Below are 112585 nucleotides of genomic sequence, written 5' to 3'. Positions count from 1 at the left end.
ACACCGCCCAGCTCATGGAGCAGATCCTGTATGAAGTGAAGCGGGTGGTGGTCGGCCAGGACCGGTTTCTTGAACGCGTGATGGTGGCCATGCTGGCCCAGGGCCACCTGCTGGTGGAAGGCGTGCCGGGCCTGGCCAAGACGCTCACGGTCAAGACCCTGGCCAACGTGGTGCAGGGCCAGTTCAAGCGCATCCAGTTCACGCCCGATCTGGTGCCCGCCGACCTGGTGGGCACACGCATCTACAACCAGAAGACCGGTGACTTCAGCACCTCGCTCGGCCCCGTGTTCGCCAACCTGCTGCTGGCCGACGAGATCAACCGCGCGCCGGCCAAGGTGCAGAGCGCGCTGCTGGAGGTGATGCAGGAGCGGCAGGTGACGATTGCCGGCGAGTCGCACAAGGTCCCCAGCCCGTTTCTGGTGATGGCCACGCAGAACCCGATCGAGACCGAAGGCACCTACCCGCTGCCCGAGGCGCAGGTCGACCGCTTCATGATGAAGGTGATGGTGGACTACCCCTCGGACGAAGAAGAGTACGTGATCGTCGAGCGCGTCACCGGCCCGGCGGTGCAGGTCAATGCCGTGGCCACCACCGACCAGCTGGCGGTGTTGCAGGCACAGTGCCGCCAGGTGTATGTGGACCCGTCGCTGGTGCAGTACGCCGTGAAGCTGGTGTCGGCCACGCGCACGCCCGAGAAGCATGGTCTGAAGGACCTGACGCGGTTCATCACGTTTGGTGCCAGTCCGCGCGCCACCATCGGCCTGGTGGAAGGCGCACGCGCGCTGGCCATGCTGCGTGGACGCAGTTATGCGCTGCCTGAAGACATGAGCGACCTCGTGCCCGACGTGTTGCGCCACCGGGTGGTGCTGTCGTACGAAGCCTTGTCCGAGGGGCTCACCGCCGAGTCCTTGATTGCCAGGATCATGAAGCAGATCGCGCCGCCGGCCCGTCCGCTGGAGCACGAGCAGCGCGCCGCCTGAGCAGAACAGGACACACGCCATGTTTCTCAAACGCCTGTTCGGATCCGATCGCACCCCGGCGGATGCGACGGCCGCAGGCATCGCGCTGGCCACGCCCGTGACCCGGCGCGCGGACGCCTTGCTGCGCCGGCTCGAATGGACCGTGCTGCGCAAGCTCGACGGCCTGCTGCAGGGCGACTACAAGACCCTCATGCGCGGCTCCGGCCTCGACCTCGCCGACCTGCGCGAATACCAGCTGCACGATGACGTGCGCCACATCGACTGGAACGTCACCGCGCGGCTGCAGCAGCCCCATGTGCGCGTGTTCACCGAAGACCGCGAGATGGCCGCGTGGTTTCTGCTCGATCTCAGTCCCTCGGTGGATTTCGGTTCGGGCAACCAGCGCAAGAGCCAGGTGCTGCTCGATTTCACCGCGGTGCTGGCACGCCTGATCGGGCGCCACGGCAACCGCGTCGGTGCGGTGCTCTACGGATCACGCGGGCAACCCGTGGTCGATGCCGTGCTGCCCGCGCGCGGTGGCCGCACCCAGGTGCTGCGCCTGATGCAGATGGTGCTGCAGCCGCCGGTGAAGAATGCATCGGTCAAGGACGGCGTGACGCAACTCTCCGATCTGCTCAAGGCGGCCATGCTCACCGTGCGCCAGCGCGCCACCGTGTTCGTGGTGTCCGATTTCATCAGCGAGCCCGGCTGGGAAACGCCATTGGGTGAACTCGCCCGCCGCCACGACGTGGTGGCTGTGCGCCTGCTCGACCCGCTGGAGCTCGATTTGCCCGACCTCGGGCTGATCCCCATCCGCGATGCCGAAACCGGTGAGCAGCTCATGGTGGACACGCACGACGCCGGTTTTCGCCAGCGTTTTGCGCGCATCGCCGCGCAGCGCGAGGCGCAGCTGCGTGAAAGCCTGGCGCGCGCGGGCGTGGACACGCTGGAGCTCTCCACCGACGACGATCTCGCCGAAGCCGTGGTGCGCTTTGTCGACCTGCGCAAGCGCCGTCTGCGCGCCGGCAAACACGCGCAGGCGGGTCGCAGCATGCCATCCCAAATGCCCACCCGTGACCGTGGCAGCTTCGACGTCTCACGTGAAGGAACACGTCCATGAACACCCCTGTCACCTTCCTGTGGCCGCAGTTGCTCTGGCTGCTGCTGGCCCTGCCGCTGCTGGTGCTTCTGTATGTGTGGCTGCTGCGCCGACGCAAGCAGGCCGCGCTGCGCTTTGCCAGCCTGTCCATCGTGCGCGAAGCCATGGGCAAGGGCCCGGGCTGGCGACGCCATGTGCCGCCCGTGTTGCTGTTGCTGGCGATTGCCACCATGCTGCTGGCCGCGGCGCGGCCCATGGCCAGCATCGTGCTGCCATCGCAAGAGCAGACCATCATCCTGGCCATGGACGTGTCGGGCAGCATGCGCGCCGAGGACGTGCAGCCCAACCGGCTGGTGGCCTCGCAAAACGCCGCCAAGGCCTTTCTGGCCGAACTGCCGCGCCATGTGAAGGTGGGCATCGTGGCCTTTGCCGGCTCGGCCCAGGTGGTGCAGCCCATCACGCTCAGCCGTGAAGACTTGGTGACGGCGATCGACAAGTTCCAGTTGCAGCGCGCCACCGCCATCGGCAGCGCCATCGTGGTGTCGCTCTCCGAGCTGTTCCCCGGCCAGGGCTTCGACATCGGCGCCATGACCTACAACCGCAACAGCGATCCGTTCGCGCCGCAGGGCCGCGCCATCGACCAGCCCAAGACCGAGCCCAAGGCCTTCGTGCCCGTGGCGCCCGGCTCGTACACTTCGGCCGCCATCATCCTCTTGACCGATGGCCAGCGCACCACCGGCGTGGACACCGCCGAGGCCGCCAAGATGGCGGCCGACCGGGGCGTGCGTGTGTACACCGTGGGCGTGGGCACGGTCGATGGCGAAATCATCGGCTTCGAGGGCTGGTCCATGCGGGTGCGCCTGGACGAAGACAGCCTGAAGGAAGTGGCCCGCACCACGCAGGCCGAGTACTACTACGCCGGCACCGCCGACAACCTGAAGAAGGTGTACGAGACCTTGAGCTCACGCCTGACCGTGGAGAAGAAGGAAACCGAGATCGCCGGCCTGCTCGCGCTGGTGGCGTCCATCCTGGCGCTGTTCTCGGCCGGGCTGTCGGTCTTGTGGTTCAACCGGATCCTGTGAGGGCGCGGCCGGTCGCCACCGGCACAATCCCCGCATGAACCAACAAGTGATCGTCGCCGGTGGGGGCATCGGCGGCCTGGCCTGCGCCCTGGCCCTGGCCCGTTCGGGCGTGCCGACCGTGCTGCTGGAGCAGGCAGCGGTTTTTGGCGAGGTCGGCGCCGGTCTGCAGCTCGGGCCCAACGCCACGCGCGTGCTGGCCGACTGGGGCTTGACCGATGCGCTTCAAGCCTGCGCCGCGTTCCCCGAAGCGCTGCATGTGCGCGATGCCCACCGTGGCACCGATCTCGGGCAGCTGCGCCTGGGTGCCATGGCACTGGCGCGCTACGGCCAGCCCTACGCCACCGTGCACCGGGCCGACCTGCATGCGCTGCTGCTGGCGGCGGTGCAGGAGCAAGGGCTCACCGAATTGCGTTTGAACACGCGGCTGGCGTCATTCGCGCAAACACCGGCCGGTGTGAGCGCCTCGCTCGAGGACGGGGCCGTGGTGGACGGCGATGCGCTGCTCGGCTGCGACGGCCTGTGGAGCCGTGTGCGCACGCAGTTGCTGGGCCATCGGCCCGTGCGCTCCAGCGGCCACCTGGCCTACCGCGGCATGGTGCGCTCGGTCGATCTGCCCGTGCCGCTGCGAGCCAGCGTGGTCACGGCGTGGCTCGGGCCGCGGATGCATGTGGTGCATTACCCGGTGCGCGGTGGCGAGTGGATCAACGTGGTGGCGGTGGTGGACGGCGTGCTCGGCCAGGGCCATGGCGGTGAGCCTGGCTCCGATCCGCAGAGCTGGACCCACCAGGCCCGGGCCGCCGATCTCACGCGCGCGCTCGGCCCGGCCTGCGCCGACCTGCTGTCCATGATCCATGCCGTGCCCGCCTGGTCGCTGTGGGCCCTGAATGACCGCCCGGCCATGACCGGTGCCCACGAGCACGCGCAGGGCCGGGTGGCGCTGGTGGGCGACGCAGCGCATCCGCTGCGCCCCTACCTGGCGCAGGGCGCTGCGATGGCGATCGAAGACGCGTGGACGCTCGGTCGCCTGCTCAAACCCGTGGGAGCCCGAGACGACTGGCCGCAGGTGCTGGGCCGATTTGCAGACGCCCGCTGGCAACGCAACGCGCACGTGCAGCAGCAGTCGCAACGCAATGGCCGCATCTTTCACGCCACGGGCGTGGTGCGCTGGGGGCGCGACACGGCGATGCGCCTGCTGGGTGAACGTTTGCTGGACAATCCATGGCTCTACGACGGGCCGCCCGAGCCCTTGCAGGATCCGACCCCTTCACCCCACTCCAAGAGGAAGACATGACCCCGACATCCACAGCACCCACCCGCCGCCACGCCCTGGCCACCGCCGCAGCCCTGGTGGCCGCCACCGTGTTGCCCAACGCGCAGGCGCAGGCCACCTGGCCCAACCGGCCGCTCAAGATCGTGGTGGGTTTTCCCGGTGGTTCCTCGCCCGACCTCACGGCGCGCCTGCTGGCCGAGCCGCTGTCGCGGGCCCTGGGCCAGCCGGTGGTGATCGAGAACCGCCCCGGCGCTGGCGGCAACATCGCCGCGGCCCAGGTGGCGCGCGCGGACGACGACCACACCATCGGCCTGATGATCAACGGCAACATGACGATCGCCAAGATCCTCAATCCCGACACCACCTACGACCCGATCAAGGACCTGACGCCGGTCTCGCTCATCGCCGTGGCCCCGCTGGTGCTCAGCGTGCCGGCCAGCGTCGCCGAAAGCGGTGCGGCCTACATCGACGCCGCGCGCGCGGCCGGTGACAAGTGGAACTACGGCACGCCCGGCGTGGGCACCGTGGCCCACCTGGGCATGGAGTTGCTCAAAAGCCGCTCCGGCATCGCACCGGTGCACGTGCCGTACCCGGGCAACCCGCAGGTGATCGCCGCCATGCTGGGTGGCCAGGTGCACATGTCATTGCTGCCGCCGGGCCTGGCCATGCCGCAGGTGCGTGGCGGCAAGCTCAAGGCCATTGGCGTCACCTCGGCCGGTCGCAGCAGCCTGGTGCCCGAGGTGCCCAGCCTGTCCGAAGCCGGCGTGCGCGATTTCCAGCTGGAGATCTGGAACGCCGTGGCCGCGCCCAACAGCCTGCCCAAGGCGCACGTGAACAAGCTCGCCAGCCTGCTCACCGAGATCGTGCGCCGCGACGACATCCGCCAGAAGATCTTCAGCCAGGGCTGGCAGGTGGCCGGCACCGGGCCCGAGGGTCTGGCACGCCGCATCAAGAGCGACACGGCCGCGATGGGCGAGGTGATCCGGCGCAACAACATCCGGCCCTGAAACTCGGGCTCAGGCCGGCTCGCTCAGCTGGTTCCCCCAGCTCTCCACGGTCTCCTCGATCAGGCGGGCGACGATCTTGCTGGCCGGTGTGAGCTGCCCTTGTTTGGGCAGCGACAGGGTCACGTGGCGCCGGCAGTCGGGATTCACCACGCGTGCCGCCTGCAAATGCCCGGAGCGCAGTTCGTCGGCAATGGAGAACGGGCCGAGCAGCGAGTACAGATGTTCGGTGTGGGCCACCAGTTCTTTTTGCACCCGCAATGAGTCGGCTTCCACGTCGGCCTGCAGGCTGAAGCCCTTGCCACGCGCGGTTTCGTCCAGCACCGAGCGCCAGTGGGCGGGCCTGCGCGGCAGCACCAGGCGCAAGCCTTCCAGTTTGCTGAAGTCCACCGTCTCGTTTCGGGTGAGTGGGTCACCCGGGCGCGACACCAGGTAGGTGCCCACCGTCGCCAGGAGTTTTTCGTCGGGGCCAGCCGGCTTCTGGTAGCGGAACAGAACGGCCATGTCCACGCTGCCGGTGTCGAGCAGTGCGTCGAGCTCGCCACCCTGACCCTCGCGGATGTTGAGCTTGATCTTCGGAAACCCGGCCTGCAGGCGCAGGTAGAGCCGGGTCATCAGCGGGTGTGCTGCCGAGGGCAGGATGCCGAGCTTGACCTCGCCCATCGGCACGCCGGCATCGGTGCGGATGTCCGCCAGCAATTGGTCGGTGTCGCGCACCCAGCCGCGCACGCGGGTCTCGATGTGCTGCCCCAGATCCGTCAGCACCACACCGCGCCCGGTGCGCCGGAACAGCGCGCCCCCGCAGGCCGACTCCAGCTCGCTGATCTGGCGGCTGATGTGGGATTGCACGGTCTGGCGTTGCGCGGCGGCCTTGGTGAAGCTGCCCAGTTCGGCCACCTCCAGGAAGAGCCGGAAATCGTTCGGGTTCATGCGGTCTCCACAGATGTTGATATGCCATCCAAGGCATGTCTGAAATGTCAGATTGCATTCTATGCAGATGGCTGACGGCTACCTAGACTCCGCTTCCATCACCACCGCGCCGCGATGGACACACCACCGGAGAAACCACCCGATGCGTTACGCAAGCTTTGAGACCCGTGGCCAGGCCAGCTACGGCCTGTTGGACGATTCAGGCCACTACCGCCAGGCACCCGCCAGCTTCCAGGCGCGGTTCGCCGACCTGAAGGCCGTGATCGCGGCCGACGCCCTGGGCGCGTTGGCGGAGGCCGCCATGGCTTCTGGCGATTCGCTGGCGGCCTCGCAGGTGCGCCTGCTGCCGGTGATTCCCAACCCGGGCAAGCTGATCTGCGTCGGCCTCAACTACAAGAGCCACGTGGCCGAGACCAAGCGCGCCGACAGCGAATACCCCTCGCTCTTCCTGCGCTTCAACGACAGCCTGGCCGCGCACGACGACGTGGTGCTGCGCCCCGCGTTCTCGGAGCGTTTTGACTGGGAAGGTGAACTCGCCTTTGTCATCGGCAAGGGCGGCCGGCACATTGCCAAAGAGAAGGCCTTCGACCACATCGCCGGCTACGCCTGCTTCAACGATGTCAGCGTGCGCGACTGGCAAAAGCACACCCACCAGTTCACGCCCGGCAAAAACTTCCCCGGCACCGCGCCGTTCGGTCCCTTCATGGTGGAGCGCGCCTCCGTGCCCGATGTGACCGCGCTCACGCTGGAGACGCGCGTCAACGGCCAGGTGGTGCAGCACGCCAGCGTGGGCGACCTGATCTTCGACATTCCGACCATCGTGGCCTATGTGTCGCGCTTCACGCCGCTCTCGCCCGGCGATGTGATCGCCACCGGCACCCCGGGTGGTGTGGGCGACCGCCGCGAGCCGCCGATGTACATGAAGGAAGGCGATGTGGCCGAGGTCGAGATCACCGGCCTGGGCGTGCTGCGCAACCGCATCGGCACCGACCACAGCGCCTCCTGAACGCACCCTCACCGAGAGAAACACCCCCATGAACAACCCACCCCAACTGCGGGTCGCCGTCGACATCGGCGGCACCTTCACCGACATGGCGGCCTTTGACGAAGCCACCGGCCAGCTGCTGTTCGGCAAGGCCCTGTCCACCCACGGCCAGCTGGTCAACGGCATCCAGGCCACGCTGGACAGCGCCAGCATCGACCTGAAAGACGGCAACCTGTTCCTGCACGGTTCCACCATCGCGATCAACACCCTGCTGGAGCGCAACGGCGCCAACACCGCGCTCCTGATCACCGAGGGCTTCCGCGACATCTATGAAATCGGCCGCGTCAACCGGCCTGATGCCTACAACCTCTTTTTCAACAAGCACCAGCCGCTGGTGAAGCGCTCGCTGCGCTTCGAGGTGGCCGAGCGCCTGCGCGCCGATGGCAGCACGCACAAGCCGCTGGACGAGGGCGCCGTGCGCGAACTCGCCCAAGAGCTGCGCGGCCAGGGCATCGAAGCGGTGGCCGTGCTGCTGCTGCACTCGTACCGCAACCCCGCACACGAACAGCGCGTCAAGCAGATCCTGCAGGAAGAACTGCCCGGCGCCTTCGTCTGCGCCTCGCACGAGCTGAGCCAGGAATACCGCGAGTTCGAACGCGTCTCCACCGCCGTGGCCAACGCCTATGTCGGCCCGCGCGTCTCGGCCTACCTCGGCGAGCTGGAGCAGCACCTGAGCACGAAAGGATTTGAAGGCGACTTCTATGTCGTGCAGTCCACCGGCGGCTTGTTCCCCAGCGCCCATGCGAGGCGCGATTGCGTGCGCATGCTCGAGTCCGGCCCGGCGGCGGGCGTGATCGGCGCGCAGGCCATCTGCGCGCAGCTCGGCATGGGCGATGCCATTGCCTTCGACATGGGCGGCACCACGGCCAAGGCGGGTGTGATCAGCGAGGGCCGACCCCTCACCACCGGCTCGGCGCTCATTGGTGGCTACGAGCGTGCCCTGCCGATCCAGATTCCCATGATGGACATCCACGAGGTGGGCACGGGTGGTGGCTCGATCGCTCGCGTGGAAACCGGCAACGCGCTGCGCGTTGGCCCGCAAAGCGCGGGCTCCATCCCCGGCCCGGTGGCTTATGGCCGTGGCGGCACCGAACCCACCGTGACCGACGCCAATCTGTTGCTCGGCCGTCTGGACGCAGACCACTTTCTCGGCGGCGAACTCAAGCTTGATCTGGCGGGCTGCCAACGCCAGATGCAGGAGCGCATTGCCGGCCCGCTGGGGCTGGAGCCAACCGCCGCGGCCGACGGCATCCTGCGCATCGCGGTGACGCAGATGTCGCACGCCGTGAAGGCCGTGACCACCGAGCGCGGCCTGGACGCCGGCAGTTTCACCATGGTGGTCTACGGCGGCGCCGGCCCGCTGCACGCATCGGCCATTGCCCGCGAGCTGGGCATCCGCAAGGTGCTGATTCCCTATGCGCCAGGTTATTTCTCGGCCTACGGCATGTTGTTCTCCGACCGCCGCTACGACTACGTGCGCTCGGTGTTCCGCAAACTCGACGAAGTCTCGTTCGACGAGATCGAAGCGCTCTACAAGTCGATGGAAGACGAAGGCCGCGCGGCGCTGACGCAATCGGGCACCAAGGCCGAGGACGTGGTGATCGAACGCGCCGCCGACATGCGCTACGTGGGCCAGGAGCACGCCGTCACGGTGGACCTGCCCGGCGCCTTCTTCGTGGACAAGGACCGCTCGGCCATCAAGCGCCAGTTCGACGATCTGCACAAGGTGCGCTACGGCACCTCGGCGCCCAGGGAGCCGGCCGACCTGGTGAGCCTGCGCGTGACCGTGCTGGGCACCATGAAGAAACCACCGAAACACAGCGTGGATGTGGGCGTGGCCGCACCCGAGAAGGCATCGCTGCGCGGCGTCAAGCCGGTGTACTTCCGTCAGGGTGGCTGGGCCGACACACCGGTCTACAAGCGCGACCTGCTGCGCGCCGGCAACCAGATCGCCGGGCCGGCACTGATCGAGGAACACGCCTCCACCACCGTGGTCCAGCCGGGCGACGACCTGCGCGTGGACGAACTCGGCAACCTGCAAATCAACATCGGGAGCGAACGCGAATGAACACACGAGACCTGCAACACCCGGTGGTCGATCCGGTCACCGTCGAGATCATCCGCAACGGCCTCTACGCCGTGACGGAGGAGATGAAGACCAACCTCACCCGCACCGCCTACAACCTCATCATCTACGAGGCGCTGGACTTCACGGTGGGCCTGTTCACCAAGGAGGGCGACACGGTCTCCATCGGCCTGGGGCTGCCGATGTTCATCCGCGGCATGTCCGAGACGGTCAAGGCGAAGATCAGGCACTTCGGCTACGAGAACATCAAGCCGGGCGACATCCTCGTCACCAACGACGCCTACACCACCGGCAGCCACCTGAACCACTTCACGTTCACCATGCCGATCTTCCACGAGGGCCGGCTCGAAGGCTTCACCTGCTGCATGGCGCACTGGCTGGACGTGGGCGGCACGCTGGGCAACGTGACGACCGACATCTTCAGCGAAGGCATCCAGATCCCGATCCTGAAATACCAGCGCGAAGGCGTGGTCAACCAGGACCTGATCGACATCATCGCGATGAACGTGCGGCTGGCCGAACGCGCGCTGGGCGACCTGCGCGCGCAGATCACGGCCATCACCACCGGCGAGCGCCGCTACGTGGAGCTGCTGCAGCGCTACGGCGCCGACGCGGTGAACGCGTCGATCCGCCAGATCATGGATTCCAGCGAAGCCGTGGCGCGCAAGAACACGCTGTCGATTCCCGATGGTGTGTACGAAGCCGAGTCGTACATGGACGACGACGGCCTGGAGATCGGCAAGCGCATCCCGATCCGGGTGAAGGTCACCGTGGCCGGCGACGAGATGACGGTGGACCTGTCGGACGTGAGCAAGCAGGTGCGCGGCTTCTACAACTCCGGCTTCACCACCGGCATCGCCTGCGCGCAGGTGGCCTACAAGTGCCTGACCACGCCGACCGACTACCCGGTCAACGACGGCAGCTTCCGGTCGCTGAAAGTGATCATGCCCATGGGCACGGTGATCAGCGCCGAGCGCCCCTATCCGATGCGCGTGTGGATGACCTTCCCGATGACGGTGATCGACACCATCTTCAAGGCGCTCGCGCCGGCGATTCCCGACCGCTCCATCGCTGGTCACCACGCTGATCTGGTGTTCCCCAACATCCACGGCATCTCGCCGGAGGACGGTCGCCTGTTCATCGTGGGCATCGGCCCGCTGGGCGGCGGCTGGGGCGCCAAGAGCAGCGAGGACGGCGTGTCCGTCACGGTCTGCATCAACGACGGCGACACCCACAACAGCCCGACCGAACAGCTCGAAGCCAAGTACCCGGTGTTGGTGGAAAAGTACGAGATCCGCCAGGACAGCGGCGGCGCCGGTCGCTACCGCGGGGGCCTGGGCGCCGAGATGGTGGTGCAGGCGCTCAGCCCCTTCACCGTGACCACCCGCATCGACCGCGTGCACTGCAAGCCCTGGGGGCTGGACGGTGGCGGCGACGCCATGGGCAACGGCCTGGCGGTGCGGCACAAGGGCGAGTGGAAGACCGATCACCTCAACGCCAAGATCTTCAACGTGCGACTGGATCGCGGTGACGCCTACAAGATGCTCTCGGGCGGTGGCGGTGGTTTCGGCAGCCCGCTGGACCGCGAGCTCGATCTGGTGGCGGAAGACGTGCGCGAAGGCTATGTGAGTGCCCAGGTGGCCCGTGAGGTCTACAAGGTGGCGCTCGATGGCCACGGCCAGGTGGACCACCCTGCGACGCAAGCGCTGCGCAGTGGCAAGGCCGCGGTCGCTGTCGAAGACGTGGCCTGGGACGGCCAGTGAGCACCACCGTGGCCGATCCGCGCGCCGAGCGCCTCGCCAACCTGTGGAGCCGGCTCTCGGCCCAGCACGTCACGCTGGGCGCGGGCTGCGGCTGCATGGTGGGGGGCGTCAGCGTGTCGCTGGAAGACTTCGAGCTCGACATCGCCGACTACCTGTGGGCCGAGAGCGAGCGCCTGGGCCAGACCGAGGTGGTGGCCTGGCTGCTGCAGCCGGGGCCGATCGAAGAGCAGGTCAAACCGGTCATGAACCTGCTGATGCGACTGGAAGAGGGCGAGGCCGATGAAGCCGTGGCCGACTGGCTGCTCACGCGCCTGGCGCGCACGCTCGACTCGTTCGCCAAGCTGCACGGCCCATCCGGCACCTGAGCGTCCGCCCATGGCCTTCATCCTTCCCCGCACCGACGCCGGCGACAACGCCGACCCCGGCGTTCGCATTCCCATCACCGTGCTCACCGGCTTCCTGGGCAGCGGCAAGACCACGCTGCTCAACCGCCTGCTGCGCCAGCCCGACATGCACGGCACAGCCGTGGTCATCAACGAGTTCGGATCGGTGGGACTGGACCACGACCTGGTCGACCACACCCAGGAGAACATGGTGCTGCTGGCCAACGGCTGCATCTGCTGCACCGTGCGGGGCGATCTGGTCGAGGCCTTCGAGCGCCTCGCACAAAGCCCCGAGGCCCAGCGCGGTGCGCTGCGCCATGTGGTGGTGGAGACCACCGGCCTGGCCGACCCGGCGCCCATCCTGCACACGCTCATGGGCGACCCGCGTCTGGCGCGCCAGTGGCGCCTGGCAGGCGTGGCCTGCACGGTGGACGCCTTCAACGGCATGGGCACGCTGGACCAGCACACCGAAGCCGTGAAGCAGGCCGCCGTGGCCGACCGGCTGCTGCTGACCAAGTCAGACCTGGTCACGCCCGAGCAGTTGGCACCGCTCCTGGAGCGGCTGCGCAGCATCAACCCGCTGGCGGCCCTGACGACAGCGCCCGATGACGCGCTGGAGGCTTTGCAAGGGCTGCTGGACCGCAGCACCGCGGCGGTCCTGACACCGCTGTCACAGAACAACGAGCGGTCCCACTTTTTCCCGATGAGCGCGCCAGGTGTGCACGACCCGAACCGGCACGACGATCACATCCGTGCCCACGTGATCGTGCGTGAACAGGCGCTCTCGCGCGAAGGCTTCATGGCCTGGCTGGACATGATCGCGACCCTGCGCGGTGACGACCTGCTGCGCGTCAAAGGCATCGTGCAGCTGGCCGACGATCCGGAGCACCCGATGGTGATCCACGGCGTGCAGCACCTGTTCCATCCGCCCGAAACCTTGTCGCGCTGGCCGAGCGACGACCGGCGCACCCGCATCGTGTTCATCACCCGAAACATGGACGCCGAGGACATCGAGGCGACCCTGAGCATTTTCGAAAGACGCCGCACCCGCGGTCCGCGCCCTGCCCAACCCGTTTGAATGTCACAAGGAGACAAAACCATGATGAAGAAACTGATCGCCTGCGCCGTGCTCGGTGCCTGCAGCCTCTCGCCCGTTCTGGCGCAAGGCAAATTCCCTGACGGCATCGTCAAGCTGGTCGTGCCGTTCGCCGCCGGCGGAGGCGTGGATCAGGCGGCCCGTCTGCTCGGTCGGCAGTTGCAGACCGACCTGGGCGTGTCGGTCATCGTCGAGAACAAGGGTGGCGCCAGCGGCACCATCGGCGGCAAGGCGGTGCAAAGCTCGCCAGCCGACGGAATGACCCTGTTGTTCTCCGCCGCCACCCACGTGCTGGCCCAGCAGGTGCTGGCCAATCCGCCTTACGACCCGCAGACCGATTTCGAACCTGTTGCCCGCGTGGGTGAAGCGCCGCTGCTGCTGGTGGTGCCGCCCAATGCACCGCAGAAGACGCTGAAGGAAGTGCTGGATGCGGCCCGCCAGAACCCCGACAGGTGGACGGCGGCCCTGCCTGCTCTGGGCGCGCCCAGCCACCTGGCCACGCTGCTGCTGGCCAAACAGGGCAACGTCAAGCTCACCATGACGCCGTACCGCGGCACGGCACCCGCGCTGGCCGATGTGGCCGGCGGTCACGTGCAACTGCTCATGGACTCCATCATTTCGCTGCAAGGCATGGCCAAGAGCGGCAAGGTCAAACCCATCGCCACCACCTCGGCGCAGCGCAGCGGCGTGGCACCCGACGTGCCCACGGCCGCCGAGAGCGGCTACCCGGGCATGGTCTACAACTCCTGGTACGGCGTGTGGGCGCCCAAGGGCACGCCGCAAGACCGGGTGCTGTTCCTGAACAAGGCGATCAACAAGGCCGTGGCCGAGCTGGCCAAGTCAGGGTCGTTCACGGCGCTGGGCATCCTGCCGGTGATCGAAAGTGCCGACCAGTTCCGCAGGTACGTCGCAGCCGACGTGTCCCGCAGTGCCGAGTTGCTCAAGGAGTCCGGTTTCAAGCCGGAATGACCCGATGCGGGACGCGCCGGGCGTTTTGCGCCCGGCTGTGTGGATTTGTAAATGCCTCCTCGAAAACGTAGTTCTTCACGCCTCCTGAACGAACAAGCGGTATAAAAACGTCAAATAAATCACACGTTAGTTGTAAAAAACTGACGGACTGATGACCTTAAAAGGTTCATCAACATAACGGTTTGACGACATCCGGGAGGGGGGCGGCATGCATCGTTCAAGAGGCTTCCTGCGCGTGCGTCCGTGCGCGTTGCGGTGGTGAATCCATGGCCAACGTGCTGGCGATTCACTCGGTCTGCAGTTCCATTGCGACCTTCCTGAACAACACCTACCCGGCCTCGACCAACGGCACCCCCATGCCGGCGTGCGACTTCGAGGTGCTGTCGTCGCAGGAGATGGCCAGCCCGCCGCCTGAAGGCAGCCGCATCAGCCTCTACCTCTACCGCGCCACGGTCAACGAACACAGCCGCCAGCAGCGGCCCTCGCGGGCGCCACAGGCGCTGCCCGTGCCGCTCAGCCTGGATCTGCACATCCTGATCTCGGCCTGGGGCGGCACCGCGATGGACGAGCACATCACCATGGCCTGGGCCATGCGGCAGTTGCACCTGCATCCGCTGCTCGATGCCTCGTCGCTGTCACCCGAACCCGCGTGGGACGCCGACGAGGTGATCCAGATCGTGCCGGCCGAGCTCTCCACCGAAGACATCATGCGCATCTGGGACGCGCTGGAGCCCTCTTACCGGCTCTCGGCGTCCTACATCGCGCGCACCGTGCGCCTGGACCCCGACGAGTTGCCCGAGGCCCGGGCGGTGGTGGCCACCCGCACCAGCTACAGCGCGGGGTTGGCCTCATGACGCTGCGGTTCCATGCCCGTGAAGTCGAACGCGTGGAGCGCCGCGTGCTCGGTGCCTTGCGCTGTGTGGACGCCACCACCGGCGCGCCCCTGGAGCAGACCCTGCGCGTCGAGGCGCCCGCGGGCGCGCGCATCCAGCGCAACCGCAGTGGCCTGCTGGTCATCCACGAATGGCTGCCGCTGGCGCACCACGCGGCCGCATTCGCCAGTCCGCCGGGCGATGTGCCGGTGGGCTCGCTGGCACTCATGCTCACCGTGTCCGACCCGCTGGGCCACTACCTGCCGCGGCTGGTGCGGGTGGACCTGCCGCGCGACGCCAGCCCGGCCAACGCCGACCAGCCCGGCTCGTTGTTTCAACCGCTGACCGTGCCCATGTACCCCTCGGCCACGGGTCGCGTCGGCTCCAACTGGGCATGCGTGAGCGTGAGCGTGTTCGAGCCCGGCAGTGGCGATGCATTGGGTGGTGTGCTGCTGCGTGTGGTGGCCGCCGGTGCCGTGCGCGCGATGGGTTTGTCGGACTGGCGCGGTGAAGCGCTGGTGCCGGTGGCCGGCGTTCCCGTGACCACCTGGTCGACCGAACCGGGCGATGTGATCGTCACGCAGATCCAGGCCGAACTGCAGGCCGTGGCCGATCCGGCGAGCGTCACGCGCACGCCGCAGGCCGTGCTGCAGCTGGGGCGTGCGCCCGCCGTCTTGCCGCTGGTGGACCCGGTGGCCATTGAAGCAGCGCGCGCGGGCCTCCCGCAGGCCAGCGTGCTGGTCAACCTGGCGGCCGGTCGACCGCAGCATGTTTCCCTCGGGGTGGCTCTGCCGGATCCGCCATGAGGACCCACGCGATGTTCCCACCCGCACTTCACAAGGAGAACCACCATGCCTGAATACCTCGCGCCAGGCGTTTACGTCGAGGAAACCAGTTTCCGCGCCAAGAGCATCGAAGGGGTGGGCACCAGCACCACCGCGTTTGTCGGGCCCACCCGCAAAGGGCCTTACCGGGTGGATGACGACAGCCCCGAGTCGCCCGAGCTGCTCACCAGCTTTGGCGACTTCGAGCGCATCTACGGGGGCTTTGCCGACCTGTCGCTGGGCACCGGCGTGCCGGGCACCAACTACCTGGCGCATGCCGTGCGGGCGTTCTTCAACGAAGGGGGCTCCCGGCTGTACGTCTCGCGCGTGGTGGGGGCCGATGCGGCGGTCGCCGCGGCCGAGGTGGTGGCCGGCACCGATGAGGGTGTGGGATTCGTGGCGCGTTTTCCCGGCGCGGCGGGCAACGGTCAGGTCGTGGTGCGCGAAGCGGCCTCACCGGCATCGGAAACGATGCTGACCAACGCGCCGCCCGGCAGTCTGGTGCGCGACACCGTCTCAGGCACCGGAGCCTTGCTGGTGCGCGTGGGCAACAGCTGGCGGCCAGCGGCCAACCTGGCGGGTGATGCGGTCACGCAGGCCGACGTGCTCGCCGGCGCACCGCAGCTGCTCACCGTCTCGGTGCTGACCATCGACGGCGACGGCAACAGCCTGAGCTTTGACGACATGGGCCTGACCAATACGCACCCCCGCTGGATCGGCCACGTGATGTCGGCCACACCCTCGCGGCGCAGCGACCACCTGCAAAGCCTGTATGCCATCAACGTCGGCGCGGGTGTGTCGCCGTCGGCGTTGCACGCCGGCTTGTTCAATGGCGCGACCAACAATGCCGCCGGCCAGCCCGAGCGGGTCTGGACGCTCACCGGCGGTGCCGACGGCGCCGAGCCCACGCCTGCCGACTACGCGCTCGCGCTCTCCGAGATCGCTTCGCTCGAAGACGTGTCCATCGTCGCCGCGCCCGGCAGCTCGGCGTACGGCGTGGACGACGAAGACAACCCGCAGGCCATCGCCAGCGCGCTGATCGCGCACGCCGAAGGCCGACGCGCCTACCGCATCGCCGTGCTCGACACACCGCCCGAACTGCTGCCCACCACCGCGCGCACCTACCGGGGCTTGTTCGATTCCAAGTACGCGGCCATGTACTTCCCGTGGGTGGTGGTGTCCAACCCGCTGGCACGCCCGGGCCGTGAAGACATTCCGAAAGAGATCGCGCTGCCACCCTCGGGTTTCGTGAGCGGCATCTACGCGCGCAACGACGTGCAGCGCGGCGTGCACAAGGCGCCGGCCAACGAGGTGGTGCGCGGCGCGCTGCGCTTCGAGATCGACGTGAACTTCGCGCAGCAGGAACTGCTCAACCCGGCCGGCGTGAACTGCCTGCGCTTCTTCAGCGGGCGCGGCAACCGCGTGTGGGGCGCGCGCCTGGTCTCCAGCGACCCGGAGTGGAAATACGTCAGCGACCGGCGCTACTTCAACTACCTCGAAGCGTCGATCGACCGCAGCACCCAGTGGGCCGTGTTCGAGCCCAACGGCGAGCGCCTGTGGGCCAACATCCGCCAGACCGTGGCCGACTTTCTCTACAACGAGTGGCGCGGCGGCGCGCTGCTCGGCACCACGCCCGACGAAGCCTTCTTCGTGCGCTGCGACCGCAGCACCATGACGCAGAACGACCTGGACAACGGCCGCCTCATCTGCCTGATCGGCGTGGCCATCATCAAGCCGGCCGAGTTCGTGATCTTCCGCATCGGCCAGAAAACGGCCGACGCCCGCGAGTGACCCCCCCTCTTCAGGAGCTGAACCATGGCCAACCGCACCACCCCCTACGGCGCCTTCAACTACCTCGTCAACTTCGACGGCGGCGAGGTCTTCGGCGGCTTCTCCGATATCAGCGGCATCGGCACCGAAGTCACCGTGGCCGAGTACCGCAACGGCAACGACCGCGAGAACCACGTGCGCAAGGTCGCCGGCATCCACAAGGTGTCCGACGTGACCCTGAAGCGCGGCATCCTCAACAGCAAGACGCTGTTCGACTGGATCAGCCAGACCCGCACGCAGGGCCCGGCCGCGCAGCGCAACGTGACCATCACCCTGCTCGATGAGGCCCACACCCCCGTGCAGACCTGGGTGCTGCGCGGCGTGATTCCGATGAAATACACCGGCCCCACGCTGGCGGGCAAGGGCGGGGGAGACGTGGCGATGGAAGAAATCGCGCTGTCCGCCGAGGCCCTTGAAATATCGGCCTGAACCATCCACGGACGAACCCCATGAGTCTTCTTTTTGAGACCGCCGCGCCCGCTTTGCGCTCCGCACCCGAACGCGCCGACGTGGCGTGTTTCGTGGGCTTCGTGGCGCGCCGGCGCGAGCAGCCGCTGCCCATGTCGGTGCGCCGCCAGCTCATCGACGCGGGCTGGGTGCACGGGCCGTGGCGCAAGGGCACCGACGCGCTGGAGGCGCTGGACAACGTGCCGGTGGTGATCGACAGCTGGGCCTTGTTCGACCGCCTCTTTGCCTGGGATGAACGGCCCCTGGGCCGCGCGCCCGATGCGGTGAGCGGTGAACCGGCTCACTGCGCCACCTACCTCGGTGCGGCCGTGCGCAGCTTCTTCGCGCGCGGCGGCCAGCGCGCGGTGGTCCTGCGCGTGGGCGACCCCTGGGCGTTTCTGGAGTCGGCCTCCAACCGTGCTGCCAAACGTCGTGCGCGTCTCGCCCGGCTCATTCCCGGCTTCAGTGACCGCGATCAGGTGGGCGAGGTGTTCGAGCCCATGGACCCGCGCACCTGGCGCGGCATCGGCCATGTGGTGGGCCTCTCGGACGCCAGTGTGTTGTGCCTGCCGGATCTGCCCGACGCGTGCGCCACCGAACCCCTGGCGCCTTCGGTGACCTTGCCGCTGGTGCCGCCGCCCGAAGGCTTTGCGGAGTGCAGCCCCGACGAACCGCCGCTGCCCCGGGACGCGGGCCTGCGCGCCCTGCACGCGCCGCGCCTGGACGGTCCGGGCTACGGGCCGTGGCGCGTGGCGGTGGCCAGCGTGCGGGCGTTTCTCGCGCGGCACCAGCGCGAGATGCTGTTCGTGGGTGCACTGCCTTTGCCGCGCGAAGACGCGCGCCGGCCGGTGAGCGACGGCGGTGTGCACGCGCACAGCGACATGCTGGCGTTTCTGCGGCGCAGCGGCGTGCTGGAGGCCGAAGGCAGCGTGGATGCGGGTGGCCTGTCGATCGCCAGCGCCTTCGTGCAACTGGCCTACCCGTGGCTGGCCACGCGCGCGGCGCTTGACCTGCCCGAAGGTCTTGAGCCACCCGATGGCGCGCTGGCCGGCCTGATCGCCCGCAGCGCGCTGGCGCGCGGCACCCACGCCAGCGTGGCGGGTGAGCACTCCATGCCGGCGCTGCGCGACCTGCACAGCGCCGAGCCGCTGCCGGGCTGGGGCGCGGGCCCGCAGTCGCCCAGCGCGCGGCTGGCCGAGCGCGTGTGCCTCTTCACGCAGCAGGCCGGTGGCTGGGCGCTGCAGTCCGACGTGACCACCACGGCCGATGCGGCCTGGCGCAGCGGCGGCGTGAGCCGCCTCATGGCCACGCTGCTGCGCGCGGCGCGCCTGCGCGGGCAGAGCGTGCTGTTCGACGGCAACGGCCCCCAGACCTGGGCGCGGCTGGAGCGCAGCTTTGAAGAACTGCTCCAGGGCTTCTGGCGCGTGGGCGCGCTGGCCGGCGCCACACCCGAAGAGGCCTTCAGCGTGCGCTGCGACCGCAGCACCATGACGCAGAACGACCTGGACAACGGCCGCCTCGTGACCGAGATCACCGTGCTGCCGGCGCACAGCATCGAGCGCATCACCGTGGTGCTGGCGCTGGCCGCGGCCGGCGTGGGCCAGGCCAGCGTGCGGGAGGCCGCGTGATGGCCATCGGTGCGGAGTTCTCTGCCAGCGCCTCGGCCCAGGTGTCGATCGGCCTCGGTGCGGGCGCTCGGCCGTCCTCGGCGCCGCTCATTCCGTTTCGTTTTCAGGTGCGGTTTCGCCAGTCGGGCGCGGGCACGGGCCAAGGCAACGAGGTGGAGATGTGCCAGGGCGCCTTTGCCGAATGCACGGGCCTGGAGGCCACCATGGAGCCCAAGGTGATCCGCAGCGGCGGTGTGAACCATGGCGCGTTCCAGCGCGCGGGCCAGGTGACGCACGCCACCGTGATCCTCAAGCGCGGCATGACCGACAACCGCCATCTCTGGAAGTGGTTCGCCCTGGTCTCGGGCGGCGACTATGCCGCGCGCATGGACGTGGACATCGACTTGCTCGATGGCGCGGGCACCAAGGTGATGACCTGGTCGCTCGCGCGCTGCCTGCCGGTGAAGTTCAAGGCCGCCGACCTCAACGCCCGCGCCACCGAGGTGGCGGTGGAAGAACTGCACCTGGCGCACGAGGGCCTCACCCTCGGCTTTCCCAAGGCCTGAGCATGCCCGAACGTGCCATTGCCGTTGCCGAGTTCAAGACGCTGAGTCCGGCGCCCGAGACCGTGGTGAAGGTGCACTTCAACCCGGCCTCGCTGCAGTACACCGTGTCCAACACGCTCGGCCCCGCCGGCCAGGGCGCGGGCAGCCGCCAGTTCGTGAGCGCCACCGTGGCCAAGCTCACCATGGACCTGGTGTTCGACACCACCGCTGAAAACCTGGGCGGCGAGGTGCAGGGCGGTGAAGACGTGCGCAGCACCACCGACAAGATGGCGCAGATGCTCAAACCCTTCGGCGGGGAGAACGAGAAGACGCCCCCGCGCGTGGAATTCAGCTGGGGTGCCTACCGCTTCGTGGGCACGGTGGAGCAGTACAAGGAAACGCTGGACCTGTTCTCGCACGACGGCGTGCCGCTGCGCGCGGGCATCAACCTCACGCTCTCCAGCGACGCCCCCAATTTTGAAAGCGCCAGCGCGCCGGCCTCGTCGGCCGATCGCGCGGGCGGTGCATCGCCCATGGAGGTGCCCGGCGGGGCCGGCCCGTCGGGCGTGGCCGCTGCCGGCGGCGATCCGCGCGCCGCGCGGGCCGTGGCGAGTGCCAACGCCTCGGCCAGCCTGCGCTTTGGCGGCAGTGCCTCGTTGCTGGTCGATGCGAATGTGTCGCTCGGAGCGCCGGCGGCGTTTGCCTCGGCATCGCTGTCGGTGGGCGCTGGAGCCGGCGTGGGCATCGGTGTCGGTGCGGGTGCGGGCATCGGCGCCACGGCCGGCGCCGCCTTCGCCGGCCTGCGCACCAGCGCGGGTGGCGGCGCGTCGCTGCCCAACGCGCAGGCCCTGCTGCCCCCGGCCCAAGCGCGCACCGGCGCCACCGGCTTCGCACCGGGCGGCATGGCGCGCGGTTCGGGCGCGGGCAGCCTGGGCACCGACGTGGGCGCCGCCGCCGACCTGCAGGCCCGCATTGCCTTCGACTGAACGACCCGGGGAGACACACATGCCCATCACCTTCGAAGAAGTCACCGCCGAGGTGCCGGCCGATCGGCCCACCCCACCCACCGCCCAGGCGAGCGAAACCACCTCACCCGACGACCCGCGCCAGTTGGAGGCGCTGCAGCGAGCGCTGGACCTGCGCGCCGAACGCGACTGGCGCCTGCAGACCGACTGAGCGCCACCAACACGTCAACGCCATGAGCGAAACCGCCCTCAGCCGACAAGCCCTCTACAGCGCGCGTCCCACGCTGCGGCTCGGTGGTCAGGCCGATGTGCGGCTGTCCAATCTGCTGGTCGCCATGCGCATGGACGAGAGCGAGGGCGGCATGAGCCGGCTGGAACTGCGCCTGTCCAACTGGGTGGGCACCACGGCGGGCGGCACCGAGCAGGCCTTCGGTGCACAGTCCGAGCTGAAACTGGGCGCCGAGCTGGCGGTCTACGCCGGCGACGTGCAAGCCCCGGTGGAGGTGTTTCGCGGCAAGGTCAGTGCCATCGAACTCTTGTTCAGCATGGGCGGTGCACCCGAGATCACGGTGCTGGCCGAAGACGCACTGCAGACCGCGCGTCTGGCCCGGCGCAGCAAGACCTACACCGACCTCTCCCCCGCCGACGTGGTGCGGGAAGTGGCCGGCGCGCTCAACCTGCGGCCCGCCATCACCGGCCTCACCAGCCCGACCGGGACCTGGGCGCAGATCAACGAGAGCGATCTCGCCTTTCTGCGGCGGCTGCTCGCGCGCTTCGACGCCGACCTGCAGATCGTGGGTGACGAACTGCAGGTGGCGCCGCGCGGTGACGTCGCGCGTGGCGAGGTTGAACTCGCGCTGTTCGGCCAGCTCATGCGCGCCCGCGTGATCGCCGATCTCTCACAGCAGGTCACCGCCACCAGCGCGGCGGGCTGGAACCCGGTGGACGGCAGCGCGGTGAGCCATGAGGCCACGCAGATCACGCACAGCGGGCCGGGCAGTGGACGCAGTGGGTCGTCGTGGCTCGATGAGACCTTCGGCCCACGCCATGAACACATCGGCCACCTGGCGGTGAGCAGCGATGCGGAAGCCGAGGCGGTGGCCCAGACCGCATACGACCAGCGCGCGCGCCGCTTCGTGCGCATCGAAGGCCTGAGCGAAGGCAACCCGGCCATCCGCGTGGGCACCACGGTGGCGGTCACGGGGCTCTCGCCGCAGTTCGACAACCGCTACTTCGTGTGCGCCGCCTCGCACCTCTACGACCAGGCGGCGGGCTACCGCACCGAGTTCAGCGGCGAGTGCGCGTTCCTCGGGGAGGGCGCATGAAACGCGATGCGCTGCTGGAGCGGCCGGCGGGCTGGCTGCAGGCCGGCGCGCTGGCGCTGGTGGTCTCGCTCGACGACCCCGAGCGCCGCAACCGCGTGCAGGTGCGCCTGCTCGCGCACGACGGTGTGACCGACCAGGACGCACCGCTGTGGGCGCGCGTGGTGGCGCCGTTCGCCGGCAACGACCGGGGTTTCTTCTTCCTGCCCGACGTGGACGACGAGGTGCTCGTGATCTTCATGAACGGCGATGCGCGCCACCCGCTGATCATCGGCGGGCTGTGGAACGGCAACGCGCCATCACCGGCCGATCTGGCCAATGGCGAACACCGCACCAAGCGGCTGAAGTCGAAGAACGGCGTGACCATCACCATCCTCGACGAGGACGGGCAGGAAACCCTGACGCTGGAGACGCCCGGCGGCCAGACCGTGACGCTGCAGGACGGGCCGGGTGTGATCACGCTAGCAGACGCCAACGGCAACCGCGTGGTGATGGACACGGCAGGCATCGCAGTGGAAGCCGCGGCCAAGGTGAAGGTGACGGCCGCGCAGGTGGAGGTGAGCGCGGGCATGGTCAAGGTGGACGCGGCCATGTCCGACTTCTCGGGCATCGTGAAGTGCCAGACGCTGATCACCAATGCGGTCGTCTCCACGAGCTACACCCCGGGCGCCGGGAACATCTGGTGACGCCATGGCCCGCGCCCTGAACCACGCTTTGAATACGGCACCGCACGACGTGGCCCTGGGCTCGCCGCGTGGCGTGGCCTCGGGCGGTGCGCCGCTCTTGCTGCAGCGCGCCGATGGCGACTTCATCGACGCCGTGCTCGACGAGATCACCACCGCCGAAGGCCGCGCGAAGTTGCTGGCCACGCGCGCTGCCGCGCGCACGCAGCGCCAGGTGCTCAAGCTGTTCCAGCCCATCCAGCGCCAGCACCACCTGGCCGTGCTGGAGGCCTGGTGCGACACACCGGGCACACCGCGCGTGGACCCCGCGCGCGTGGCGTCGGCGGGCCTCGTGGTTCGCCGCGTGCGTCGCGCGGGTGGCGCCGCAGAAGAGGGCTGGATGCGTTCGCGCGGGCGCCTGCGCGGCTGGCTGCCGGTCCAGCGCATCGGTGGCGCCGCGCGCGATCCGGCCAGCCAGCTGCGGCTGCACAGCGGCCAGACCGGCGTGACCGACATCGACCACGAGCTGGTGCAACTGGCCCTGCAGCGCGAGGACACGCTGCTCGATGAACACGTGGTGCCCATGTTCGTGGCGCCGCCCGAGGTCTGCCAGGCCGCGGGCAAGACGCTGTACTACGGCCTGGTGCCCACGGTGAGCGGCGAGCTGGCCGAGACCGCGCCGGAGTTCGACGAGGCCAACACCTTCGGGCCGGAGAGCACCGATTTCCGCAACCACCTGGTGCAGGCCCTGCGCGGCGAGGCCATGGACTTTCCCCTCGATGGCGAGACCCTCAACCCGGCCTGGACCGAGGCCGCCGAGCTCGCCACCACCGTGCGGCCCACCGCCGTGTCCATCGACCACTGGAACCAGCTGCGCCTGGGCGGCAGCGCGCGCACGGGCATGCAGCGCCTGCTGCGGCTGCTGCGCCAGCTCGATGGTGAATTCAACGCGTTTGCCGGCACCTCGCCCGCCAGCCAGGCGTTGCGCCAGCAGCTCGCGGCCATCGCTTTGCCCCTGAATCTGCGCGATGGCGAAACGGTGGCGCGCACGGTGAGCGCCGAAGCCTTCCTGCGCCAGGCGGTGCCGGTGCTGGTGCAGCGCGACGAGCAGGCCGCAAGGCCCGAGATGCCCGCGCGCTGGCCTGCGCTGCCCAGCCATCAGGCGCAGGCCTTGCGGCTGGCGCTCTCGCGTGCGGTGGCCGAGCGGTTTGCGCAACTCAATCCGGCGCCGGGCCGCTTCGACGACCCCGCCGCGCAGTACGTGGTGCGCGCCTTCGTGCGCCTGAAGCCCGAGTGCGGTTGCCCCGCGCGCATCGTCTGGAGCGAGGCCACCGAACCCTTTGTGATCGCGCCGTGGTTCGAAGGTTCGGGCGCGCCGCCGGTGCGCATCAGCCTGCCCGACATCACCGAGCCCGGCCTGCTGCGTTCGCTCAAGCCCAACGTCTCGTTCACCGTGCCGCCGGCGTTGCAGAACCTGCTGAGCGGCAACCCGAAAGACCTGATGGAAGGCAAGAAGCCACCCGACGGCGGCATCACCATCGGCTGGATCTGCAGCTTCAGCTTGCCCGTCATCACGCTGTGCGCCTTCATCGTGCTGAGCATCTTCCTGAGCCTGTTCGACCTGATCTTCAAGTGGATGGCGTTCATCAAGATCTGCATCCCTTATCCGAAGAAGGGCGAGTGATGAATCCGAGCACTGCCCCCATCGGATTTCCGTTCCTCGGCCTGCCCGACGAGCACGGCCAGCTCGGCTGGCCCCTGCTTGAGAAGAGCGTGCGCGACGGCATCCGCATCGTGCTGAGCACACGCCCGGGCGAGCAGCTCATGCGGCCCGAATTCGGTGGCGGGCTGGACCGCCTGCTGCACGAGCCCAACACGCTGGCCACGCGCCGGCGCATCCGCGATCTGGTGCAGGGCTCGCTCACGCGCTGGGAGCCGCGCATCCTGCTCGACGCGGTGGAGGTGTGGGACGTGCCCGATGCCCCCAGCCACCTGCGGGTGGAGATCCAGTACCGGCTGGCACGCACCGGCGCGCCGGGCCGCATGAACGTCAATGTGCAGTTGGAGAACTAGATGCCCATCGTTCCACCCAGCCTGGACGACCGCCGCTTCGATGATCTGGTCGAAGACCTCATCGCGCGCATTCCCGCCCACACCCCCGAGTGGACCAACCCGCGCCAGGGCGACCCCGGGCGCACGCTGATCGAGCTCTTCGCCTGGCTGGGCGATGCGCTGCTCTACCGCGCCAACCTCATCCCCGAGCGCCAGCGCCTGGTGTTCCTGAAGCTGCTCGGCCAGGGCCTGCGCGCAGCGCAGCCGGCGCGCGGCATCGTGGGCCTGTCGTACGCGCAGCCGCTGGCCGATCTGCGCGCCAGCTCGCTGTTGCCCGGCGCGCGGCTCAAGGGTGCGCAGCCGTTCGAGACGCTGGGCGAGACCACCGTGCTGCCGGTCACCGGCGAGGCCTACATCAAACGCCGGCTCACCGACACGGAGGCGGCGCGCATGGCCGACGTGATCAGTGGCCTCTCGCGTGTGCACCGCATCAGCGGCGCGGTGCAGGGCTACGAGACGCTGGCGGTGTTTGGCGAAGGGCGCGCCGAGCCCGGGGGCTTCGACGTGTTCGAGCGTTCGACCGACCGCGCCTTGTGGATCGCCTTGCTCGCACCCGCCGCGCCCGGCCCGCTGGAGCAGGCTGGCGTGAACGAGCAGGTGCGTGCCGCGCTCGGTGGCGGCGACACCGGCGTGCCTTCGCTGCTGTCGCTGGGCATCGTGCCGGCGCTGCCCTTGCCCGCGCTGTTCGAAGAGGTCGGCCCGCTGGCCGAGGTGCCGGTGATCTGGGAAATGGTCACGCGCCAGCCCGGCACGCAGACGCTGGACTACCTCACGCTGGAGCCGCTGCCCGGCAGCGACACCTCGCGCGGCTTCACGCGGCCCGGCCTGCTCCGCCTGCCGTTGCCGGGCCAGGACGACATCTGGGTGCCTTCCAACCAGGTGGGCGTGAACCCGCTGGCTGGCGTGGGTGATGCGCCGCCCCGGCTGGACGACGCGGCCCGCGCCGCGCGGCTGGTGGCCTGGCTGCGCGTGCGCCCGCGCCCGGGCAGCCAGGTGCAGCGCCTGCCCCTGACCTGGCTGGGCATCAACGCCGCCGAGGTCGACCAGCGCGTGACGCTGCAAGGCCAGGTGCTCGGCACCAGCACGGGCGCGGCCGACCAGAGCTTTGCCTTGCCCGCCGGTTCGGTGGACGGCGAGACGTTGCTGGTCGAGGTGGAAGAGCCCGGCGGGCGCGGCTACCAGCCGTGGCGCCGCGTGGACGACCTGGCCGCGATCAGCGCCGATGCCCTCACGGCGCGCGAGGCCGGCGCATTTGAACTCGACGCCGAGGCCGGCACCGTGCGCTTTGGCGACGGCGTGCGTGGGCGCATCCCCGAGCGGCTCATGCGCGTGCGCCTGGCGCGCGGGCGCTTTGGCGGCGGGCGCGCGGGCAATCTCGCGCCCGGCAGCCTGAGCGAGATCGCCGCCACGCTCGTCAACGGCCAGCGCGCCCCCGCCATGAAGGTGCACCAGCCCCTGGCCATGGACGGTGGCGACGACGCCGAGACGCTGCCCCAGGCCGAACGGCGCATACCGGCCACGCTGCGCCACCAGCAGCGCGCGGTCACCGCCGACGACTTCAAGCGCCTCGCGCTGGAGACGCCCGCGGCCGATGTGGGCCGCGTCGAGGTGATGCCGCGCTTCAAGCCGCGCGACCGGCGTTTTCATGTGCCCGGCGTGGTGAGCGTGGTGGTGCTGCCGTCCGCCGCACTGGCGCCGGCGCCCAACCCCCGGCCAGACCGGCCCTTCATCGAGCGCGTGCACGCCCACCTCTCGGCGCGTGTGCCGCTGGCCACCGAGCTGTACGTGATCGGCTGCGAATACGTGCCGCTGGGCTTGTCGGTGGCGCTGCGCCTGCGCGAGGGTTTTGCGCGCGACAAGCTGCTGTACGAGGTGCGCGAGGCCCTGCGTCGCCTGCTCTGGCCACTGGCCCCCGGCGGGCTGGAGGGCGAGGGCTGGACGCTGGGGCGATCGGTGCGCGAACGAGAACTGGAGGTGGAGGTCTCGCGCGTGGCCGGTGTGGCCGAGGTCACCGGCCTGCAGCTGTTCGCGCGCCAGGGCGCTGCCGGCCACGAAGACTGGGCCCTGCTGCCGCGCAACCAGGCCGGCGCCCAGCAGACGCTGAACCTGCGGCCTTGGCAGTTGCCCGAGTTGTTGTCCATCGTGGTGGTCGAGGGCGCGGAGGCGCCGACGAATCTGCGCGCGCTGCCGAATCCGTTTGCACAGGCCAATGCCGTGGCCGTGCCCGTCGTTCCGGAGCTGTGTTGATGGATGCCAACGGCTCCCGCTTCTGGTCGCTGCAGGCGCCCACCCACTGGCCCACGCTGGGGCAGGGTGGGGGTCATGTGCGCTGGCACGCGGCCTGCAGTGCGCTGTGCCTGGCGTCCGAGCGTGAACTGGAAGCACCGGCCGATGCGGAAGCCAGCCGCGTGGCCGCGTTGCTGGCGCTGAACGAAGTGCCGCGCGCGCTCGATGCGCAAGGCGTGGTGTGCGGCTGGCACGCGCCCAGCCAGGCCATCGTGGTGCGCAGCGCCCACCTGCCCGAGGCCGCCATCGCGCTCCCGCTGGACGCCGTGCCCACCGACCTCTGCGTGGCCAGCGACGGCGCGCTGTACGTGGCCATGCCCGGGCGCGTGCTCATGCACGACCTGCGCCAGCGCTGGGCCGCTGTTGAGGTGACTGAGCCCGGCTTTGCGCCCTGGCGCCTGGCGGCCCACCCCCACGGTGGTGTGTGGGTGCTGGAACGCGGCAGCGGGCGGCTGGCGCGTTTGAAGGGTTACCCGCTGCCCAGCCAGACACCCGCCACCGACGCCCATGCCCCGGGCGTGTTCCGCCCCGATCCCGAAAACTGCCGCACACCCGCGATGAGCCTGGTGAACGAAGGCTGGAGCGGCGTGGCCGAGCCGCTCGCGCTGGCCTGCCACCGTGAAGGCGGCTTGCTGCTCCTGGGCTGGAACACCGCGGGTCAGGCCTGGGTGCGGCGCTGGCATGAAGCGACCCGCACGCCCGGCCCGATGCGGCTGCTGCGCGGCGCGCTGCACGCCTATGCCCTCACCTGGATCGATGGCTCACGCATCGCATTGCGCATGCCGGGCCGGGTCGACGCGCCCGCGTTTGCGATCGACGACACCTCGGACGCCGAGCTGCCCGCGCTCGGCGAGGTGTTTCCGCTGGCAAGCGACCAGCGCGAGGCACCGTTTGTGCACCGCGTCGACGGCGTGGCGCACTACCCGGTGCGCGAAGACGCCGCCGAACCGCTGTGGCCGCTGGCCCTGCCCAACCTCGCGCGCAGCGGCACGGCGGCGAGCTTCACCACCGAGGCCGGGCACCTGCGCGCGCAGCTCATCGACAGCGGCACACCCGCCACCACCTGGCACCGCGTGTTCATGGAGGCGAGCATCCCCCCGGCCTGCGGCGTGGTGGTGTGGCTCGCCGCCAGCAACGACCCGCAGCCGCCCGCCCCCGAACGGCTGGACGCCTGGCACCCGCATGCCTTCGGCCGCGACGTGCGTGCCATCGACCCCGCCGCGTCGGGCCCGCACGTGCCGCACGCGGTGTGGGAGCGTGCGCCCTCCGAGCTGCCGGCGCACCCGGGCCTGGCGCCGTGGACGCCGCAGCGCGGGCTGCGAGGCCTGTTTTCGGTGCTGGTGCAGAACGCGCGCACCGCCGTGCGTTCGCTCAACGGGCGCTACCTCTGGGTGCGGCTGAGCCTGCATGGGGACGGCCGCGCCAGCCCCGAGGTGGTGGCGTTGCGCGCCTGGGCCAGCCGCTTCAACTACGCCGAGCAATACCTGCCGCGCATCTACCGCGAGACCCTGTTTGGTGATGCGGCACAGCTGCCCGGCGAACGCCTGGACAGCATCGACGAAGGCTACGCCGACGGGTTGAACAGCGCAGGCACACCCGAGGTCACGCTGCTGCTGCGCCTGGCCACCGGCGGCATCGCGGTGAGCGACGGCGCCCAGGTGGTGGTGGAGCACACCGGGCGCAGCTGGCTGCTGAAGGATGGCGGCAGCGCACGCTGCTGGCGCCTGCTGCTCGATGGCCACGCCATCGGCGTGTACCGGCCGCAGGCAACACCGGCCGACTTCCTGGCGCGCAGCCTGGCCAATGTGGAGGGCGTGCTCACGCAGCTCGAAGACCGGGTGGCGCACGCGCACCTGCTCACCGACCCGGCCAGCACACCGGCCGGCCATCTGGACTGGCTCGCCAGCTGGGTCGGCCTGAGTTTTGATGCGGCCCTGCCCGCCGAGCGCCGGCGCGCCTGGCTGCAGGCCGCGCCCGAACTCGCGCGCTGGCACGGCACGCGCCGCGGCCTGGCGCTCGCGCTCGACGTGGCCACCGGCGGTGGCGTGAGCGGTGGCGAGGTGGTGGTGATCGAAGACTTCCGCCTGCGCCGCCTGCTCGCCACGCTGCTGGGTGTGGACCTGGCCGATGAAGACGACCCGCTGCTGCCGGGTCTGCAGGTCAGCGGCAATTCGGTGGTGGGCGACACCCTGGTGCTGGGTGACCAGGCGCGCGCCGAGCTGATGGCGCTCTACCGCGAAGAAGCCACCACCGAGAGCGAAGACCAGGACATCGCCGACTTCTACGGGCGCCTGGCGCACCGCGCCACCGTGCTGGTGCACCGCGAGGTGGACGACGTGGACCTGGGTTTGATCCGGCGCATCGTGGCCATGGAAGCACCCGCCCATGTGCAGGTGCGCGTGACCACCGCGAGCTGGCCTTTCATGGTGGGCGTGGCCAGCCTGGTGGGGGTGGATACCTACCTCGCGCGTGCCGTGCCGCCGCGTCCCGCGCGCGTGCAGCGCTCGGTGCTGGGCGGGGGCGACTTCGTGCTCGGCCCGACCACGCTGGACCCGCGCCTGCGCGGCGAGGCCGCGCCACCACCCGTGGTGCCCGCTGGACCCGTTTCAAGCCCGCGCACCAGACAACCACGACCACGCAAGGAGTAGCCCATGAGCACCGCCACCACCTTCAGCACCCTGGACCCGCTCACGCGCCAGCCGCCGGGCGAGCGCCCGGTGTACGCCACCGGCATGCTGCTGGACGCGCAGGATTTTCAGGACGAGCAGACCTACCACCGGGGCCGGCTGGCGCGCGCGCTCGGCGCGGTGGCGGGCAGTGGCACGCTGGCGGGTTTGCTGGTGCAGCACCGCCCAGCGCAGGACACCGCGCCCGAGGAAATCCAGGTCAACGCCGGGCTGGCGGTGGACCGGCTGGGCCGCCTCATCGAGCTGCCGCGCCCGGCCTGCCTGCGGGTGCAGCGCTGGTGGGACGCCGAGGCCGCACGCGACGGCCTGCTGCAGGCCGACTACACCACGCCGGGCCGCTTCATCTCGGCACGCGCGCAGGCTGGCATCACGCTGCCCGCGCGCGCGGTGGTGGCCGACGTGTTCCTGCGTTTCGTGGCCTGCCCGCGCGGCCTCACGCCGGCGTTTGCCAGCGGACCCTTCGATGCGCTCAACGCGGTGAGCGTGTCGCGCCTGCGCGATGCGTACGAACTGCACCTGGTGCCGCGCCAGAACCTCACCGACACCGGCCTCGGCCTGCCGCTGCGCCCCGGTGCCTTCACCTTGCCGGTGGAAGAGGAAACCGCCGAGGAGGCGCTGGCCCGCGAAGCCGCCATGGACGACCCCTCGGTCGATCCCGCCGTGCGCCGCGCCGCGCTGCAGGACGCGGTGCTGCACGGCTACAGCCGCCCGGCCGACGACGAGTTGCCGCGCGGCCCCGAGCATCCACCCACCGTGGACGCCAGCGCGGTGTTCATCGCGCGCGTGCTGATTCCCGTTGCGCCCGCCGACCCGACCGTGCGCCAGGGCAGCGCGGTGCTGATCGACAACCACAGCCGCCGCTTTCTGCCTGCCACAGGTGTGCTCGCGCGCTGGGCCGGAATTTAGATGAACACCCCCCGCGTCGCCTTCGGCGCCACCCCCCTCTCTCGCCTTCGGCGGGAGGGGGGCGACACCTGGGGCCGGCAAAGCCGGACCCGCGGTGTCCCTGGGTTGCACCGTTTCATGCGGCAGAGAACTGATATCCCTGTCGATGTTTTTCCGCCTCTTCACCGGAGCACGCCATGAACCTCAGCACAGGCACCGCCCGCGAACCGATCGCCTCCGCGCAGGTGCAGACCCTGCGCGACGCCGGCGTGTTGATCGAAGACCACCGGCGTGACCGGCCGCGCTACTTCGACGGCCGCTTTCTCGCCGCGCGCGACCTCATCCGCGACCAGCAGTACTTCCTGACGCGCGAGGCCGATCTGGGCCAGGCCGCGGGCAGTGGCGTGGCCACGGGTCTGTTTGTGCAGGAAGGGGGCCAGCCCCAGTCGCTGGTGGTCTCCAGCGGGCACGGCGTGACGCCCTCGGGCGAGCTGGTGCTGCTGCCGCGCAACATCGACGTGCAACTGGCCAACCTGCCGGTGGCCGAGCAGCTCTCGGCGCGCTTCGGCCTCTCGCGCCTGCCGCAGCCGCCGCTGCGCAGCCGCACCGGGCTCTTCGTGCTGGCGCTGCGCCCGGTGGAGTTCACCGCCAACCCCATCGGCGCCTACCCGACCTCCATCACCGGCCAGCGCACGGTGGAAGACGGTGACGTGATCGAGGCGACCGCCGTGGTGCTGGTGCCCTGGCAGGACGACGGCGCCGCCGATGCGCTGGACGCGCGGCGCGGCCGCGCCGCGCGCGCGATCTTCACCCAGGGCAGCTCGGCCGGCGTGTCTGCCAACGTGCTGCCGCTGGCCATGATCGCGCTGCAGAACAACACCGTGGTGTGGATCGACGAAGCCCTGGTGCGGCGCGAGCTCGGCGCCGACCGTGGTGACCTGCCGGGCCTGGGCTTCGCGCCGCGCGGCCTGCGTCTCGCGCACCTCATGCAGCACCAGGCGCACCTGGCCGACGTGGAGTCGCGCAGCGGCGGGCGGGGCTTTCCGGCCATCACGCACTTCCCCGCGCTACCACCGGCCGGCCCCTTGCCGGCGGGTGTGATCAACGCGGTGGACTTCACGCAGAACTACTTTCCGGCCGAGGTCGATGTGGACTTCACCATCATCCCCGAGGACGAACTGCCCGCATTGATCGAGGAGGCGCTGGCCCTGCAGCCGATCGACCTCACCGCGCCCGCCGAATCGCTGGACTCCACCGCCGTGATGATCCTGGCGCCGGTGCCGCGCGTGGAGTGGCGCGCGGTGGCCGCGCGCGTGGGGCAGGGCGCCACGCTGGCGCAGCGGGTGGTCAAGCCCGCCGCGCCCAACCTGATCGCTCAGCGCCGGCCGTTCGAAATCCTGCAGAAGCTGCGCCTGCCGCGCGCGGTGCTCGAGAGCACGGCGCTGGGCCCGGCCGACGCCGAATGGCAGCGCCTGGCGCGCCTGAACAACCTGTGGTTCGTGCGCCGTCGCCACCTAGCCTACCGCGACGACCTCGCCGGCAGCTACCGCGAGATCACCGGCAACGACGAGCGCGTGATCGAACTCGACCTCAACACCCGCATCGCGAAGCTGGGTCTCACGCCGCGCTACGACAACGTGCTGAAGGTCGCCACGCCGGCCGCCGCCAGCACCGTCATCGGCCTGCTCGCGGGCAAGCGTTACCTGGAGTCGCCGGTGCTCACCGCGGCCGCGCTGGGTTTGCTCACCGATGCCATCGACACCGCCGAGCGCCTGAGTGGCAAACCCGCGCTGGACAAGACGCAGGTGCTGGGCGTGGCCGCCGTGCTGGGTGAACCCGAGAAGAACGAGGCGCTGTGGGCGCTGATCCAGCGCGAGAGCAAGGCCCCGATACCGGCCGCCGAGCTGCTGAGCATCGCCAGCGGCGCGGCCTGGAACACCCCGCCGGTGGACGAGGGCGCGCAGGCCGAGCGGGTCACCAAACGCCTGGACAGCCTGGGCCTGTCGGAGGTGTGGACCGAGGTGTTCAAAAACTCGTCGGCCAAGGCCATGGCCGTCGAAGTGCAGCTGCTCGCCAGCACCCGCTACGAAGCTTCACCGGTGCTGAGTGCCGCCGCGCTCGGCCTGATGCTGGAGCTCGTGCAGCGCAATGGCTCCATCAAGGACCCGGCGTTGGTGAACGAGGTGGCCAGCAGCCTGCTCGATCCGATCAACAGCGATGTGCTCAACAAGCACCTTGCGCTGGAGCGCCGACGGCCGCTGGATGCCGACACGCTGCGCGGCCTGGTGAAGTCGGTCGACGAATGGCGGCCCGTGACGACGCGCATCACGCGCGCGGCCCCGGCGAAGAAGACCACCCGAACCCCGGCCCGCAAGAAGTCCTGACCCGCGCCACCCACCTCACCCGGGAGACCCGACGTGACCATCGAACGCATTGACCAACCGCTGCAGGGCGAGCGCGTGGTGGCCCTGTCACCGGAAGACGCGAGCCGGGCCGCGACCGACTGGCGCCGCCGGCCCAACCTGTTTGCCGGGCGCACCCTCACCGAGGCCACGCTGCAGGGCCGCCAGGCATGGCAGGCCGGGCGCTTGAACCACCGCGCCCAGGCCCTCACCGCGGGTGTGGTGCGCGGCATGGAGGTGTTTGCGCTGCCCGGCTCGGGCGGGGCACGCCTGCTCATCGAACCCGGCCAGGGCCTGGCGGTGAGCGGTGAAGACGTGGTGCTCGCGCGCCGCGTCGAATGCCGTCTGGACGACCTGCCCGTGGTGGCGCCACCGGCCTGGCTGCAGGTGCAGGAAGGCGACGCAGGTGAAGCGACCGAGACCGATGGCCTGGGGCTGGTGAACCCGCGCGATGTGCCCGAGGGCATCACGCTGGCCGATCTGCGCTCGAGCGCCGGCGCCCGTTTGCCGGGCGTGGGTGTGCTGGTGCTGCAGCCGGTCACGGTGGACACCGCCGAGTTCGACCCGAACGATCCGTGCGACCGCTGCCCCTGTAGTGAAGGCGAGGGCAGCGACAGCAACGTCGCCGCGTTCGAGGACTGGCGCATCAACGACGGTGCGCGGCTGCTCTGGTACCCCTGGCCGGTGGAGTGGCGCGCACTGCCGCTGACCACGCTGCGCCTGCGCAATGCGCTGGCCCACACCGTGTTCGACGCCGAGGCCGCGCTGCGCCACGGCGAGACGCTGCCGTGGGAAGACTGGGGCGTGCCGCTGGCGCTGGTGGGCCTGAGCGAGACGGGCGCGGTGCAGTGGGTGGACCGCGCCTCCGTGGTGCGCCAGGGCGGGCGCGCGAAAGAGGCACGCCTGCAGCGTCTGGCGGTGGGCGCTCTGGGTGCCAACAGCCGCCTGCCCGCGCTGTGGCAGGCCCGCATCGAGCAGTTCGCGCAGCAGATGGCCGAGACCCCCGAGCCGCTGCCTGCGCCCAATGTGCTGGCCGATCCCTACCTGCGCCTGCCGCCGTGCGGCCTCATGCCGAGGAGCGCGCTGGACCTCTCCACCGTGCTCACCCAGCCGACCCTCAGCAGCCCGTTCTTCCCACCCGGCTTCGAACTCGACGCGGTGCCGGTGCCGATCGAACAACTCGATCTGGCGATGCGCGAGGCCGCACCGCTGGCCAGCTTCGACCTGTCGGCCCCCGAGCGGCTGCGCCTGCTGGTGCCGGTGACGCAGGCTTCGTGGGAGCCGCGCCTGTTGCACGCCGAGGTGGTGGACCCGGCGTTTCAGGAAGCGCTGAGTGAATTCACCGAGCGCCGCGCGCGCGCACTGGGTGCTCGGCAAGGACTGCGGCACGAGCAGGCCCACCTGGTGCGTGCGCTCACCGGGCGGCCGCAGGCGGTGCCCGAGCTGGGCGACGACCCACAGGCCCTCGACGAAGAAGGCCTGGCTCCCTGGGGGCCGCCTCCCACCGGGGGCGGACACGTGAGCACGCTGCAGGCCGGTGCGCACGCCCACCTGTTCGACGGCGCATTGCAACCGTTCACGGCCACCGCGGCCGAGGCCTTGCATGCCTGGGTCTGCCTGGACCCGGACAACCCGCCGCGCAGTTTGATGCTCCAGTGGCGCGACGACACCGGCTGGTCGCACCGCGCCTACTGGGGCGAGCCGCTGCTGACCTGGGGCCGCCCGGCCACGGGCGCGCACCCGTTCAAGGTGGCCGGGCATTTTCACGTCGGCGATCTGCCGCCCGCCGGCCGCTGGGTGCGCCTGGAAGTGCCGAGCAGCCTGGTGGGCCTGGCCGGCGTGGCGGTCAACGGCATGTCGTTCGATCTGTTCGACGGGCGTGCGGCGTTTGGACCGACCGGGGCGGGTGAGCGAACGTGGTTCGGGCATGTGCTGCCCACCGGCGCGCGGCAAGATGGCAACGAGCCGTGGGCGCTGCTCTCGCACAACGACCTGTGGGCACCCTTCGAGTTGAACGACGGCCTGCAGCCGACGCAGCCCACGCTGGTGCCGGCCGGCGGCGGCCACGTGGAAGCGGCGCAGCCCGGCATCCACCAGCACTACCTGGAAGGCGCCACCGCCACCTTGAGCGCCATCGGGTCCACGGACAACCTGTTCGTCTGGGTCTACCTCGATGCGACACGACCGCCGCGCGAGCTCATGATCCAGTGGAAGGTGGGGCCGAACTGGAACACCGATGGTCGGCGTGCGTACTGGGGCGAAGACCTGATTGCCTGGGGCGTGAACAACAGCCCGAGCCGCCGGCCCAAGGGCGCCCTGCCCAGGCTCGGTGAGTGGGTGCGCCTGGAAGTGCCCTCGGCCGAACTCGACATCGGCACGCGCACCATCAACGGCATCGCCTTCACCCTGTTCGACGGTTGCGCGGCCTTCGGCGCTTGCGGGAAGATCGCGCAGGCCACGACCAGTCCACCCGGCATCCGCGCCGAGACGGTCTGGTTCTCGGGCGCCGCGCCCACCGGTGCCAGCCTGGTGGGCAGCTGGACCTGGCTGCAGCCGCTGGAGATGGTGGAGCCCACGCCGGCGGCGCGTGTGGGGCAGGCCAGCGCCATCGCCAGCCTCATGGCCGACCCGGTGGTCACCGCGCTGTCGGAGCGCGAGCAGGCCCAGCTGCCGCTGCGCGGGCTGGAGGGTTTCATGGCCTACCTGCGCGCGCGCATCGACCGGGCCGACGACATCACCGACTTCGGTTTCACCCACATGCAGGTGGACCTGCACCGCATCCGCCAGATGATGATGACCACGTCGGACGCCGCGCGGCTGGCGACCTCGCCCGCGCTGGCGGCGATCGCCAAGTCCGACAGCGCGGTCAACGTGCAGACGCAGATCAAGGAGTTCATCGGCCGCATCAAGCAGCCGGTGCTCGCGCCGCTGCGGGCACCCGACCCGGTGCCGGTGGCGCGCAATGTGACGCCCGCGGCCGCGGTGTTCACGTCGATGAACTTTGTCTCCTCGGTGAGCAGCGTGCAGCTCGTGCAGCAGAAGAGCCAGATCACGCTGCTGAAGGCGCCGAGTGCGCCGATCAACATCGTCTACGCCAACCCGGTGGTGGGTCTCTCGCCCGTGCGCACCGTGGCCGTGGCCGACCGGCTCAAGCAACCGCCGTCCACCGAAGCGCGCGACTTCGCGCTGGCCAACCGCCAGCGCACCGTGCTGGAGGTGTTGCAACTGCTGCAGACCTTCACCGCGGAAGACGGTGGCACCACGCCCGCCCTGTTGCGCGATTTCAAGGTGCGTGGTCTGGCGCAGGACCCGTTTCTGGAAGGCGCCAGCGGCGAGCGGGCGCTGGCCGATTTCCTGGGCAACGACGCGCTCAAGACCAAGCTGCTGGCCCCCCCGCCCACCACGGTGCCGGGCAACGACGGTGCGCCCAGACCCGTGGAGCCGGACGAAGCGGTGCTGTTCACGCAGACGGTGGCCTTGTCGGAAAACACCATCGCCATCCTGCGCAATCTGGAAGGGCGTTTGACCGCCTACCGAAACGCGCTCACGCGCTGCGAGCAGGCCTTGAGCGCGCTGCAGGGGCACATCGGTGCCGCCGGCCAACGCGTGCGCGAGGCCGACGACCAACTGGCCGAAGCGCGGCACGACGTGGGCGTGGCGCGCGCGCTGCTCGAAGAAGAGAAGGCGCGCGTGCTGGCCGTCAATGCGCGGCGCGCCCGTGTGCTGACCGAGGAGGTGCAGTACCTGGCCTTCGTGCGGCCGCGCGAGACCAGCAACCTGCTGGCCGCGCCCCGGCGCGTGCTCGACCCGGGCCTGCTCGAAGCACCCGTGCCCGCCTGCCTGCGCGAGCACGACGACGTGCCCGACGAGCTGGATGAAATGCTCAAGGTGCTGCGTGAAGCACCGGCTTCGCACTTCGTGGGCGCGCCCGCCATCCTGCGCAAGATCGACCGGCCCGAGTTGCTGCTGCGCACGATACAGAGCGCGCAGCTGCGCAGCAGCGTGATCACGCAGCGGGTCATGCCCACCTTCAACGCCACCGCGGGCAAGCTGGGCGTGCACATCGGCCAGATGCTGGTGCGCCAGACGCAGGCCATCGCGGTGCGCGCCGAGGCGGTGCAGCGGCTGGACCTCCAGCGCCTCTCAAGCAACTCGTGGCAGACGGTGCAGCGCGAGGCGCAGGCGGTGATCTCGCTGGGCGACATCATTGACGGCGACCACGGCAAGGGCGAGGTGTCGCGCCGCGCCAGCGAACTGTTCGAGCGCATCGCGGGCGTGTGCGCCTGCCTGCACGCCGAGTTCTCGGGCGTGCTGCCAGCGGTGCGCCTGGAGTGGGCCGAGGTGATGTCGCAGTTCGACGAGGCGCCCAACCTGCGCAACCTGGGTGGCCTGCCTCGCTGGAGCAGCATCCCGTATGTGGACCGCCGCCAGATGCAGGCCTATGTCGACTTCCTGTTCGACCAGGTGCCGCCGACGAACGAGGCGGCGGTGGCGCTCGTCAACGACGTGGTGCGCATGGCGCTGCTGCTGGCCAGCCACGCACCGGTGGGCCGCATCGTGGCCGGGCGCATGCCGCGCCCGGTGACGGCGGTGCGCGTGGGCAGCCGCATCCCGCTCACCGCGCTGGACCACAGCCGCCTGCGCGTGGGCATGCAGGCCATGATCTACAAGGGCAACACCCTGATGGCGCGCGCCACGGTGGAAGACGTGGGGCAGGGCGAGGTGTCGGCCCGGCTGGTGCACACGAGCAGCGTGCAGATCGACCTGGACACCGACGTGCGCGTGCACTTCGACCAGGCGAAGGTGCTGAGCAGTGCCTCGGTGCGCAAGGCCGGCCTGCTCAAGGTCTGAACACCACACGGACCCACCATGGGCGCCGCCGACCGCACCGTTCAACACCTGCACCTGCGCGCGCCCAGCGCCCAGGCCGCGGTGCGCGCGGTGCACTGGCTCGAAGACGCGCTGCGCTGCGCCAGCCTGCCCGATGCGGGCGAACGTGTGCTGCTGGTGCGCCGGCTTCACCTGGGTCGCTTGCCCGAAGGCTTGTCGTCGCAGGGCCTGAGCCTGCTGATCGAGCAGCGCGTGGCGGCGGTGGGCGGTGCCTGGGTGCATGGCGGCGAGGAGCGCGCGGCCTTCAGCGACACGGTGTTTTTCGAGGGCCGTTGGCAGGCCGCCAGCATAGCACTCGACCGACGCGCGCGCGGTCTGCCGTTGTCGGCCTGGTACTGGCGCGCCGCATTGCCCGACGTGCCCTTGCAAGACGACCCGCAGGCCTTGGTGCCGGGTTTGTGGCGTTGCCTGGAGCGCGAAGCGGCGGCACCGGCCAGCCAGTCGGCGCTGGTGGCGGATGCGGTGGCGCGGCAACATGGTGACTGGCTGGTGCGTTACCTGTCGCATTCCCTGGGACCGGGGCAAGGCGCGCCACATGCGGAGGATGGCGTCGCGGCGGAGGACGCCGTCCACTACAGCCACCCGCACCGCGTCGACGTGCCCCGCGCCTGGCCGGCAGCCCTGCATGCGCACTTGCGAGCCGCCGGCTGGCGCACGCACCGCAAGTCGGTGCAGGACCCCGGCGCCCCGCGGCGCAACGCGCCACCGCCGTCGGTTGAAAGCTGCGGCGCGCCAGGCTCGCCCACCTCACATCCCATCGATCTCGCCGACAGCCGGGCGGGCATGGCACCGACAGAACCCGGTGCGGCGATGACAGGCCCCACCGCCGATGTGTCCACGCGGGCGGATGCCGAGCCGCCGCGCGAGACCTCCGTGGGGGGCTTGCTGTTCCTGTTGCCCGTGCTGGAGGGCCTCGGGTTTGCCGCGTGGCAGGCGCAACACGCCGACCAGCCCTTGTGCGCGACCATCCTGCGCCAGGCCTTGCGGCACCTGCGCGTGGCAGGGACCGACTCGGCCTGGGCGCTGGTGGACAGCCTGCCCAGCGGGGCGGGGCCGTGGCCGCAGTCGCACGGCGAGATGGCTGCCGCGTGGCTGGACGCCTGCCGGCGTCACCTCTACCGCGCCGAGCGCCTGAGCCTGGCGCGCGTGTGCCGGCGCCCGGCGCGGTTGCGCTGGAGCGCCACCCACCTCGACGTGCAGCTGGACCTGGGGCAAGCTGACATCCGCGTGCGCCGGCAGGGGCTCGATCTGGACCCGGGCTGGCTGCCCTGGCTGGGCCGGGTGGTCACTTTCAACTACCAGCCGATGGACGCGCTGCCATGAACGCCCCTCACGGCGTCAACGTTGGCGCGCGCCTTGCGCCGCCGCCGCTGCACGAGCTGGCGTTGGCGGCGCTGGTCGACACGGCCCACACACCGCTGGACGGGCCCGAGCTGACATGGCTGCACGCGCGCCGGCTGAACTGCGGCTTTGCACCGGTGGAGGCCTTCCACCAATGGGAGCAGGACACGCCCGCCCACGATGCGCGGCTGCTCGCACTGGCGCGCGAGTTGCGGCTCTCCTGGGGCGAATTGATCGCCGTGGCGCTGGCAGCGGCGGTGGAACACGACGCGATGGTGGGTCGCGTGGTGGCGTGGTGGCAGGCCCCGGCGGGTGGCCCCCGGCCGTCGCTGGGCCTGATCGACGAGATCGCCCGCGCGCTGGGGCTGGGCGCCGCGAGCGCGGACATCGTCAACGGGCAGGCGATCGCCACCGGGCTGCTGCAATGGCCGGACGACAGCCGCCCCTTGCCCGAGCTGACCCTGAAGACACCGGTGCCCATCGCCATGGCGCTGCGTGGCCAGGGCGGACACTGGGGCGGTGTCCGGCCGCTGGTGCTGGACGAAACGCTGGTGGTCGCTTCGATCCGCGAAGCGGCGCGGCAGCAGGCGCGCGGCTTGGTCGTCGATCCAGCCAGTGGCGTTCACGCGGGGCCGTGCGTGCTGGTGGTGCGCAGCGGACACCCGCGCGAAGCGCGCAACGCGGCCGCGCTCGTGGCCCAGGCGCTGGAGCGTGTGCCGGTGCTGGTGGAGGACGCGCCGCCCGCTGGCCTGGGACCGTGGTTGTGGCTCACGGGTTCGGTGCCCGTCGTGTGTGCCGAACTCGCGCCCGGCGAGACGCGCCGCCTGCCTGCGCTGCCGGGGCACAGCGGGCCGGTGCTGGTGGCCTCTGGCCCGGACGGCAGCTTTGAATGGGACGGTGACACCGTGGGCAGCTGGTCGGTGCCGGTGCCGGGCTCGCGCGAGCGTGAGGCCTTGTGGCGGTCGAACCTGGGCCCGGGCGAACTCGCGGGTGCGCTCGGCCGCGCGCATCGGTACGACGCCGCGCAGATCCAGATGCTGGCCCGCACGGCACACCAGCACGCCCGCGCGCAGGGCGCGGACGCGCCGACCGTGGCGCACGTGCGTCTGGCCGCTCGCGCGGGCGTGGCGGGCGAACTCGGCAGCCTGGCCGAACGCCTGCCGCAGGAGGTGCCGGACGAAGCCCTGCTGGTCACCGAACAGCTGCGCACGGCGCTCGCCTCGTTCCTGCAGCGCTGCGCGGTGCGCGAACACCTGGTGGACGGCCTGGGCGTCTCGGCGCGCACGCGCTACAGCCCCGGTGTGCGGGGCCTGTTCGTCGGGCCGTCGGGCACCGGCAAGACGCTGGCCGCCGGCTGGCTCGCCACACGGCTGGGTGTGCCGCTGTACCGGGTGGACCTGGCCTCGGTGTCGAGCAAGTACATCGGCGAGACCGAGAAGAACCTCGCGCGGTTGTTCGCGCGCGCCGAGCGCACCGAAGCGGTCCTGCTGTTCGACGAAGCCGACGCGCTGTTCGGCAAGCGCACCGAGGTCAAGGAGTCCAACGACCGGTTTGCCAACGCGCAGACCAACTACCTGCTGCAACGCATCGAATCGTTCGAAGGCATCGTGATCCTCACGAGCAACAGCCGCACGCGATTCGACTCGGCGTTCACGCGCCGGCTCGATGCCATCCTGGAGTTCGCGCAGCCCTCGCCCGAAGAACGGCGCGCGCTGTGGCTGGCGCACCTGGGCGAGGGTCACACGCTGTCGGCGGCGGACATCAACCGGCTGGCCTGCCTGTGCGATCTGGCGGGCGGGCACATCCGCAACGCGGTGCTGGGCGCGGCGGTGAGCGCTTCGCGTGGCGGGCAGGCCATCGGCGAGGCCGACGTGATGGCCGGGCTGGTGGAGGAATACCGCAAGCTGGGCAAACAACTGCCGAACGGGCTGGCGCGCGCGGGGTTGTGATGCACGCCAGCCCGATCCCGCGCCCCCGATCACCGGTACCGGCGCGGCCCCGTGCGCGCCCGGGCGGGGCGCGAACCGATGCACCCGAGGCCGAGCGCCGCACGCCGCGTTACCTCGACCGCACGGGCTCGCCGGAGGTGGGCGCCGCGCTGCGCGCCTCGGGGCTCGCGCAGGAGGGCGAGGCCAGTGCCGAGGTGCTGCCGCCGGAGCTGATCGACAGCACCGTGATCGACGCCGAGCTGGCCGAGGTGACGGCCTCGCCCGGCATCGAGGCCGAGCGCGCGCCGGGGCGGCCGACCGTGCTGCATCCACCCGCCGCTGCCCGTGCCGCGCTGGTCGCTGAAGCACCGGCGGCATCGGCGCCTGACAGCACCGTGGCGCCCGCCGATCCGTCCCTCGAGCTGCCAGAGGCGACACCGGAGGCCGGGGCCACGGACGAAGCACCGGCCGAGGCCGTGCCCGACCCGGAAGCGGTGCCCGAGCTGGTGGCCACCGGGGATACCGCCGAGGCCGCCGAGGCCGAAGCCGTGCCGGCGGTGCCCGCCACGCTCGACGAAGCGGTGCCACCGCCGCAACCCGAGGCGCTGCGCGCCCACGTGCCCGAACGCGCATTGACCGAGGACGAGTTCATCGCGGTGGTCGAGTCGACGCAGACGCCCGAACAGGACCTGGCGCAGGCCGGTCAATGGCTGGCGGAACTGCGTGCCGAGTCCGAGGCCGCGAAAGCGGGCATCCTGGCCGACGCCCAGTTGCAGAAGGACACGGTGCTGGCGGCCGCGGCGGCCGAGGCCGAGGCGGTGAGGGGGGCGGCCGCGGGCGCCATGGCGGGGGTGCGATCGCGGGGTGCCGCCGCGCGCTCGGCGCTGGCGGCGCAACTGCAGGCGAAGAAGGCCGTGCTGGCCGAGCAGGTCGCGGGGCAGGTGGCGCGCGTGGATGCGGCCTCGGCCGCGAAGATGGAGCAGGCGCAGGCGCAGCTTGACGAGCGGCAAAGCCGCATCGCTGCGTCCGCTGAAAGCGAACAGGCGCGCCCGGCCGAACTGGCGCAGGCCGAGGCGCAGCGGGCCACCGCCGCCCTGGAGTCGGCGGCGGCCGAGTGCGACGCGGCCGGCGAGGCGGAAGCCGCGAAGCACCCCGGCCCGGACGATGGCAACCCGGACCAGCGCGCCGCCGCGCGCGAGGTGGGCAGCGAGAGTGCGCAGGACATCCGCGCGAAGAAGGCGGACCTGGCCGAAGACATCCGCTCGCGCAGCGACGATGCCTCCACCCGCTACGGCGAGTACGCGCAAAGCGTGAGCGACCAGATCGAGCAGGCGCGCGCGGATCTGATGCCGTCCCTGATGGAATTCGCGGCCCAGGCCACGGCCTCGCTGCAGGCCAGCGCCCAGGGCGTGAGCGACAGCCTGGACCAGCGCCATGCCGCGGATCTCGCCGCGCTGCAGTCGTCGGAAGACAGCGCGGTGGGCCAGGTGGCTCAGGCGCGGCAGGCCAGCCTGGCCCGCATCGACGGTGAAGCGCAAGCGGCCTGCGCGGGCATCGACACGCAGGCCGGCATCCTGGTGGCCAACATCGACGTGGCGCTGCAGGAAACCGAGGCGGTGGTGATGGGTGGCGGCGAGGTGTTCCTGCCCGGCGTGCTCGATGTGATCGCCAGCGCGCGCCTGGGCCTGCAGACGGCGGCGTCCGACGGGCGCACCGCGCTGGCGGCCACTGCGCAGGCGAGCGTGGGTGCGCTGGGCCAGGAGACGCAGGGCCTGGCTGCGCAGGTCGCGCAGGTGGTCAGCGGCATGGCGGCGGGCACGCGGTCCCTGGTGGCGGCGGCCGACGCGGCGGGCGACGGCATCGTGCAGGGGCAGGCCACGCAGGGCGAGCAAACCGCGGAGGCGGTGGCGTTGCAGCAGGACGGGTTGATCGAACCCGTGATGGCGCAGATCGACGAGGCGCTGGACGAGGCCGAAGCGGCCATGACCGACCTCACCACCGAGTTCGCCACCGGCCTGGAGGCCGGGGTGGACGAGAGCATCGAGCAGGCGATCCTGCCGCGCACGGACGACGTGGAGACGCGCACGGCCGAAGCCGCCGACCAGGCCGACGACGCCTGGTACGAAGGCCTGGCGCGCGCCATCGGCCAGATCGTGATCGGGCTGGTCATCATGGTGGCCGTGGCGCTGGTGGTCGCGGCGATCGCCGCCGCCTTCGGCGTGATCCTCACGGCGTGGACGGCCGTGATGATCGCCGGCGCCATCCTGCTCGTGGTCGGTTTCGTGCTGGCCTTGCGGGCGCGCTCGCAGCAGGAACAACTGGCCGATGCACCCTGGTACGAGGTGGCGGCCATCGCGCTGGGCGACACCGTGGGCTATGTCGGCATCCACGAAGCCGTGAGCGGCCACGATTTCGTGACGGGCGACCGCCTCACCGAGGGCGAGCGCACCGAACGCGGAACCATGGGCGTGGTGACCATGGTGTCGCTGGCGCTGGGGGTGCGCGGCGCCATCAAGGGGCCGCCGGGGGGCGCGTTCGTGCGTCCCAGCGCCTTGCCGCGCGGACTCTTTGGCTGGCGACCGGGCGCCGGCGGTTTTGTCGGGCTGCGCGGCGCCATGGGCCAGATGGGGCGCGGCATGCGTGCGGTGGGCGTGGAGATGTGGGCCGGCACGCGCGGCGGCGCCAGCAGCGCGGTGGAGTGGGTGCGCACGCGGGTGCTGCGCATGGAGCCGACCCGGCCGGCGCCCGAGCTGCTGGCGCGCGTGGGCGAGCCCAGCACCGCCGAGACGATCCGGGCCAACGAACTGCCCTACCGCCTGCCCCCCGAGGTGTACGTGGCGGAACGGGGTCGCCCCATCGACGTCTCCAGCCTCGACCCGAGCCAGCGCTATCTGTGGGTGGTGGACCCGCAGGGGCGCGTGATCATCGCGCCCGAGACGCAACCGGGCTTTGGCCGGGTGGTCAAACACGGCGACCTGGTGCCGGGTGGGGGTGGTGAGTTTCGCGGCTCGGCGCGGGCGGGCGGTGAGCTCAGGGCCACGGTGCGTGACGGCGAAGTCGTCTGGCGGATGGACAGCGACTCCAGCTACAGCTTCGCGCGCAGCGATGGTGGCTCGCTGGGTGAGCCCAGCCGCGTGGCGGCGCATGAAGTGCTCACGGAGACCGGCACCAACACCGAGAGCATTGATGTCGTGAGCAGGGGTGGGCCTCCCCATGCGCCAGCGGCCCCGCGCCCCGGGGCCATGCCATTGGTGCTGCCGGCGCGACCGCCACCAGACACCGGACCGGGCGCGCGCGAAGAGGAGGCGGTGGTGGTGCCGTGAGGCGCCCGCTCAGAGCGAGGTGCGCAAGCGCCAGATCTCCGGAAACAGCACCACGTCGAGCATCTTGCGCAGGTAGCTCACACCCCCCGTGCCACCGGTGCCGCGCTTGAAGCCGATCACGCGTTCCACCGTGGTCACGTGGCGGAAGCGCCAGAGCCGGAAGGTGTCTTCCAGGTCGGTGAGTTCTTCGCCCAGCTGGTACAGGTCCCAGTGGTCCTTGGGGTTGCGGTAGACCTGCAGCCAGGCCTGCTCGACCGCGTCGCTGGCCTCGTAGGGCTGGGTCCAGTCGCGCTCGGTGTGGCTCTGCGGCACGGCGATGCCACGGCGCGCGAGCAGGCGCAGGGCTTCGTCGTACAGCGAGGGCGCTTCATACGCGGCCTGCACGATGGCCAGCCGCTCGGGGCTGTGCGCATGGGGTTTCAGCATGGCGGCGTTCTTGTTGCCCATGGCGAATTCGATGCAACGGTACTGGTGGCTCTGGAAACCGCTGGACTGCGCGAGGTAGGGGCGCAGCGCGCTGTACTCGGGCGGCGTCATGGTGGCGAGCACGTCCCAGGCGTGCACCAGCTGCTCCATGATCTTTGAAACACGCGCGAGCATCTTGAACGCGGGCTGCAGTTCGTCGGCCGCGATGTGCACGATGGCCGCGTGCAGCTCGTGCAGCATGAGCTTCATCCAGAGTTCGCTGGTCTGGTGCTGGATGATGAAGAGCATCTCGTCGTGCGCGGGCGAGAGCGGTTTCTGCGCGTTCAGGACGCTGTCGAGTTGCAGGTAGTCGCCGTAGGCCATGTCGCGGCTGAAGTCGAGCTGTGCGCCTTCCTCGCGAACGATGTCTTCGGGCTTGGCGGAGGTGGGTTGGTGGGGGCACATGATCAGGTCACCGCGTGTTTCTGGTTGAACTCGGCGCGCTGCCACTCGCCACTGTCGAGCACCTGCTTCAGGTGTTCGACCGAGTGCCACACGTCTTCGAAGCCGATGTAGAGCGGCGTGAAGCCGAAGCGCAGGATGTCCTTGTGGCGTTCGCCGTCGCCGGCGCGGTAGTCACCGACCACGCCGCGTGCGATGAGGGCTTGCACGATCGCGTAGGCGCCTTCGTCCTTCGTCAAACACACCTGCGAACCACGTTGTGAATGCGAGAGCGGTGTCGCCAGGCCGATGCCGTGGCCCTGGCAGCGCTCGTCCACCAGCGAGATGAAGAGATCGGTGAGCGCGAGCGACTTGGTGCGCAGCGCGGCCATGCCACCAACGGTCTCGGTGGCCAGCAGCGTGTCCACACCGCACTCGAGCGCGGCCAGGCTGATCATGGGCTGGGTGCCGCACTGGTAACGCGTGATGCCGGGCGCGGGCTGGTAGTCGGGTGTGAAGGCGAACGGCGTCGCGTGGCCCCACCAGCCGGCCAGGGGCTGCCAGAAGCGGTCGGTGTGGCGCGGGTTGACCCACACGAAGGCCGGGGCGCCCGGGCCGCCGTTGAGGTACTTGTAGCCGCAGCCGACCGCGTAGTCGGCACCCGCGGCGGTGAGGTCCACCGGTACCGCACCCGCGCTGTGCGCCAGGTCCCACAGCATCAGCGCGCCAGCCGCGTGCGCGGCGGCGGTCACGGTGGGCATGTCGTGCATGGCGCCGGTGCGGTAGTTCACGTGCGTGAGCATGAGCACGGCCACCTCGGGCGTGAGCGCCTCGGCAATCTCTTCCGGCTCGACCAGCACCAGCTCGAAGCCACGCTCCTTGCACAGCGCTTCGGCGATGTAGAGGTCGGTCGGGAAGTTGCTGCGCTCGCTCACGATGCGTTTGCGCTGCGGGTGGTCGGCGGTGCTGAGATTGAGCGCGGCCGAGAGCACCTTGAAGAGGTTGATGGAGGTGCTGTCGGTGGCCACCACGGTGCCTGGTGCGGCGCCGATCAGGCGGGCGATCTTGTCGCCCACCTTTTGCGGCATGGCGAACCAGCCGTTCTTGTTCCAGCTCTGGATCAGGTCGGTGCCCCATTCGCGGGTGACCACGTCGGCCACGCGCGCGGGCGTGGTGCGCGGCATCACGCCGAGCGAATTGCCGTCGAGGTAGATGGTGCCTTCGGGCAGGTGGAAGAGGTCGCGCAGGGAGAGCAGCGGGTCTTGCGCGTCGAGTGCGCGGCAGTCTTGCAGGGTGATGGTCATGGGAGTTCCCGGAGGATGGCGCGCACGGGGCTGGCGTCGGCGGTGGTGAGTTTCAGGGGGAGGGCGATCAGTTCGTAGTCGCCTTCGGGCACGTCGTCGAGCAGCAGGTTTTCCAGCACGCGCAGGCCGCGCCGGCGGATGGTCTGGTGGCTGTCCAGCGTCTTGCTGTCGGCCGGGTCGATGCTGGCGCTGTCGATGCCGATCAGCAGCACGCCGAGGTCGGCGAGCTGTTCCACGGTTTCGGGTGCGAAGGCGGGCAGGTCGTTGTCGAAGGCGCTTTGCGGCTGGTGTTCGTAGACGCGGACCAGCACTCTTTCAGGCAAGTCAGCGAGTGCATGTGCAATGTGTTCGGGCCGCACCAGAGGACCGCAACCGATCGCGTGGATCACGCGGCAGGGGCCGAGGAAGGCGTCGAGCGAGACCTCTCCAATGGATGCACCGTTCGCGTCGTAGTGCAGTGGCGCGTCGGCGTGTGCACCCACGTGGGGCGAGAGCGTGATCGCGCTCACGTTGACCGGGCAGCCGGGGCCGATGGTGGCGGCCCAGGTCTGTGTGTAGGCCGTGTCGCCCGGAAAGACCGGGGCGGCTGCGTGCACGGGTGGGGAGATGTCCCAGCGTTTTTTCATGGTGCGGTGAAGGTAGCACCCTGAAAAAAACCGTGGTGTCGGTTAATCCCAACAGGTCTCGAAAATAGTTGAGACCTGAAGTAAATGCGGCCTTCAGTCCGCCCCGTCGACGGGCGGCAAGCCGTGGCGCTGGCGTGCGCGGGTGCAGGCGTCGCTGCCCTCTTCGAACTCGCGGCAGGGCGATGGTCGCCACTCGTAGATGCCGCAGGCGATCTTTTCGCCGAGCTGGCCGGTGAGGGCCGCGCAGCGGGGCGGCGAGTGGTCGGTGCCGCGCATGCGCATGGTGTTGTCGGTGACTTCCACCGCCAGGCCCGAAGGCACCGAGCCGCCCAGGTCCTGCATCTCGTGCACCGAGAAGTCGACGCGGAAGCAGGCGCAGCAGGCGCCGCACGAGGTGCAAGCGCTCATGCGCTCGATGCAGCTTTGACCACCGCGGGCGCCCGGTACACCAGCACCTTGAGCGAGCGCTCTTGCGACACATCGGCAAATTCGGCGGGGTTGGCCAGGCGCTGCTCGAACACCAGCTCGGGCGCGGCCTCCTGCATCTGGTCCATCAAAAACGCGGGACTGAGTTGGGGTGCGTTGAGGCACAGCAGCACACGGCCTTCGGGCCGCAGCAGATCGGGCAGGCGGCGGATGAGTTTGATGTAGTCCTGGGTGGCGATGAAGCTGCCCTTCTGGTGGCTCGGCGGATCAACGATGACCAGGCCGTACGGACCCCCGCGCGTGATCTTGCCCCAGGTCTTGAAGATGTCGTGAACGAGGAAACTCGCACCCGCCGGCAGCGCGTTGATGGGGTGGTTCTGCTGACCGATGGCCATGGCGCCAGCGCTCATGTCCACGTTGACCACCTGCTTCGCCCCGCCTTGCAAGGCCACCACCGAAAACGCGCAGGTGTAGGCAAACAGGTTGAGCACCTTGTGGCCCGCGGCGTGCGCGCGCACCCACTGGCGGCCTTCGGCCATGTCGAGAAACAGACCGTGGTTTTGCCCTTTGAGCACGTGCACCAGGTAACGCGCGCCACGCTCGCTGACCACATGCGGCTCGGGCACGCTGCCGGCCATCAGGCGGGTGTCGGCCTGGCCCTCGCCGCGGCACTGGAACACCCAGTTCAGCGGCTCACCCGGTGCGATCTGACACCAGCGCGCCGACAAGGCTTCACCGACGACAGACAGCGTTTCGTCGGACACCGGCTGGAAGCTGGTGAGCAGCCAGACGGGTGGAAACGCATCCAGCGTCCAGTGCTCGCAACCCGGGTGCAGGCCACCGCGGCCGTGGAAGACACGGCGCGCGTCGGTGCCGGGTTCGATGCGCGCGATCGCGTCGAGCAGGGCCTGCATCAAGGCGCTCTCAGGCCAGGCGGCCGAGCAGCAGGAATTCCATCAGCGCCTTTTGCGCGTGCATGCGGTTCTCGGCTTCGTCCCACACCACCGACTGCGGACCGTCGATCACCTCGGCGCTCACTTCTTCGCCGCGGTGCGCGGGCAGGCAGTGCATGAAGAGCGCGTCCGGCCTGGCCTGGCGCATCATGTCCTCGTCGACACACCAGCGCTTGAAGGCCTCGCGGCGCACTTCGTTCTCGGCCTCGAAGCCCATGCTGGTCCACACGTCGGTGGTGACCAGGTCGGCGCCGGCGCAGGCTTCGCGCGGGTCCTTGAAGACCTTGTAGCAATCGCGGTTGCTGATGCCGGCGAGCACCGGGTCGACCTCGTAGCCGCCGGGCGTGCTCACATGCACCGTGAAGCCGAGCAGCTCGGCCGCCTGCAGCCAGGTGTTGGCCATGTTGTTGCCGTCACCCACCCAGGCCACCACCTTGCCCTTGATGGCGTCCAGCGGCTGGCCACTGGCGGCCGGCCGGTACTCCACCAGCGTGAAGAGGTCGGCCAGGATCTGGCAGGGGTGGAACTCGTTGGTCAGGCCGTTGATCACCGGCACACGCGAGTGCGCGGCAAACGCCTCGATCTTGCTCTGCTCGAAGGTGCGGATCATCACCAGGTCGACCATGCGGCTGATCACCTTGGCGCTGTCTTCGATGGGTTCGGCCCGGCCGAGCTGGCTGTCGCCGGTGGTGAGGTGCACCACGGAGCCACCCATCTGGTACATGCCGGCCTCGAAGCTCACGCGGGTGCGCGTGCTGGCCTTCTCGAAGATCATGGCCAGCGTGCGGTCGGGGTCGGCGAAGGGTTGGTACTTCTCGAACGCCTTGAACTTCTTCTTGATGTGGGCGGCGCGCTCCAGCACGTGGGCGCATTCGGCCGCGCTCAGGTCCTTGAACTGCAGGTAGTGGCGGATCGTCATGTCGGGCTCTGCTCTTTGAGGAAGGCGTGGATCAGCGGCAGCAGGATGGCGAGCACCTCGTCGGCTTCGGCGGTGGTCATGATCAGCGGCGGCACCAGGCGGATCACGCTGTCGGCCGTGACGCTGATCAGGAGGCCGGCGTCGGCGGCGCGCTGGGTGAGGGCGCCGCAGGGCTGGGTGAGTTCGACGCCGATCATCAAGCCCTGGCCGCGAACCTCTTTCAGGCCCGGGTGGCCACCCAGGCTTTTCTCCAGCGCGTCGCGCAGGTGTGCGCCCACGCGCTCGGCGTTGGCCAGCAGGCCGTCTTCTTCAATGATGCGGATCGTTTCCACCCCGGCGCGCATGGCCAGCGGGTTGCCGCCGAAGGTGGTGCCGTGGTTGCCCGGCTGGAAGATGTTCGCGGCCTTGGGGCCGGCCACCACAGCGCCGATGGGCACACCCGAGCCCAGGCCCTTGGCCAGCGGCATCACGTCGGGCACGATGCCCGCCCACTGGTGGGCAAACCACTTGCCGGTGCGGCCCATGCCGCACTGCACTTCGTCGATCATCAACAGCCAGTCCTGCTCGTCGCACAGCGCGCGCACGTCCTGGAGGTACTGCGCGCGCATCGGGTTCACGCCGCCTTCGCCCTGGATGGTCTCGAAGAACACCGCCACCACGTTGGGGTTGCCCACGGTGGCCCTCTTGAGCGCCTCGATGTCGTTGAGCGGCACGCGGATGAAGCCTTCCACCAGCGGGCCGAAGCCGGCCTGCACCTTGGGGTTGCCGGTGGCCGAGAGCGTGGCAATGCTGCGGCCGTGGAAGGCTTTCTCGTACACGACGATCTCGGGGCGCTCGATGCCCTTGTCGTGACCGTACTTGCGCGCCAGCTTCAGGGCCGCTTCGTTGGCTTCCAGACCGGTGCTGCAGAAGAACACATTGGTCAGGCCCGAGCGCTCCACCAGCATCTGCGCCAGCTTTTCCTGGTCGGGTACGTGGTAGTAGTTGCAGCAGTGGATCATCTTGGCCACCTGGTCCTGCAGGGCAGGCACCAGTTTGGGGTGGCCATGGCCCAGGGTGTTGACCGCGATCCCGGCCAGCGCGTCGATGTATTCCTTGCCGTTCACATCCCACACACGCACGCCTTTGCCGTGCGACATCGCGATCGGCAGGCGGCCGTAGGTGTTCATCACATGGGGCGAGGCGACGGGATTGAGGGCGGCGTTCATGCGGTGACTCCGGAAAAGAAAGGCGCTGGAGGGGCCAAAAAGAAAGCGGCTCAACGAAGGTTGAGCCGTCGAAGCGCGATTTTAGGGGCAGCAGGCGGGCATCATCATTGCTTGTTGGGCATCGCTGAAATGCGCCGCGACCGGGTGTCCCGGGTCCGGGTAATCCCTCGTTTCAAGTCTTATATAAGATATAATACCCATCGCTTCCAGCGGCGAGCGATCCTCGTTCCGGTGGTGGTTTTCTCCTCTGCACGGCCCTCCATCCGAAGGCTTCTCCCGATGGTTTCACCGACAGCCAAACAAGTCTTCATCCAGGGCATCACCCAGAACGGCCGTACCTTCCGGCCGAGCGACTGGGCCGAGCGCCTGGCCGGTGTCATGAGCCCGTTTCGCCCCGGCGGCGCCCAGCCGGGCAGCCACCTGAGCTACTCCCCCTGGTGCGTGCCCAACACCATCAACGGCGTCAAGTGCGTGGTGGTCCATGTGGACCTGCGCGAAGCCGAACCCATGGCTTGGGATTTCTGCATGAACTTTGCGCGGGACAACGATTTGCAGGTGGCCGAGGCCTGTTTGTTGCCGGATTTGCCTCGGGCTTCCTGATTTTTCTCCGGCTGGTCCTGTGTTCGTCTTCGGCGGTCCCGGTCATCGGCGGCCATGGGGCACGGCTCCGCGAATGTCCCCCGGGGCCTTTGGCCCCTCCTCCTTTATTTCGCTGCGCCGTGCCCCATGGCCGCCGATGACCTCGTTGGCACTCGTCGGGCCCACTCCAACGCTGCTTCAGGCTCGTGAGCGCATGGCGCTCTGCGCAGCGGCATAAAGGAGGAGAGGCGGCGAAGCCGACTCGGGGGACAGCCGCGGAGCAGAGCGCCATGCGCTCACGAGCCCGCGCGGTGCAGGCGAGAGATGTGGGCCAGAAACAACCCAGACGCAAAAAAGCCGTCTTGCGACGGCTTTTTTGCTTTTGCTGGCAGCGCACCCGTTTCAAACGGCAGACCTTGACAGGTCCGGGCTGGTGGTCTGGCGGGGCCAGACCGGTGGGGTTCAGGCAGCGGCTGCTGCGAGGCCCTTGACTTTGGTCGACAGGCGGCTCTTGTCGCGAGCGGCCTTGTTTTTGTGGAAGATGCCCTTGTCGGCAACGATGTCCACCACTTTTTGCATCTTGGCGAACAGTTCGGTCGCCTTGTCCTTGTCACCGGCCAGAACGGCTTTTTCGACGTTCTTCACAGCGGTGCGGTACTTGGAACGCAGCGAGGTGTTGGCTGCGTTGATCTTGACGTCCTGGCGTACGCGCTTGCGGCCAGACGCCAGACGGGGGTTCTTTTTCTTCGGCTTGGTTGCCATGGTGTGATTCCTTCAATGTTTGGGGATGATGCCAGCAAAGCCCGCGATTTTAGCACGGGCAGGCATGCTGGCAAGGCCGACCTGGGTGGCCCGACGGCGCGTCGCTACACTCGCGCCGTGACCCTGTTCAAATCCGCCTCTCTCGTTTCCGTCCTCACCCTCGCTTCCCGCATCACGGGATTGGTGCGCGAACTGCTCATGGCCGCCACGTTTGGCGCCAGCGCGCTGACCGACGCGTTCAACGTCGCCTTCCGCATCCCCAACCTGCTGCGCCGCCTCTTCGCCGAGGGCGCTTTCAGCCAGGCCTTCGTGCCCGTGCTGGCCGGTGTGCGTGAGAAGGAGGGCGACGACGCCACACGCTTGATGGTCAATCAGATCGCCACCGTGCTGGCCTGGGCGCTCACGTTCACCTGTGTGCTGGGTGTGCTGGGCGCGCCGGTGCTGGTGTGGGCCATGGCCAGCGGTCTGAGCGACGAAGGGTTCAACGCCGCCGTCTTCATGACGCGCTGGATGTTTCCCTACATCGCCTTCATGTCGTTCGTGGCACTCTCGGCCGGCATCCTGAACACCTGGAAGCGTTTTGCCGTGCCGGCGGCCACGCCGGTGCTGCTCAACGTGGCCATGATCGCCGCCGCTTATTGGGGCGCACCCTGGTTCGCCACGCTGGGCATCGAGCCGATCTTCGCCATGGCCGGCGGTGTGTTGCTGGGTGGCGCGCTGCAGCTCGGTGTGCAGTTGCCCGCGCTGCGCAAGCTGGGCATGCTGCCGCGCGTGAGCCTGCGCTGGTCGGGCCTGAAGGCGGCCTGGGCCCACCCGGGCACGCGCCGCGTGACCACGCTCATGCTGCCGGCCCTGCTCGGCGTGAGCGTGGCGCAGATATCGTTGCTGATCAACACGCAGATCGCGTCGCACCTGACCATCGGCAGTGTGAGCTGGCTCACCTATGCCGACCGCCTGATGGAGTTCCCCACGGCCATGCTGGGTGTGGCGCTGGGCGTGGTGCTGTTGCCGCAACTCGCCGCAGCCAAGGCAGCCGACGACGCCGCGCGCTACAGCGGCCTGCTGGACTGGGGTCTTCGCCTGGTGGTGCTGCTGGCCGTGCCCTGCGCGGTGGCGCTGCTCACCTTTGCACAGCCGCTGGTGGCGGTGCTCTACCACTATGGCGCCTTCACCGCGGCCGACGTGCAGCGCACCGCCAGCGCGCTCATGGGCTACGGCGCCGGGCTCGTCGGCCTGATCGCCATCAAGGTGCTGGCGCCGGGTTTCTACGCCCGCCAGGACATCCGCACGCCGGTGAAGATCGCCATCGTGGTGCTGATCCTCACACAGGTGCTCAACTACCTGCTGGTGCCCCATCTGGCGCACGCCGGGCTGGCGCTGGCCATCGGCATCGGCGCCATGGTCAACGCCTTGTTCCTGCTGATCGGCCTGATGCGCCGGGGCGCCTACCGTCCTTCCCCGGGATGGGCTCGATTTGGCTCACAGGTGGTGGCCTCCAGTGCCTTGCTGGCCGTGTTCCTGATGTGGGTGGCCACCCGGGTGAACTGGCTGGATTTCGAGGGCCGGGCACTGGAGCGCGTGGGCTTGCTGACGCTGTGCGTGCTGGGTGGTGTTTTGGTCTATTTTCTTACCCTGTTGCTGGCGGGGTTGAACTTGCGCCAGTTCGTTCGAAAATGACGTAACCTGCGGCTTCAGAAAGCAAGCCTGTCATGAGCTCCGCGTACGCATTCCCTTCGCCCACCCCCCTGGGCTATTTCGCCGCCCTGGTGGGAGAAGAGGACGCGTTTCCGCTGTTCGAGGCGGCCGTGTCCATCGCGCAGGACGAGTACCCGGATCTGGATGTCCAGCAGGTGCTGGGCGACGTGGACCAGATGCTCTCGCGCGTGCGCCGGCGCTGCAATGCCGACGCCGGCCCGCTGCAGCGGCTGCGCACACTGAACCAGTTTTTCTTTCGCGACATGGGGTTCGGCGGCAACGTCAACAACTACTACGACCCCGACAACAGCTACCTCAACGCCGTGCTGCGCACGCGTCGCGGCATTCCGATCACATTGGCCGTGTTGTGGCTGGAGCTGGCCACGGGTCTGGGTCTGAAGGCGCGTGGTGTCAACTTTCCCGGGCACTTCATGGTGAAAGTCAACCTGCCCAACGGTCAGGTGGTGATCGACCCCTTCACCGGTCAGTCGCTGAGCCGCGAAGACCTCTCGGAACGGCTGGAGCCATACAAGCGACGCAACGGCCTGGTGGACGACTTCGATGTGCCGGTGGGACTGTACCTGCAGGCCGCCACGCCGCGCGACATCGTCGCCCGGCTGCTGCGCAACCTGAAGGAAATCCACCGCACGCAAGAAGACTGGCTGCGGCTCATCGCCGTGCAGGATCGTTTGCTCATCCTGTTGCCGGATGCGTGGTCCGAGTACCGCGATCGAGGCCTGGCGTGGGCCGAGATGGGCGACCTGCGACTGGCGGTGAACGATCTGGAGATTTACGTCGAACACTCCGAGGACACCATGGACCGCGAGGCCATCTCGCAGCGCGTGCAGGAGTTGCGCCGCGCGCTCAACTGAGTGCGTCCGCAGGGCCGTGTGATCCCATTTGTGTGACCTCATGTAAGGCCGGTTGACGCACCCCGGGGTGCGCTGTGACCATCGCCTACGCCACCGGGTTGCGGAAATGGACGCAGCACCGCATCGGCCTGCTGGGGCCAGGGCAGCCCCGTCAACCCAACGGACATGACCATGAAACAACTGATGCTGGTGGGCGCAACCGGATTGGTCGGAAGCCACGTGTTGCGCCAGGCGCTGGCCGATCCTTCCGTGGTCCGTGTGGTCGCCCCCACGCGCAAGTCGCTGGTGCCGCACCCCAAGCTGCTCAACCCGCTGGTGGACTTCGAGCGTTTGCCTGAGCAGGCCGGCTGGTGGGCGGTGGAGTCGGTCATCTGCACGCTGGGCACCACCATCGGCGTTGCGGGTTCCAAGGCAGCGTTCTACAAGGTGGACCACGACCACCCGCTGGAGGTGGCCAACCTTGCGCGACGCCATGGCGCACGCGCCTTTGCCTTCAACTCCGCGCTGGGTGCCGATGCTGGCTCACGGGTGTTTTATTCGCGAACCAAGGGCGAGACGGAGCGCGACCTGCAGGCGGTGGGCTTTCCCTCACTGACCCTGGTGCGTCCCGGGTTGATCGGCGGCAGTCGAGAGCAGAGCCGGCCGGCCGAACAGCTGGCCGTGACCTTGTCTCGGTGGGTGCAGCCGCTGCTGCGGCGGCGCTACCGCGTGGTGCCTGCCGAGCGCATCGCACACCACCTGCTGAAGGCCGCGCTGGGGGCCGCGCCCGGGGTGCACGTGTTGCCGTCGGAAGCAATTCTGTAGGGGCTCAGGCGACGACCACGGCGGCGCCGGCCGCGCGCTCGGCGATGCGGCCAATCTCGAACACGGTTTCGCCCAGATCGCGCAGCGTGGCCGCGCAGCTGGTGGCCTGGTCGGCGGCGATCACCACCACCATGCCGATGCCGTTGTTGAACGTGCGGTTCATCTCGATGTCGTCGATGCCGGCGGTCTTCTGCAGCCAGGCGAACAGCTCGGTCTGTGGCCAGCTGCCCTTGACCAGGTGCGCCGCCGTGCCCTCGGGCAGCACGCGAGGAATGTTCTCGAGCAGGCCGCCGCCGGTGATGTGGGCCAGGGCCTTGATGGGGTGCTCCGCGAGAGCAGCCAGCACGTTCTTCACATAGAGCCGGGTCGGCTTCATGATGGCTTGCTTGAACGGCAGGCCGTCCAGCGTGGCGGGCAGATCGGCGCCGGCGCGCTCGATGCACTTGCGCACCAGCGAGAAGCCATTGGAATGCACGCCGTGCGAGGCCAGGCCCAGCACCACGTCGCCGGGTTTGACGCTCTGGCCGGTGAGGATCTTCGATTTTTCGACCGCACCCACGCAGAAGCCGGCCAGGTCGTATTCGCCGGCCGGGTACATGCCCGGCATCTCGGCGGTTTCACCACCGATGAGAGCGCACCCGCTGAGTTCACAGCCTTTCGCAATGCCGCCCACCACGGCAGCGGCGGTGTCCACATCGAGCTTGCCGCAGGCGAAGTAGTCCAGGAAGAACAGCGGCTCGGCGCCTTGCACCAGCACGTCGTTCACGCTCATGCCCACCAGATCGATGCCCACGGTGTCGTGCATGTTCCATTCGAAGGCCAGCTTGAGCTTGGTGCCCACGCCGTCGGTGCCGCTCACCAGCACCGGCTCCTTGTAGCGCTTGGGCACCTCGAACAGCGCACCAAAACCGCCAATGCCGGCCAGCACGCCCTCGCGCATGGTTTTTTTGGCCAGCGGCTTGATGCGTTCGACCAGCGCGTCGCCCGCGTCGATGTCAACGCCGGCGTCTTTGTACGAAAGGGGGGTGGTGGAAGAGGTCATGTGCGGGCTGGCCCGGCGGGAGGCGGGGCGGTCGGTGGAGCGGAACGCTGGGCGGGTGGGGGGCTTTCGGGTACCCTGAGAGTGGCCCGATAGAATTTGCTCCAGATTTTAAGGGGTCGCCCTCGCGGCCTCATCGACCCTCGCGCTCCATGCCACTGACTTCCAACCAGATCCGCGCCTTGCTCTGGGCCCTGATCGCTGTGGTGAGTGCTCTGCTGCTCTCCTTGCTGGCACCGGTGCTCATGCCATTCCTGCTGGCCGCCGTGCTCGCGTACGCGCTGCATCCGCTGGTGGAGCGGCTGCACACGCGGCGCGTGCCGCGCTGGCTCGGCGCAGGTCTTGCCATTGCGCTGCTCATGCTGGTGCTGCTGGCCGTGCTCCTGCTCATCGTGCCGGTCATCACCAAGCAGGTGCCGTTGTTGCGCGAACAGGTGCCGCTGCTGCTGGACCGGCTGAACGATGCCCTGCTGCCACTGGCCACCCGCTTCGGCATCGACCTGCAGGTGGACGTGACCCAGGTGCGCGAATGGTTGCGCTCCCTGATCACCGGCAACGAAAGTGAACTGATCAACGGCCTGCTGTCGTCCTTGCGCATCGGGGGCAGCGCGCTGGCGGCGGTGATCGGCAACCTGTTCCTCATGCCCATCGTGGCCTATTACCTGCTGCTGGACTGGACGAACCTGATCACACGCGCCAAAAACCTGATCCCACCCCGCTGGCGCGAGAGCGTGCAGAGCTTCCTGAACGAAACCGACGAGGTGCTGGGCCAGTACCTGCGCGGTCAGTTGCTGGTGATGGCGGTGCTCGCGGTGCTCTACACCGTGGCGCTGGCGCTCATGGGACTGGACCTCGCGCTGCCGATCGGCGTGTTCACCGGGCTGGCCGTGTTCGTGCCCTATCTGGGGTTTGGGCTGGGCCTGGTGATGGCGCTGTTTGCGGCGCTGCTGCAGTTCCAGACCGTGCTGGGCGTGGCCATGGTGGGCGGCGTGTACCTGGTGGGCCAGGTGGTCGAGAGCCTTTACCTCACGCCGCGCCTGCTCGGCGAGCGCATCGGCCTGCACCCGATCGCCGTCATCTTCGCCTTGTTGGCCTTTGGCCATCTGTTGGGCTTCGTGGGTGTGCTCATCGCCCTGCCCGCCAGCGCCGTGCTGCTGGTGGCCATCCGGCGCGTCAAGCGCGGCTATTTGACCAGTCAGATGTACCTGGACAATGGGTCCCATGTGCGAACCACGGGTGCCGACGAATGAGCACCGGTCCCATCCCCATGAAGCAGATGGCACTGGACATTGGCTTGGCGCCGGTGCCCACCCTGGCCAACTTCGTGCCCGCCGGCAACGAGGCCGCGCTGGAGCACCTCAAGCTCTGGACCCACAACCCGCTGCGCTCGCCCGTGCCCACGTTTGTCTGGGGCGAGAGCGGCAGCGGCAAGACACATCTGCTGCGCGCGGTGCGCGAAGGCCTGCGCGAGCAGGGCAGCCGCGTCGGCTGGATCGACGTTGACACGCTGGACCCGCCCGAGTTCGACGAGCATTGGGACGCGGTGTTGCTGGACGACTGCCATCTCTATACCGCCACGCAGCAGGCCGCGGCCTTCAACTGGTTCGTCAATGCGCAGAACCCGGCTCACGGCCCGGCGCGCTGGGTGCTGGCCGCGGCCAACTGCCCGCCGGCCGATCTTCACCTGCGCGAGGACCTGCGCACCCGTCTGGGCTGGGGCCATGTGTTCCAACTGCACGCGCTCGGAGAAACCGAGCGGCGTGGTGTGTTGCGCCGCGCCGCCGACGACCGCGGTGTCTTCCTCAGCGACGAGGTGATGGACTTCATGCTGCGCCGTTTTTCGCGCGATCTCTCCAGTCTCATGATGCTGCTGGACCAGCTCGACGCCTACGCGCTGCGCACCCAGCGCGCCATCACCATCCCGTTGATCAAATCCATGCTGGAAAGCGAATGAGACTGGCACTGTTTGACCTCGACCACACCCTGATCCCGTTTGACTCCGATTACGCGTGGGGCGAGTTCACCGTGGCCCTGGGCTGGCGTGATGCCGACAGCTTCTCGCAGGCCAACGACGGCTTCTACGCCGACTACAAGGCCGGCACGCTGGACATTCACCGCTATGTGCGCTTCGCCATCGAGGCGGTGCGCGAACGCGGGCTGAAGACGGCGCGTCAGGCGCACGAACGCTTCATGGCCGAGGTGGTGCAGCCCGCGCTGAAGGACGCCGCGCTGGAGCTGGTGCGCTCGCACCAGGCCGCTGGCGACACGGTCGTGATCGTCACCGCCACCAACGAATTCGTGACACGCCCGATCGCACAGGCCTTCGGTGTGGACGAGCTGATCGCCATCGATCTGGCCACCGACGAACGTGGCGAGCCCACGGGTGAGATTCGGGGTACCCCGTCGTTTCGCGAGGGCAAGGTCGCCCGTGTGGAACAATGGCTGGCGGCGCGCGGCCTGGAATGGGCTGGCGTGCAGCACAGCACCTTCTACAGCGACTCCATGAACGACATGCCGCTGCTGGAAAAAGTGCACGAGCCCGTGGCCACCAATCCGGACGCCCGGCTCCAAGCCATTGCCCTGGAACGGGGTTGGCGCATATTGAACCTATTCGAATGATCAAGAAATTCATTGACAGGCTGCTCGGCAAATCGCCGGCCGCCCCCGCGCGCCGCGCCAATCCGTTCGGCAAACGCGAAGACGTGCCGGTGTCCGTGCACGGCATCGACCCCAAGCTGGTGGACCAGCGCGCGCTGGACGTGGTGCACACCCTCAAACAGGCGGGTTTCGAGGCCTACATCGTGGGTGGCGCGGTGCGCGATCTGCTGCTGGGCCTGCGGCCGAAGGATTTCGACGTGGCCACCAGCGCCACGCCCGAACAGGTCAAGGGCCTGTTTCGCCGCGCCTTCATCATCGGTCGGCGTTTTCGCATCGTGCACGTGATCTACGGCCGGGGCCGTGAACACGAAATGATCGAAGTCTCGACCTTCCGCGCCTACCTCGACAGCGCCGACGCCGAGCAGGTGGCCGGCAACGAGCGGACCAGCAAGGGTGAACTCGCCGGCATGAAACACGCGGTGGACGCCAGCGGCCGGGTGTTGCGCGACAACGTGTGGGGCCCCATCGAACACGACGCCGCGCGACGCGACTTCAGCATCAACGCCATGTACTACGACCCCGAGTCGCAGACCGTGGTCGATTTCCACCACGGCATCCGCGACGCGAAGAAAAAGACGCTGCGCATGATCGGTGACGCCACCACGCGCTACCGCGAAGACCCGGTGCGCATCATCCGTGCCGTGCGTTTTGCCGCCAAGCTCAGCGGGCTTGGCTTCACGTTTGATGCCAAAACGCTGGAGCCACTGGCGTCCTCGCGCAAGCTGCTGCTGGACGTGCCGCAAAGCCGCCTGTTCGACGAGATGCTCAAGCTGCTGCAGACCGGCCACGCGTTGGCCAGCGTGGCGCAGCTCAAGGCCGTGGGCCTGGACACCGGCATCTATCCGCTGCTCGATGTGGTGGTGCAGCGGGCCGACGACGAATTCGTGAAACTCGCCCTGCAGGACACCGACCGCCGTGTGGGCGAGGGCAAGCCGGTGGCGCCGAGTTTCCTGCTGGCCTGCGTGCTGTGGGCCGACGTGCGCAAGGGCTGGAGCCAGCGCCTGAACGCGCGCCCGGGCCAGCGCCCGCCGCCGCCGTTTGCCGCCCTGCAGGACGCGGTGGACGAAGCCTTCGATGCGCGCATCGGCGATGTGTCGGGCCGCGGCAAGCTCGGCGCCGACATGCGCGAGATCTGGATGATGCAACCCCGCTTCGACAAGCGCGTGGGCACCTCGCCCTTCAGCCTGGTGGACCAGGCGCGCTTTCGCGCCGGCTTCGATTTCCTGCGCCTGCGCGCGCAGGTGGGCGAGGTGGAAGAGGAACTGGCGCACTGGTGGGAAACCTTCAGCATGGCCAGCGACGACATGCGCGAAGACATGGTGGATGCGCAGCGCCGTGACAACCTGGCCAAACCCGGTGCCGGCAAGGCGCGGCGCGTGAAGCGCAGCGACGACGACCACCCGGCCAATGCCGGCGCGTCGACCGACGCACTCACGCCCGACCCGCGTTTTCGTGCGGTCAATGAGGGCGGTGACGACCGGGATGAGGAAGACACGGGTGAGTCCGATGACGGTGTTGAGTCGACCGCGTCCATCGATGGTTCGGCACCGGCCAAGAAGCGCCGCCGTCGCCGCCGCAAGCCCGGTGGTGCTGCGGGTGGTGCAGAACCGGGCCCCGTCTGAACGCAGCGGCCGTGTCCCGCACTGACGTCACGGCCTTCGTCGCACTGGGTGCCAACCTCGGCGATGCCGCGCAGTCTTTGCGTGATGCGCTGACGGCTTTGGGCGTGGCCCCCGGCATCCGCGTGGTGCGCACCTCCAGCCTGTACCGCACCGCGCCCCTGGAGTCGAGCGGCCCCGACTACGTCAACGCCGTGGCCGAGGTCTCGACCACGCTCACTGCGCCCGCCTTGCTCGATGCCCTGCAAGCCATCGAAGAACAGGCCGGGCGCGAACGTCCCTACCGCAACGCACCGCGCACGCTCGACCTCGATCTGTTGCTGTTTGGCGGCGCGCTTATCGATTCGCCGCGTTTGACCGTGCCGCACCCTCGCATGGGGCAACGCGCCTTTGTGCTGGTGCCGCTGGCCGAGATCGCGCCGTCGCTGGTCAGCACCGTCCAGTTGGACGCGGTGGCCGACCAGGTGATCGAAGCACTCTAGGGCGCAAGCCGCTCGCGCAACCAGCCACCCTCACCTTGTGCTGTGTAGCGCAGCCGATCGTGCAGGCGGCTCTTGCGGCCCTGCCAGAACTCCCACCGCTCGGGCTTGAGGCGGTAGCCGCCCCAATGCGGCGGGCGCGGCGGCTGCAGCAGGAACTGCGCGCCGTACTTCGCGGCGTTGGTCACGAGCACCGTGCGGCTGTCGATCACCTGGCTCTGCGGGCTGGCCCAGGCGCCGATGCGGCTGTCCAGCGGGCGGCTGTGAAAGTACTCATCGCTCTCGGCCTCGCTCACCTTGTCCACCACGCCTTCGATGCGCACCACGCGCTCGAGCTCCACCCAGTGGAACTGCAGCGCGGCGAACGGGTTGCCGGCGAGCTGCTGGCCCTTGCGGCTGCCGTAGTTGGTGTACCAGACGATGCCGCGTTCATCGAAGCCCTTGATCAGCACCACACGCGTACTCGGCCGAAGGTCGGAGCCCACCGTGGCCAGGGTCATGGCGTTGGGCTCGGGCACCTCGCTGCTGATGGCTTCCTGCAGCCACTTCGCAAACTGCTGGAGCGGATCGGCATTGGAGGCCGACTCGCTGAGTTCGGCCTTTTCGTAGCTCTTGCGCAGGTCGGCGATGTTCATGGTTTCAGTATAGGAGCGCGCCCCTCGCCCGGGCTTGCGTCAGGTCAATCCGGTCGATTCGGCATCGTCGGCCAATTGCAGCAGTTTGCCCAGCGCCCGGTCGTGGATGCCGTGATGCAGCAGGCCGTGGAAGGTCTGTCGCGCGTAGTCCAGCGTGGTGCCGTAGCGTCCGCAGGAGCGGCTGAAAATCTCCCGGTAGCGCTCCTCGCTCAGCGTGCCGGTGTGGCTGGGGCTGCGTCGCGAGAGCGTGAAAGCCAGCGCATGCACCGGGCCTTGTTCGGTCTGGCAGGTCAGCCATCTGGGGTCGTACACCGGGTTGGGCATTTCACGCGCCCACAGCAGCGGCATCAGGGCTTCCACCTCGTCGTGCGGCACACGCAGCGCCAGGCCGGTGCAGCTGCCGCCGGGCATGAGTGCAAACACCAGACCGGGGCATTCGACGGTGCCCCGGTTGACGCGGCTCCACATCTCCAGGCAGCGGTGGTGCCCATGCACGCGCGCCAGGCGCTGCTCGGCTGCGGTGAACTCGGGGCGCCACACCAGCGAGGCGTAGGCAAACACCCAGAGGTCTGGGCGAGGCCCTTGGGAGCGCCACTGCGCCATCGTGTCGGCCATCATCTGCGCGCCGTTGCGCTGGGCGGGGTCCCAGGTGGTGGGGCGCACCGTGCGGGGAGGGGTGTGGGAGGGTGCCATTTACAATCCTGCAGCGCCCGAAGGGCCGTGCCGCTGTGACAAGTCGGCGCGCTGCGCCCGGGAGGTCGATGAACGGTCAACCATTTTCACGGAGTGTTTCCCATGTCTTCCCAAGATAACGAAGTTGAGTACCGCGTGGTCGCGGTGTTGCTGGTGGCGGTGATTGTGCTGGTGACCGGCTTCGCCGTGGGCCTGGGTGTCCACAAATCCCGTGGTGGCGCTGCGAAGACGGTGGCCGCGGCTCCTGCGGCCGCTGTACCCGCTGCGGTCGCGGCAGTGGCTTCGAGCGACGACGCCAGCGTGGTGGTGGAAAACGGCGTGGTGAAGTTTTACTTTGCTTCGGGCAAGGCCGATCTGGCATCGGGCGCTCTGGTGGCGCTGGGTGATGCAATCGCTGCTGCCAAGGCCGGCAAGCGGCTGGTGCTCTCGGGTTTTCACGACGCGACCGGCGACCCGGCATTCAACGCCGAACTGGCCAAAAAGCGTGCATTGGCCGTGCGAGACGCGCTCGTGGGCGCGGGCGTGGCCGAGACCAGCATGGAGTTGAAGAAGCCCGAGCAGACCACCGGTACCGGCAACGACGCCGAAGCCCGCCGTGTGGAAGTGATGATTGCCGGTTGAGGCGAACCATCCTCCAGTCAGCCCGGTTCGCCGGGCTTTTTTTCGCCTGGCCTCAGCCCGTCGGGATTTCGAACACGAGGCAGGTGGTGGTTGCGTGGGCGTAGAGTTTGCCGTCAGCGCCGACGATGCGGGCCTCGGCCGTGGCGAGCTGACGACCCGCATGCAGCACCGTGCCGATGGCGCGCAGCGGGCCGCTCTTGAAGGAAGCCGCGCGCACGATGTTCACGCCGAGTTCGGCCGTGGTGTAGGCGCGGCCCATCGGCATGACGGTGTGCACCGCGCAGCCCAGCGCCGAGTCGAGCAGGGTGGCGTACCAGCCGCCGTGCACCGAGCCCAGTGGGTTGTAGTGCTTGAGCTGGGGCTGGCCCTGGAAGACGGCGCGGCCTTCGCCGATTTCCACCAGCGAGAAGTCCAGTGTGTCGGCGATGTGCGGGTAGGGCAGCTTGCCGTCCAGCATGGCCTGCATCTGCTGCAGGCCGGTCAGTCCCGCGAGGTCGGCCGGGTTGGCCAGGCCCACGCCGACGCCGGCCTTCAGGCGTGCCACGACGGTTTCGTACTGCTGCGTCCACTGTGCCAGTGTTTCTTCCGGGGTCATTTCTACTCCATGTGTTTGCGGGTGCAAATATTGTAGATACAATCATTTCATGAATGCCGACGCCCATGCGACTTTGCCTGCTCCGGTGGGTTGCACCAACTTCAAGCTGCGACAACTCACACGCCTGGTCACCCAGCATTACGACCAGCACCTGGCCGGCGCCGGACTGAAGATCACCCAGTATTCGCTGCTCACGCACGTGGACCGGCTGGGGCCGCTCGCGCCCGGTGAACTGGCGCGGCGCATGGACATGGGCGCGTCCACGCTCACGCGCAATCTGCAACCGATGATCGCGGCCGGCTGGCTGGCCATGGGCGAGGGCGTGGACGCGCGCAGCCGCACCGTGCACATCACCGACGCGGGTCGCGAGATGCGGCGCCAGGCGCAGCGGCGCTGGAAAACCGCCCAGGTGGCGCTCAACGAGAAACTTGGCGCCGCCACGGTGGTGGCTCTGCACGACCTGCTGGACCAGGGTCTGGCCGCATTTCACGAGGAAGATGCCCATGCCAGCTGAGACCTCAACCGCCGCGCCCGCGCGCGCACCCCATGTGTGGTGGCTGGTGCTGCTGGCCGCGGCCGGCGCCTTCGCGCTCACCATGGGGACGCGCCAGACCATGGGCTTCTTTCTTTCGCCGCTGAACACCGCCACCGGCCTGGGCGTGGGCAGCATCAGCCTGGCCTTTGCCTTTGGCCAGCTCTGGTGGGGGCTCACGCAGCCCTTCGCGGGCGCCGTGGCCGACCGCATCGGTGCCGGGCGCGTGCTGCTCGCGGGCGTGCTGCTGGTGGCACTGGGCACCTACATCACGCCGCTCATGACGAGCACCTGGGGCCTCATCGTGGCCATCGGTGTGCTGGCGGCCGGTGGTGCCGGCATGGCCGGGCCGTCGGTGCTGATGGCGGCCACCGCGCGCCTGATCCCGCCCGAACGGCGCGGCATGGCCACCGGCATCGTGAACGCGGGCGGCTCGTTCGGCCAGTTCGTCATGGCGCCGCTGGCCGCCGCGTTCACGCTCGGTCTGGGTTGGGCCGGCGCGATGCAGGCGCTGGCCTTGATCGTGCTGCTGGCGCTCCCGGCGGCCTGGGTGCTGCGCGGTCCCGGTCCGGCACCCGTGGCGGGGGCCGCGCCAGCGCCGGTGTCGCTGCCGGCGGGCGAGGCGATCCGCAAGGCCCTCGCCAACCCGAGTTATCTGCTGCTGTCGGTGGGCTTCTTCGTCTGCGGTTTCCACGTGGCTTTTCTCGCCACCCACCTGCCCGGTGTGGTGGCCGCCTGCGGCCTGCCCGCGCCGGTGGGCGCCTGGGCGCTGGGGGTCATCGGTCTGTTCAACATCGTCGGCAGCCTGGCCATGGGCTGGGCCGTGGGCCGCTGGCGCATGAAGTCGCTGCTCTCGCTGGTGTACGCCACGCGCGCGGCGGCGGTGCTGATCTTCCTGCTCGCACCCAAGACCGAGGCCGTGATGCTCATATTTGCGGCCGTGATGGGCCTGACCTTCCTCTCCACCGTGCCGCCCACGGTGGGGCTGGTCGCCAAGTTCTTCGGCACCGGCAACATGGCCATGCTGTTCGGCCTCGTGATGCTGTCGCACCAGGTGGGTGGTTTCCTCGGCGCCTGGCTCGGTGGCCAGGTGTTCGAGGCCACCGGCAGCTACGACTGGGTCTGGTACATCGACATCGTGCTGGCCGTGGGTGCAGCGCTGATCCACCTGCCGATCCGCGAGGCGGTGGTGGTGCGGCCCAGGCCCGCTTGAGCCCTGCTCACTCCACCGGCACGGTGTAGTTCAGCGCCATGCGCCCGCCGTCGACCGTGACGATCTCGCCGGTGACGTAGCTGGCCGCGTCGCTGGCCAGCCAGGCCACCACGTCGGCGATCTCGTCGGGCTCGCCCAGGCGCCTCAGGGGCGTGCGGCTGAGGATCTTCTGTCGCGCGGCCTCGCTGGTCAGCACCGCCTTGGCGGCGAGTTCGGTGGCGATGGTGCCGGGCGCCACCGCGTTGACGCGGATGCCGTGATCGGCCAGGGCCAGGGCCATCACGCGGGTGAGCTGGTTGATGCCGCCCTTGCTCACGTTGTAGCTCGCGATGTTGGGGATGGCGAGCACGCCGTTGACCGAGCTCATGTTGACGATGCTGCCGTTGCCGACCTGCACCATGGCGCGCGCCACCGCCTGACCCATGAGAAAGGCGCCTTTGAGGTTCACGCGCAGCACCTCGTCGAAATCATCCTCGGTCACGTCGAGGAACTCGGCCGCCTTGAAGATGCCGGCGTTGTTGACCAGCACGTCGATGCGGCCATGCGCATCCAGCGCCTGTGCCACGATGGCGTCCACATCGGCCTTGTCGCCCACGTCGCAGTGCATGTACATGCCACCGAGTTCGCGCGCGAGTGCTCGGCCGGCGGCGTCGGCCACGTCGGCGATCACCAGGTGGGCGTCCTCGCTCGCGAAGCGGCGCGCGCAGGCTTCGCCGATGCCCTGGGCACCACCGGTGACGAGGACGACGCGGCCCTGGTGGCCGAAGTGCACGGAGGAAGAAGGGGCTGAGATGTTCATGTCGCCATGGTAGCGACCGATCTCAGCGCGGGCCGCGTTCTTCCAGCAAAGGCAGCACCGCGCTGCGCCGCGAGCATGAGCGCGTTGCGGCCGCGCGCGTCGGTGCCGTTCACGTCCGCGCCGTCGACCGAGATCACGCCGAGCACGCGTCCGGGCGTGGCGTTGCGCACCGAGACCGCGTAGCGCGCGCCAGATCGTCCTGCCACCCAGTGGTCGCGAGGGTCGTGCGCAGGAAGGGCAGGGGGTTTCACGCGGGCTCCGAAAAAGTGGATGGAGCTTGCTGAAAACGAACCACCCGCCTCAACGGGGTTGAAGCGGCGGCGCGTTTTGTGCAACCGTCAGCAACTGCTGCAGGCGGCGAGAGCGCTGCCCACGCGCGCGCGGGTCTGCTCGATGAGGTAGTCCAGGAAAACCTCGGTGCGCCGCGGCATGAACTTGCGGCTGGGCAGCGCCGCGTAGAGCGTGAGGCGATCGGTGATCCAGGGGTTGAGCACGCGCACCAGGTCGCCGTTCTGGATCAGCGGGGCGGCCAGCTCGATCGTGGTGGCGGTGATGCCGGCGCCGTCGAGCGCGGCGTGCATCAGTGTGTCGGTGTGGTTGGCCCACAGCACCGGCTGCACCTCGATGTCGGCGAAGCGCGCTTCGTCCGTCTCGTGCAGCAGGCGCCAGGCCCGGCTGCGGCCGGCGGCGGGCTTGAGGCGCAGACAGTCGTGCTGCGCCAGGTCTTCGGGCCGCGCGGGCGTGCCCTTGCGCCGCAGGTACTCGGGCGAGGCCAGCAGCACGGTGACGCTGGACATCACCTTGCGCGCGATCACGTTGGCGTCGAACGAGGCCCTGGCGCCCATGAGTGTGATGTCGTAGTCCTCGATCGGTGGCTCGCGGTGCGATTCCACGTCGATGTCGAGCAGGATCTTGGGGTAGGCCGCCCGGAAACCGCTGACCAGCGGCGCGAGCACATGGGTGGCCAGCACCGGCGGCGCGAGCAGGCGCAGCACGCCCGCCAGCTCGCTGGTCTGCGAGCTCACGAGTGCATGGGCTTCGTCGAGGTCCTGCAGGATCACGCGTACCCGGTCGAGGTAGCTCTCGCCCGCGTCGGTGAGGGAGACGCGCCGGGTCGTTCGGTGCAGCAGACGGGTACCCAGGTGATCCTCCAGATCGGCGACGAGCCGCGTGACCACCGCGGGCGACATGTCCATGGCGCGTCCGGCGGCTGAAAAACCGCCCTCGTCGATCACTTTTTGGAAAACGCGCATCGAGGCCAGACGGTCCATGAAGAGGCTCCTTTAAAGGGTTTCCCCGGGTACGAAAGCCTTGATTATTGCTGAATACGAAACACAGCAGTCGTTCCAAAGCTATTTTTCTTCAGGATCAGAAACTTTACAGTTCAACCCATCGATGCACGCAAACCCTCCGCAGAGGCATCGAAGCCGGCCAGACCGCACAACGGACCGACCGGCATGTTCAACCCTCTTAAAGGAAACTGTCATGAAAACCCGTTTGTCTGTTGTTGCCATCGCCCTCTCCACCCTCGTTGCTGGCCACGCCCTGGCTGCCGACCCTGCTGGCGCCAAGACCCGCGAACAAGTTCGCGCCGAACTGAACGAAGCCATCCGCAGCGGCGACCTGATTGCTGACGGCGCCACCGGCCAGCGCTTCAACGAAATCGCCCCCCACCTCTACGCCAAGCCCGTTGCCGTGGCCAAGAGCCGCGCCGAAGTGAAGGCCGAACTGGCCGAAGCCATCCGCAACGGTGACCTGATCGCCGACGGCGCCACCGGTCAGCGCTTCAACGAAGTGGCACCTGCCCAGTACGCTGCCGTCCGTGCAGACGCTCCGGTGGTCGCCGCCGCTGTGGTCGGCAAGACCCGCGAACAGGTGAAGGCCGAACTGGCCGAAGCCATCCGCACGGGCGACATGGTCGCCGACGGCGAATCCGGTGCCAAGTACAACCAGCTGTACCCCAACCGCTACCCGCAGCCGGTGCTGGCCCAAGGCAAGACGCGTGAAGACGTGCGCGCCGAACTGGCGAACTCGCGCAACGTGAAGACCAACTGATCGTCTTCGCAAAGCCCATCGCCGGCTCATGAGGCTGGCGACGCCAACGCCCGGTGTCCTTCACAGGATGCCGGGCGTTGTGCCGTCTGGTACAACCGGGCACCTTTTTCAGGAGCCTCTCATGATCCCGTTCAACAAGGTCGTGCTGTTCACCGACACCGATGGCCGCGCGCGATTCCGCGAGGAACCGGTCGGCCTCACCGAAGGCACGCCCGCGGCCCGCCTGTCGCCGGTGTTGCCCGCGAGTGGATTGCAGTTGCGCCAGAGTCCGGTGGGGTTTCGAAGCCAGTTCCATTGCACCGATGCGCCGCAGTGGCTGTTCGTGCTTCAGGGGCAGATGGAAATCGGTTTGCAGGACGGCAGTTCGCGCATTTTCGGCGCGGGCGACCACTTTTATTCGGCCGACACGCTGCCCGCGGGCGCCCGGTTCGATGCGGCGGTGCACGGACACTGGAGCCGGCAGGTGGGTGACGAGCCGCTGGTGACCGCGTTCGTCAAGGTGTGACGCTCACACCGGATCGGGCAGGCGCAGTCTGAGCAGCGCGCGCACGAAGCCGTGGTCGCTGCGGCTGCGGTCGCGGCCCTCGAACAGGTGGTCGTTGAACACCTCCACCCGCCGCACATCGCCGATCGCACTGCGGCTGGTGGCCACGAATTCCTCGCTCACCAGCACCTGGTCGAGCACCTCGGGGTAGCCTTGGTGGATGTGTGAATACGCCACGTCGCGGCGCAGCGCGGCTTCGCCCTGCACATCCCAGGCACTGAACAATGCGTTGTCGCGCGCACCCCTGTCGTAGGCCACTTGCGAGGTGGCGGCAATGAGTTGGGTGGTCACGCTGTGCGGGCCGTCGTTGAGATCGCCCATGAGCACCAATGGCAGGTGCGTGCGGTGCAGCAGCTCCACCACCTTCAGGCGCAGTGCCAGCGCTTCAGCGGCACGCATGATGAGAGAACGCAGGGAGCCCAGCGCCTGCACGGCAGGGTCGGTGGTGTCTTCGATGGTCTTGCCGCTGGCGTCTTCCAGGTACTTCGGCCGCTTGCTCTTGAGGTGCGCGGTGATCACGCACACCGGTTGGCCATGCTTCAAGCGCAGCGTGGCCACCAGCGGTGGGCGCTCGAAGCGGCTGTGGGTGCCGATGCCGGGCACCTGAACCACGGCGGCAGCGGGGAAGTTGATGATGGATTCGACCGACTCCAGCTTCAACCGGGTGACGATGCCCACGCGCGGCGTGCCTTGTGCACCCGGCTGGCCCGGTCCGTTCTCGGCGCCGGGCACCACCACCGAGCTGTACTGCAATCCGCTGCGCGCCACGGCCGCGCGCAGGGCCAGTTCGTCCCACACCTCCTGCACTGCGATCACATCGGCGTTGAGCGCCCTGAAGCGGTTGCCCAGCCAGTCCACCTTGCGCTCGAACTCGGTCTGGCTGTAGGGGTCCTGCCCGTCGTAGAAATGGCGCCCGGCCTGCGCGAGATTGAGCACGTTGCAGGTGGCCACCATGAGCGTGGCCCAACGTGGCGACGCCCCGTTGCCGATGAGGGCAGACGGGGCGTCGGGAGCGGGAAGCGTGCGGTCGTTTTGCATGACCGCACTGTAGTTCAGTGAATTCGCTCAGCGAATCCGTCCAAAGTTCGTGCGCAGCGGATCGGCGTTGCCGCCACCGCCACCGCCACCCGCATTGCGCGGGCCGCCTCGGCCGCCACCACCACCGCCACCGCCCTTGCCACCGCGGTTGCCGGTGCGCATGGCGTCGATGCTGGTGCGCAGCGGATCGGGCTGGCCGCCCGGGTTGGCCGCGCGTGGGCGCGGCTCCTTGATGCGCAGGCTGCCCAGGTGGGCGTTGGGTCCGGGCTGGCGCTCGGCGCCGGGTTCGCGGTCTTCGCGCGGGCCACGGTCCTCGCGCGGTGCGCGGTCCATGCGGTCACCCCGGTCGGCCTGCTGGCGCGGTGGGCGCTGGCCCTGGCCACCGCCGTTGCGCGGGCCGTTGTTGCCGCGTGGCTGGCTGTTGCCACCACCATTGCCCCCGTTGCCATTCGCGCGTTGACCACCGCCGTTGCCGCCGCCACCACGGCGGCCTTCGCCGCGCGGGCCGTCGATGCCGTCACCGGCAGGGCGCTGGCGCTGGCCACCGCCGTTGCCGCGAGCCTGCTGGGGCTCACCGGCTTTTTTCTCTCGCACGCGCTGCATCATTTCCGTGCGCGCGGCCTTGGCGGCCGCGGCCATCACGTCGCGGCTGGGCGGCTTGCCGGCACCGCCCCAGATGGTCTGGCGACCCATGGCGATGGGTTCGGCCTTCTCACCCGGCTCGGGCATGAAGTCGGGGAACATCTGCACGGGGATGCGCTGCTTGGTGAAGCGCTCGATCTCCATCATGAAGCCTTCTTCGTCCAGGCTCACCAGGTTGACCGCGGCGCCGTCGTTGCCCGCGCGTCCGGTGCGGCCGATGCGGTGCACGTAGTCTTCGCTGACGTTCGGAATTTCGTAGTTCACCACGTGCGGCAGTTCATCGATGTCGATGCCGCGCGCCGCGATGTCGGTGGCCACCAGGGCGCGGATGTCGCCGCTCTTGAAGCCGGCCAGCGCCTGGGTACGGGCGCCCTGGCTCTTGTTGCCGTGCAACGCCATGGCCTGGATGCCGTTTTTCGTGAGGAATTCGGCCACGTTGTTGGCGCCGAACTTGGTGCGGGTGAACACCAGCACCTGGCTCCAGTTGTGCTGGTTGATGATGTGCACCAGCAGAGCCTTCTTCTTGCCGCGGCCCACCGGGTGGATCACCTGGGTGATGCGTTGCACCGTGGTGTTGCGCGGGGTCACCTGGATGTGCAGCGGGTCTTTGAGCAGGGCGCTGGCCAGATCGCGGATCTCGTCGCTGAAGGTGGCGGAGAACAGCAGGCTCTGCTTGTCTTTCGGCACCAGCGCCAGGATCTTCTTCACGTCGTGGATGAAGCCCATGTCGAGCATGCGGTCGGCTTCGTCGAGCACGAGCATCTGCACGCCGGAGAGGTCCAGGAAACCTTGTTGTTGCAGATCGAGCAGACGGCCCGGGGTGGCCACCAGAATGTCGACGCCGCGTTTCATGGCGTTGATTTGCGGGTTCATGCCCACGCCGCCGAAGACGACGGTGGACGTGAGCGTGAGGTGTTTGCCGTAGGTGCGCACCGATTCCTCGACCTGCGCGGCGAGTTCGCGGGTGGGGGTGAGCACCAGCGCCCGGATGGCCACGCCACCGAAGCGGTTCTTGGCGCGCTCGCCCTCGGACAGGCGTTGCAGCAGGGGCAGGGTGAAGGCAGCGGTCTTGCCGGTGCCCGTCTGGGCGCCACCGAGCAGGTCGCGACCGGCCAGCACGGCAGGGATCGCTTCCACTTGAATGGGGGTGGGGGTTTCGTAACCATGCTCACGCACGGCTTGCACGATGGCCGGGGCCAGATTCAGATCGTCAAAGGTCATTTTTTTGGAGGCGCCCGTCCAGGGCGCTGGGGGCATCGGCCACTCCGTGAACCGCTTCGGTGTTGGAAGCGGGACCCGGCCAGTCTTGGGCAGATGGATTCAGGGGTTTGGTGCCGCCAGTGGTTGGCGAGCACCCCAGCGAAAGGCTGGTGTCGAGCCAACTGAAGTGCCCGACGAGCCGTATTGTCGCATGCTGGGATAATTGGCGGTTTCGCGCCGACCCTCGGCGCAGATTTCCCAGGCACACAGCAATGGCTCAATACGTCTTTTCCATGAACAAGGTCGGCAAAATCGTGCCGCCCAAGCGTCAGATCCTCAAGGACATTTCGCTCTCCTTCTTCCCCGGCGCCAAGATCGGCGTGCTCGGCACCAACGGTTCGGGCAAGTCCACGCTGCTCAAGATCATGGCCGGCATCGACAAGGAAATCGAAGGCGAAGCCATCCCGATGCCGGGCATCCGCATCGGATATTTGCCGCAAGAGCCACAGCTCGACCCCGAGCAAAGCGTGCGCGAGGCGGTTGAAAACAGCATGAGTGGCGTGCGTGCCGCGCAGAAGCGGCTGGAAGAGGTGTACGCCGCGTACGCCGAAGAAGACGCCGACTTCGACGCGCTGGCCGCCGAGCAGGCCCAGCTCGAAGCCGTCATCTCCACCTCGGGCACCGACGGTGAACACCAACTGGAAATCGCGGCCGACGCGCTGCGCCTGCCCCCATGGGACGCCAAGGTGGGCGTGCTCTCCGGTGGTGAAAAACGCCGCGTGGCGCTGTGCTGCATGCTGCTGTCCAAGCCCGACATGCTGTTGCTCGACGAGCCCACCAACCACCTGGACGCCGAGTCGGTGGACTGGCTGGAGCAGTTCCTCAAGCGTTTTCCCGGCACCGTGGTGGCCATCACCCACGATCGTTATTTCCTGGACAACGCGGCCGAGTGGATTCTGGAACTCGATCGCGGCCACGGCATTCCGTACAAGGGCAACTACTCGACCTGGCTGGAGCAGAAGGAAGCCCGCCTGGAGCAGGAGCAGCGCACCGAAGACGCGCGCACCAAGGCCATGAAGAAGGAACTGGAGTGGGTGCGCCAGAACCCCAAGGGCCGCCAGGCCAAGAGCAAGGCGCGCCTGGCGCGCTTTGAAGAACTGAGCGACGTCGACTACCAGAAGCGCAACGAGACCAACGAGATCTTCATCCCCGTGGCCGAGCGCCTGGGCAACGAGGTGTTCGAGTTCAAGAACGTGAGCAAGTCCTTCGGCGACCGCCTGCTGATCGACAACCTGAGCTTCCAGATTCCGGCCGGTGCCATCGTCGGCATCATCGGCCCCAACGGCGCGGGCAAGTCCACGCTGTTCAAGCTGATCTCCGGCAAGGAGCAGCCCGACAGTGGCGAAGTGAAGATCGGCCAGACGGTGCGGATGGCCGTGGTGGACCAGAGCCGCGACGATCTGCAGAACGAGAAGACGGTGTGGGAAGACGTCTCGGGCGGTCTGGACATGATCACCGTGGGCAAGTTCCAGATGCCCAGCCGCGCCTATTGCGGCCGCTTCAATTTCTCCGGCGGCGACCAGCAGAAGCGCGTGGGCAGTCTCTCGGGTGGTGAGCGCGGGCGCCTGCACCTGGCCAAGACGCTGGCCGAGGGTGGCAACGTGCTGCTGCTCGATGAACCCTCGAACGACCTGGACGTGGAAACCCTGCGCGCGCTCGAAGATGCGTTGCTCGAGTTCGCCGGTTGTGCGCTGGTCATCAGCCACGATCGCTGGTTTCTCGACCGCATCGCCACCCACATCCTGGCCGCTGAAGGCGACAGCCAGTGGGTGTTCTTCAACGGCAACTACCAGGAATACGAAGCCGACAAGAAGAAGCGTCTGGGTGAAGAAGGCGCGAAACCAAAACGGATGAGATTCAAGGCATTGAAGTGATGCAGGATGTCGAAGCCGCCACGCGCCACTGGCTGGAGAAGGCCGTCATCGGCCTGAACCTGTGCCCGTTCGCGCGGGCGGTGTACGTGAAGAACCAGGTGCGCATCGTGGTCAGCCAGGCGCGCCACCTCGATGCGTTTCTGGACGACCTCGACCGCGAACTCGCCCTGCTGGTGAACACGCCGGCCGAGGAGATCGACACCACGCTGCTGGTGCATGCCACGCTGTTCCCCGATTTCGAGGTGTTCAACGACTTCCTCAATGTGGTGGATGACGTGATGGCCGAACACGAGCTTGAGGGTGTGATCCAGGTGGCGCCTTTTCACCCCCTGTTCCAGTTCGAGGGCACCGAGCCCGACGACGTGACCAACTGCACCAACCGGGCACCGTATCCCACGCTGCACCTGCTGCGCGAGGAGAGCGTGGAACGTGCCGTGGCCAGCGAAGGTGGTGACGCCGACGCCATCGTCGAGCGCAACCTGCAGACCCTGCGCGAGCTGGGTGTCGACGGCTGGCGAGCCCTCATGGCTAAAGAGTGAACAGCCGGGACATTCGGTTTCTTTTCCCGGTTGTGCCTGGGGTGGCTGCTGGTCACAATGGTTCCACCACTTCATCTTGACCCTTTGACTGAAGGAACCCGCCCGCATGGCTGCCCATCTCCAGGCCTTTGACGCCTGCCTCAAGGAGGCGCTCGCCCAGACGCGCGAGTGGGTGCCGCGCTGGCTGGACAAGCTGCAAGTCGCCCTCAAGGAAAAGGAATTGTCGGCCCGCCAGTTGGGCGACAAGCAGGTCTTTGTCGATGCGCGCACCGCGCTGGAGTCGCATCGCGATCTGATCGCAACCCGGTTCCTGGCAGCGCTCGGTGATTCGGTGGGCAATGCCTTGCCGGGCACCGACGCGCAGCCGCGCCGCGCCAAGTCGGTGAGCTTTGACGAACTCGAACTCATGGGTGACGACCAGGTGCAGGAGACGGTCGAGCTCGCTCGCGTGCAGCAGATCGTCAACATGACGGTCGATCATGAAATCGTCGAGCTCACCGCCCGCCTGTGCACCGCACAGGGCATGCACAGCGTCAATGCGGAAGCCAACCCCTTGCGTGCCGATGTGGTGGTCAGCGCCTTGATGAAGGCCCTCAAAGGATTGAACGTCGCGCCGGTCGTGCGTTCGCGCTGGCTGCAAACCGGCGCCATTTCCCTGGGGCAGGAATTGCAGGGTCTGTACACGCGGTTGAGCGCCTTGCTCGACCGCATGGGCGTGCAGTCGGCCGGCTTTGCCGTGATCCAGTTGCCCGATGCCCGCACCGCCACGGCCGACGCCCCCATGGGCCGACGGGCCGCTGGCGTGAAGGAAGAGGCAGGTCTGGCGACTGATGCCCTGCTCACGCTCGATCATCTGCACCAGCTTCTGGTGGGCAATCTGGAGCAGCCCGATGAAGAGCCCCTGCGTGTGCCCGGCACCGTCGGTGCTGGCAACGCCATGGTGCGCACGCTCGCCAGCGAGGTGGTCTCGCTCATGCTCAAGCAGATATCGGCCGACGAGCGCTTGTTGCGGCCGGTGCGCGAGATGCTGCAGGGCATGAAGCCCGCCTTGCTGCAAGTGGCCCGCACCGACCCGCGCTTCTTCGCCGATCGACAGAACCCCGCGCGCCGCCTGCTCGACGCCATCACCGAACACAGCCTGGCCTACACGAACGAGCAGGACCGTGGCTACGCCGCTTTCTCGCGCCAGGTGCGCGGCATCATCGACACGCTGCAGAAGCCGGGCCCGGATCTCGCCGATCGGTTTCCGGGCTTGCTTCAGCACTTCAACCGCTCGCAGACCGAGGCCATGGCCCCTGAGCAGGTGAAGGCGCGCGGCCTGGCCGTGAAGACCCTGGTGCGGGTGGAGCAGCGCAACCTGCTGGCCGAACGCGTGGCTGCCGAATTCCGATCGCGCAACGACTTTGACCGCTCCCCGGGGGTGGTCAGGCGCTTCCTCACCGGCCCCTGGGCACAGGTGGTGGCCCAGGCCCGCCTTGAGGTGTCCAATGCCACCGGCCTGAGCACCTCGGAGGTGCCCGCGATGCGCTACACCGACATCCTGCCGGACCTGCTGTGGTCGAGTCAGCTCGCGGTGGCGAGTCTGAATCGCCCGCGTCTGGTCAAGGTGATCCCGACCGTGCTGCGCACCTTGCGCGAAGGCCTGGACTCGATCGACTACCCACGCGAACAGGCCGAAGCATTCTTTCAGGCCCTGATGGGTTTGCACGAAGCGGCCTACAAGACCCAGCGTACCGAGTCGCCGCAGGACGAGCAGCCCAGCCAGCAGTTCGAGGACGACCTGGAGCCGTGGATGCAGCCCGCCGAGGCGCGCGACACCTGCTTCATGGACGACTCCTTGCCGGACTCTCAGCCCGACACCCACCCCTCCTTTGTGGACACCCAACCCCTGCAGCGGGACTGGGTGGATCTCAAGGCGGAGATGGCGGCGCAACCACCGTCACAACTCAGCGTGGGCACCTGGGTGGACGTGTGGCAGGACGGCCAGGCCCTGCGTTGCCAGATCACCTGGGCCAGTCCGCACGGCACGCTGTTCCTGTTCTCGGGCGCCAATGGCCGCTCGTTGTCCATGACCCGCCGCGGCCTGGACCGCTTGATCGAGCACGACAAACTGCGTGTGGTGGCGGACCACGGCGTGGTCGATGAAGCGCTGGACGAGGTCACTCGCCAGGCCTGGTTGAACAGCATCAAGGCTGAAGGGCTGTAGAGAGCCCCCACGCTACGCGGGTCGCTGCCCCCCAAGGGGGCTGTTTTGCCTTGGGGCGGCCCGGCGGCAAAACGTTGCCCCCCACGCTTCCCCGCTGCGCGAGGTCCGCTGCCCCCAAGGGGGCTGTTTTGCCTTGGGGCGGCCCGGCGGCAAAACTTCAGACTTTCCGCAGCAGCTTCTTGCGCACCAGGTGGATGTTGTTGCGCAGCGCGTAGAGCTCGTCGGTGTACGACAGCGGCACCACCACCTTTTCCACTTTTGATTCCATGGTGTCGAGCTGTTCGACCAGATCGGCGGCTTGGTCGGCGTCGGCTTCAAACCGCTGTTCCACGTCGCGCAGTTCGGCGTACCAGCGGAACACCCGCTTGCGGATGCGGAAGGTGTAGAGCGGGGGCACGATGCGCGAGAGCGGCAGCGCCAGCGCGAGGATCAGGCCCATGGCCAGCCACATGCGTTCGATCAGGTTGGCCAGCCAGAAGGGGAGGTAGCGTTGCAGGAACGGGGCACCGTTCCTGATGGCGCGTGAGGCCTCGGGTGAGATCGGCACCTCGCTGTGCTCCAGGCTGGGGTATTCGCCCGCCTGGCTGAACCAGCCCGAACCCCCGTGCAGCCCGGTGGCCGTTTGTGCGAACAGCTGCAGGATGGCGGGATGGGTGTCGCTGTGCGCCAGCAGGCTGGTGGTGGAGGCGACCAGTCGAACGTCCCGGGTCGGTATGTTGCGCGCCAGGTCCACCACGCCCTGCGGCATCACGACCGGCGTGAGGTAGCCAAAGCGCCGTGAATAGGCCTCGCTTTGCGCGAAGTCCAGCAGCTTCACGCCCGGGGTCTGCAGCAGCATCTGCACCATCAGCGACTCGGGTGCCGAAGCGAACACCACGGCGTCGATCTCACCGCCCAGAAAGGCCACCGTGGCCGGGGTTTGCTCCAGTTCGCTCAGGCGCAGCTGCTTCGGGTCCACGCGGTTCACGTCGAGCAGCGTGGAGAACAGGCGGGGCACGCCACTGCCGGCGGTGCCCACGTTCACCCGCCAGCCGCTGAGCTCGGCGAGTTGGTTCACGGTGGGGGATTTGCGAAGACGCCTGGCCGAATCTTCGCGGTAGAAGAGCCACAGCGGTTCCACGAACAGGCTGCCCAGCGAAGTGATGCTGTCTTCCTCGTCGTAGCCGATGTCGGCCGTGCCACCCTGCACGAAGCCGAGATCGGCCTTGCCGGTGCGCAGCAGTTCGAGGTTGGCGGACGAGCCTTCGGACGACAGCAATTCGACCGTGATGCCGTAGCGCGCCAACGCTTCAGCGTAGCGCTTGCCGAACTCAGCGTACGCGCTTTGATCCGGGCCGGTGGCCAGCACCACGCGCTTGGGCGGCGTGGGGTTCAGCCACCAATAGGCCACGCCCAGCAGCGCGATGGTGAGCAGGGCAAAAGGACCGAATGACACGATCATCTCGCGCAGTGAGATGAGCGTGTAGCGAAGGGTTTTGGGCATGCCGCGACATTAGCACGGCACCCTGCAACAACCTGTTGCCGGGGACCTTCGAGGCGGGTTCAGGGCATCGGTTCGATGCTCATCACGGTGTAGGCACCATTGACCTGCATGGCGGTGAAACGCACCTTGTCGCCGGCCTTGACCTTGCCCAGCAGCGCGGGGTCGTTCACCTGGAACACCATGGTCATGGGTGGCATGTCCAGGTTCTTGATCTCACCGTGCTTGAGCGAGATCTTGCCGGCGGCGGTGTCCACCTTGCGCACCTCACCTTCGGCCATGGGCAAGGCCTCGCCCGTGGTGGCCGTGCGCTTGAAGCCCACCGTGTTGCCGGCGTAGTGCTGGTACACGCGGCCCGTGCCGTCGGGCAGCACCAGCACCACGTCGTAGGCGTCGCGGCGATCGCCGTACACGGCACCGTCCATGCCCGGGCTGCCCACCGGCATGCCCGGCACGGCCAGGCCGATCGCCTTGGGTTTCTCGGCCAGCAGGCGGCGGATCTCGCGCGCGTTCACATGGCCCTCGATCACGTAGCCACCGATCAGTCCTGTGTGGCACGAGCCGAACTTGTCGGGCAAGCCGAGGCGCTTGCGCACGGCGGCGTTGCCGGTGTCGAACAGCTGCACCTGGAAGCCGTCGGCCTGCAGATAGTTCACCCAGTCCTTGCAACAGCCGCAGTTGGGGTCTTTCCAGACCTGCAGCACGGGCAGGGCGGTGGGTGTTTGAGCCCAGGCGGGCAGGGCTGCGCCAGCGATCAGTGCCGCTGCCGTGTTGATAAGGGAACGTCGTTGCATGGTGGTCTCCTGGTGGTCAAGCGTTGGGGGCGACGCGGATCGTGCCGCGCATGCCGGCCTCGAGGTGGCCGGCGATCAGACACGCGAATTCGAAGTCGCCCGGGCGGTTGAAGGTCCAGACGATTTCGCCTCGTTTGCCGGGAGCGACGTGCGCCATGTAGGGCTCGTCGTGCTCCATCTTGGGAAACTTCTTCATCATCTCGGCATGCGCCTTGAGCTCCTCGCTGGTGCCGATCACGATCTCATGCAGCACCTGGCCCACGTTGATGGCGCGAAGGCGCAAGGTATCGCCCTCACGCACGTCGAGGTGGTTGGGCGTCATCTTCATGTCGTCGCTCATGCGGATGTCCACCGTGCGCCGGGCCCGGGCTGGCTCGCTGGCGATGCCCCAGGGCTTTTGTTCCTTGACCACCGGGCCGGCCGCCTTGCCGTGTTGGTCGCCATGGGCGAAGGCGTGGGGCAGGGCCAGCACCAGGGGCAGTGCGAGCAGCGAGCGTCGTGTCTTGAAAGTCATGCGTGTTCTCCGTGAAGGGTTCAATGATTGCTGTGGCCGCCCGCAGGCTTGCGGACGTTTGTGGTGGCGGGTTGGGTGGGGGCGGCGGGGCGCGTGGCCAGCGGCGCGGTACCGGTGTCCACCAGCCGCGCCTGCGTGCCCGGCGGCATCCTGTAGTCGCCCGGGTCGCTGTAGTCGCCGGTCTTCTGGTCGTCGCGCACCTTGAGCGTGGTGAACATGCCGCCCATTTCGATGGCACCAAAGGGGCCGGTGCCGGTCATCATGGGGAAGGTGTTGGCGGGCAGTTCCATCTCCATCTCGCCCATGTCGGCCATGCCGCGTTCGCCCATCACCATGTAGTCGGGCACGGCGCGCTGCAGCGGTTTCACCAGCCCTCGGTGGTCCACGCCGATCATGGTGGGCACGCCGTGGCCCATGGCGCCCATGGTGTGGTGGCTCTTGTGGCAGTGCATGGCCCAGTCGCCCGGCTCGTCGGCGACGAACTCGATCTGCCGCATCTGGCCCACGGCCACGTCGGTGGTCACCTCGGGCCAACGCGATCCCCTGGGCGTGGCCCCACCATCGGTGCCGGTCACTTCGAACTCGATGCCGTGGATGTGGATCGGGTGGTTGGTCATGGTGAGGTTGCCCATGCGCACGCGCACCCGTTCACCGAGCCTGGCCACCAGCGGTGTGATGCCGGGGAACACGCGGCTGTTCCAGGCCCAGATGTTCTGATCGAGCATGGTGTTGACCTGCGGCGTCATGCTGCCCGGCTCCACGTCGAAGGCGTTGAGCAGGAAACAGTAGTCGCGCTGCACGTCTTCGATGAGCGGGTGCCTTGCCTTCGGGTGCGTGATCCACAGACCCATCATGCCCATGGCCATCTGCGTCATTTCATCGGCGTGCGGGTGGTACATGAAGGTGCCGGGCCGGCGCGCGGTGAACTCGTAAACGAAGGTCTGGCCGGGCTTGATCTGCGGCTGGTTCAGACCACCCACACCGTCCATGCCATTGGGCAGGCGCTGGCCGTGCCAGTGGATGGTGGTGTGCTCGGGCAGGCGGTTGGTCACATAGATGCGCACTCGGTCGCCCTCGACCACTTCGATGGTCGGGCCCGGACTCTGGCCGTTGTAGCCCCACATGTTGACCATGAAGCCTGGCGCCATTTCACGCACCACCGGCTCGGCCACGAGGTGGAATTCCTTCACCCCCGCGTTCAAGCGCCAGGGCGCGGTCCAGCCGTTGAGCGTGACCACCGGGTTGTAGGGGCGGCCCGCGCCGGTCACGCCCGGTGGCGTCCAGGGCGGCGCGGTGTTGGCCGAGGTTTGCTGCACCGGCTCGGGGATGGCGGCCAGCGCCACGCGGCTCACGCTGGTGGCCGCGACAGCGCCCACGGCGGCTCCGGCGAGCCAGTTTCTTCGGTTCATCGTTTTGTTCATGTCAGTGTCCTGCGGGGGTGGCGGCTGCGCCCGTACCCGCGTTCGATGGGGTGTCGGGGCCGGTGTAGTCGGCACCGGCCAAGAGGGCTTGCCAGTCGGTCCGGGCGCGCCAGTAGTCGCGTCGGGCCTGCAAGGCGGCGTCGAGCGACTGCATGCGCTCGCGCGCGCTGGCCAGCAGCTCCCAGCTGCTTTGCAGCATGCCGTTGTAGCGGAGCAGGGTTTCCTGCTCCAGGGCGGCTTGCAACCGGGCCACCACGTTTTGCGCGTGCACCGCACTGGCGTGGCGCGCTTGCAGCTGGGCCCAGGCCTGGCGCGCCATCGAGCGGCGTTCGCTCGCAGCGCGCAGCAGCCTGGCCTCGGCGCGGGTCGCGCGCTCCAGTGCGTGGTCGCGCAGCAGCGAGAGGTCCCCGATGTGCGGCGGTGTCGGCGTGGCGCTCGGGTCCGGCATGGCCGCCAGGGCGACGTCCACCGCAGCGTTCCAGGTCTGCCGGCGGGCGCCACTCACCGCGGCGAGTTCGCGCTGGGCCTCGATCCGTTGCAAGGCCAGCAGCGGATCGGCGCGCAGCACGGCGGCTTCCCATGAGGATTCGCTCAGGCCCTCGCCCGGCATGGCACGCGGCGGCACGGCCGGCAAGCCAGCGGGCAGGCGCTCCCCCAACTGCGCCACAGCCTGCGCGTCCCACAGGCCCAGCAGTTGCGCCAGCCGCTCCTGGGCAGCCATGGCCGTGCCTTGCGCGTTCACGCTGGCTTGCCAGGCACTGGCTTCCAACAGCTGTTCGCGCATCAGCCTGGCCTGGCTCCAGTTGCCGGCCACCACCATGCGCTGGCCGAGTTCACTGCCGGTGCGTGTGGCGTCCCACATGTCGCTCGCGTGGCGCCAGCTCTGGCGCGCGCTCACCGCGTCGACCCAGGCGCGCTGCACGTCGCGCACGTGGCGGGCGTAGGCCACCTGCACCGCGCCTGTGGCCAGCGCGTTCATGTCGGCGTGGGTGAACAGGTCGGGCCGCTGGCGCAGGGACAGGCGCAGCGCCTGCGCCGCATCCAGCGGCTCGGGCCGGGCGCTGTTGCCTTCGGTGGCGGGCGCGCTGCCCGGGTTTTTCGCCTCCCAGCGCAGCAGGTCGGCGTGGCCACGCGGGAATTCGGCCACACGTTCGTTGGCGCGTTGCCAGATCTCGCGCGCCCGGGCGATGTCTGCCGGGCGTTCTTGCGGTGCCACCGCACCGGTGGCGGGCAGCGCCATCGGGGCCGCGGCAGATGCGGGGGTCGCCGGATCGGCGGCTTGCAGTGCTCGGGAAGGCTGCGCCTGTGTCGGCCCCCAGACCGCCGACAGGCAGGCCAGGCTCAAGGCCGCGACGCGACAACGTGTGCTTGTGAAAGGCGGTGAAAACCGCCGCAAAACCATCATGGGAATCTCCTGAAATCACGAACCGACGCCCGCTGGCACGCCCTCAACGGGTGGCTGCGGACGCACCTGTGGCGTGTGAAGTCAGGAAATGGGTGGTTTGATGCCCCGTTGGGCCTCGCTGCTGGCAAAGCGCTCGGCGGGAGGCGCGAGCTGGCTGTGCACCATGGGAGGGATCTGCAGTGCGGGCATGGTCATGGCCAGGGCAGGCACGTTGCAGACATCGCAGGCGTTGTGCTGGTGGTCGCCGACGTCTTCTGCCGATGCGGTGTGCTCGTCGCAGGCGCAGTGGTCATGGTCGTGGTCCGCACCATGCTCGTCCATCGCCATGCTGGCCATGGTGGCGTGTGTGGGCTGGGTCAGCATCTCCACCGCCATGGCGTCCCCCATCCAGCCGCGCAGGGGCAGCAGGGCGATCATGAGGACGAGGAACCAGTGGCGCATGACCAGGGATGATACGGATCAGCCCGTGTTGGTTCCATCCCGTTGCTGAAATTTGCCTGTTTCAGGCGGGGCATTGCAGCACCAGGGCTTGCACCGGCTGCGTCAGGCCGCGGTTCGTCACCACGAAAGCCACGCGTTGTGTCGAGCCGGCGGGCAGCACGAGCCTGGCGCTGCCACCCTGCCCGGCGGCCCAGGGTGCCACCGGTTGGTACAAGCTCACCACATGGTCGTGGCGCAGGCTTTCACCGGCGTTTTCGCCGCGCGTGACCTTGCTCACCAGGCCGTCCTGCAGGACGGCCCAATAGCCCGCCAGTTCGGTGCCCGGCGTGGCCGCGATCTGTGCCGTCACCACGCTCCCCTGGCGGCTCAGGCGCAGGGCCGGGGCGGCCGCAGCGGGCAGGCCGCTCAGGCGGCTGGCGTCCTGGCCGTGCCAGTCGCGATGGTCACGCCCGTTGAGCACGACCTGCGGCGTGTAGACGTGCTTGCCGCGCAGCGCTTCCTTCAGTTGGTACTGGCGGGCGGTGGTCTCGGGTGTAGCGAACGGATCGCGCCAGCCCAGGTGGTTCCAGTAGTTCACATGGAAGGAGAGCGCCAGCACCTTGTCCTGGGTCTTCAGGGTGGAGAGCCAGCGGTCGGCCGGCGGGCAAGAGCTGCAGCCTTCGGAGGTGTAAAGCTCCACCACCGCCGGGGGCCTGGGGCCAGAGCGCACCTCGCACGTCTGCGCCATGGTGCTGGTGGTCACCGCCAAGCCCACGATGGCGGTTGCGATGGCTCGCAGGAGGGTGCGTGGTTCGACAGTCATGGGGGTCTCCGTCAGGTTGATGCCGGTTGGTCGGTGTGTGTCCCCGCTCCTTACAGCACGCGCTCGAAAGCTCGGCAACAACGCGAATCGCCTTTAGGATGTGGCCACGATGCCATGCCGACATGGGTCGACGCGGCAGACATTCAGGGATGCGTGGAGCGGCCAGCGGTGCCGCAGTCGGGCATGCCGGGTTTGCTTTCCTTTGCGCAGACAGATCCCGCAATCGGAGGAGGTACGGACATGGAAACGATCACCGGCATATTCACGACGCTGGAAAACCTGACCTGGGGCTGGGCACTCATTCCCATCCTGGTCGTCTTTGGCATCTTCATGACGGCGTTGACGGGCTTCGTGCAGTTCCGTTACTTCTTTCGCATGTTCCGGGTGCTCTCGCCCAACAATGAACATGCCGACCCCAACCAGATCAGCGCCCGGCAGGCGCTCTTCGTGTCCCTGGGCGGCCGTGTGGGCGGCGGCAACATTGCCGGCGTGGCCGTGGCCATCACATTGGGCGGCCCGGGCGCGGTGTTCTGGATGTGGGCCATCGCGCTCATCGGCATGGCCACCAGTCTCGTGGAGTGCACGCTGGCCCAGGTGTTCAAGCGCAGCACCGGCGACGGCACCTATCGAGGCGGGCCAGCCAGCTACATCCGCCACGGATTGGGCACCCATTACCGCTGGCTGGCCGTGCTCTACGCCGTCTGCCTGATAGCGTCGTTCGCGCTCGGATTCAATGCATTCCAGAGCAACACCTTCGCGGGGGCCGTGAGCAACAGCCTGGGTATCGACCGCATCTGGTCGGGTGTGTTCCTGGCGGTGGTGACGGGCTTCATCGTCTACGGTGGCATCCGACGCATTGCGCAGGCGTCCGACGTGATGGTCCCCGTCATGGCGCTGAGCTACATCGCCATGGCCGTGATCGTGATCGCGCTCAACATCACGGAAGTGCCCAGCGTGCTGGCCACCATCGTGAGCAACGCTTTCGGGTTGGAGGAGGCCGTGGCCGGTGGCATGGGCGCGGCCATCGCGCAGGGTCTGCGCCGGGGCCTGTTCTCCAACGAAGCCGGCCTGGGTTCCGCTCCCAACGTGGCCGCTACCGCGTATGTGAAGCACCCCATCAGCCAGGGCATCACGCAGTCGCTCTCGGTGTTTCTCGACACCATCGTGATCTGCTCGTGCACCGCCTTCGTGATCCTGCTCAGCGATGCCTACGTGCCCGGTGCCACCGGTGTGGATGGCATTGCACTGACACAACAGGCCCTGGTGTCGCATGTCGGTGGATGGTCCACCTACTACCTGACCTTCGCCATCCTGCTGTTCGCGTTCAGCTCGATCATCTACAACTACTACCTGGGTGAGACGGCGCTGGTCGAGCTGACCCAACACCCCATGGCCCTGCACATCCTGCGGGCGGCGATCATCGCGATCGTGTTCCTCGGTGCCACGGCACCAGGGGCAACATCGGTGTTCTTCTTCTCGGATCCCCTGATGGGTTTGCTGGCCCTGGTGAACCTGATGGCCATCCTGATGCTCTTCCCGGTGGCCGTGCGGCTGTTGCAGGACTACCGAGAGCAACTCAAGGCCGGCGTCCAGCGCCCCGTATTGGACCCGCGCAAGTTCAGCGATCTGGACATTGATGTCACGGCCTGGGATGTGCCACCCGGTGGCGCCCGTCCTTGACGTCGGGTGCGGCCCCCGGGTCTTGTCTCAGCGCAGCTCGGGAGCCACGCCAAAAGGCACGAGGTCGCGCGCCGGCATCGGCGCATTGGCCTTCGCCATCGGCACCGCCACCGCAGGAGGCAGGACCATGCCCCTCTCCTGCATCACCGCGCGCAGCCGGTCGGGGTAGTCGGTGATCAGGCCGTCCACGCCCCAGTCGATCAGCCGCGACATGTCGCTGACTTCGTTCACGGTCCAGGGAATCACGCGCAGGCTGTGCGTGCGCGCGCGCGCCAGCGTGGCCTGACTCAGGTCGTTGAAGTGGGGCGACCAGAGCCTGCCCCCCGCCGCCGCCACCATGGCGGGGGCGTCGTCGAAATCGGCCAGTTTCATGCCCGAGGTCCATGCACCATCGGCCAACGTGTTGAAGCGTGGCATCTGGGCCGACAGGAACGAACGCGGCAGTGCGGGTGCGATGGTTTCACAGGCCTTGAGCACCCGCCAGTCGAAGCTTTGCAGGGTCGTGCGCGAGGCCATGCCGTGGCTGCTGATGACGGCGGCGACGGCGCGCACGAACGCCTCGGGCTCGGGCGACTCGTCGGGGCGCAATGGATGCGTCTTGAGCTCGATGTTGAAGCGCACATGGCCCGCGCCCAGCCGCTTGACCCGTTCGAACACGGATGCCAGTGTGGGGATGCGCTCACCGTCCTGTGGTGCCTGGTTCTGGAAGTCACGGGCGTATCGGCTCAATGGATTGATGCGCCCGACGTCCAGGCTGGCGATCTGCTCCAGGGTCAACTGGTTGAACGGCTTGCCGCGCGACTGCAGCCATTTGCCGCTGGCGTCTCGCGTGATGTCGGGGTTGGGTGTGGTGTCGTGCGAGATCACCGGCACGCCCTCGGCGCTGAGCACGACGTCGAATTCGAGCGTGGTCACGCCAATGGACAGGGCTTGCTCGATGCTCGCGAGCGTGTTTTCGGGTGCCAGGCCCCGCGCCCCGCGGTGGCCTTGCGCGTCAAAGGCCAGCGCCGCGCCCGCGCACCACACCGACAGACCCAGCGCGGTGGTGCAACTCCAGCGCAGCCAGGAAAGGCGCTGGACGGTGAACGGGGGTTGCGTGGTCATGTGGGCCTCCTTGAGAACCCGCGCATTGTGTCAGCGCCACATGACCCTCACAAGTCAAAAACCCTGCACTGAAAAGAACCGTTACGAATCAATGTCCGAGGATCTTGGAGAGGAAATCCCGGCTGCGTTCGTTCTGTGGATGGTTGAAGAATTCGGTGGGTGTGTTCTGCTCCACGATCTGTCCCTGGTCCATGAAGATCACGCGGTCGGCCACGGCTTTGGCAAAGCCCATTTCGTGCGTCACGCAGATCATGGTGATGCCCAGGTTGGCCAGCTCCACCATCACGTCGAGCACCTCCTTGATCATCTCCGGGTCGAGCGCCGAGGTGGGCTCGTCGAACAGCATGATCTTGGGCGTGAGGCACAGCGCGCGCGCGATCGCCACGCGCTGCTGTTGCCCCCCCGAGAGCTGCAGGGGGTACTTGCCGGCCTGCTCGGCAATCTGCACCCGCTGCAGCTGCACCATGGCCTTTTCCTCGGCCTCCTTCTTCGGCATCTTGCCCACCCACATGGGCGAGAGCGTGAGGTTTTCCAGCACGGTCAGGTGGGGAAAGAGGTTGAACTGCTGGAACACCATGCCCACGTTTCTGCGCACCTGGTCGATGGCCTTGATGTCGTCGGTGAGCTCGATGCCGTCAACGAAAAGATGGCCCTGCTGGTGTTCCTCGAGGCGGTTGATGCAGCGGATCAGCGTGGACTTGCCCGAGCCGGACGGGCCGCACACCACGATGCGCTCGCCCTTGGCCACGTCGAGGTCGATGTCGCGCAGCACGTGGAAGTCGTTGCCGTACCACTTGTTGACTTTGTCGAAACGGATGATGGGGTCTGACATGTTCTTGTTCCTTCAGCGGGCCTTGCTGGCGCTCAGTTGTTTCTCGACCCACAGGCTGTAGCGCGACATCGCGAAGCACACCGTGAAGTAGATGAGGGTGATGAAGAGATAGGCCTCCAGCTTGAACGGACGCCAGTTCACATCCGCATTCAGTGCCAGCGCCAGCGCACCGGTGAGCTCGTAGAGCGAGACGATGGTGACCAGCGAGGTGTCCTTGAACAGCGAGATGAAGGTGTTCATGATGCTGGGCACCACCATCGCCAGCGCCTGTGGCAACACGATCTTGCGTTGCGTCTGCCAGTAGGTCAGGCCCAGCGTGTCGGCCGCTTCGAGCTGACCCTTGGGGATGGCCTGCAGGCCGCCGCGGATGATCTCGGCCATGTAGGCCGCGGCAAACAGCGTGATGCCGGCGATCACGCGCACCAGCACGTCCAGCGTCACGCCCTGCGGCATGAACAGCGGAAACATGAACGACGCCATGAAGAGCACCGAGATCAGCGGCACCCCGCGGATGAGCTCGATGTAGACGATGCAGGCGGTGCGGATCGCGGGCAGGCGCCCGCGCCGCCCCAGCGCCACCACCACCGCCAGCGGGAAGGCCAGGAAGATGGACAGCGTGGCCAGCATCACGGTGAGGGGCAGGCCGCCCCAGAGGTCGGTGCGCACGTCGGACAGGCCGAACACACCGCCACCCATGAGGATGAAAAACAGCGCCAGAATGCCCACCCACATGAGCGCCAGCCAGGGTTTCCAGAAGAAGCGCACGCAACTCAGGATCAGCCCGCCCATCATGAAGGAGGTGGCCACCAGCGGACGCCATTGCTCGTCGAACGGGTAACGGCCGAACAGCATGATGCGGTACTTCTCGGCCACCACACCCCAGCAGGCACCCACGCCGCGTGCGGCCTGGCAGGCTTCGGAGTCGGGCCGTATCACGGCGTCGATCAGCATCCAGCGGATGAAGCCGGGCAGCACCCAGGCCAGCAGGCCGAGCACGAACAGCGTGACGAGGGTGCTGCGCCAGTCGGCGAACAGGTTGCGCCGGATCCAGGGCACGAGGCCCGAGTCTTTGACCGGGGAAGGGCGCGGGGCGATGGGCGTGAACGTGTCGGACATGCTCATCGCTCCTTGATCGCCACGCGCTGGTTGTACCAGTTCATCAGCAGCGATGTGCTGAGCGATGTGGTGAGGTAGACCAGCATGATGATGGCGATGCACTCCACCGCGCGTCCGCTCTGGTTGATGGTGGTGTTGGCGATCGATACCACGTCGGGGTAGCCGATGGCCACCGCCAGCGACGAGTTCTTGGTCAGGTTGAGGTACTGGTTGGTGAGGGGCGGCACGATCACCCGCATGGCCTGCGGCAGCACCACCAGTTTCATCTTCTGGCGTGGGTCCAGGCCCAGCGCGGCGGCGGCTTCATCCTGGCCCCGGCTGACCGACTGGATGCCGCTGCGCACCACCTCGGCCACGAAGGCCGAGGTGTACATGACCAGCCCCACGAGGATGGTCATGAACTCGGGTGTGGCGGACACGCCGCCGTCGACCATGAACACCAACTGCTCGGGCACGTTCCATTCGGTCGGCATGCCGGAGATGACCCACCCGGCGACGGCACACGCGATGACCAGGCCGATGGGGGTCCACAGCCGGTCGCCATCGTGCCCGGTGGCTTCAAAGCGCTGCTGAACCCTGCGCAGCCAGAGCCACACGGCCACCAGACCCACAGCGGCCCCGGCCGTGACGCCGCCCAGGCCGGCGGTGGGGTAGGGAAAGGCGAACCCGCCCTTGCTCAGGAAGAACAGGCCGGAGATGCTCCAGGCCTCGTTGGACGCAGGCAGGACGTCGATGAAGATCAGGTACCACATCAGCAGCTGCAGCAGGATGGGCACGTTGCGGAACAACTCCACGTAGCCATAGCAGATGCCGCGCACCAGCCCGTTGCGCGAGAAGCGGCCCACACCCAGCAAAACGCCCAGGATGGTGGTGAAGAGGATGCCGAGTCCGGCCACCTTCAGCGTGTTGAGCACGCCGACCCAGATGGCCTTGCCGTAGCTCTCGCTCGGGTCGTAGGCGATGAGGGTTTCGCCGATGTCGAAGCCGGCGGCGGAGCCCAGGAAGTCGAAGCCGCTCTGGATGCCACGCACCTGCATGTTGCGTTGCGTGTTGTGAGCGAGGAACCAGATGCCCAGCGCGATCAGGACCAGCGCGATCAGCTGAAACAGCAGGCCGCGGGTGGCCCGGCTGTTGAGCGACCACTGGCGCCGTTGGTGAGGGGGAGTGGGGGATGTCAAGACAGCCTCGAAAGTGGGTGAACCAGAAGGAGCTTGAAAAGAAGCACCGGAGCATTCGCTCCGGTGCCCTTGACTGTCGTGCCACCACGGTGCGTGGCGGCATGCGGGTTCAGCGCACCGGTGGTGCGTACATCAGGCCGCCCTTGCTCCAGAGGTTGTTGCTGCCACGGGGCAGGCCGATGGCGGTCTTGGGGCCCACATGGCGCTCGAAGATCTCGCCGTAGTTGCCCGTGGCCTTGACGGCGCGATAAGCCCATTCCTTGTCCAGGCCGAGCAGCTTGCCGGTGTCTTCGGTGCCCGCACCCAGCAGGCGCATCACGCCCGGGTTGGTGCTGCTGGTCTTCATCTGGTCGACGTTGGCCTGGGTCACCTCGTACTCCTCAGCTTCCAACAGAGCGAAACCGACCCATCGGACGATGGCGGCCCACTCGTCGTCGCCCCGGCGCACGGCCGGGCCCAGGGGTTCCTTGGAAATCAGCTCGGGCAGGATCACGTGGTCGTCGGGCTTGGCCATGTCCTTGGCGCGGCTGGAGGCCAGGCCCGAGGCATCTGTGGTGTAGGCCTGGCAGCGGCCGGACGAGTAAGCGGCCAGGGCGGCTTCGAGCTTTTCGAACACCACCGGTTTGATGTTGAGCTTGTTGGCGCGCGAATAGTCGGTCAGGTTGAGCTCGGTGGTGGTGCCGGACTGCACGCACACCGTGGCGCCCTTGAGCTGCTTGGCGCTCTTCACGTTGAGCTTCTTGGGCACCATGAAACCCTGGCCGTCGTAGAAGTTCACGCCGGTGAAGCTCAGGCCCAGGGAGGCGTCACGGGTCAGGGTCCAGGTGGTGTTGCGGGCGAGGATGTCGATCTCGCCCGACTGCAGGGCGGTGAAGCGTTGCTGAGCGGTCAAGGGTACGTAGCGCACTTTGTCCGGATTGCTGAGAACGGCAGCGGCCACCGAGCGGCACACGTCCACGTCCATGCCACTCCACTTGCCCTGGCTGTCGGCCGCCGAGAAGCCGGGCAGTGCGGTGTTGACCCCGCAGATCAATTCGCCCCGCTTCTTGATGGCATCCAGGTCCTTGCCTGCGTGTGCGGGCAGGCTGGCCAGGGTGGCCGCGGCGCTCAGGCCCAAGGCTGCGAGTTTCAAGGTCGTCATCGTCATCTGGTCTCTCCAAGGTTTGAAAGAATGTCCGTCGGCGCTGGATGCGCACCTATTGGGTGCGCATCGCGACCGCAACCGAATGTATCCCCCGGGTTTTGGACCCGGGATCGGGGTTTACGTGTGAAAGTCATGCAAATAGCACATGACGACATCGTGATGGAAGCGCACGCCCGCCCGTGACCTTGGGTACGCAGGTTCCGTGCCATTGAGGGGATGGTGGTCACGGTCTCTCCCGCGACAAGTCGAGTTTTCTTTCGGAGAGGGCGGCCCGTATCCTTCGGTCCAAACGCAGAACAACGGAGACCAGCGCATGAGCAACAGCACCACGGTGGAGGCGGGCCTCTCCGCGCCCCACCACCGCTTCTGGCCCAAGCGCCTGCCGCACAGAATCAACCCGCCAGCCACGTCGCTGTGGCACAACCTGGTGGTCAGTGCGCAGCGCTACCCCGACAAGATCGCGCTGGTTTTCTTCGACCAGGTGCTGACCTACCGACAGTTGCTGGAACAGGCCGAGCGGCTCGCTGCCCACCTGCGCGCACAGGGTGTGCAAGACGGCGACCGCGTGATCCTGCTCATGCAGAACTGCCCACAGTGGATCGTCGCGCACTTCGCCATCCTGAGGGCCAACGCGGTGGTGGTGCCGGTCAATCCGATGAACCGGTCGGACGAGCTGCAGCACTACATCACCGACCCCGACGCACGCGTGGCGATCGCCGCGGCCGACCTGGCCGGCGAGCTGATCAAGGCCAATGCCGAGGTGCCCGAAAGTGATCGCCTGCGCCATCTGGTCGTCTCGCACTACAGCGACGCTTTCGGCCCGGGGGCCGAGATACCGCCGGCCTGGGCCGAGTGGCTGGGCACGCAGCACGCTGTGCCCACGCTGCCGGGCGGCACGGTGAGCGACTGGGCCGAGGCCCTGGCCTGCAGCGGCGCCGCGCCGGCCCACAACCGCGGCCCGGACGACCTCGCCGTGCTGCCCTACACCAGCGGCACCACGGGCCTGCCCAAGGGCTGCATGCACCCGCACCGCACGCTCATGCACAACGCGGTGGCCGTGGGCCTGTGGACCAACAGCACCTCGGAGAACGTGGGCCTGCTCGTGGTGCCCATGTTCCACATCACCGGCATGGTGGCAGGCATGCATGCTTCCATCTACAACGGCGCGACCCTGGTGGTGATGCCTCGCTGGGACCGTGAACTCGCTGGTCAGCTGATCTCGCGCTGGCGCGTCACGCACTGGACCAACATCCCCACCATGGTGATCGACCTGCTGGCCAGCCCGCGCTTCGATCAGTACGACCTTTCCAGTCTGGTGCTGGTGGGCGGTGGCGGCGCGGCCATGCCGCAGGCGGTGGCGCAGCGCCTGCTGGAGCAGTACGGGCTTCGCTATTCCGAGGGCTATGGCCTCACCGAGACCGCCGCGCCGTCGCACAACAACCCACCCGACCACCCGAAGCAGCAATGCCTGGGCATTCCGTTCATGAGCACCGAAGCGCGGGTGGTCGACCCGATCACGCTGGAGGACATGCCGCAGGGCGAGACCGGCGAGATCATCATCTGTGGCCCCGAGGTGTTCGACGGCTACTGGAAACGACCCGAGGCCACCGAGGCAGCCTTCATCACCGTCGAGGGCAAACGATTCTTCCGCTCGGGCGACCTGGGCCGCGTGGACGAGGACGGCTACTACTTCATCACCGACCGCCTCAAACGGATGATCAACGCCAGTGGCTTCAAGGTCTGGCCGGCCGAGGTGGAGGTGCTGATGTTCAAGCACCCGGCCATTGCCGAAGCCTGCGTGATCGCCACCACCGACGCCTACCGCGGCGAAAGCGTGAAGGCGCTGGTGGTGCTGCGCGAGTCGCACCGCGAGACCACGAGCGAGCAGGACATCCTGGACTGGTGCCGTGAGCACATGGCGGTCTACAAATGCCCGCGCACCGTGGAGTTCCTCACCGCCTTGCCCAAGAGCGGCAGCGGCAAGGTGATGTGGCGGCTCCTGCAGGAGCAGGAAGCCAGCAAGGCGCGGCCGGCACAATGACGGCATGCCCTCGATCTCCCACGTCTTCCACCGCCTCTGGCAGCCCCGCCGCGGCCTGTTCTGGCTCATGCTGGGGTTCAGCGCACTCTCCAGCTTCATGGTCGGCTTCCTTCAGTTGAACGATCCACCCATGGGCATCCGCCTGGTGGTGAGCCTGTTTGCGCTCGCCAATTCGCTCATTGGCTGGTGGCTGACCGTGCGCCTGTGGCGCGAGACCGATCCGAACCGGTCGGCCAGCCCCCTTGTCTCGAACGCAGACCGTTGATACATAACGTCACGCGTGTTACAAAGCAGGGTGGAAGCGCGGGAATACGCACCCCTGAATGCGTTGTGTTGGTTCATGGCTCAAACAAAAAGATTGCTACCCGATGCGCATCTTCTCCACCATCCTGGACACCGTCACGCAACGCCTTGTGAGCGATCCGGTTCGTCACGATCCCGCCGCGTTGTCCCGCATCCGCCGCGCCATGCTGGAGCTGCTGCCCAACGAACCCAGTTGGGAAGACGAGCGCCTGCGCCACCGCCTGCTGGTGGCGGTGGATCCCAAAAGCCTGTGGTTCATGCGTGTGGAGCTGCACCAGCGTCTGTGTCGCTCCATGGGCGAAGAGGTGGCACTGGAGCGCGTGCAGGCCCTGTGGCCGCTGTTTGAAGACAGCATCGAGCCCGCGTTGCTGGGCAAGCGCCCTGGCCGACGGGGCAGCGGTCAGCGCGGCGACACACCACCCGGTCGCTGAGCCCCCTCAGGCCGGGTCGCTCACCGTGCCCTGGTAGGCGTGCCAGGTGGCGTGGCCCACCACCGGTCCGATCACGAACAGGCCCGCGAACAGCGGCAGCATCGCCAGGCCCACCAGCAGCGTGATCAGCGCGCCCCACTGCAGCATCACGCCCGGGTTCTGCAGACACGCACGGATGCTGGTGAGCCCCGCCGAGATCGCGTCAACCCGGCGGTCCATGATCATCGGGATCGAGATCACGCTGGTGACAAAGATGAGGGCGGCAAAGAGGCCGCCGACCACGGTGTAGGTGATCAGGAACGACAGGTTTTCAGGGTTGATCAGCTGGGTCAGCAGGTTCGTCGTGGACGGCATGGTGTTGAAGGTCACGGCAAACACCACCAGCGAAGCGCGGCCCCACAGCATCTCCAGGATCAGCAGCACGCCCGCGAAGATCGCCATGGTGCCCTGCGTCGGCCGCCACGCCAGCAGCGAGGCCCGCAGCGACGGACGTTGACCGTTCTGCAGCGCGCGGCTGACGTCGTACAGACCCAGGCAGAGAAACGGGCCCATGAGCAGGAAGCCCGCGCTCAAGGCCAGCACATAGGCCGGCGCGGCGCGAAAGACCGCCAGCAACGCATGGCCCATGAGGAAAAAACACAAACCGTAGAAGAGGCCGATGCGCGGGCTGCGCACGAAGTCGGCCCAGCCCAGACGAAGCCAGTGCAGCGGATCGCCAGCGCGCAGGTCGGTCACGGTCAGGTCAAACACCGACGGTGGCCGCGGTGGTTCGGTTGGGCTCTCGGTGGCGGGCGTGGCTTCGGTCATGAAGGGCTCCTCTGTGGCCACCAATTGGACCACCAACCGCAGCGTCAGACCGTTGCCGTGGTGACGCGGCGCATGTGCAGGGCCAGGGCCGCATCGAGCGACTGCGTGTGCCGGCTGAACCATGCACCCAGCTCGGCCGCCATCTGCCGAGCGGGAGCCAGGTTCCCGCCCTGCGCCTGGCCCAGGCCTTCGCGCAGCAGGTTGAGCACCACACGGTGTTCCAGGGTGTGTTGATCGGCCGTGGCAAAGGCTTCCCGGCGCATCCAGGCATCCTCGGTGCTGAAATGCACCACGGCATGCTGCACCAGCGCCTGCCAGGTCTCGACCAGTCGGTCGTCTGGCGCGGCTTGCGCGCTTCCCAGCCGTTCCATGAATTCGCGGTTCATTCCGTCCATGGGTTCAAAGCCAAGCCACAAGGCGGGGGTCCATTTCAAAGCCTGCATGTCTGCCTCCTTGGCCGGGATTCACCCGGCCTGCGCGGAGCTTGCGCCCGGTCGGGCGACGGCGCTTTGATCCAGCGCATGAAAGCGAGTCGAGCCGCGCCGCCGCGCTCGGCGCCGCCGGTAAACTGCCGCTCCATGACCAGCGAATTCCAGCCACCCTACGTTCCCCTTCCACAGCTCGACGCATCCCTCAAGACCACAGGATTCGCACTGCTCAGCGCCACCAGCGTGGCCGACTGGTTGCCCGCCAGCGCGGATGAACTGCAGGCCCTGCACACCGGCTGGGACCATCTGCCGGCCGACGCCTACCTGAAGGACGGCGGGCGCTACCGCAGCCGACGCCACAGCTGCTTTGTGGTGGACGGTGAACAGGTGCGGCCGTCGCCGCACCGGGCGCACTGGCAACCGCTGGAATACAACGCCTTGCACGGTGGCATGCAGCGCTGGTTCGAACCCATGGAGTCGGCGGTGGTCGGGCAGCCGGTCTGGAGCCGCCTGCTGAGGCGCCTGGGCGAGGTGGCCAGCACGCTGCGCGGGGAACAACCCTGGTTCATGGAGGCGCACCCGTTTCGCATCGACACCACCGACGGCATTGGCCGCCCCACGCCCGAAGGCGCGCACCGCGACGGCGTGGACCTGGTGGCCGTGTTCATGGTGGGCCGCCACGGCATCAAGGGCGGCGAGAGCCGGGTGTTTGAAGCCAACGGCCCGGGTGGTCAGCGCTTCACGCTGCGCGAGCCGTGGTCGCTGCTGCTGCTGGACGATGCGCGCGTGATCCACGAGAGCACACCCATCCAGCCACTGGAGGGCGACGCGCTGGGCTGGCGCGACACGCTGGTGGTGACCTGCCGCGCCGGTGGTTTTCAGGGCGATTGAGTTGCGTCGCTGATCCGGTCGGTGTCACCGCCGGATCGCGTTCGGAAAATACAGCGCCGTGAGGCTGCGGCTGTGCACCGGCGAAAAGTCGTCGCCCACCACCGTGGTGCCGCTGCCGTAGCGGCGCCATTCGCGCACCCAGTGCAGGTGGTCGCACACCTCGGCCAGGCCCACGGTCTCGCGGTCGCCGATCAGGATGCCGTGCACGCGCAGGGCCAGGCGCTGTTTGGCGTCACGCAGTTGTGCCAGTGTGTGGTGGGTCACGCCGAACTCACCATCGCTCACGATCAGCAGGTCGGCCTCTTGCCACTCGGTGGTCTGCACCCGTTCAATGGCGCGCTCCATCGGCGTCTGCACGTCGGTGCCGCCATCGAAGCTCTGGCCCATGAGGTCGAGCAGGTGCGACAGGCCCTCGGCGTCCATGGCCATGTCGCGTTCCAGCAGTTCGTCGGGTCCGCCGAAAGCCAGCAGGCGGCAGGCGCGATGGCCTGCGTGCGCGCTGCGCAGGGCTTGCAGCACACAGGCCTTGGCCACGTTCTCCGGCGCGCCGCGCATCGATCCCGACGTGTCCAGGCACACGATGAGCGGGCCGCGCCCGGCGTGGGCGACAGTGCGGCGCAGCGCTTGACGTTCGGGCTGCGGCAGCGGGCGCTGTGACTGCTCGCGCGCACGATCGTCGTAGGTGAGCAGCTGGGCTTCGGCAAAACGCGCGCGCCACAGCCGACGCAGCACCGGGTGGGTGAGGTTGAGGCTTTCGCCACCGGTCATGCGCGCCAGCGTGCGTGAGCGGCGCACGCCATCCACCGCGGTGGGCTCGGGCCGGCGTTCTTCTTCGTCGGCGGGGTGACGCGCCGCGGGCATCGGGTCGCGCGCATCGGGTTGGGTGGTGATGGCCGGCGGGTGCTGTGCATGCTCGCGCCGGCCCACGCCGTCGATGAAACGCGCGAGCTGCGGCAGGCGCTGCAGCAGCTCGCCAATGCGCCGGGCCTCGCCCCACTCGCGCCGGTTCAGGTGACCCTGCAGATCGTCCCAGCGCAGGTGCGCCAGATCGCCCAGCGACTGCAGCAGCGAGAGCACCTCGTCCCAGCCCTGGCGCTGCACATCCCAGCTGTCCCGGAACTCGCTGCGCATGCGCGCGATGGCCTGGTCGCGTGGCTCGTCGGTCGCGCGGTCGATCAGGCTGTCCAGGTGCCACAGCAGGCTCTGCATCACCTGGCGCGTGAGCGGCGCGCTGTCCTGCGTGAGGGTCAGCAGCTCCAGCTCCACCAGCAGCGGCCGCAGCGCCTGCGTGGCGGCGGCATCGCCGAAATCGTCGGCTGTGTCGGGCAAGGTGCCCGCCATGAGTGCGCCCATCCAGCGGACCATGTGGGGCAGGCGCACGCTGGCCTGGCCACTGCTGCACACCACGGCCCAGCGCCAGAGTTCGCGGGGGAGGGCGTCGAGGTGGTGGTAGGGGGCGGAAGGGCTGGCCCTCACGGGTTTTCCCAACTCACCGGCGCGGGACGATCCGTCAGCGCCTCGTCGACCGGCAGACCCGCGAAGCCGGTGCGCGTGGTCTGCAACTGTGCCAGCAGCACCGCCACACTGGCACAGCGGCCCAGATGCACGGCCTCGATCTGCGCCAGCCATGAAGGTGGCAGCCAGTCGTGCGAGCGCGCGGTGCCCAGCACCGTCTGCGCCGTCTCCGTCAGTGCGCCGTGCAGGCTGTTCAATCGGTTCAGTAGTTCATCGGTCTGGACCACGCGTGCCTCGATGTGCACGGGGCTGTAGCGCCGCTGCGCGCGTTCGCTGGTCAGTCGCACCATCTCGCTTTCACTGGTGGTGGGCCCGGCGATGGACCGGGCCAATGCCACCTTGCCGGCGCTGCCGTCCTGCGCATCGGCGGGTGCACGGCGCTCGATGTCGAGCTGTTGCTCGAAGGCCATGACCGCGCGCTCCAGGCCGTCCAGCGGGAAGGGTTCGGTCTGCGCTACATGGTGCATGAAGAAGTCGATCCAGCCCGGTGCATGGGCGGGGTCGGCGGCCAGCACACAGGGCAACAGCCACAGGTCCCACAGCCCGACCTCGCGCGCGTCGCGGCTGGCGGCTTGCAGTTTCAACAGCTCCACCAGCTGGCGCCAGCGTCGGTCGGATACCGGCTGACCGGTCCGCGTGGCGTGCTGACGCGCCTGCAGCAGCAGCGCGAGAACGGGCTCGCCCAGCGCGGTGTGGGGTGCCTGTTCGCGCAGGGTCGTGAGCCGTTCGTGGTTGATCAGCGCCTCGGGCGGCGGTGCTTCCGGGGTGGTGACGCTGGTTTGCAGCAGCGCGGCGAAGTGCGCGTCGTCCACCGGCTGCACCGGCACGCGCAGCAGGAAGCGGTCGTAAAAGGCGAGCAGGCTGTCGTCCTGCGGCTGCTCGTTGCTGGCGCCCACCAGGCACACCAGCGGCACCGGCAGGCGCTGGCTGCCGTTGTCGAACTGGCGTTCGTGCAGCAGGCCCAGCAGGGTGTTGAGGATGGCCGAGTTGGCCTTGAACACCTCGTCGAGAAAGGCCACCTCGGCGCTGGGCAGGTAACCCTCGGTCAGGCGTTCGTAGCGGTCGTCTTCGAGTGCGCGCAGCGAGAGCGGGCCGAAGAGTTCTTCGGGCACGGTGAAGCGCGTGAGCAGGCGTTCGAAGTAGTGCGCGCCCGGCAGCAGGCGCTGCAGCCGGCGCGCGAGTTCGCTCTTGGCCGTGCCTGGCGGGCCGAGCAGCAGCACGTGTTCACCGGCGAGCGCGGCAAGCAGCAATGCGCGTGCGGCCACGTCGCGCTGCAGCAGGCCGCGTTCGAGTTCGGCCAAGGCTGGCGCCCATTCAGAGGGCCGGCCGCCGGGCCGCCCCAAGGCCGGCCGTGCCCCCTCGGGGGGCAGCGACCCGCGCAGCGGCGGAGCGTGGGGGCTCATACCCTTTCGAAGATCGCGGCAATGCCCTGACCGCCGCCAATGCACATGGTCACCAGCGCGTAGCGGCCCTGCACGCGGTGCAACTCGTGGATGGCCTTGACCGTGATCAGCGCGCCGGTGGCGCCGATGGGGTGGCCCAGCGAAATGCCCGAGCCGTTGGGGTTGACCTTGGCGGGGTCCAGTCCGAGATCGCGCGTGACGGCGCAGGCCTGCGCGGCGAAGGCTTCGTTGGCCTCGATCACATCCAGGTCCTTCACGGTCAGGCCAGCCTTTTCCAGCGCGATCTTCGTGGCCGGCACCGGGCCGATGCCCATGTACTTGGGGTCCACGCCGGCGTGGGCGTAGGCCACCAGACGCGCCAGCGGCTTGGCGCCGCGTGCCTTGGCCGTGCCAGCCTCCATCAGGACCACGGCCGCGGCCGCGTCGTTGAGACCCGAGGCATTGCCGGCGGTCACGGTGCCGTTTTCCTTCAGGAACACCGGCTTCAATTTGCCGAGGTCTTCCATCGTGCAGTCGGGGCGGAAGTGTTCGTCGGTCGCCCAGGACACATCGCCCTTCTTGCTCTTGAGCACCACCGGCACGATCTGGTCCTTGAAGCGGCCTTCTGCGGTGGCGCGTTGCGCGCGGTTGTGGCTTTCCACCGCCAGTTTGTCCTGGTCGTCACGCGTGATGCCCCACTTGGCCGCGATGTTCTCGGCCGTCACACCCATGTGGATGGTGTGGAAGGGGTCGTGCAGCGCGCCGACCATCATGTCCACCATCTTGGTGTCGCCCATGCGTGCGCCCCAGCGCATGTTGAGGCTGGCAAACGGTGCGCGGCTCATGTTTTCCGCACCGCCGCCGATGGCCACGTCGGTGTCACCCAGCAGGATGCTCTGCGAGGCCGAGACGATGGCCTGCAGGCCCGAGCCGCACAGGCGGTTGACGTTGAAGGCGGGTGTGCCCTCGGCGCAACCGCCGTTGATGGCGGCCACGCGCGAGAGGTACATGTCCTTGGGCTCGGTGTTGACCACATGGCCAAACACCACGTGGCCCACGTCCTTGCCGTCCACGCCAGCGCGGGCGAGCGACTCGCGCACGACCAGCGCGCCGAGTTCGGTGGGGGCCTGGTCCTTCAGGCTGCCGCCAAAGGTGCCAATGGCGGTGCGCACGGCGCTGACGACAACTACTTCTCTGCTCATGGGGTCTCCTGGTGGTTTGGGTCAGCCGCCATCGTAGCCCTCGGGCAGGTCGCCGTCTTGACCTGCGTCAGAAGGTCTGGCGTGCGAGCACGCGCAGGCGGTTGGCGTGGCTGCCCTGGGTGCCGGGGCGCGTCACGAAGACTTCGCCCATGGCCAGAAACTCGCCGGTGAGGGCGGCGACGTTGACCTGGTGCGTGACCAGCATCAGGTTGCGCGGCGCCTGCCAACCCTCCACCGCGGCCAGCACCGCGCGGGTCTGCTCGTCCTGGCCGCCACCGAAGAACGAATTGATCGGTGGCCACACGGTGTTCTGTTTGAAGGCCAGCATGGCGGTGTCCACACAGCGGCACCAGGCACTGGAACGCACCTGGTCGAGCTTGACGCGTTCGCGCGTGAAAGCCGCGCCCACGCGCCGCGCCTGTTCGCGCCCGGCTTCGCTCAGGTTGCGCTGGGTGCCGCACTCGCCCAGCTTGAAGTTGGGTGGGTCGCCGACACCGGGTTCGGTTTGCGCGTGGCGCATGAGCACCACGCAGCCGCCTTCGCGCAGCAGGGTCCAGAAGCCTGGGGCCTGGGCGCGGGCGGGCAGGGTGGCCGTGCCCAGTCCCATGGCGGTCGTCAGCGCAAATTCGCGTCGGTTCATCAGGTGCTCCGGTGGACAGCAGGACTCAGCCGCGCACATCCGCCACCGGCTGTTCGCCGAAATCCGCGCGCTCCAGAATGGCGAGCACACGGGCGGCGGCATCGTCTGGAGATGTGAGCTGGCCCTGGCGCTGGAGTTCCACGAAGCGGCCGCGGTCGGGAAAGGCCGCCGGGTCGCCCGCGCGCAATTGCACCTGCATGTCGGTGTCGATCACGCCGGGCGCCAGCGACACCAGGCGCGCACCATGCTCGCGCTGCGCTTCGTCGAGCGCGCTGCAGCGGGTGAAGTGGTCCATGCCGGCCTTGGCGGCGCAGTAGGGCGCTTGCGCGGCCATGGCGTTGCGCCCCAGACCCGAGGAAATGTTGAGCACCTTGCGCGGGCCGCGCCAGCCACCTTGCACCCAGGCCGTGGTGGCGCGCAGAAAGGCCGCCGTGAGCTGCATGGGGGCTTCCAGCCCCACCCGCAGCGCGTTGGCCAGGTCTTCGGGCGGGCAGTGGTCCAGCGGACCGATGCGCGGGATCACACCGGCGTTGTTGATCAACGTGGCGCTGGCCCAGGTGTTCGCGGGTTGGCTCTCCAAAAACGCTTGAAGTCGATTCGCGGCAGCCGTGGTGTCGGCCAGGTCTTGCGACCATTGCGTGAGCGTGGCACCCAGGGTCTTGGCCTCGGCGGTCAACTCGTCGTTGACCTTGCGCGAGATGCACAACAGGTGGCGCGTGGGGCCGAGCAACTGGCGGGCCATGGCCAGGCCCATGCCGCGCGAGGCGCCGGTGAGGATGGTGAGGTGTTGTGGCGTCATGGTGTGTTCAGAAAGGGCAGGGGCTGTGGAATTCGATGGTCTGGCCGTGGAAGGGGTGCGGCAGCGAGAGCCAGTGGGCGTGCAGCAGCAGGCGGTCTGCCATGGCGTGCTGCTCGGGCGCAGCGTACAACGCATCGCCAACCATGGGGTGTCCAAGGGCTTGCAGGTGCACGCGCAACTGGTGGGTGCGACCGGTCACGGGTTCGAGTTCGAGCCGGGTGGTGCCGGGGGCGGATGGCAGCGTGGCGATGCGCCAGCGGGTGATGCTGGGCTTGCCTTGTTCGTGATCCACTCTCTGCATCGGGCGGTTGGGCCAGTCGGCCATGAGCGGCAGGTCGATGGTGTTCCAGCCGTTGCCGGGTTCCGGGTTGACGAGTTCACCAGCGACCACGGCGGTGTAGCGCTTGTGCACGCGGCGTTCTTCAAACGCCAGGCTCAGCGTGCGTTGGGCGTCGATGCCTCGGGCCATGACCACGAGGCCGGAGGTCGCCATGTCGAGCCGGTGGACCACGAGGGCGTCGGGCCATCGGGCTTGGGCTCTTGTGCTCAGGCAGTCTTGATTGTCCGGGCCTCTGCCTGGGACTGCGAGCAAACCTGCTGGTTTGTTGAGGACGAGGATGTGTTCGTCTTCGTGAATCAGGGGGACATTGTTCACAACGACCTCACGGGCTCGCGGACGCACGGCGCTCTGCTCCGCGAATGTCCTCCGGCGGCTGGTGCCGCCTCCCCCGTTATTTCGCTGCGCAGAGCGCCATGCGCCCGCGAGCTGAAGCGATGGTCGCGCACAACTCGGCGCGGACCAGCAAGGGCATCGGCGGCCATGGGGTACGGCGCAGCGGCATAAAGGAGGAGGGGCCGAAGGCCCCGGGGGACAGCCGCGGAGCCGTGCGCCGTGGTCGCCGATGACCGGACTCGCCGGAGAAAAAAGCACGTCATGCAACACATTCTCCCGGCAAAGGACAATACCCCCATGCTGTTGCTCGCCCCCATGGAAGGTTTGCTCGACGCCACCCTGCGCGATGTGCTCACGCGCACCGGTGGCATCGACCGCTGCGTGAGCGAGTTCATCCGTGTCACCGACATGCTCCTGCCCGAGCGCGTCTTCGTGCGCGTGGTGCCCGAACTGCTCCATGGTGGTCGTACCCGCGCGGGCGTGCCGGTGCGCGCACAACTGCTCGGCTCCGATCCCACCTGCCTCGCTGAGAACGCCGCTCGCCTCGCAGGCCTGGGGCCACACGGCATCGACCTCAACTTCGGCTGCCCGGCCAAGACCGTGAACCAGAGTCGCGGTGGCGCCGTGCTGCTCGACGAGCCCGAGCTCATCGGCCGCATCGTGGCCGCCGTGCGCCGCGCGGTGCCGGCGCACGTGCCGGTGTCGGCCAAGATGCGGCTGGGTTTCAACGACGATGCGCGCGCCGAAGAGTGCGCCCATGCCATCGCCGAGGCCGGCGCCGACGAACTCGTGATCCACGCGCGCACCAAGGCCCACGGCTACCGACCCCCCGCCTACTGGGACAGGCTGGCCGAGGTGCGCCAGTCGCTGCCACCCCACCTGCGCCTGCCGGTGATTGCCAACGGCGAGATCTGGACCGTGGCCGACGCGGTGCGCTGCCGCGAAGTGACCGGCTGCGAGCACCTCATGATCGGGCGTGGCATGGTCACCGACCCCGGTCTGGCACTCGCCATCAAGGGACAGGGCGGCGTGGCGTGGGAGGTGTTGCCGCCGCTGCTTCAGGTCTTCTGGCAACAGGTGAGCGCGCGCGTGGAACGCCGCCACCGCGCCGGTCGCTTGAAGCAATGGCTCAACTACCTGCGCAAGCGTTACCCCGAAGCCCAACAGGCCTACGACGACCTGCGCCTCTTCAACGAAACCGCGCACATCGAAGCCTGGTTGCAGCGACAGACAGAGCAGCTAGCCTGCCCTGCTTGAGGCCGCTCAATCCCAGACCGGCGCCAGACCTTCGGGGTTGACCAGGCGCCCGCCCTTGTCCAGCGCCGCGATGCGCGCCATCTGATCGTCGCTCAGACGCAACCGGGTGGAGAGCAGGTTGCTCTGCAGGTTCTCGCGTTTCGTTGACGAAGGAATGACCGCGTGGCCCAGCTGCATGGCCCAGGCCAGCACCACCTGCGCGGGGGTGGCATCGAGTTCCTTCGCAATACCCTGCACCACCGGATCCTTGAGCATTTCGCCGTAGGCCAGCGTCATGTACGAGGTGGTGTGGATGCCCTGGCTGTGTGCGAACGTCACCAGCTTGCGGTTCTGCAACCAGGGGTGCAGCTCGATCTGGTTCGTGGCGATGTCGCTGGCGCCCACCGCGCTGATCGCCTCGCGCAGCAGCGCGATGTTGAAGTTCGACACGCCGATCAGGCGCGTGAGGCCCTGGGCCTTGGCATCGGCCAGCGCGCCCATGAACTCGGCCACCGGCACCGCGCCGCCGGGCGAGGGCCAGTGGATGAGCGTGAGGTCCACGTGGTCCGTGCGCAGCTTCACCAGGCTGTCCTTGAGGCTGGCCACGAGCTTGTCGCCCGCCAGGTTGTCGGTCCAGATCTTGGTGGTGATGAACAACTCGGCGCGCGGCACGCCGCTCTCGGCGATGGCCCGGCCGACCTCGGCCTCGTTGCCGTAGATCTGCGCGGTGTCGATCAGGCGGTAGCCCAGGTCGAGGCCGTTCCTGACCGAGTCGATCACGACCTGGTCCTTGAGCCGGAAGGTGCCCAGGCCGAAGGCGGGGATGGTGTTTGGCATGGCGTACTTTCGTGGTTGAAAAGGAACTGAATCAGTGGCCCACCGGCACCGGACCGTGGCCGCGCACCGGGAATCCGCTGCGGCGGTCCAGCACACCGCTGAGGTGGGTGAGGGCCAGCGACACCAGCACCACCAGCGCGCCGATCCAGGGCGTGTGGATGAGGCCGAGGTGGGTGACGATCAGGCCACCGGCCCAGGCCGCGCCGGCAATGCCGAGGTTGAACGCCGCGATGTTCAGGCCAGAAGCCACGTCCACCGCATCGGGCGCCACGCGCTCGGCCTGCTTCACAACATACACCTGCAGGCCCGGCACGTTGCCAAAGGCCACGGCGCCCCACAGCAGCACGGTGCCCACCGCCAGCCAGGGGTGGGGTGCGGTGAACTGCAGCAGCAACAACACGGCGGCCAGCAGCGCGAAGATGATGCGCAGCGCCGGGATGGGACCGAGCCGGTCGGCCAGGCGTCCACCCCAGAGGTTGCCCACGGCCACCGAGATGCCGTAGACCAGCATCACCCAGCCCACCGCACTGACCGGCAGGCCCGAAACCTCGGTGAGGATGGAGGCCAGGTAGGTGAAGGGAATGAAGGTGCCGCCGTAGCCGATGGCGGTGGTCGCGTACACCAGCAGCAGACGTGGCTGGCCCAGCACCCGGGCCTGCTGCAACAGCGAGGCCGGTGGCTTGTGGGCAATGTTGCGCGGCACGAAGAGCGCGCTGCCGATGAAGGCGATCACCCCGAGTGCCGAGACGGCCAGGAAGGTCTCGCGCCAGCCGAAATGCTGGCCGATGAAGGTGCCCAGCGGCACGCCCGTGACGAGCGCGACCGTGAGGCCGGTGAACATGACGGCGATGGCGCTGGCCGCTTTCTCGCGCGGCACCAGGCCGGTGGCGATGGTCGAGCCGATGGAGAAAAAGACGCCGTGGGCCAGGCCCGTGAGGATGCGTGCCGCCACCAGCGATTCGTAGGTGGGCGCCAGCCAGGCCAGCAGGTTGCCGGCGGTGAACAGCGCCATCAGCGCCAGCAGCAGGCGCTTGCGCGGCAGGCGGCCGGTGAGGGCGGTGAGCACTGGCGCGCCAATGGCAACGCCCAGCGCGTAGAGGCTGACCAGCAAGCCGGCGGAGGGCAGACTGATGGCCAGATCCGCCGCCACGGTGGGCAGCAGGCCGACGATCACGAACTCGGTCGTGCCGATGGCGAATGCGCTGAGCGTCAGCGCGAGCAAGGCAATGGGCATGGAACAACTCCTGAAGATGAGGAGCTGGAGTCTGGGCGCTTTTGCCTTGCAGAAAAATGGGGTTTTGGGCCAAAGATACTTGCTGTGGAATCAACAATGGAGGACAGTCGCCACCCATGAAAACCACACTGGAAGAACTGCAGGCGTTTGCCGCCGTGGTGGATGGTGGCTCGATCACCGCCGCCGCCGATCACCTGGGCCAGACGGTCTCGGGCATCAGCCGGGCGCTGGGCCGGCTGGAGAAAAAGCTCGACACCACGCTGCTGCGCCGCACCACCCGCCGCACCGAACTCACCGAGGAGGGCCAGGCTTTCCTGCTGCGCACCCGCGCGATCCTGGCGGCCATGGACGACGCCGAAGAGCACATGGCCGCGCGCCGCCAGCGACCGGCTGGGCGCCTGCGGGTGAACGCCGCCACGCCGTTCATGCTGCACGCCATCGTGCCGCTGGTGCCGGCGTTTCGCCGGGCGTATCCGCAAATCACGCTCGAACTCGACACCGACGAGCTCAACATCGACCTGCTGGAGCGCCGCACCGACGTGGCGATCCGCATCGGCGCGCTGCGCGACTCCACCTTGCACGCCCGGGCGCTGTGCACCAGCCGCATCCGGGTGCTGGCCAGCCCGGCTTACCTGGCGGCGCACGGCCGCCCGAAGAGCGTGGCCGACCTCGCGCAGCACAGCCTGCTGGGCTTCACCCAGCCGGAGTCGCTCAACCGCTGGCCGCTGCGCGGCGCCCATGGCGACGAATGGCCCGTTGTGCCCGCCATCACCGCCTCCAGCGGCGAAACCCTGCGCCAGCTCGCGCTGCAGGGCGTGGGCATCGCCTGCCTGTCCGACTTCATGAGCAGCGCCGACCGCGAGCGCGGCGACCTCGTGCAGGTGCTGGTGAAAGACACAGTGGACGTGCGCCAGCCGATCAGCGCCGTGTACTACCGCAACACGCAACTGGCGGCCCGCATCGCTTGCTTCCTCGATTTCCTGCAGGAGCGCATGGGCTGAGCCCCATGCCCGGTCTCGCGTCGGGTCTCCGGCGCCTGACCGCCAGCAGAAATGGCGCAGCCGTGTTAACTTCCGCCCCCGGACCTGTAACACGACCCCTGTATGACCTCTCTGAATCACCGGCTGGACGCTCTCACGAACGAGCGCCTGCGCGGCATGCGCCGTGGCCTTGAAAAAGAGAGCCTGCGTGCCCAGCCCGACGGCCGCCTGGCCCTGACGCCGCACCCGGCTGCCCTGGGCAGCGCGCTGACCCACCCGCACATCACCACCGACTACAGCGAGTCGCAGCTCGAACTCATCACCGGGGTGCACGAATCGGTCGAAGCGTGTCTGGCCGAACTCACCGAGGTGCACCAGTACACGGTGCGCAGCCTGCGCGCGGTGGGCGACGAGATGATGTGGGCCTCCAGCATGCCCTGCGGGCTGCCCACCGACGAAACCATTCCCCTGGGCCGCTACGGCTCGTCCAATGTGGGCCGTGCCAAGAGCGTCTACCGCATGGGTCTGGGCCACCGCTATGGCCGGCGCATGCAGACCATTTCGGGCATTCACTACAACTGGTCGCTGCCCGGCGTGACCAGCGACGAATACTTCGCCACCATCCGCAATTTCCGCCGCCACGCCTTCCTGCTGCTCACCTTGTTCGGTGCCTCGCCGGCGCTGTGTTCATCCTTCGTCGAAGGCCGCGAACACGAGCTGCAGAAGCTGGGCCATGGCGGCACGCTGTACATGCCGCACGGCACCTCGCTGCGCATGGGCCGCCTGGGCTATCAGAGCGAGGCGCAGGCCACGCTGGCCGTGAGCTACAACGGCCTCGAGGGCTACGCCGCCTCGCTGCACGACGCGCTCACGCGCCCATGGCCGGCGTATGAAGCGGTGGGCATCCGCAACCCGGGCGGTGACTACAACCAGCTCGCCACCACGCTGCTGCAGATCGAAAACGAGTTCTACGGCACCATCCGACCCAAGCGCGTGATCTACCCGGGCGAGCGCCCGCTGCACGCACTGCGCGAGCGCGGCGTGGAGTACATCGAGGTCCGCCTGATGGACCTCAACCCGTTCGAACCCATCGGCATCGGCGCCTCCACGCTGAGGTTCCTCGATGTGTTCCTGATGCACTGCCTGTTGTCCGACAGCCCGCCCGACACACCGGCCGAGATCCGCGAACTCGCGCACAACCAGCACCTCACCGCCGCGCGCGGGCGTGAGCCGGGCCTGAACCTCATGCGCGAAGGCCAGGCCGTGCCGCTCATGCAATGGGCCAACGAGATCCTGGCCGAGCTCATGCCCATCGCCGAGACACTCGACCTGGCGCAAGGGAGCATCGAACACGCCAGCGCCGTGGCGCTGGCCATTGCCCACCTCCAGTCGCCCGAACTGCTGCCATCGGCCCGTGTGCTGCAGGCCATGCACGCGCACCACGACGATTCGTTCGTGGGCTTCGCGCGTGCGCAGTCGCTGGTTTCGCATCAGCACCTGCTCTCGCTTGAATGGAGCGCCAAACAGCAGGCCCGCTTCGAGGCCATGGCGGCCAAGTCGGTCGAAGACCAGCGCGCGATCGAAGCGGCGGACACCATGCCCTTCGAGATCTACCGGCAGGAATACACCTCCGCGGCCCGCCTCGGCCGGCCCCAGTTGCAACCCACGGCCGCCGTGGCCGCCTGATGGCCGGAGCAGCGACACGCTGCTCAAGACACCTCAAAACCTGCACGCCCGGGTGGTGAATGCGCATTCGGCGCGGGTCGCGTCTATCCTGCACGTTTTTGCACAGGAGCCGCCATGACCCGACTGACCGCTGCGGACTTTGACCAGGAACTGCTGATCCTGTTTGACGCCTACGTGCACGGCGACCTGGACCGCCGGGGTTTTCTGGACCGCGCGAGCAAGTTCGCCGTGGGTGGCATGACGGCCGCCGGCCTGCTGGCCGCGCTCAGTCCCAATTTTGCGGCGGCGCAGATGGTGCCCAAGGACGATGCGCGCCTGAAAACCGAGATGGTGGACGTGCCTTCACCCGCGGGCCACGGCACCGTCAAGGCCTATGTGGCCAAGCCGGCCCATGCCACTGGCAGGTTGCCCAGCGTGCTCGTCATCCATGAAAACCGGGGGCTGAATCCGCACATCGAAGACATCACCCGCCGCCTCGCGCTCGACGGCTACCTGGCCCTGGCACCCGATGCGCTCACGCCGCTGGGGGGTTACCCCGGTGACGAAGACAAGGCACGCACGCTGTTCGCCACGCTCGACCAGACCAGGACCGGGCAAGACATGCTGGCCGCCGCAGCCACGCTCAAGGCCCGTGCGGACAGCAATGGCCGTGTGGGTGTGGTGGGGTTTTGTTATGGCGGGGGCATCGCCCACATGCTGGCGACACAGATTCCCGATCTGGCCGCGGTCGTGCCGTTCTACGGCAACCACCCGCCAGTGGCAGATGCCGCGAAAGTGAAGGCGCCGCTGCTGATCCATTTCGCCGCGGTCGACGAACGCATCAACGCCACCTGGCCCGCCTACGAAGCCGCATTGAAAGCCGCCGGTGTGCGCTACACGGCCCACCAGTACCCGGGCACGCAGCACGGCTTCAACAACGACACCACGCCGCGTTTCGATGCGCCTGCCGCGAAGCTGGCCTGGGATCGCACCATGGCGTTTTTCAAGCAGACCCTCAGCGCCTGAGGGCGAGCTTCAAGCTTCGCCGCCGAAGCGTTTGATGAGGTTGTCGATGTATTTTTCGACCAACTTTTCAAACTCACCTTCAACGACAGGCGCCACCACCATCTTCATCAAACCAGGCAGCGGCACCTCGATCTCGCCCTGAATCGCCAGCGTCACGTTGGTGGACTTCTTGTTGTCCACGATCTTCCAGTTGCCGCCCACCAGCGCGTTGCCCACGCCCTTGACCGGGGTCCACTTCACGGTCCCCTTGGCCTTGTCACTCACGTATTTGCTGGCGTAGATGGTCTGGATGTTCACCTGCGCGGTGCCGACCTTCTCCATCTCCCACTGGTAGACACCGCCGCCCAGGTCGGTGAGCTTCTCGACCTTGGGGAAATGGCCGACCGATTCGGGCACGTTGGAGAGGACCTCGAACACCTCGGCCGCCGGGGCCTTGACGTCGAATTCGTAGCCCAGATCGATTTTCACGGTGATGGCCATGGGGCTCCTCAAGGGGTTGTTGTGGTGGAAATTCATTGTAGGGATGCGGGTCGCAGGCGGCCCCCGGGAGTTACACCAAGGCACAATCCCCGGTCCCCATCTCTCTTCAAGACCGTTTTCCCATGAGCATCCAGTGGTTCCCCGGGCACATGCACCTCACGCGCAAGGCCATCACCGAGCGGGTGAAGGACATCGACGTCGTGATCGAGATGCTCGACGCGCGCCTGCCCGGGTCGAGTGCCAACCCGCTGCTGGCCGAGCTCACGGCCGGACGACCCACGCTCAAGGTGGTCAACAAGCAGGACATGGCCGACCCCGAGCGCACAGCGCTCTGGCTCGCCCACTACAACGCCCAGCCCAACACCCGCGCCATCGCGCTTGACGCCAGCATCACCGCGCCGGCGCGCGCCATCATCGCGTCGTGCTTCGAGCTCGCGCCGCTGCGTGGCGGCATGGTCAAGCCCATGCGCGTGCTCATCTGCGGCATCCCCAACGTGGGCAAGAGCACGCTGATCAACACCCTGCTGGGCAAACGCTCGGCCAAGACCGGAGACGAGGCCGGCATCACACGCACCGAACAACGCCTGGTGCTGGCCGACGATTTCTACCTGTTCGACACCCCCGGCATGCTGTGGCCGCGCATCGTGGTGCCCGAGAGCGGTTACAACCTCGCCGCCAGCGGTGCGGTGGGCCGCAACGCCTACGACGACCAGGAGGTGGCGCTGGAGCTGCTGTCCAAACTCAAGGCCACCTACGGTGCGCAGCTCGAAGCCCGCTACAAGCTCGGCCTGCCTCTGGACACCGTGGCCCGCCTGCCCGACGAGGAAGTGATGGCGGCCATCGCGCGCAAGCGCGGTGCCATCGGCTCGGGCGGCACCATCAACTGGCAGAAAGCCGCCGAGCTGCTGATCGCCGATTTCCGCAGCGGCGTGCTCGGGCGCATCACGCTGGAGACGCCCGAGCAGTTTCTGGCCTGGCTGGCCGCTGGCCAGCAGGCCGACGCCGAGCGCCAGAGCAAGAAAAAAGAGCGCGCCAACAAGCCGCGCAAGCCGGACCGGCGCTGAGTCGTCGGCGGAATTGATCCGCGTCAAGGCCCGCCGGGCGCTCGGGCCGCAACATGGAACTCCCTCACCCGATGGAGCCCGCCATGACCACCTCCCACCGCATCCTGCTGATCGAAGGCCATCCTGATGCCAGCGTGGAGCGCCTCAACCATGCCCTCGCCGAGGCCTATGCCGATGGCGCTCGCGCCGGTGGCCACGAGGTGCGGCGCATCGCCTTGGGTGCGCTCGACTTTCCCGTGCTCAAGACCGCGGAGGCCTGGCACCACGGCACGCTGCCGCCGGCCCTGCAATCCGCGCAGGACGGTATCGCCTGGGCCCAACACGTGGTGATCTTTTTCCCGCTCTGGCTGGGCGACATGCCGGCGCTGCTCAAGGCCTTTCTGGAGCAGGTGGCGCGCCCGGGTTTTGCGGTCGGCCCCGAAGGCCCCAAGCCGTTTGGCCACAAGCCGCTGAGCGGGCGTTCGGCGCGTGTGGTGGTCACCATGGGCATGCCCGCGCTGGCCTACCGGTGGTACTTCCGGGCGCACAGCGTCAAATCGCTGGAGCGCAACATCCTGGGTTTCGTGGGCTTTGCACCCATTCATGAAACCTTGATCGGCTCGGTGGAGAGTCTGGGCCCGGCGGGCGTGGACCGCTGGCTGGGCAAGCTCAGGAAGCTGGGCGTGCAGGCCGCCTGACGTCGGTCAACCTGGGGGCTTCGTCAAGGCAGCAAGGTGATCTGCAAGACGCGGCCATCGGCCAGCCAGGCGCACGCCCCGCCGGGTCCCGGTGCGAGGCGCTCGACCGTCCCGGGCAGTGGCTTGAGGTCGGCCAGCTCGTGCCACTGGCCCGGCGCATCCCAGCGCAGTGCATGCAAAGCCTGTCGCGTCATGTCGGGCACGATGATGGTGGGGCGCAAGCCGGGGCGCTGCACGATCACTGCCAGTTGCTGCTCCAGCGCGCCCATGCGGTGGTTTGAAACGTCCAGTGCTCGGGCGAAGGGGACGAGTTCCGGTGGTCGCAGGTGGTGAAGCGTCAGCACGCCGCCGATGTGGGGTGTGGTCACGCTGGCCACATCCAGTTGGCCGTCGCCGTCGAAATCGGCAAAACCCACCGGATTGAGCCAGCGGAAGGTCGAGCCGGCGTGCGGTCCACGCGCGCGCTCCACGATGGTGGGCTTCCCGTCGCGCTGCGCCAGACCGAGGACGACCAGGGCGGCGCCGCGCAGTGCATCGGCTTCGACCAGCACGATCTCGTCGCGACCATCGCCGTCCAGGTCCACCAGGCGGGGCACCCGGTCTTCGAAGACGCGATGGACCGGCAGTGAAAGGCTCAGGAGCGTCTGCGCCCCGCTGGATGACCGGGACAGCACCTGAACGCTGCCCGCATGCACCGCAGAGCCGAGGGCGCCATGGGGATAGCGGTGGGTGGGAGAGCTCAGCCAGACCCAGGCGATGTCCCGCGACCCCGCCACCACCTGACTGTCGGGCAGGCGGTTGGCCGCTTGCGCTGGTGCGTTCCGCTCCGCGGCGCTCGGCGCACAGGAAGCGTCGGCGGGTTGCACCGACAAACCCATGGCCGCAACCATGGCGGGGAGCGCACCCAACGTGAACAAGGTCCATGAATGCATCGGCGCGTGCCCGATCACTTCACCGTGATGGTGGGTGCATGGCGTGTTTCCTGGGGTTGTTGTGGTGCCACGCAGGATACGCCGCGGGGTGGGCGAGCAAGCCAGTCGTCCAGGGCTGGCCGGGGTCATTGCGATCCCGGCGCGCGCAGGGTCAGGGCGCGACCTTCACGCCTTTCCAGAAGGCAACGCGCCCGCGGATTTCTTCCGCTTCGGGCTTGGGGTCCGGGTAGTACCAGGCCGCGTCGCTGTTGAGTTCACCGTTGACCAGCAGCGAGTAGTAGCTCGCCTGGCCCTTCCAGGGGCAGCTGGTGCGGTGGTTGCTGAAGGTCACGTGGTCGCGGTTGAGCGAGCTTTCGGGGAAGTAGTGGTTGCCTTCCAGCACCACCGTGTCGTCGCTCTCGGCGATCACTGCGCCGTTCCAGGTGGCCTTCATGTCAGGCTCACTTGTTCTTTTCCTTGCCGCGCGGCAGCACCGCCGTCACGGGGGGCATCGGCCTGTCCGACGTGACCGGCCCCTTGGGCGCGGAGGTGTCCTTCTTCGGTTTCTTGGACAGTTTTTCGTTGCGCTGTTCTTTGCCCATGGGGGCCTCCGTTAAACAGCCGCGAAGGCGGCTTGACTGCGCGATGGTAAGGCACAAAACCACGCTTCAAGGCTGTCCGATGCCAAGGAAACTCGCCAGGGCCTGGGTGTCGTTGGCACCGGCCTGCATCACCACCTGGTTGCTGCGCTGGTGGCGCGCCACGATGAATGGCACCGAGGTGGCGCCCAGGCGTTCAAGCAG

General features: G+C 68.3%; 104 protein-coding genes (2 of these 104 cut by a window edge). 59 read left to right on the top strand and 45 right to left on the bottom strand.

What is annotated here, in order from left to right:
- The 5 genes in view from V6M63_RS03815 to V6M63_RS03795 are tightly spaced (at most 34 nt apart) and all read left to right on the top strand, a layout consistent with a single transcriptional unit that may run on beyond the window.
- Positions 1–980, top strand: partial view of an AAA family ATPase gene (locus tag V6M63_RS03815; protein WP_332739624.1) — the 3' portion only. 22 nt of this gene lie to the left of the window's left edge; 980 of the gene's 1002 nt are visible here — the last part of the coding sequence; the start codon falls outside the window, past its left edge; it ends in the stop codon at positions 978–980.
- 19 nt (positions 981–999) lie between these two features.
- Positions 1000–2079, top strand: coding sequence for a DUF58 domain-containing protein (locus V6M63_RS03810; protein ID WP_332739622.1), 1080 nt, complete (start codon positions 1000–1002; stop codon positions 2077–2079).
- A complete protein-coding gene (locus V6M63_RS03805; protein WP_332739620.1) occupies positions 2076–3140 on the top strand; it encodes a VWA domain-containing protein in 1065 nt (354 codons plus the stop codon). Before V6M63_RS03810 ends, V6M63_RS03805 begins: the two co-directional genes overlap by 4 nt.
- A gap of 34 nt (positions 3141–3174) precedes the next feature.
- Positions 3175–4431, top strand: coding sequence for an FAD-dependent monooxygenase (locus V6M63_RS03800; protein ID WP_332739618.1), 1257 nt, complete (start codon positions 3175–3177; stop codon positions 4429–4431).
- Positions 4428–5417: a Bug family tripartite tricarboxylate transporter substrate binding protein gene (locus V6M63_RS03795; protein ID WP_332739616.1), complete on the top strand. Its 990-nt coding sequence runs from the start codon at positions 4428–4430 to the stop codon at positions 5415–5417. The genes V6M63_RS03800 and V6M63_RS03795 overlap by 4 nt, the downstream gene beginning before the upstream one ends.
- A gap of 9 nt (positions 5418–5426) precedes the next feature.
- Here the strand turns inward: V6M63_RS03795 and V6M63_RS03790 are convergent, their stop codons facing one another.
- Positions 5427–6344: a LysR family transcriptional regulator gene (locus V6M63_RS03790; protein ID WP_332739614.1), complete on the bottom strand. Its 918-nt coding sequence runs from the start codon at positions 6342–6344 to the stop codon at positions 5427–5429.
- Positions 6345–6486: 142 nt separating this feature from the next.
- On the opposite strand from V6M63_RS03790, the gene V6M63_RS03785 reads away from it, so the two are divergent.
- The 26 genes from V6M63_RS03785 to V6M63_RS03660 all read left to right on the top strand — a co-directional run bounded on the left by V6M63_RS03785 (position 6487) and on the right by V6M63_RS03660 (position 44614).
- Positions 6487–7350, top strand: coding sequence for a fumarylacetoacetate hydrolase family protein (locus V6M63_RS03785; RefSeq protein ID WP_332739612.1), 864 nt, complete (start codon positions 6487–6489; stop codon positions 7348–7350).
- Between the two features lie 28 nt (positions 7351–7378).
- On the top strand, positions 7379–9457 hold the full coding sequence (locus tag V6M63_RS03780; protein ID WP_332739610.1) for a hydantoinase/oxoprolinase family protein: 2079 nt from the start codon (positions 7379–7381) through the stop codon (positions 9455–9457).
- On the top strand, positions 9454–11238 hold the full coding sequence (locus V6M63_RS03775) for a hydantoinase B/oxoprolinase family protein (RefSeq protein ID WP_332739608.1): 1785 nt from the start codon (positions 9454–9456) through the stop codon (positions 11236–11238). The genes V6M63_RS03780 and V6M63_RS03775 overlap by 4 nt, the downstream gene beginning before the upstream one ends.
- Positions 11235–11603 carry a hypothetical protein gene (locus V6M63_RS03770; RefSeq protein ID WP_332739606.1) on the top strand — a complete coding sequence of 123 codons (369 nt, stop codon included), beginning with the start codon at positions 11235–11237 and terminating at the stop codon, positions 11601–11603. Before V6M63_RS03775 ends, V6M63_RS03770 begins: the two co-directional genes overlap by 4 nt.
- Positions 11604–11613: 10 nt before the next feature.
- A complete protein-coding gene (locus V6M63_RS03765; RefSeq protein ID WP_332739604.1) occupies positions 11614–12699 on the top strand; it encodes a CobW family GTP-binding protein in 1086 nt (361 codons plus the stop codon).
- 21 nt (positions 12700–12720) lie between these two features.
- The gene (locus V6M63_RS03760; RefSeq protein WP_442909528.1) at positions 12721–13686 is read left to right on the top strand and encodes a Bug family tripartite tricarboxylate transporter substrate binding protein; all 966 of its coding nucleotides are present in this window, start codon (positions 12721–12723) and stop codon (positions 13684–13686) included.
- 266 nt (positions 13687–13952) lie between these two features.
- Positions 13953–14540, top strand: a complete 588-nt coding sequence (locus tag V6M63_RS03755; RefSeq protein ID WP_332739602.1) for a DUF4255 domain-containing protein — start codon at positions 13953–13955, stop codon at positions 14538–14540.
- Positions 14537–15364, top strand: a complete 828-nt coding sequence (locus V6M63_RS03750; RefSeq protein WP_332739600.1) for a hypothetical protein — start codon at positions 14537–14539, stop codon at positions 15362–15364. Before V6M63_RS03755 ends, V6M63_RS03750 begins: the two co-directional genes overlap by 4 nt.
- Before the next feature lie 45 nt (positions 15365–15409).
- The gene (locus tag V6M63_RS03745; protein WP_332739598.1) at positions 15410–17173 is read left to right on the top strand and encodes a phage tail sheath family protein; all 1764 of its coding nucleotides are present in this window, start codon (positions 15410–15412) and stop codon (positions 17171–17173) included.
- A 24-nt stretch (positions 17174–17197) separates the two neighbouring features.
- Entirely contained in the window at positions 17198–17641 is a 444-nt protein-coding gene (locus tag V6M63_RS03740; protein WP_332739596.1) for a phage tail protein, read from the top strand.
- Between the two features lie 20 nt (positions 17642–17661).
- Positions 17662–19287, top strand: a complete 1626-nt coding sequence (locus tag V6M63_RS03735) for a phage tail protein (protein WP_332739595.1) — start codon at positions 17662–17664, stop codon at positions 19285–19287.
- Positions 19287–19832 (top strand): phage tail protein, encoded by a 546-nt coding sequence (locus V6M63_RS03730; RefSeq protein WP_332739594.1) that lies wholly within the window; start codon positions 19287–19289, stop codon positions 19830–19832. The genes V6M63_RS03735 and V6M63_RS03730 overlap by 1 nt, the downstream gene beginning before the upstream one ends.
- Before the next feature lie 2 nt (positions 19833–19834).
- On the top strand, positions 19835–20797 hold the full coding sequence (locus tag V6M63_RS03725) for a CIS tube protein (protein WP_332739592.1): 963 nt from the start codon (positions 19835–19837) through the stop codon (positions 20795–20797).
- A gap of 19 nt (positions 20798–20816) precedes the next feature.
- On the top strand, positions 20817–20987 hold the full coding sequence (locus V6M63_RS03720) for a hypothetical protein (protein ID WP_332739590.1): 171 nt from the start codon (positions 20817–20819) through the stop codon (positions 20985–20987).
- 22 nt (positions 20988–21009) lie between these two features.
- Positions 21010–22101 (top strand): phage late control D family protein, encoded by a 1092-nt coding sequence (locus V6M63_RS03715; RefSeq protein WP_332739588.1) that lies wholly within the window; start codon positions 21010–21012, stop codon positions 22099–22101.
- Complete coding sequence (locus V6M63_RS03710) at positions 22098–22784, top strand: phage baseplate assembly protein V (RefSeq protein WP_332739586.1); 687 nt, start codon at positions 22098–22100, stop codon at positions 22782–22784. Before V6M63_RS03715 ends, V6M63_RS03710 begins: the two co-directional genes overlap by 4 nt.
- Positions 22785–22788: 4 nt before the next feature.
- A complete protein-coding gene (locus V6M63_RS03705) occupies positions 22789–24444 on the top strand; it encodes a hypothetical protein (RefSeq protein ID WP_332739584.1) in 1656 nt (551 codons plus the stop codon).
- Positions 24444–24833 carry a GPW/gp25 family protein gene (locus V6M63_RS03700; RefSeq protein WP_332739582.1) on the top strand — a complete coding sequence of 130 codons (390 nt, stop codon included), beginning with the start codon at positions 24444–24446 and terminating at the stop codon, positions 24831–24833. Before V6M63_RS03705 ends, V6M63_RS03700 begins: the two co-directional genes overlap by 1 nt.
- Positions 24834–27119 carry a putative baseplate assembly protein gene (locus V6M63_RS03695; RefSeq protein WP_332739580.1) on the top strand — a complete coding sequence of 762 codons (2286 nt, stop codon included), beginning with the start codon at positions 24834–24836 and terminating at the stop codon, positions 27117–27119. It begins immediately after the preceding gene.
- Positions 27119–29806, top strand: coding sequence for a phage tail protein (locus tag V6M63_RS03690; protein WP_332739578.1), 2688 nt, complete (start codon positions 27119–27121; stop codon positions 29804–29806). The genes V6M63_RS03695 and V6M63_RS03690 overlap by 1 nt, the downstream gene beginning before the upstream one ends.
- 3 nt (positions 29807–29809) lie before the next feature.
- Complete coding sequence (locus V6M63_RS03685; RefSeq protein WP_332739576.1) at positions 29810–30751, top strand: hypothetical protein; 942 nt, start codon at positions 29810–29812, stop codon at positions 30749–30751.
- 176 nt (positions 30752–30927) lie between these two features.
- Positions 30928–33114 (top strand): hypothetical protein, encoded by a 2187-nt coding sequence (locus V6M63_RS03680; protein ID WP_332739574.1) that lies wholly within the window; start codon positions 30928–30930, stop codon positions 33112–33114.
- Between the two features lie 33 nt (positions 33115–33147).
- Positions 33148–37983 carry a hypothetical protein gene (locus tag V6M63_RS03675; RefSeq protein ID WP_332739572.1) on the top strand — a complete coding sequence of 1612 codons (4836 nt, stop codon included), beginning with the start codon at positions 33148–33150 and terminating at the stop codon, positions 37981–37983.
- An 18-nt stretch (positions 37984–38001) separates the two neighbouring features.
- Positions 38002–39345: a hypothetical protein gene (locus tag V6M63_RS03670; protein ID WP_332739570.1), complete on the top strand. Its 1344-nt coding sequence runs from the start codon at positions 38002–38004 to the stop codon at positions 39343–39345.
- Complete coding sequence (locus V6M63_RS03665) at positions 39342–41312, top strand: ATP-binding protein (protein WP_332739569.1); 1971 nt, start codon at positions 39342–39344, stop codon at positions 41310–41312. Before V6M63_RS03670 ends, V6M63_RS03665 begins: the two co-directional genes overlap by 4 nt.
- Complete coding sequence (locus V6M63_RS03660; RefSeq protein ID WP_332739568.1) at positions 41312–44614, top strand: hypothetical protein; 3303 nt, start codon at positions 41312–41314, stop codon at positions 44612–44614. Before V6M63_RS03665 ends, V6M63_RS03660 begins: the two co-directional genes overlap by 1 nt.
- Positions 44615–44623: 9 nt before the next feature.
- Here V6M63_RS03660 and kynA read toward each other — a convergent pair whose 3' ends face one another.
- From kynA to V6M63_RS03625, 7 genes are all read right to left on the bottom strand, one after another.
- Positions 44624–45484, bottom strand: a complete 861-nt coding sequence (gene kynA / locus V6M63_RS03655) for a tryptophan 2,3-dioxygenase (protein ID WP_332739567.1) — start codon at positions 45482–45484, stop codon at positions 44624–44626.
- Between the two features lie 2 nt (positions 45485–45486).
- Positions 45487–46764 (bottom strand): kynureninase, encoded by a 1278-nt coding sequence (gene kynU / locus V6M63_RS03650; RefSeq protein WP_332739566.1) that lies wholly within the window; start codon positions 46762–46764, stop codon positions 45487–45489.
- Positions 46761–47390, bottom strand: coding sequence for an arylformamidase (kynB, locus tag V6M63_RS03645; protein ID WP_332739565.1), 630 nt, complete (start codon positions 47388–47390; stop codon positions 46761–46763). The genes kynU and kynB overlap by 4 nt, the downstream gene beginning before the upstream one ends.
- 93 nt (positions 47391–47483) lie before the next feature.
- Positions 47484–47798 (bottom strand): YkgJ family cysteine cluster protein, encoded by a 315-nt coding sequence (locus V6M63_RS03640; RefSeq protein WP_332739563.1) that lies wholly within the window; start codon positions 47796–47798, stop codon positions 47484–47486.
- Positions 47795–48730 (bottom strand): class I SAM-dependent methyltransferase, encoded by a 936-nt coding sequence (locus V6M63_RS03635; protein WP_332739561.1) that lies wholly within the window; start codon positions 48728–48730, stop codon positions 47795–47797. The genes V6M63_RS03640 and V6M63_RS03635 overlap by 4 nt, the downstream gene beginning before the upstream one ends.
- Before the next feature lie 10 nt (positions 48731–48740).
- Positions 48741–49688, bottom strand: a complete 948-nt coding sequence (gene argF, locus V6M63_RS03630) for an ornithine carbamoyltransferase (protein WP_332739559.1) — start codon at positions 49686–49688, stop codon at positions 48741–48743.
- Positions 49685–50896, bottom strand: coding sequence for an aspartate aminotransferase family protein (locus V6M63_RS03625; RefSeq protein WP_332739557.1), 1212 nt, complete (start codon positions 50894–50896; stop codon positions 49685–49687). The genes argF and V6M63_RS03625 overlap by 4 nt, the downstream gene beginning before the upstream one ends.
- Positions 50897–51175: 279 nt before the next feature.
- Between V6M63_RS03625 and V6M63_RS03620 the strand changes: the two genes are divergently transcribed.
- On the top strand, positions 51176–51496 hold the full coding sequence (locus V6M63_RS03620; RefSeq protein WP_332739555.1) for a DUF3579 domain-containing protein: 321 nt from the start codon (positions 51176–51178) through the stop codon (positions 51494–51496).
- 441 nt (positions 51497–51937) lie between these two features.
- Here the strand turns inward: V6M63_RS03620 and rpsT are convergent, their stop codons facing one another.
- Positions 51938–52237 (bottom strand): 30S ribosomal protein S20, encoded by a 300-nt coding sequence (gene rpsT, locus V6M63_RS03615; protein WP_069047062.1) that lies wholly within the window; start codon positions 52235–52237, stop codon positions 51938–51940.
- Between the two features lie 117 nt (positions 52238–52354).
- Between rpsT and murJ the strand changes: the two genes are divergently transcribed.
- From murJ to V6M63_RS03600, 3 genes are all read left to right on the top strand, one after another.
- A complete protein-coding gene (gene murJ, locus V6M63_RS03610; RefSeq protein WP_332739550.1) occupies positions 52355–53914 on the top strand; it encodes a murein biosynthesis integral membrane protein MurJ in 1560 nt (519 codons plus the stop codon).
- 32 nt (positions 53915–53946) lie between these two features.
- Positions 53947–54804 (top strand): SirB1 family protein, encoded by an 858-nt coding sequence (locus tag V6M63_RS03605; RefSeq protein WP_332739548.1) that lies wholly within the window; start codon positions 53947–53949, stop codon positions 54802–54804.
- A gap of 171 nt (positions 54805–54975) precedes the next feature.
- A complete protein-coding gene (locus V6M63_RS03600; protein WP_332739546.1) occupies positions 54976–55608 on the top strand; it encodes an NAD-dependent dehydratase in 633 nt (210 codons plus the stop codon).
- A gap of 4 nt (positions 55609–55612) precedes the next feature.
- Here V6M63_RS03600 and purM read toward each other — a convergent pair whose 3' ends face one another.
- On the bottom strand, positions 55613–56650 hold the full coding sequence (gene purM / locus V6M63_RS03595) for a phosphoribosylformylglycinamidine cyclo-ligase (protein ID WP_332739544.1): 1038 nt from the start codon (positions 56648–56650) through the stop codon (positions 55613–55615).
- A 149-nt stretch (positions 56651–56799) separates the two neighbouring features.
- Between purM and V6M63_RS03590 the strand changes: the two genes are divergently transcribed.
- Genes V6M63_RS03590 through folK form a run of 5 tightly spaced genes read left to right on the top strand, consistent with a single transcriptional unit; the run spans position 56800 to position 61406 of the window.
- Positions 56800–57897 (top strand): AI-2E family transporter, encoded by a 1098-nt coding sequence (locus V6M63_RS03590; protein ID WP_332739542.1) that lies wholly within the window; start codon positions 56800–56802, stop codon positions 57895–57897.
- Between the two features lie 17 nt (positions 57898–57914).
- Entirely contained in the window at positions 57915–58601 is a 687-nt protein-coding gene (gene hda, locus V6M63_RS03585; protein WP_332740125.1) for a DnaA regulatory inactivator Hda, read from the top strand.
- Positions 58598–59266, top strand: a complete 669-nt coding sequence (locus tag V6M63_RS03580; RefSeq protein ID WP_332739540.1) for an HAD family hydrolase — start codon at positions 58598–58600, stop codon at positions 59264–59266. Before hda ends, V6M63_RS03580 begins: the two co-directional genes overlap by 4 nt.
- The gene (gene pcnB, locus V6M63_RS03575; protein ID WP_332739538.1) at positions 59263–60927 is read left to right on the top strand and encodes a polynucleotide adenylyltransferase PcnB; all 1665 of its coding nucleotides are present in this window, start codon (positions 59263–59265) and stop codon (positions 60925–60927) included. Before V6M63_RS03580 ends, pcnB begins: the two co-directional genes overlap by 4 nt.
- An 11-nt stretch (positions 60928–60938) precedes the next feature.
- Positions 60939–61406 (top strand): 2-amino-4-hydroxy-6-hydroxymethyldihydropteridine diphosphokinase, encoded by a 468-nt coding sequence (folK, locus tag V6M63_RS03570; RefSeq protein WP_332739536.1) that lies wholly within the window; start codon positions 60939–60941, stop codon positions 61404–61406.
- Here folK and pdxH read toward each other — a convergent pair.
- On the bottom strand, positions 61403–62038 hold the full coding sequence (pdxH, locus tag V6M63_RS03565; RefSeq protein WP_332739534.1) for a pyridoxamine 5'-phosphate oxidase: 636 nt from the start codon (positions 62036–62038) through the stop codon (positions 61403–61405). The genes folK and pdxH overlap by 4 nt on opposite strands.
- 39 nt (positions 62039–62077) lie before the next feature.
- Positions 62078–62731: a gamma-glutamylcyclotransferase gene (locus tag V6M63_RS03560; RefSeq protein ID WP_332739533.1), complete on the bottom strand. Its 654-nt coding sequence runs from the start codon at positions 62729–62731 to the stop codon at positions 62078–62080.
- A gap of 102 nt (positions 62732–62833) precedes the next feature.
- Between V6M63_RS03560 and V6M63_RS03555 the strand changes: the two genes are divergently transcribed.
- Positions 62834–63352: an OmpA family protein gene (locus V6M63_RS03555; RefSeq protein WP_332739531.1), complete on the top strand. Its 519-nt coding sequence runs from the start codon at positions 62834–62836 to the stop codon at positions 63350–63352.
- A gap of 52 nt (positions 63353–63404) precedes the next feature.
- Here V6M63_RS03555 and V6M63_RS03550 read toward each other — a convergent pair whose 3' ends face one another.
- Positions 63405–63947 (bottom strand): PaaI family thioesterase, encoded by a 543-nt coding sequence (locus V6M63_RS03550; RefSeq protein ID WP_332739529.1) that lies wholly within the window; start codon positions 63945–63947, stop codon positions 63405–63407.
- A gap of 49 nt (positions 63948–63996) precedes the next feature.
- Here V6M63_RS03550 and V6M63_RS03545 point away from each other — a divergent pair, with 49 nt between their 5' ends.
- Positions 63997–64461, top strand: a complete 465-nt coding sequence (locus V6M63_RS03545; protein WP_332739527.1) for a MarR family winged helix-turn-helix transcriptional regulator — start codon at positions 63997–63999, stop codon at positions 64459–64461.
- Positions 64451–65692 (top strand): MFS transporter, encoded by a 1242-nt coding sequence (locus V6M63_RS03540; RefSeq protein ID WP_332739525.1) that lies wholly within the window; start codon positions 64451–64453, stop codon positions 65690–65692. The genes V6M63_RS03545 and V6M63_RS03540 overlap by 11 nt, the downstream gene beginning before the upstream one ends.
- Positions 65693–65699: 7 nt before the next feature.
- Here the strand turns inward: V6M63_RS03540 and V6M63_RS03535 are convergent, their stop codons facing one another.
- From V6M63_RS03535 to V6M63_RS03525, 3 genes are all read right to left on the bottom strand, one after another.
- On the bottom strand, positions 65700–66491 hold the full coding sequence (locus tag V6M63_RS03535) for an SDR family NAD(P)-dependent oxidoreductase (RefSeq protein ID WP_332739523.1): 792 nt from the start codon (positions 66489–66491) through the stop codon (positions 65700–65702).
- The gene (locus tag V6M63_RS03530; protein WP_332739521.1) at positions 66488–66742 is read right to left on the bottom strand and encodes a hypothetical protein; all 255 of its coding nucleotides are present in this window, start codon (positions 66740–66742) and stop codon (positions 66488–66490) included. Before V6M63_RS03530 ends, V6M63_RS03535 begins: the two co-directional genes overlap by 4 nt.
- 87 nt (positions 66743–66829) lie before the next feature.
- Complete coding sequence (locus V6M63_RS03525; RefSeq protein ID WP_332739519.1) at positions 66830–67762, bottom strand: LysR family transcriptional regulator; 933 nt, start codon at positions 67760–67762, stop codon at positions 66830–66832.
- Between the two features lie 214 nt (positions 67763–67976).
- On the opposite strand from V6M63_RS03525, the gene V6M63_RS03520 reads away from it, so the two are divergent.
- Both V6M63_RS03520 and V6M63_RS03515 read left to right on the top strand, forming a co-directional pair.
- The gene (locus tag V6M63_RS03520; protein ID WP_332739517.1) at positions 67977–68546 is read left to right on the top strand and encodes a DUF4148 domain-containing protein; all 570 of its coding nucleotides are present in this window, start codon (positions 67977–67979) and stop codon (positions 68544–68546) included.
- Between the two features lie 121 nt (positions 68547–68667).
- The gene (locus V6M63_RS03515; protein WP_332739515.1) at positions 68668–69051 is read left to right on the top strand and encodes a hypothetical protein; all 384 of its coding nucleotides are present in this window, start codon (positions 68668–68670) and stop codon (positions 69049–69051) included.
- A 3-nt stretch (positions 69052–69054) separates the two neighbouring features.
- Here the strand turns inward: V6M63_RS03515 and V6M63_RS03510 are convergent, their stop codons facing one another.
- Both V6M63_RS03510 and V6M63_RS03505 read right to left on the bottom strand, forming a co-directional pair.
- Positions 69055–70044, bottom strand: a complete 990-nt coding sequence (locus V6M63_RS03510; protein WP_332740123.1) for an endonuclease/exonuclease/phosphatase family protein — start codon at positions 70042–70044, stop codon at positions 69055–69057.
- A 111-nt stretch (positions 70045–70155) separates the two neighbouring features.
- A complete protein-coding gene (locus tag V6M63_RS03505) occupies positions 70156–71991 on the bottom strand; it encodes a DEAD/DEAH box helicase (RefSeq protein WP_332740121.1) in 1836 nt (611 codons plus the stop codon).
- A 251-nt stretch (positions 71992–72242) separates the two neighbouring features.
- Here V6M63_RS03505 and ettA point away from each other — a divergent pair, with 251 nt between their 5' ends.
- The 3 genes from ettA to V6M63_RS03490 all read left to right on the top strand — a co-directional run bounded on the left by ettA (position 72243) and on the right by V6M63_RS03490 (position 76649).
- Positions 72243–73904, top strand: a complete 1662-nt coding sequence (ettA, locus tag V6M63_RS03500; RefSeq protein WP_069047034.1) for an energy-dependent translational throttle protein EttA — start codon at positions 72243–72245, stop codon at positions 73902–73904.
- On the top strand, positions 73904–74443 hold the full coding sequence (locus V6M63_RS03495; protein ID WP_332739510.1) for a DUF1415 domain-containing protein: 540 nt from the start codon (positions 73904–73906) through the stop codon (positions 74441–74443). Before ettA ends, V6M63_RS03495 begins: the two co-directional genes overlap by 1 nt.
- A 106-nt stretch (positions 74444–74549) precedes the next feature.
- A complete protein-coding gene (locus V6M63_RS03490) occupies positions 74550–76649 on the top strand; it encodes a DUF1631 family protein (RefSeq protein ID WP_332739508.1) in 2100 nt (699 codons plus the stop codon).
- Between the two features lie 157 nt (positions 76650–76806).
- On the opposite strand, the gene V6M63_RS03485 is transcribed toward V6M63_RS03490, so the two are convergent.
- From V6M63_RS03485 to V6M63_RS03455, 7 genes are all read right to left on the bottom strand, one after another.
- Positions 76807–78132, bottom strand: a complete 1326-nt coding sequence (locus tag V6M63_RS03485; RefSeq protein ID WP_332739506.1) for a TAXI family TRAP transporter solute-binding subunit — start codon at positions 78130–78132, stop codon at positions 76807–76809.
- 59 nt (positions 78133–78191) lie between these two features.
- Complete coding sequence (locus V6M63_RS03480; RefSeq protein WP_332739505.1) at positions 78192–78923, bottom strand: copper-binding protein; 732 nt, start codon at positions 78921–78923, stop codon at positions 78192–78194.
- 16 nt (positions 78924–78939) lie between these two features.
- Positions 78940–79437, bottom strand: coding sequence for a cupredoxin domain-containing protein (locus tag V6M63_RS03475; protein WP_332739504.1), 498 nt, complete (start codon positions 79435–79437; stop codon positions 78940–78942).
- Between the two features lie 20 nt (positions 79438–79457).
- Positions 79458–80846: a multicopper oxidase family protein gene (locus V6M63_RS03470; protein WP_332740119.1), complete on the bottom strand. Its 1389-nt coding sequence runs from the start codon at positions 80844–80846 to the stop codon at positions 79458–79460.
- 13 nt (positions 80847–80859) lie between these two features.
- A complete protein-coding gene (locus tag V6M63_RS03465) occupies positions 80860–82098 on the bottom strand; it encodes a hypothetical protein (protein WP_332739503.1) in 1239 nt (412 codons plus the stop codon).
- Between the two features lie 246 nt (positions 82099–82344).
- Positions 82345–82704 (bottom strand): hypothetical protein, encoded by a 360-nt coding sequence (locus tag V6M63_RS03460; protein WP_332739501.1) that lies wholly within the window; start codon positions 82702–82704, stop codon positions 82345–82347.
- A gap of 61 nt (positions 82705–82765) precedes the next feature.
- On the bottom strand, positions 82766–83506 hold the full coding sequence (locus V6M63_RS03455; protein WP_332739499.1) for a DUF1223 domain-containing protein: 741 nt from the start codon (positions 83504–83506) through the stop codon (positions 82766–82768).
- Positions 83507–83746: 240 nt separating this feature from the next.
- On the opposite strand from V6M63_RS03455, the gene V6M63_RS03450 reads away from it, so the two are divergent.
- Positions 83747–85186 carry an alanine/glycine:cation symporter family protein gene (locus V6M63_RS03450; protein ID WP_332739497.1) on the top strand — a complete coding sequence of 480 codons (1440 nt, stop codon included), beginning with the start codon at positions 83747–83749 and terminating at the stop codon, positions 85184–85186.
- A gap of 27 nt (positions 85187–85213) precedes the next feature.
- Here V6M63_RS03450 and V6M63_RS03445 read toward each other — a convergent pair whose 3' ends face one another.
- From V6M63_RS03445 to V6M63_RS03425, 5 genes are all read right to left on the bottom strand, one after another.
- Positions 85214–86290 carry a glycerophosphodiester phosphodiesterase gene (locus V6M63_RS03445; protein ID WP_332739495.1) on the bottom strand — a complete coding sequence of 359 codons (1077 nt, stop codon included), beginning with the start codon at positions 86288–86290 and terminating at the stop codon, positions 85214–85216.
- A gap of 88 nt (positions 86291–86378) precedes the next feature.
- The gene (locus V6M63_RS03440; protein WP_332739493.1) at positions 86379–87122 is read right to left on the bottom strand and encodes an amino acid ABC transporter ATP-binding protein; all 744 of its coding nucleotides are present in this window, start codon (positions 87120–87122) and stop codon (positions 86379–86381) included.
- A gap of 12 nt (positions 87123–87134) precedes the next feature.
- Complete coding sequence (locus tag V6M63_RS03435) at positions 87135–88238, bottom strand: amino acid ABC transporter permease (RefSeq protein ID WP_332739491.1); 1104 nt, start codon at positions 88236–88238, stop codon at positions 87135–87137.
- A gap of 2 nt (positions 88239–88240) precedes the next feature.
- Positions 88241–89416, bottom strand: a complete 1176-nt coding sequence (locus V6M63_RS03430; protein WP_332739489.1) for an amino acid ABC transporter permease — start codon at positions 89414–89416, stop codon at positions 88241–88243.
- A gap of 109 nt (positions 89417–89525) precedes the next feature.
- Positions 89526–90563, bottom strand: coding sequence for an amino acid ABC transporter substrate-binding protein (locus V6M63_RS03425; protein WP_332739487.1), 1038 nt, complete (start codon positions 90561–90563; stop codon positions 89526–89528).
- A gap of 310 nt (positions 90564–90873) precedes the next feature.
- Between V6M63_RS03425 and V6M63_RS03420 the strand changes: the two genes are divergently transcribed.
- The 3 genes from V6M63_RS03420 (at position 90874) to V6M63_RS03410 (ending at position 93335) form a co-directional block, all read left to right on the top strand.
- Positions 90874–92601, top strand: coding sequence for a long-chain fatty acid--CoA ligase (locus V6M63_RS03420; RefSeq protein ID WP_332739485.1), 1728 nt, complete (start codon positions 90874–90876; stop codon positions 92599–92601).
- Positions 92602–92605: 4 nt separating this feature from the next.
- Positions 92606–92866, top strand: a complete 261-nt coding sequence (locus tag V6M63_RS03415) for a hypothetical protein (RefSeq protein ID WP_332739483.1) — start codon at positions 92606–92608, stop codon at positions 92864–92866.
- Between the two features lie 103 nt (positions 92867–92969).
- Positions 92970–93335 (top strand): hypothetical protein, encoded by a 366-nt coding sequence (locus V6M63_RS03410; protein WP_332739481.1) that lies wholly within the window; start codon positions 92970–92972, stop codon positions 93333–93335.
- A gap of 6 nt (positions 93336–93341) precedes the next feature.
- Here V6M63_RS03410 and V6M63_RS03405 read toward each other — a convergent pair whose 3' ends face one another.
- Together V6M63_RS03405 and V6M63_RS03400 are read right to left on the bottom strand one after the other, a co-directional pair.
- A complete protein-coding gene (locus V6M63_RS03405) occupies positions 93342–94142 on the bottom strand; it encodes a DUF2189 domain-containing protein (RefSeq protein WP_332739479.1) in 801 nt (266 codons plus the stop codon).
- 44 nt (positions 94143–94186) lie between these two features.
- Positions 94187–94585 carry a bacteriohemerythrin gene (locus tag V6M63_RS03400; RefSeq protein ID WP_332739477.1) on the bottom strand — a complete coding sequence of 133 codons (399 nt, stop codon included), beginning with the start codon at positions 94583–94585 and terminating at the stop codon, positions 94187–94189.
- Positions 94586–94720: 135 nt separating this feature from the next.
- Here V6M63_RS03400 and V6M63_RS03395 point away from each other — a divergent pair, with 135 nt between their 5' ends.
- On the top strand, positions 94721–95461 hold the full coding sequence (locus V6M63_RS03395) for a 2OG-Fe dioxygenase family protein (RefSeq protein WP_332739475.1): 741 nt from the start codon (positions 94721–94723) through the stop codon (positions 95459–95461).
- A 24-nt stretch (positions 95462–95485) separates the two neighbouring features.
- Here V6M63_RS03395 and V6M63_RS03390 read toward each other — a convergent pair whose 3' ends face one another.
- From V6M63_RS03390 to V6M63_RS03365, 6 genes are all read right to left on the bottom strand, one after another.
- Positions 95486–96937, bottom strand: coding sequence for a VWA domain-containing protein (locus V6M63_RS03390; protein ID WP_332739473.1), 1452 nt, complete (start codon positions 96935–96937; stop codon positions 95486–95488).
- Entirely contained in the window at positions 96934–98277 is a 1344-nt protein-coding gene (locus V6M63_RS03385; RefSeq protein WP_332739471.1) for an AAA family ATPase, read from the bottom strand. The genes V6M63_RS03390 and V6M63_RS03385 overlap by 4 nt, the downstream gene beginning before the upstream one ends.
- Before the next feature lie 98 nt (positions 98278–98375).
- Positions 98376–99560, bottom strand: coding sequence for a beta-ketothiolase BktB (gene bktB, locus V6M63_RS03380; protein ID WP_332739469.1), 1185 nt, complete (start codon positions 99558–99560; stop codon positions 98376–98378).
- Between the two features lie 67 nt (positions 99561–99627).
- A complete protein-coding gene (locus tag V6M63_RS03375) occupies positions 99628–100200 on the bottom strand; it encodes a histidine phosphatase family protein (protein ID WP_332739467.1) in 573 nt (190 codons plus the stop codon).
- 25 nt (positions 100201–100225) lie between these two features.
- Positions 100226–100999 (bottom strand): SDR family NAD(P)-dependent oxidoreductase, encoded by a 774-nt coding sequence (locus tag V6M63_RS03370; RefSeq protein WP_332739465.1) that lies wholly within the window; start codon positions 100997–100999, stop codon positions 100226–100228.
- A 7-nt stretch (positions 101000–101006) separates the two neighbouring features.
- Positions 101007–101654 (bottom strand): RluA family pseudouridine synthase, encoded by a 648-nt coding sequence (locus V6M63_RS03365; protein ID WP_332739463.1) that lies wholly within the window; start codon positions 101652–101654, stop codon positions 101007–101009.
- 315 nt (positions 101655–101969) lie between these two features.
- Between V6M63_RS03365 and V6M63_RS03360 the strand changes: the two genes are divergently transcribed.
- Entirely contained in the window at positions 101970–102929 is a 960-nt protein-coding gene (locus V6M63_RS03360) for a tRNA-dihydrouridine synthase (protein ID WP_332739461.1), read from the top strand.
- A 6-nt stretch (positions 102930–102935) separates the two neighbouring features.
- On the opposite strand, the gene dkgB is transcribed toward V6M63_RS03360, so the two are convergent.
- On the bottom strand, positions 102936–103745 hold the full coding sequence (gene dkgB, locus V6M63_RS03355; protein WP_332739459.1) for a 2,5-didehydrogluconate reductase DkgB: 810 nt from the start codon (positions 103743–103745) through the stop codon (positions 102936–102938).
- A 31-nt stretch (positions 103746–103776) separates the two neighbouring features.
- The gene (locus V6M63_RS03350; protein WP_332739457.1) at positions 103777–104979 is read right to left on the bottom strand and encodes an MFS transporter; all 1203 of its coding nucleotides are present in this window, start codon (positions 104977–104979) and stop codon (positions 103777–103779) included.
- A gap of 116 nt (positions 104980–105095) precedes the next feature.
- Here V6M63_RS03350 and V6M63_RS03345 point away from each other — a divergent pair, with 116 nt between their 5' ends.
- The 3 genes from V6M63_RS03345 to V6M63_RS03335 all read left to right on the top strand — a co-directional run bounded on the left by V6M63_RS03345 (position 105096) and on the right by V6M63_RS03335 (position 108650).
- Positions 105096–105980, top strand: a complete 885-nt coding sequence (locus V6M63_RS03345; protein ID WP_332739455.1) for a LysR family transcriptional regulator — start codon at positions 105096–105098, stop codon at positions 105978–105980.
- Positions 105981–106082: 102 nt separating this feature from the next.
- Positions 106083–107645, top strand: a complete 1563-nt coding sequence (gene gshA / locus V6M63_RS03340; protein ID WP_332739453.1) for a glutamate--cysteine ligase — start codon at positions 106083–106085, stop codon at positions 107643–107645.
- Positions 107646–107759: 114 nt separating this feature from the next.
- The gene (locus V6M63_RS03335; protein ID WP_332739451.1) at positions 107760–108650 is read left to right on the top strand and encodes a dienelactone hydrolase family protein; all 891 of its coding nucleotides are present in this window, start codon (positions 107760–107762) and stop codon (positions 108648–108650) included.
- A 9-nt stretch (positions 108651–108659) separates the two neighbouring features.
- On the opposite strand, the gene V6M63_RS03330 is transcribed toward V6M63_RS03335, so the two are convergent.
- A complete protein-coding gene (locus tag V6M63_RS03330; protein WP_332739449.1) occupies positions 108660–109130 on the bottom strand; it encodes an SRPBCC family protein in 471 nt (156 codons plus the stop codon).
- Positions 109131–109252: 122 nt separating this feature from the next.
- Between V6M63_RS03330 and ylqF the strand changes: the two genes are divergently transcribed.
- Positions 109253–110194: a ribosome biogenesis GTPase YlqF gene (gene ylqF / locus V6M63_RS03325; protein WP_332739447.1), complete on the top strand. Its 942-nt coding sequence runs from the start codon at positions 109253–109255 to the stop codon at positions 110192–110194.
- 83 nt (positions 110195–110277) lie between these two features.
- Positions 110278–110871, top strand: coding sequence for an NAD(P)H-dependent oxidoreductase (locus V6M63_RS03320; protein ID WP_332739445.1), 594 nt, complete (start codon positions 110278–110280; stop codon positions 110869–110871).
- Between the two features lie 23 nt (positions 110872–110894).
- On the opposite strand, the gene V6M63_RS03315 is transcribed toward V6M63_RS03320, so the two are convergent.
- The 4 genes from V6M63_RS03315 to V6M63_RS03300 all read right to left on the bottom strand — a co-directional run.
- On the bottom strand, positions 110895–111803 hold the full coding sequence (locus V6M63_RS03315) for an FG-GAP repeat domain-containing protein (RefSeq protein WP_332739443.1): 909 nt from the start codon (positions 111801–111803) through the stop codon (positions 110895–110897).
- A gap of 151 nt (positions 111804–111954) precedes the next feature.
- Positions 111955–112236 carry a DUF427 domain-containing protein gene (locus tag V6M63_RS03310; protein WP_056271071.1) on the bottom strand — a complete coding sequence of 94 codons (282 nt, stop codon included), beginning with the start codon at positions 112234–112236 and terminating at the stop codon, positions 111955–111957.
- Positions 112237–112243: 7 nt separating this feature from the next.
- The gene (locus tag V6M63_RS03305; protein WP_172823103.1) at positions 112244–112384 is read right to left on the bottom strand and encodes a hypothetical protein; all 141 of its coding nucleotides are present in this window, start codon (positions 112382–112384) and stop codon (positions 112244–112246) included.
- A gap of 66 nt (positions 112385–112450) precedes the next feature.
- Positions 112451–112585, bottom strand: partial view of a thioredoxin fold domain-containing protein gene (locus V6M63_RS03300; protein WP_332739437.1) — the final stretch only. It continues 471 nt past the right edge of the window; the window shows 135 of its 606 coding nt (coding positions 472–606); the start codon falls outside the window, past its right edge — the gene reads right to left on this strand; its stop codon occupies positions 112451–112453.

Source organism: Hydrogenophaga sp., assembly GCF_036675665.1.
GTDB lineage: Bacteria > Pseudomonadota > Gammaproteobacteria > Burkholderiales > Burkholderiaceae_C > Hydrogenophaga.
The sequence above is the reverse complement of the archived record's forward strand: the minus strand, read 5'-3'. Positions and strand labels throughout refer to the sequence as shown.

What these genes read in the sequence shown, in the direction of transcription:
- V6M63_RS03370 (WP_332739465.1), bottom strand. Translation starts at nt 100,999, where the DNA reads ATGACGCCACAACACCTCACCATCCTCACCGGCGCCTCGCGCGGCATG.
- V6M63_RS03730 (WP_332739594.1), top strand. Translation starts at nt 19,287, where the DNA reads ATGGCCATCGGTGCGGAGTTCTCTGCCAGCGCCTCGGCCCAGGTGTCG.
- V6M63_RS03795 (WP_332739616.1), top strand. Translation starts at nt 4,428, where the DNA reads ATGACCCCGACATCCACAGCACCCACCCGCCGCCACGCCCTGGCCACC.
- V6M63_RS03640 (WP_332739563.1), bottom strand. Translation starts at nt 47,798, where the DNA reads ATGAGCGCTTGCACCTCGTGCGGCGCCTGCTGCGCCTGCTTCCGCGTC.
- V6M63_RS03345 (WP_332739455.1), top strand. Translation starts at nt 105,096, where the DNA reads ATGAAAACCACACTGGAAGAACTGCAGGCGTTTGCCGCCGTGGTGGAT.
- V6M63_RS03720 (WP_332739590.1), top strand. Translation starts at nt 20,817, where the DNA reads ATGCCCATCACCTTCGAAGAAGTCACCGCCGAGGTGCCGGCCGATCGG.
- V6M63_RS03310 (WP_056271071.1), bottom strand. Translation starts at nt 112,236, where the DNA reads ATGAAGGCCACCTGGAACGGCGCAGTGATCGCCGAGAGCGACGACACG.
- ylqF (WP_332739447.1), top strand. Translation starts at nt 109,253, where the DNA reads ATGAGCATCCAGTGGTTCCCCGGGCACATGCACCTCACGCGCAAGGCC.
- V6M63_RS03660 (WP_332739568.1), top strand. Translation starts at nt 41,312, where the DNA reads ATGCACGCCAGCCCGATCCCGCGCCCCCGATCACCGGTACCGGCGCGG.
- V6M63_RS03360 (WP_332739461.1), top strand. Translation starts at nt 101,970, where the DNA reads ATGCTGTTGCTCGCCCCCATGGAAGGTTTGCTCGACGCCACCCTGCGC.
- V6M63_RS03460 (WP_332739501.1), bottom strand. Translation starts at nt 82,704, where the DNA reads ATGCGCCACTGGTTCCTCGTCCTCATGATCGCCCTGCTGCCCCTGCGC.
- V6M63_RS03465 (WP_332739503.1), bottom strand. Translation starts at nt 82,098, where the DNA reads ATGGCGCTGCCCGCCACCGGTGCGGTGGCACCGCAAGAACGCCCGGCA.
- V6M63_RS03395 (WP_332739475.1), top strand. Translation starts at nt 94,721, where the DNA reads ATGACCAGCGAATTCCAGCCACCCTACGTTCCCCTTCCACAGCTCGAC.
- V6M63_RS03415 (WP_332739483.1), top strand. Translation starts at nt 92,606, where the DNA reads ATGCCCTCGATCTCCCACGTCTTCCACCGCCTCTGGCAGCCCCGCCGC.
- V6M63_RS03515 (WP_332739515.1), top strand. Translation starts at nt 68,668, where the DNA reads ATGATCCCGTTCAACAAGGTCGTGCTGTTCACCGACACCGATGGCCGC.
- V6M63_RS03760 (WP_442909528.1), top strand. Translation starts at nt 12,721, where the DNA reads ATGATGAAGAAACTGATCGCCTGCGCCGTGCTCGGTGCCTGCAGCCTC.
- gshA (WP_332739453.1), top strand. Translation starts at nt 106,083, where the DNA reads ATGACCTCTCTGAATCACCGGCTGGACGCTCTCACGAACGAGCGCCTG.
- V6M63_RS03320 (WP_332739445.1), top strand. Translation starts at nt 110,278, where the DNA reads ATGACCACCTCCCACCGCATCCTGCTGATCGAAGGCCATCCTGATGCC.
- V6M63_RS03685 (WP_332739576.1), top strand. Translation starts at nt 29,810, where the DNA reads ATGAGCACCGCCACCACCTTCAGCACCCTGGACCCGCTCACGCGCCAG.
- V6M63_RS03550 (WP_332739529.1), bottom strand. Translation starts at nt 63,947, where the DNA reads ATGACCCCGGAAGAAACACTGGCACAGTGGACGCAGCAGTACGAAACC.
- V6M63_RS03375 (WP_332739467.1), bottom strand. Translation starts at nt 100,200, where the DNA reads ATGAACCGACGCGAATTTGCGCTGACGACCGCCATGGGACTGGGCACG.
- pcnB (WP_332739538.1), top strand. Translation starts at nt 59,263, where the DNA reads ATGATCAAGAAATTCATTGACAGGCTGCTCGGCAAATCGCCGGCCGCC.
- V6M63_RS03475 (WP_332739504.1), bottom strand. Translation starts at nt 79,437, where the DNA reads ATGACTTTCAAGACACGACGCTCGCTGCTCGCACTGCCCCTGGTGCTG.
- V6M63_RS03810 (WP_332739622.1), top strand. Translation starts at nt 1,000, where the DNA reads ATGTTTCTCAAACGCCTGTTCGGATCCGATCGCACCCCGGCGGATGCG.
- V6M63_RS03445 (WP_332739495.1), bottom strand. Translation starts at nt 86,290, where the DNA reads ATGACCACGCAACCCCCGTTCACCGTCCAGCGCCTTTCCTGGCTGCGC.
- V6M63_RS03555 (WP_332739531.1), top strand. Translation starts at nt 62,834, where the DNA reads ATGTCTTCCCAAGATAACGAAGTTGAGTACCGCGTGGTCGCGGTGTTG.
- V6M63_RS03605 (WP_332739548.1), top strand. Translation starts at nt 53,947, where the DNA reads ATGAGCTCCGCGTACGCATTCCCTTCGCCCACCCCCCTGGGCTATTTC.
- V6M63_RS03680 (WP_332739574.1), top strand. Translation starts at nt 30,928, where the DNA reads ATGAACCTCAGCACAGGCACCGCCCGCGAACCGATCGCCTCCGCGCAG.
- V6M63_RS03485 (WP_332739506.1), bottom strand. Translation starts at nt 78,132, where the DNA reads ATGCCCAAAACCCTTCGCTACACGCTCATCTCACTGCGCGAGATGATC.
- V6M63_RS03620 (WP_332739555.1), top strand. Translation starts at nt 51,176, where the DNA reads ATGGTTTCACCGACAGCCAAACAAGTCTTCATCCAGGGCATCACCCAG.
- V6M63_RS03535 (WP_332739523.1), bottom strand. Translation starts at nt 66,491, where the DNA reads ATGAACATCTCAGCCCCTTCTTCCTCCGTGCACTTCGGCCACCAGGGC.
- V6M63_RS03335 (WP_332739451.1), top strand. Translation starts at nt 107,760, where the DNA reads ATGACCCGACTGACCGCTGCGGACTTTGACCAGGAACTGCTGATCCTG.
- V6M63_RS03545 (WP_332739527.1), top strand. Translation starts at nt 63,997, where the DNA reads ATGAATGCCGACGCCCATGCGACTTTGCCTGCTCCGGTGGGTTGCACC.
- V6M63_RS03800 (WP_332739618.1), top strand. Translation starts at nt 3,175, where the DNA reads ATGAACCAACAAGTGATCGTCGCCGGTGGGGGCATCGGCGGCCTGGCC.
- V6M63_RS03775 (WP_332739608.1), top strand. Translation starts at nt 9,454, where the DNA reads ATGAACACACGAGACCTGCAACACCCGGTGGTCGATCCGGTCACCGTC.
- V6M63_RS03315 (WP_332739443.1), bottom strand. Translation starts at nt 111,803, where the DNA reads ATGCATTCATGGACCTTGTTCACGTTGGGTGCGCTCCCCGCCATGGTT.
- V6M63_RS03805 (WP_332739620.1), top strand. Translation starts at nt 2,076, where the DNA reads ATGAACACCCCTGTCACCTTCCTGTGGCCGCAGTTGCTCTGGCTGCTG.
- V6M63_RS03740 (WP_332739596.1), top strand. Translation starts at nt 17,198, where the DNA reads ATGGCCAACCGCACCACCCCCTACGGCGCCTTCAACTACCTCGTCAAC.
- hda (WP_332740125.1), top strand. Translation starts at nt 57,915, where the DNA reads ATGAAGCAGATGGCACTGGACATTGGCTTGGCGCCGGTGCCCACCCTG.
- V6M63_RS03450 (WP_332739497.1), top strand. Translation starts at nt 83,747, where the DNA reads ATGGAAACGATCACCGGCATATTCACGACGCTGGAAAACCTGACCTGG.
- V6M63_RS03780 (WP_332739610.1), top strand. Translation starts at nt 7,379, where the DNA reads ATGAACAACCCACCCCAACTGCGGGTCGCCGTCGACATCGGCGGCACC.
- V6M63_RS03435 (WP_332739491.1), bottom strand. Translation starts at nt 88,238, where the DNA reads ATGTCCGACACGTTCACGCCCATCGCCCCGCGCCCTTCCCCGGTCAAA.
- V6M63_RS03665 (WP_332739569.1), top strand. Translation starts at nt 39,342, where the DNA reads ATGAACGCCCCTCACGGCGTCAACGTTGGCGCGCGCCTTGCGCCGCCG.
- V6M63_RS03785 (WP_332739612.1), top strand. Translation starts at nt 6,487, where the DNA reads ATGCGTTACGCAAGCTTTGAGACCCGTGGCCAGGCCAGCTACGGCCTG.
- V6M63_RS03725 (WP_332739592.1), top strand. Translation starts at nt 19,835, where the DNA reads ATGCCCGAACGTGCCATTGCCGTTGCCGAGTTCAAGACGCTGAGTCCG.
- V6M63_RS03520 (WP_332739517.1), top strand. Translation starts at nt 67,977, where the DNA reads ATGAAAACCCGTTTGTCTGTTGTTGCCATCGCCCTCTCCACCCTCGTT.
- V6M63_RS03510 (WP_332740123.1), bottom strand. Translation starts at nt 70,044, where the DNA reads ATGGTGGCCACCTGCAACGTGCTCAATCTCGCGCAGGCCGGGCGCCAT.
- V6M63_RS03790 (WP_332739614.1), bottom strand. Translation starts at nt 6,344, where the DNA reads ATGAACCCGAACGATTTCCGGCTCTTCCTGGAGGTGGCCGAACTGGGC.
- V6M63_RS03350 (WP_332739457.1), bottom strand. Translation starts at nt 104,979, where the DNA reads ATGCCCATTGCCTTGCTCGCGCTGACGCTCAGCGCATTCGCCATCGGC.
- V6M63_RS03580 (WP_332739540.1), top strand. Translation starts at nt 58,598, where the DNA reads ATGAGACTGGCACTGTTTGACCTCGACCACACCCTGATCCCGTTTGAC.
- dkgB (WP_332739459.1), bottom strand. Translation starts at nt 103,745, where the DNA reads ATGCCAAACACCATCCCCGCCTTCGGCCTGGGCACCTTCCGGCTCAAG.
- V6M63_RS03305 (WP_172823103.1), bottom strand. Translation starts at nt 112,384, where the DNA reads ATGGGCAAAGAACAGCGCAACGAAAAACTGTCCAAGAAACCGAAGAAG.
- argF (WP_332739559.1), bottom strand. Translation starts at nt 49,688, where the DNA reads ATGACGATCCGCCACTACCTGCAGTTCAAGGACCTGAGCGCGGCCGAA.
- purM (WP_332739544.1), bottom strand. Translation starts at nt 56,650, where the DNA reads ATGACCTCTTCCACCACCCCCCTTTCGTACAAAGACGCCGGCGTTGAC.
- V6M63_RS03425 (WP_332739487.1), bottom strand. Translation starts at nt 90,563, where the DNA reads ATGACGATGACGACCTTGAAACTCGCAGCCTTGGGCCTGAGCGCCGCG.
- V6M63_RS03735 (WP_332739595.1), top strand. Translation starts at nt 17,662, where the DNA reads ATGAGTCTTCTTTTTGAGACCGCCGCGCCCGCTTTGCGCTCCGCACCC.
- bktB (WP_332739469.1), bottom strand. Translation starts at nt 99,560, where the DNA reads ATGAGCAGAGAAGTAGTTGTCGTCAGCGCCGTGCGCACCGCCATTGGC.
- V6M63_RS03690 (WP_332739578.1), top strand. Translation starts at nt 27,119, where the DNA reads ATGGATGCCAACGGCTCCCGCTTCTGGTCGCTGCAGGCGCCCACCCAC.
- V6M63_RS03505 (WP_332740121.1), bottom strand. Translation starts at nt 71,991, where the DNA reads ATGACCTTTGACGATCTGAATCTGGCCCCGGCCATCGTGCAAGCCGTG.
- V6M63_RS03410 (WP_332739481.1), top strand. Translation starts at nt 92,970, where the DNA reads ATGCGCATCTTCTCCACCATCCTGGACACCGTCACGCAACGCCTTGTG.
- kynA (WP_332739567.1), bottom strand. Translation starts at nt 45,484, where the DNA reads ATGTGCCCCCACCAACCCACCTCCGCCAAGCCCGAAGACATCGTTCGC.
- V6M63_RS03560 (WP_332739533.1), bottom strand. Translation starts at nt 62,731, where the DNA reads ATGGCACCCTCCCACACCCCTCCCCGCACGGTGCGCCCCACCACCTGG.
- V6M63_RS03470 (WP_332740119.1), bottom strand. Translation starts at nt 80,846, where the DNA reads ATGAACCGAAGAAACTGGCTCGCCGGAGCCGCCGTGGGCGCTGTCGCG.
- V6M63_RS03455 (WP_332739499.1), bottom strand. Translation starts at nt 83,506, where the DNA reads ATGACTGTCGAACCACGCACCCTCCTGCGAGCCATCGCAACCGCCATC.
- V6M63_RS03440 (WP_332739493.1), bottom strand. Translation starts at nt 87,122, where the DNA reads ATGTCAGACCCCATCATCCGTTTCGACAAAGTCAACAAGTGGTACGGC.
- V6M63_RS03715 (WP_332739588.1), top strand. Translation starts at nt 21,010, where the DNA reads ATGAGCGAAACCGCCCTCAGCCGACAAGCCCTCTACAGCGCGCGTCCC.
- V6M63_RS03765 (WP_332739604.1), top strand. Translation starts at nt 11,614, where the DNA reads ATGGCCTTCATCCTTCCCCGCACCGACGCCGGCGACAACGCCGACCCC.
- V6M63_RS03330 (WP_332739449.1), bottom strand. Translation starts at nt 109,130, where the DNA reads ATGGCCATCACCGTGAAAATCGATCTGGGCTACGAATTCGACGTCAAG.
- V6M63_RS03710 (WP_332739586.1), top strand. Translation starts at nt 22,098, where the DNA reads ATGAAACGCGATGCGCTGCTGGAGCGGCCGGCGGGCTGGCTGCAGGCC.
- V6M63_RS03635 (WP_332739561.1), bottom strand. Translation starts at nt 48,730, where the DNA reads ATGCAGGCCCTGCTCGACGCGATCGCGCGCATCGAACCCGGCACCGAC.
- V6M63_RS03420 (WP_332739485.1), top strand. Translation starts at nt 90,874, where the DNA reads ATGAGCAACAGCACCACGGTGGAGGCGGGCCTCTCCGCGCCCCACCAC.
- V6M63_RS03695 (WP_332739580.1), top strand. Translation starts at nt 24,834, where the DNA reads ATGCCCATCGTTCCACCCAGCCTGGACGACCGCCGCTTCGATGATCTG.
- V6M63_RS03405 (WP_332739479.1), bottom strand. Translation starts at nt 94,142, where the DNA reads ATGACCGAAGCCACGCCCGCCACCGAGAGCCCAACCGAACCACCGCGG.
- V6M63_RS03400 (WP_332739477.1), bottom strand. Translation starts at nt 94,585, where the DNA reads ATGCAGGCTTTGAAATGGACCCCCGCCTTGTGGCTTGGCTTTGAACCC.
- V6M63_RS03700 (WP_332739582.1), top strand. Translation starts at nt 24,444, where the DNA reads ATGAATCCGAGCACTGCCCCCATCGGATTTCCGTTCCTCGGCCTGCCC.
- V6M63_RS03590 (WP_332739542.1), top strand. Translation starts at nt 56,800, where the DNA reads ATGCCACTGACTTCCAACCAGATCCGCGCCTTGCTCTGGGCCCTGATC.
- V6M63_RS03480 (WP_332739505.1), bottom strand. Translation starts at nt 78,923, where the DNA reads ATGCAACGACGTTCCCTTATCAACACGGCAGCGGCACTGATCGCTGGC.
- ettA (WP_069047034.1), top strand. Translation starts at nt 72,243, where the DNA reads ATGGCTCAATACGTCTTTTCCATGAACAAGGTCGGCAAAATCGTGCCG.
- pdxH (WP_332739534.1), bottom strand. Translation starts at nt 62,038, where the DNA reads ATGAACATCGCCGACCTGCGCAAGAGCTACGAAAAGGCCGAACTCAGC.
- V6M63_RS03540 (WP_332739525.1), top strand. Translation starts at nt 64,451, where the DNA reads ATGCCAGCTGAGACCTCAACCGCCGCGCCCGCGCGCGCACCCCATGTG.
- rpsT (WP_069047062.1), bottom strand. Translation starts at nt 52,237, where the DNA reads ATGGCAACCAAGCCGAAGAAAAAGAACCCCCGTCTGGCGTCTGGCCGC.
- V6M63_RS03600 (WP_332739546.1), top strand. Translation starts at nt 54,976, where the DNA reads ATGAAACAACTGATGCTGGTGGGCGCAACCGGATTGGTCGGAAGCCAC.
- V6M63_RS03670 (WP_332739570.1), top strand. Translation starts at nt 38,002, where the DNA reads ATGGGCGCCGCCGACCGCACCGTTCAACACCTGCACCTGCGCGCGCCC.
- V6M63_RS03755 (WP_332739602.1), top strand. Translation starts at nt 13,953, where the DNA reads ATGGCCAACGTGCTGGCGATTCACTCGGTCTGCAGTTCCATTGCGACC.
- V6M63_RS03750 (WP_332739600.1), top strand. Translation starts at nt 14,537, where the DNA reads ATGACGCTGCGGTTCCATGCCCGTGAAGTCGAACGCGTGGAGCGCCGC.
- kynU (WP_332739566.1), bottom strand. Translation starts at nt 46,764, where the DNA reads ATGACCATCACCCTGCAAGACTGCCGCGCACTCGACGCGCAAGACCCG.
- V6M63_RS03525 (WP_332739519.1), bottom strand. Translation starts at nt 67,762, where the DNA reads ATGGACCGTCTGGCCTCGATGCGCGTTTTCCAAAAAGTGATCGACGAG.
- V6M63_RS03745 (WP_332739598.1), top strand. Translation starts at nt 15,410, where the DNA reads ATGCCTGAATACCTCGCGCCAGGCGTTTACGTCGAGGAAACCAGTTTC.
- kynB (WP_332739565.1), bottom strand. Translation starts at nt 47,390, where the DNA reads ATGAAAAAACGCTGGGACATCTCCCCACCCGTGCACGCAGCCGCCCCG.
- V6M63_RS03705 (WP_332739584.1), top strand. Translation starts at nt 22,789, where the DNA reads ATGGCCCGCGCCCTGAACCACGCTTTGAATACGGCACCGCACGACGTG.
- V6M63_RS03495 (WP_332739510.1), top strand. Translation starts at nt 73,904, where the DNA reads ATGCAGGATGTCGAAGCCGCCACGCGCCACTGGCTGGAGAAGGCCGTC.
- V6M63_RS03490 (WP_332739508.1), top strand. Translation starts at nt 74,550, where the DNA reads ATGGCTGCCCATCTCCAGGCCTTTGACGCCTGCCTCAAGGAGGCGCTC.
- V6M63_RS03625 (WP_332739557.1), bottom strand. Translation starts at nt 50,896, where the DNA reads ATGAACGCCGCCCTCAATCCCGTCGCCTCGCCCCATGTGATGAACACC.